91 protein-coding genes and 1 pseudogene (2 of these 92 only partly in view) are annotated in these 115,343 nt (G+C 71.6%); 48 read left to right on the top strand and 44 right to left on the bottom strand.

Annotated features, from left to right (window positions below; genetic code table 11):
• A protein-coding gene (locus ACIBM5_RS14705; RefSeq protein WP_396007188.1) for an NACHT domain-containing protein crosses the window boundary here: on the top strand, positions 1 to 2,594 show its 3' portion. 427 nt of this gene lie to the left of the window's left edge; only the last 2,594 of its 3,021 coding nucleotides appear in the window; its start codon lies off the left edge, out of view; the stop codon is at positions 2,592 to 2,594.
• An 8-nt stretch (positions 2,595 to 2,602) separates the two neighbouring features.
• Here the strand turns inward: ACIBM5_RS14705 and ACIBM5_RS14710 are convergent, their stop codons facing one another.
• Entirely contained in the window at positions 2,603 to 2,938 is a 336-nt protein-coding gene (locus ACIBM5_RS14710; protein WP_396007189.1) for a glyoxalase superfamily protein, read from the bottom strand.
• 134 nt (positions 2,939 to 3,072) lie between these two features.
• On the opposite strand from ACIBM5_RS14710, the gene ACIBM5_RS14715 reads away from it, so the two are divergent.
• Together ACIBM5_RS14715 and ACIBM5_RS14720 are read left to right on the top strand one after the other, a co-directional pair.
• Positions 3,073 to 4,452 (top strand): NADP-dependent succinic semialdehyde dehydrogenase, encoded by a 1,380-nt coding sequence (locus ACIBM5_RS14715; RefSeq protein WP_396007190.1) that lies wholly within the window; start codon positions 3,073 to 3,075, stop codon positions 4,450 to 4,452.
• Positions 4,453 to 4,470: 18 nt separating this feature from the next.
• Entirely contained in the window at positions 4,471 to 4,818 is a 348-nt protein-coding gene (locus ACIBM5_RS14720; protein WP_391587019.1) for a YkvA family protein, read from the top strand.
• A gap of 148 nt (positions 4,819 to 4,966) precedes the next feature.
• Here ACIBM5_RS14720 and ACIBM5_RS14725 read toward each other — a convergent pair whose 3' ends face one another.
• The 3 genes from ACIBM5_RS14725 to ACIBM5_RS14735 form a co-directional block, all read right to left on the bottom strand.
• A complete protein-coding gene (locus ACIBM5_RS14725; protein ID WP_396007191.1) occupies positions 4,967 to 5,848 on the bottom strand; it encodes an acyl-CoA thioesterase in 882 nt (293 codons plus the stop codon).
• A 16-nt stretch (positions 5,849 to 5,864) separates the two neighbouring features.
• On the bottom strand, positions 5,865 to 7,619 hold the full coding sequence (locus tag ACIBM5_RS14730) for a penicillin-binding transpeptidase domain-containing protein (RefSeq protein ID WP_396007192.1): 1,755 nt from the start codon (positions 7,617 to 7,619) through the stop codon (positions 5,865 to 5,867).
• Positions 7,620 to 7,763: 144 nt separating this feature from the next.
• Entirely contained in the window at positions 7,764 to 8,306 is a 543-nt protein-coding gene (locus ACIBM5_RS14735; protein WP_396007193.1) for a low molecular weight phosphatase family protein, read from the bottom strand.
• A 118-nt stretch (positions 8,307 to 8,424) separates the two neighbouring features.
• On the opposite strand from ACIBM5_RS14735, the gene ACIBM5_RS14740 reads away from it, so the two are divergent.
• The 7 genes from ACIBM5_RS14740 to ACIBM5_RS14770 all read left to right on the top strand — a co-directional run bounded on the left by ACIBM5_RS14740 (position 8,425) and on the right by ACIBM5_RS14770 (position 17,577).
• Positions 8,425 to 9,747, top strand: a complete 1,323-nt coding sequence (locus ACIBM5_RS14740) for a DUF5685 family protein (RefSeq protein ID WP_396007194.1) — start codon at positions 8,425 to 8,427, stop codon at positions 9,745 to 9,747.
• Positions 9,748 to 9,992: 245 nt separating this feature from the next.
• A complete protein-coding gene (locus ACIBM5_RS14745; RefSeq protein ID WP_396007195.1) occupies positions 9,993 to 10,805 on the top strand; it encodes a glycosyltransferase family 2 protein in 813 nt (270 codons plus the stop codon).
• Positions 10,802 to 12,286 (top strand): glycosyltransferase family 2 protein, encoded by a 1,485-nt coding sequence (locus tag ACIBM5_RS14750; RefSeq protein WP_396007196.1) that lies wholly within the window; start codon positions 10,802 to 10,804, stop codon positions 12,284 to 12,286. Before ACIBM5_RS14745 ends, ACIBM5_RS14750 begins: the two co-directional genes overlap by 4 nt.
• Positions 12,283 to 13,575, top strand: coding sequence for a lipopolysaccharide biosynthesis protein (locus tag ACIBM5_RS14755; RefSeq protein WP_396007197.1), 1,293 nt, complete (start codon positions 12,283 to 12,285; stop codon positions 13,573 to 13,575). The genes ACIBM5_RS14750 and ACIBM5_RS14755 overlap by 4 nt, the downstream gene beginning before the upstream one ends.
• On the top strand, positions 13,572 to 16,400 hold the full coding sequence (locus ACIBM5_RS14760) for a glycosyltransferase family 2 protein (protein ID WP_396007198.1): 2,829 nt from the start codon (positions 13,572 to 13,574) through the stop codon (positions 16,398 to 16,400). The genes ACIBM5_RS14755 and ACIBM5_RS14760 overlap by 4 nt, the downstream gene beginning before the upstream one ends.
• Positions 16,397 to 16,741, top strand: a complete 345-nt coding sequence (locus ACIBM5_RS14765; RefSeq protein ID WP_391587028.1) for a hypothetical protein — start codon at positions 16,397 to 16,399, stop codon at positions 16,739 to 16,741. The genes ACIBM5_RS14760 and ACIBM5_RS14765 overlap by 4 nt, the downstream gene beginning before the upstream one ends.
• Positions 16,738 to 17,577 carry a polysaccharide deacetylase family protein gene (locus ACIBM5_RS14770; RefSeq protein ID WP_396007199.1) on the top strand — a complete coding sequence of 280 codons (840 nt, stop codon included), beginning with the start codon at positions 16,738 to 16,740 and terminating at the stop codon, positions 17,575 to 17,577. Before ACIBM5_RS14765 ends, ACIBM5_RS14770 begins: the two co-directional genes overlap by 4 nt.
• 34 nt (positions 17,578 to 17,611) lie before the next feature.
• On the opposite strand, the gene ACIBM5_RS14775 is transcribed toward ACIBM5_RS14770, so the two are convergent.
• Entirely contained in the window at positions 17,612 to 18,478 is an 867-nt protein-coding gene (locus ACIBM5_RS14775) for a family 16 glycosylhydrolase (protein ID WP_396007200.1), read from the bottom strand.
• Between the two features lie 9 nt (positions 18,479 to 18,487).
• A complete protein-coding gene (locus ACIBM5_RS14780) occupies positions 18,488 to 19,696 on the bottom strand; it encodes an ATP-grasp domain-containing protein (protein ID WP_396007201.1) in 1,209 nt (402 codons plus the stop codon).
• Positions 19,697 to 19,792: 96 nt separating this feature from the next.
• Between ACIBM5_RS14780 and ACIBM5_RS14785 the strand changes: the two genes are divergently transcribed.
• Entirely contained in the window at positions 19,793 to 20,974 is a 1,182-nt protein-coding gene (locus ACIBM5_RS14785; RefSeq protein ID WP_396007202.1) for an FAD-dependent oxidoreductase, read from the top strand.
• 102 nt (positions 20,975 to 21,076) lie between these two features.
• Here the strand turns inward: ACIBM5_RS14785 and ACIBM5_RS14790 are convergent, their stop codons facing one another.
• From ACIBM5_RS14790 to ACIBM5_RS14810, 5 genes are all read right to left on the bottom strand, one after another.
• Positions 21,077 to 23,368 carry an FdhF/YdeP family oxidoreductase gene (locus ACIBM5_RS14790; RefSeq protein WP_396007203.1) on the bottom strand — a complete coding sequence of 764 codons (2,292 nt, stop codon included), beginning with the start codon at positions 23,366 to 23,368 and terminating at the stop codon, positions 21,077 to 21,079.
• 89 nt (positions 23,369 to 23,457) lie between these two features.
• A complete protein-coding gene (locus tag ACIBM5_RS14795; RefSeq protein WP_396007204.1) occupies positions 23,458 to 24,621 on the bottom strand; it encodes an FAD-binding oxidoreductase in 1,164 nt (387 codons plus the stop codon).
• A 331-nt stretch (positions 24,622 to 24,952) separates the two neighbouring features.
• Complete coding sequence (locus ACIBM5_RS14800) at positions 24,953 to 27,403, bottom strand: serine/threonine-protein kinase (RefSeq protein ID WP_396007205.1); 2,451 nt, start codon at positions 27,401 to 27,403, stop codon at positions 24,953 to 24,955.
• A gap of 290 nt (positions 27,404 to 27,693) precedes the next feature.
• Positions 27,694 to 28,851, bottom strand: coding sequence for an acyl-CoA dehydrogenase family protein (locus ACIBM5_RS14805; RefSeq protein ID WP_391587037.1), 1,158 nt, complete (start codon positions 28,849 to 28,851; stop codon positions 27,694 to 27,696).
• Complete coding sequence (locus tag ACIBM5_RS14810; RefSeq protein WP_396007206.1) at positions 28,851 to 29,870, bottom strand: acyl-CoA dehydrogenase family protein; 1,020 nt, start codon at positions 29,868 to 29,870, stop codon at positions 28,851 to 28,853. The genes ACIBM5_RS14805 and ACIBM5_RS14810 overlap by 1 nt, the downstream gene beginning before the upstream one ends.
• Positions 29,871 to 30,160: 290 nt before the next feature.
• Between ACIBM5_RS14810 and ACIBM5_RS14815 the strand changes: the two genes are divergently transcribed.
• From ACIBM5_RS14815 to ACIBM5_RS14825, 3 genes are all read left to right on the top strand, one after another.
• Positions 30,161 to 31,231, top strand: a complete 1,071-nt coding sequence (locus ACIBM5_RS14815) for a hypothetical protein (protein WP_396007207.1) — start codon at positions 30,161 to 30,163, stop codon at positions 31,229 to 31,231.
• A 406-nt stretch (positions 31,232 to 31,637) separates the two neighbouring features.
• Positions 31,638 to 32,072, top strand: a complete 435-nt coding sequence (locus ACIBM5_RS14820; RefSeq protein ID WP_391587040.1) for an ATP-binding protein — start codon at positions 31,638 to 31,640, stop codon at positions 32,070 to 32,072.
• Positions 32,073 to 32,540: 468 nt separating this feature from the next.
• Positions 32,541 to 32,777: a DUF397 domain-containing protein gene (locus ACIBM5_RS14825; protein ID WP_020554482.1), complete on the top strand. Its 237-nt coding sequence runs from the start codon at positions 32,541 to 32,543 to the stop codon at positions 32,775 to 32,777.
• A 49-nt stretch (positions 32,778 to 32,826) separates the two neighbouring features.
• Here ACIBM5_RS14825 and ACIBM5_RS14830 read toward each other — a convergent pair whose 3' ends face one another.
• Complete coding sequence (locus ACIBM5_RS14830) at positions 32,827 to 33,693, bottom strand: helix-turn-helix transcriptional regulator (protein WP_026219056.1); 867 nt, start codon at positions 33,691 to 33,693, stop codon at positions 32,827 to 32,829.
• Positions 33,694 to 34,182: 489 nt separating this feature from the next.
• Here ACIBM5_RS14830 and ACIBM5_RS14835 point away from each other — a divergent pair, with 489 nt between their 5' ends.
• Positions 34,183 to 35,580 (top strand): SWIM zinc finger family protein, encoded by a 1,398-nt coding sequence (locus ACIBM5_RS14835; RefSeq protein ID WP_396007208.1) that lies wholly within the window; start codon positions 34,183 to 34,185, stop codon positions 35,578 to 35,580.
• Positions 35,577 to 38,381: a DUF6493 family protein gene (locus ACIBM5_RS14840; RefSeq protein ID WP_396007209.1), complete on the top strand. Its 2,805-nt coding sequence runs from the start codon at positions 35,577 to 35,579 to the stop codon at positions 38,379 to 38,381. The genes ACIBM5_RS14835 and ACIBM5_RS14840 overlap by 4 nt, the downstream gene beginning before the upstream one ends.
• A gap of 101 nt (positions 38,382 to 38,482) precedes the next feature.
• Here ACIBM5_RS14840 and ACIBM5_RS14845 read toward each other — a convergent pair whose 3' ends face one another.
• Both ACIBM5_RS14845 and ACIBM5_RS14850 read right to left on the bottom strand, forming a co-directional pair.
• Positions 38,483 to 39,154, bottom strand: coding sequence for an O-methyltransferase (locus ACIBM5_RS14845; RefSeq protein ID WP_396007210.1), 672 nt, complete (start codon positions 39,152 to 39,154; stop codon positions 38,483 to 38,485).
• Positions 39,155 to 39,157: 3 nt separating this feature from the next.
• Positions 39,158 to 40,039 (bottom strand): arylamine N-acetyltransferase, encoded by an 882-nt coding sequence (locus ACIBM5_RS14850; RefSeq protein ID WP_396007211.1) that lies wholly within the window; start codon positions 40,037 to 40,039, stop codon positions 39,158 to 39,160.
• A gap of 168 nt (positions 40,040 to 40,207) precedes the next feature.
• Here ACIBM5_RS14850 and ACIBM5_RS14855 point away from each other — a divergent pair, with 168 nt between their 5' ends.
• Together ACIBM5_RS14855 and ACIBM5_RS14860 are read left to right on the top strand one after the other, a co-directional pair.
• On the top strand, positions 40,208 to 40,621 hold the full coding sequence (locus ACIBM5_RS14855) for an ankyrin repeat domain-containing protein (RefSeq protein WP_396007212.1): 414 nt from the start codon (positions 40,208 to 40,210) through the stop codon (positions 40,619 to 40,621).
• 77 nt (positions 40,622 to 40,698) lie between these two features.
• On the top strand, positions 40,699 to 41,364 hold the full coding sequence (locus ACIBM5_RS14860; protein WP_391587046.1) for a hypothetical protein: 666 nt from the start codon (positions 40,699 to 40,701) through the stop codon (positions 41,362 to 41,364).
• A 4-nt stretch (positions 41,365 to 41,368) separates the two neighbouring features.
• On the opposite strand, the gene ACIBM5_RS14865 is transcribed toward ACIBM5_RS14860, so the two are convergent.
• From ACIBM5_RS14865 to ACIBM5_RS14875, 3 genes are all read right to left on the bottom strand, one after another.
• Positions 41,369 to 42,736 (bottom strand): M16 family metallopeptidase, encoded by a 1,368-nt coding sequence (locus ACIBM5_RS14865; protein ID WP_396007213.1) that lies wholly within the window; start codon positions 42,734 to 42,736, stop codon positions 41,369 to 41,371.
• Complete coding sequence (locus ACIBM5_RS14870) at positions 42,733 to 44,070, bottom strand: M16 family metallopeptidase (RefSeq protein ID WP_396007214.1); 1,338 nt, start codon at positions 44,068 to 44,070, stop codon at positions 42,733 to 42,735. Before ACIBM5_RS14870 ends, ACIBM5_RS14865 begins: the two co-directional genes overlap by 4 nt.
• Before the next feature lie 182 nt (positions 44,071 to 44,252).
• On the bottom strand, positions 44,253 to 44,681 hold the full coding sequence (locus ACIBM5_RS14875; protein WP_391587049.1) for an SRPBCC family protein: 429 nt from the start codon (positions 44,679 to 44,681) through the stop codon (positions 44,253 to 44,255).
• 161 nt (positions 44,682 to 44,842) lie between these two features.
• Between ACIBM5_RS14875 and ACIBM5_RS14880 the strand changes: the two genes are divergently transcribed.
• The gene (locus ACIBM5_RS14880; RefSeq protein WP_396007215.1) at positions 44,843 to 47,098 is read left to right on the top strand and encodes an ATP-dependent RecD-like DNA helicase; all 2,256 of its coding nucleotides are present in this window, start codon (positions 44,843 to 44,845) and stop codon (positions 47,096 to 47,098) included.
• 156 nt (positions 47,099 to 47,254) lie between these two features.
• Here the strand turns inward: ACIBM5_RS14880 and pssA are convergent, their stop codons facing one another.
• The 4 genes from pssA to ACIBM5_RS14900 all read right to left on the bottom strand — a co-directional run bounded on the left by pssA (position 47,255) and on the right by ACIBM5_RS14900 (position 52,061).
• Positions 47,255 to 48,103, bottom strand: a complete 849-nt coding sequence (pssA, locus tag ACIBM5_RS14885; RefSeq protein WP_396007216.1) for a CDP-diacylglycerol--serine O-phosphatidyltransferase — start codon at positions 48,101 to 48,103, stop codon at positions 47,255 to 47,257.
• On the bottom strand, positions 48,090 to 48,755 hold the full coding sequence (locus tag ACIBM5_RS14890; RefSeq protein ID WP_391587052.1) for a phosphatidylserine decarboxylase: 666 nt from the start codon (positions 48,753 to 48,755) through the stop codon (positions 48,090 to 48,092). The genes pssA and ACIBM5_RS14890 overlap by 14 nt, the downstream gene beginning before the upstream one ends.
• 395 nt (positions 48,756 to 49,150) lie before the next feature.
• Positions 49,151 to 50,848 carry an amidohydrolase family protein gene (locus tag ACIBM5_RS14895; RefSeq protein WP_396007217.1) on the bottom strand — a complete coding sequence of 566 codons (1,698 nt, stop codon included), beginning with the start codon at positions 50,846 to 50,848 and terminating at the stop codon, positions 49,151 to 49,153.
• 325 nt (positions 50,849 to 51,173) lie between these two features.
• A complete protein-coding gene (locus ACIBM5_RS14900) occupies positions 51,174 to 52,061 on the bottom strand; it encodes an NAD(P)-dependent oxidoreductase (protein WP_396007218.1) in 888 nt (295 codons plus the stop codon).
• A 255-nt stretch (positions 52,062 to 52,316) separates the two neighbouring features.
• Here ACIBM5_RS14900 and ACIBM5_RS14905 point away from each other — a divergent pair, with 255 nt between their 5' ends.
• Together ACIBM5_RS14905 and ACIBM5_RS14910 are read left to right on the top strand one after the other, a co-directional pair.
• Complete coding sequence (locus tag ACIBM5_RS14905) at positions 52,317 to 52,805, top strand: hypothetical protein (RefSeq protein WP_396007219.1); 489 nt, start codon at positions 52,317 to 52,319, stop codon at positions 52,803 to 52,805.
• Between the two features lie 281 nt (positions 52,806 to 53,086).
• On the top strand, positions 53,087 to 54,193 hold the full coding sequence (locus ACIBM5_RS14910; protein WP_396007220.1) for a hypothetical protein: 1,107 nt from the start codon (positions 53,087 to 53,089) through the stop codon (positions 54,191 to 54,193).
• A gap of 51 nt (positions 54,194 to 54,244) precedes the next feature.
• On the opposite strand, the gene ACIBM5_RS14915 is transcribed toward ACIBM5_RS14910, so the two are convergent.
• Together ACIBM5_RS14915 and ACIBM5_RS14920 are read right to left on the bottom strand one after the other, a co-directional pair.
• A complete protein-coding gene (locus ACIBM5_RS14915; RefSeq protein WP_396007221.1) occupies positions 54,245 to 55,507 on the bottom strand; it encodes a phytanoyl-CoA dioxygenase family protein in 1,263 nt (420 codons plus the stop codon).
• A gap of 112 nt (positions 55,508 to 55,619) precedes the next feature.
• Complete coding sequence (locus ACIBM5_RS14920; RefSeq protein ID WP_396007222.1) at positions 55,620 to 59,120, bottom strand: ATP-binding protein; 3,501 nt, start codon at positions 59,118 to 59,120, stop codon at positions 55,620 to 55,622.
• 334 nt (positions 59,121 to 59,454) lie between these two features.
• Here ACIBM5_RS14920 and ACIBM5_RS14925 point away from each other — a divergent pair, with 334 nt between their 5' ends.
• From ACIBM5_RS14925 to ACIBM5_RS14935, 3 genes are all read left to right on the top strand, one after another.
• On the top strand, positions 59,455 to 60,333 hold the full coding sequence (locus ACIBM5_RS14925; protein ID WP_396007223.1) for an alpha/beta hydrolase fold domain-containing protein: 879 nt from the start codon (positions 59,455 to 59,457) through the stop codon (positions 60,331 to 60,333).
• A gap of 181 nt (positions 60,334 to 60,514) precedes the next feature.
• Positions 60,515 to 61,177, top strand: coding sequence for a peptidyl-tRNA hydrolase (locus tag ACIBM5_RS14930; RefSeq protein ID WP_396007224.1), 663 nt, complete (start codon positions 60,515 to 60,517; stop codon positions 61,175 to 61,177).
• 340 nt (positions 61,178 to 61,517) lie between these two features.
• Positions 61,518 to 61,898, top strand: a complete 381-nt coding sequence (locus tag ACIBM5_RS14935; protein ID WP_396007225.1) for an STAS domain-containing protein — start codon at positions 61,518 to 61,520, stop codon at positions 61,896 to 61,898.
• 42 nt (positions 61,899 to 61,940) lie between these two features.
• Here the strand turns inward: ACIBM5_RS14935 and ACIBM5_RS14940 are convergent, their stop codons facing one another.
• Complete coding sequence (locus tag ACIBM5_RS14940; protein ID WP_396007226.1) at positions 61,941 to 62,936, bottom strand: B12-binding domain-containing protein; 996 nt, start codon at positions 62,934 to 62,936, stop codon at positions 61,941 to 61,943.
• Complete coding sequence (locus ACIBM5_RS14945) at positions 62,933 to 64,663, bottom strand: SpoIIE family protein phosphatase (protein WP_396007227.1); 1,731 nt, start codon at positions 64,661 to 64,663, stop codon at positions 62,933 to 62,935. The genes ACIBM5_RS14940 and ACIBM5_RS14945 overlap by 4 nt, the downstream gene beginning before the upstream one ends.
• Positions 64,664 to 64,944: 281 nt before the next feature.
• Here ACIBM5_RS14945 and ACIBM5_RS14950 point away from each other — a divergent pair, with 281 nt between their 5' ends.
• Positions 64,945 to 65,340 carry an STAS domain-containing protein gene (locus tag ACIBM5_RS14950; RefSeq protein WP_396007228.1) on the top strand — a complete coding sequence of 132 codons (396 nt, stop codon included), beginning with the start codon at positions 64,945 to 64,947 and terminating at the stop codon, positions 65,338 to 65,340.
• A 53-nt stretch (positions 65,341 to 65,393) separates the two neighbouring features.
• Here ACIBM5_RS14950 and ACIBM5_RS14955 read toward each other — a convergent pair whose 3' ends face one another.
• Together ACIBM5_RS14955 and ACIBM5_RS14960 are read right to left on the bottom strand one after the other, a co-directional pair.
• Positions 65,394 to 66,581 carry a phytanoyl-CoA dioxygenase family protein gene (locus tag ACIBM5_RS14955; RefSeq protein ID WP_391587065.1) on the bottom strand — a complete coding sequence of 396 codons (1,188 nt, stop codon included), beginning with the start codon at positions 66,579 to 66,581 and terminating at the stop codon, positions 65,394 to 65,396.
• A gap of 171 nt (positions 66,582 to 66,752) precedes the next feature.
• On the bottom strand, positions 66,753 to 67,502 hold the full coding sequence (locus ACIBM5_RS14960; protein WP_396007229.1) for a FadR/GntR family transcriptional regulator: 750 nt from the start codon (positions 67,500 to 67,502) through the stop codon (positions 66,753 to 66,755).
• Between the two features lie 194 nt (positions 67,503 to 67,696).
• On the opposite strand from ACIBM5_RS14960, the gene ACIBM5_RS14965 reads away from it, so the two are divergent.
• The 5 genes and pseudogenes from ACIBM5_RS14965 (at position 67,697) to ACIBM5_RS14985 (ending at position 72,363) form a co-directional block, all read left to right on the top strand.
• Entirely contained in the window at positions 67,697 to 68,437 is a 741-nt protein-coding gene (locus ACIBM5_RS14965; protein WP_396007230.1) for a (Fe-S)-binding protein, read from the top strand.
• Positions 68,434 to 69,897, top strand: a pseudogene (locus ACIBM5_RS14970) (lactate utilization protein B); the annotation flags it as partial. The gene ACIBM5_RS14965 and the pseudogene ACIBM5_RS14970, both read left to right, overlap by 4 nt.
• Positions 69,898 to 70,124: 227 nt before the next feature.
• Positions 70,125 to 70,814, top strand: a complete 690-nt coding sequence (locus tag ACIBM5_RS14975; protein ID WP_396007231.1) for a lactate utilization protein C — start codon at positions 70,125 to 70,127, stop codon at positions 70,812 to 70,814.
• Positions 70,815 to 70,844: 30 nt separating this feature from the next.
• Positions 70,845 to 71,519 (top strand): hypothetical protein, encoded by a 675-nt coding sequence (locus tag ACIBM5_RS14980; protein WP_396007232.1) that lies wholly within the window; start codon positions 70,845 to 70,847, stop codon positions 71,517 to 71,519.
• Between the two features lie 286 nt (positions 71,520 to 71,805).
• Positions 71,806 to 72,363: a type 1 glutamine amidotransferase domain-containing protein gene (locus tag ACIBM5_RS14985; protein WP_396007371.1), complete on the top strand. Its 558-nt coding sequence runs from the start codon at positions 71,806 to 71,808 to the stop codon at positions 72,361 to 72,363.
• A 42-nt stretch (positions 72,364 to 72,405) separates the two neighbouring features.
• On the opposite strand, the gene ACIBM5_RS14990 is transcribed toward ACIBM5_RS14985, so the two are convergent.
• Positions 72,406 to 72,975, bottom strand: coding sequence for a hypothetical protein (locus tag ACIBM5_RS14990; protein ID WP_396007233.1), 570 nt, complete (start codon positions 72,973 to 72,975; stop codon positions 72,406 to 72,408).
• 86 nt (positions 72,976 to 73,061) lie between these two features.
• Here ACIBM5_RS14990 and ACIBM5_RS14995 point away from each other — a divergent pair, with 86 nt between their 5' ends.
• The gene (locus ACIBM5_RS14995) at positions 73,062 to 73,739 is read left to right on the top strand and encodes a response regulator transcription factor (RefSeq protein WP_391587072.1); all 678 of its coding nucleotides are present in this window, start codon (positions 73,062 to 73,064) and stop codon (positions 73,737 to 73,739) included.
• A gap of 146 nt (positions 73,740 to 73,885) precedes the next feature.
• Positions 73,886 to 75,247: a sensor histidine kinase gene (locus tag ACIBM5_RS15000; RefSeq protein WP_396007234.1), complete on the top strand. Its 1,362-nt coding sequence runs from the start codon at positions 73,886 to 73,888 to the stop codon at positions 75,245 to 75,247.
• A 609-nt stretch (positions 75,248 to 75,856) separates the two neighbouring features.
• On the opposite strand, the gene ACIBM5_RS15005 is transcribed toward ACIBM5_RS15000, so the two are convergent.
• The 4 genes from ACIBM5_RS15005 to ACIBM5_RS15020 form a co-directional block, all read right to left on the bottom strand.
• On the bottom strand, positions 75,857 to 76,255 hold the full coding sequence (locus ACIBM5_RS15005; protein ID WP_396007235.1) for a hypothetical protein: 399 nt from the start codon (positions 76,253 to 76,255) through the stop codon (positions 75,857 to 75,859).
• A 198-nt stretch (positions 76,256 to 76,453) separates the two neighbouring features.
• The gene (locus ACIBM5_RS15010; RefSeq protein ID WP_396007236.1) at positions 76,454 to 80,413 is read right to left on the bottom strand and encodes a discoidin domain-containing protein; all 3,960 of its coding nucleotides are present in this window, start codon (positions 80,411 to 80,413) and stop codon (positions 76,454 to 76,456) included.
• Positions 80,414 to 81,225: 812 nt separating this feature from the next.
• The gene (locus ACIBM5_RS15015) at positions 81,226 to 82,455 is read right to left on the bottom strand and encodes a styrene monooxygenase/indole monooxygenase family protein (protein ID WP_396007237.1); all 1,230 of its coding nucleotides are present in this window, start codon (positions 82,453 to 82,455) and stop codon (positions 81,226 to 81,228) included.
• A 214-nt stretch (positions 82,456 to 82,669) separates the two neighbouring features.
• The gene (locus tag ACIBM5_RS15020) at positions 82,670 to 83,827 is read right to left on the bottom strand and encodes a hypothetical protein (protein ID WP_396007238.1); all 1,158 of its coding nucleotides are present in this window, start codon (positions 83,825 to 83,827) and stop codon (positions 82,670 to 82,672) included.
• Positions 83,828 to 84,001: 174 nt separating this feature from the next.
• Here ACIBM5_RS15020 and ACIBM5_RS15025 point away from each other — a divergent pair, with 174 nt between their 5' ends.
• The gene (locus ACIBM5_RS15025) at positions 84,002 to 85,201 is read left to right on the top strand and encodes a CaiB/BaiF CoA transferase family protein (RefSeq protein WP_396007239.1); all 1,200 of its coding nucleotides are present in this window, start codon (positions 84,002 to 84,004) and stop codon (positions 85,199 to 85,201) included.
• Between the two features lie 82 nt (positions 85,202 to 85,283).
• Here ACIBM5_RS15025 and ACIBM5_RS15030 read toward each other — a convergent pair whose 3' ends face one another.
• The gene (locus ACIBM5_RS15030; RefSeq protein WP_396007240.1) at positions 85,284 to 85,697 is read right to left on the bottom strand and encodes a hypothetical protein; all 414 of its coding nucleotides are present in this window, start codon (positions 85,695 to 85,697) and stop codon (positions 85,284 to 85,286) included.
• Positions 85,698 to 85,880: 183 nt separating this feature from the next.
• Here ACIBM5_RS15030 and ACIBM5_RS15035 point away from each other — a divergent pair, with 183 nt between their 5' ends.
• Together ACIBM5_RS15035 and ACIBM5_RS15040 are read left to right on the top strand one after the other, a co-directional pair.
• Complete coding sequence (locus ACIBM5_RS15035) at positions 85,881 to 88,394, top strand: DEAD/DEAH box helicase (protein WP_396007241.1); 2,514 nt, start codon at positions 85,881 to 85,883, stop codon at positions 88,392 to 88,394.
• 40 nt (positions 88,395 to 88,434) lie between these two features.
• A complete protein-coding gene (locus ACIBM5_RS15040; RefSeq protein ID WP_396007242.1) occupies positions 88,435 to 88,818 on the top strand; it encodes a hypothetical protein in 384 nt (127 codons plus the stop codon).
• 35 nt (positions 88,819 to 88,853) lie between these two features.
• On the opposite strand, the gene ACIBM5_RS15045 is transcribed toward ACIBM5_RS15040, so the two are convergent.
• The 3 genes from ACIBM5_RS15045 to ACIBM5_RS15055 form a co-directional block, all read right to left on the bottom strand.
• Positions 88,854 to 89,216 carry a hypothetical protein gene (locus ACIBM5_RS15045; protein WP_396007243.1) on the bottom strand — a complete coding sequence of 121 codons (363 nt, stop codon included), beginning with the start codon at positions 89,214 to 89,216 and terminating at the stop codon, positions 88,854 to 88,856.
• A 70-nt stretch (positions 89,217 to 89,286) separates the two neighbouring features.
• Positions 89,287 to 90,606 (bottom strand): ammonium transporter, encoded by a 1,320-nt coding sequence (locus tag ACIBM5_RS15050; RefSeq protein WP_396007244.1) that lies wholly within the window; start codon positions 90,604 to 90,606, stop codon positions 89,287 to 89,289.
• Between the two features lie 215 nt (positions 90,607 to 90,821).
• Positions 90,822 to 91,715 carry an IclR family transcriptional regulator gene (locus tag ACIBM5_RS15055; RefSeq protein ID WP_396007245.1) on the bottom strand — a complete coding sequence of 298 codons (894 nt, stop codon included), beginning with the start codon at positions 91,713 to 91,715 and terminating at the stop codon, positions 90,822 to 90,824.
• Between the two features lie 118 nt (positions 91,716 to 91,833).
• Between ACIBM5_RS15055 and ACIBM5_RS15060 the strand changes: the two genes are divergently transcribed.
• The 3 genes from ACIBM5_RS15060 to ACIBM5_RS15070 all read left to right on the top strand — a co-directional run bounded on the left by ACIBM5_RS15060 (position 91,834) and on the right by ACIBM5_RS15070 (position 95,503).
• Complete coding sequence (locus ACIBM5_RS15060) at positions 91,834 to 92,952, top strand: LLM class flavin-dependent oxidoreductase (RefSeq protein WP_391587083.1); 1,119 nt, start codon at positions 91,834 to 91,836, stop codon at positions 92,950 to 92,952.
• A gap of 103 nt (positions 92,953 to 93,055) precedes the next feature.
• A complete protein-coding gene (locus ACIBM5_RS15065) occupies positions 93,056 to 94,966 on the top strand; it encodes a DEDDh family exonuclease (RefSeq protein WP_396007246.1) in 1,911 nt (636 codons plus the stop codon).
• A gap of 102 nt (positions 94,967 to 95,068) precedes the next feature.
• Positions 95,069 to 95,503 carry an SRPBCC family protein gene (locus ACIBM5_RS15070; protein WP_396007247.1) on the top strand — a complete coding sequence of 145 codons (435 nt, stop codon included), beginning with the start codon at positions 95,069 to 95,071 and terminating at the stop codon, positions 95,501 to 95,503.
• Positions 95,504 to 95,582: 79 nt separating this feature from the next.
• Here the strand turns inward: ACIBM5_RS15070 and ACIBM5_RS15075 are convergent, their stop codons facing one another.
• Positions 95,583 to 96,302 (bottom strand): M50 family metallopeptidase, encoded by a 720-nt coding sequence (locus tag ACIBM5_RS15075; RefSeq protein ID WP_396007248.1) that lies wholly within the window; start codon positions 96,300 to 96,302, stop codon positions 95,583 to 95,585.
• Positions 96,303 to 96,578: 276 nt separating this feature from the next.
• Between ACIBM5_RS15075 and ACIBM5_RS15080 the strand changes: the two genes are divergently transcribed.
• Positions 96,579 to 97,379 (top strand): ATP-grasp domain-containing protein, encoded by an 801-nt coding sequence (locus ACIBM5_RS15080; protein ID WP_396007249.1) that lies wholly within the window; start codon positions 96,579 to 96,581, stop codon positions 97,377 to 97,379.
• 52 nt (positions 97,380 to 97,431) lie between these two features.
• On the opposite strand, the gene ACIBM5_RS15085 is transcribed toward ACIBM5_RS15080, so the two are convergent.
• Complete coding sequence (locus tag ACIBM5_RS15085) at positions 97,432 to 97,923, bottom strand: hypothetical protein (RefSeq protein WP_396007250.1); 492 nt, start codon at positions 97,921 to 97,923, stop codon at positions 97,432 to 97,434.
• Positions 97,924 to 98,282: 359 nt separating this feature from the next.
• Here ACIBM5_RS15085 and ACIBM5_RS15090 point away from each other — a divergent pair, with 359 nt between their 5' ends.
• From ACIBM5_RS15090 to ACIBM5_RS15120, 7 genes are all read left to right on the top strand, one after another.
• Positions 98,283 to 99,182, top strand: coding sequence for a helix-turn-helix domain-containing protein (locus ACIBM5_RS15090; RefSeq protein ID WP_391587088.1), 900 nt, complete (start codon positions 98,283 to 98,285; stop codon positions 99,180 to 99,182).
• Between the two features lie 14 nt (positions 99,183 to 99,196).
• Positions 99,197 to 99,418, top strand: a complete 222-nt coding sequence (locus tag ACIBM5_RS15095; protein ID WP_396007251.1) for a DUF397 domain-containing protein — start codon at positions 99,197 to 99,199, stop codon at positions 99,416 to 99,418.
• A 226-nt stretch (positions 99,419 to 99,644) separates the two neighbouring features.
• Positions 99,645 to 102,191, top strand: a complete 2,547-nt coding sequence (gene valS / locus ACIBM5_RS15100; protein ID WP_396007252.1) for a valine--tRNA ligase — start codon at positions 99,645 to 99,647, stop codon at positions 102,189 to 102,191.
• A gap of 130 nt (positions 102,192 to 102,321) precedes the next feature.
• Positions 102,322 to 103,272: a hypothetical protein gene (locus ACIBM5_RS15105; RefSeq protein WP_396007253.1), complete on the top strand. Its 951-nt coding sequence runs from the start codon at positions 102,322 to 102,324 to the stop codon at positions 103,270 to 103,272.
• Positions 103,273 to 103,687: 415 nt separating this feature from the next.
• Positions 103,688 to 104,617: a hemin ABC transporter substrate-binding protein gene (locus ACIBM5_RS15110; protein ID WP_396007254.1), complete on the top strand. Its 930-nt coding sequence runs from the start codon at positions 103,688 to 103,690 to the stop codon at positions 104,615 to 104,617.
• A gap of 102 nt (positions 104,618 to 104,719) precedes the next feature.
• The gene (locus tag ACIBM5_RS15115) at positions 104,720 to 105,838 is read left to right on the top strand and encodes a FecCD family ABC transporter permease (RefSeq protein ID WP_396007255.1); all 1,119 of its coding nucleotides are present in this window, start codon (positions 104,720 to 104,722) and stop codon (positions 105,836 to 105,838) included.
• Positions 105,838 to 106,680 carry a heme ABC transporter ATP-binding protein gene (locus ACIBM5_RS15120; protein WP_396007256.1) on the top strand — a complete coding sequence of 281 codons (843 nt, stop codon included), beginning with the start codon at positions 105,838 to 105,840 and terminating at the stop codon, positions 106,678 to 106,680. The genes ACIBM5_RS15115 and ACIBM5_RS15120 overlap by 1 nt, the downstream gene beginning before the upstream one ends.
• Here the strand turns inward: ACIBM5_RS15120 and ACIBM5_RS15125 are convergent.
• Positions 106,677 to 107,597, bottom strand: coding sequence for an alpha/beta hydrolase (locus ACIBM5_RS15125; RefSeq protein WP_396007257.1), 921 nt, complete (start codon positions 107,595 to 107,597; stop codon positions 106,677 to 106,679). The genes ACIBM5_RS15120 and ACIBM5_RS15125 overlap by 4 nt on opposite strands.
• 193 nt (positions 107,598 to 107,790) lie before the next feature.
• Positions 107,791 to 108,969, bottom strand: a complete 1,179-nt coding sequence (locus tag ACIBM5_RS15130; RefSeq protein ID WP_396007258.1) for an FAD-dependent monooxygenase — start codon at positions 108,967 to 108,969, stop codon at positions 107,791 to 107,793.
• Between the two features lie 256 nt (positions 108,970 to 109,225).
• Between ACIBM5_RS15130 and ACIBM5_RS15135 the strand changes: the two genes are divergently transcribed.
• A complete protein-coding gene (locus tag ACIBM5_RS15135) occupies positions 109,226 to 109,918 on the top strand; it encodes a TetR/AcrR family transcriptional regulator (protein WP_396007259.1) in 693 nt (230 codons plus the stop codon).
• Between the two features lie 61 nt (positions 109,919 to 109,979).
• Positions 109,980 to 111,542, top strand: coding sequence for an APC family permease (locus ACIBM5_RS15140; protein WP_396007372.1), 1,563 nt, complete (start codon positions 109,980 to 109,982; stop codon positions 111,540 to 111,542).
• An 80-nt stretch (positions 111,543 to 111,622) separates the two neighbouring features.
• Here ACIBM5_RS15140 and ACIBM5_RS15145 read toward each other — a convergent pair whose 3' ends face one another.
• The 4 genes from ACIBM5_RS15145 to ACIBM5_RS15160 form a co-directional block, all read right to left on the bottom strand.
• Positions 111,623 to 112,222 carry a hypothetical protein gene (locus ACIBM5_RS15145; protein WP_396007260.1) on the bottom strand — a complete coding sequence of 200 codons (600 nt, stop codon included), beginning with the start codon at positions 112,220 to 112,222 and terminating at the stop codon, positions 111,623 to 111,625.
• Positions 112,223 to 112,437: 215 nt separating this feature from the next.
• On the bottom strand, positions 112,438 to 113,343 hold the full coding sequence (locus tag ACIBM5_RS15150) for an RNA polymerase sigma-70 factor (protein ID WP_396007261.1): 906 nt from the start codon (positions 113,341 to 113,343) through the stop codon (positions 112,438 to 112,440).
• Between the two features lie 9 nt (positions 113,344 to 113,352).
• Entirely contained in the window at positions 113,353 to 114,522 is a 1,170-nt protein-coding gene (locus ACIBM5_RS15155; RefSeq protein WP_396007262.1) for an NAD(P)/FAD-dependent oxidoreductase, read from the bottom strand.
• A 199-nt stretch (positions 114,523 to 114,721) separates the two neighbouring features.
• A protein-coding gene (locus ACIBM5_RS15160) for a DNA polymerase beta superfamily protein (protein ID WP_396007263.1) crosses the window boundary here: on the bottom strand, positions 114,722 to 115,343 show its 3' portion. 71 nt of this gene lie beyond the right edge of the window; only the last 622 of its 693 coding nucleotides appear in the window; its start codon lies beyond the right edge, outside the window; its stop codon occupies positions 114,722 to 114,724.

The following is a 115,343-nucleotide window of genomic DNA, read 5'->3' on the forward strand; positions in this document are numbered from 1 at the left end:
TCTTCACCAAGCAGCCCGAGTTCCTGGCCCGCACCGTGCAGGAACAGGCGGTCGCCCAGGCCGAGTTGTTGCGTCGGGTGCCCGCCGCGGCGGACCTGGACGACGCCTTCGATCGACGCTACCGCGCCGGCCTGCGGGTCAAGCTCGATCAGGCCCGGCTGTTCGGCGTCACCGAACTCGACCCGCAGGACAGCACCTACGAACTCACCACGGCCTATGTGAGCCTGGTCGTGCAGACCCGCCGCGAGCCGCGACCCCGGCGGCGCTGGGACGACGACACGGGACAGCCGGACACGACCCGAAGCCTGCTGGAGGACGCCCTCGCGCGCAGCGACCGCATGGTGCTGGAGGGCCCGGCCGGATCCGGCAAGAGCACCCTGCTGCGTCGCCTCGCCGTGCATGTGGCCTCGGGCGAGCTCCCGGCCCGTCTGTCCTCGTGGACCGGCCGGGTCCCGTTCCTGCTGAAGCTGCGCACCATGGTCGCGGACGACCGGCTGGTCCTGCCCGATCCGGCCCACTTCGTCGCCGCGTCCGGTTCCACGCTCGGTGCCGAGCAGCCGCCGGGCTGGGCGGCCCGCCGGATGCGGGACGGACGTGCGGTGGTCTTCGTCGACGGCGTGGACGAACTACCGGAGGAGTACCGGGCGGACGCGCTCGACTGGCTGGAACAGCTGTGCGTGGACTACCCCGACGCGGCCTACGTGCTGACCTCGCGGCCCAGGGTGTTGTCCGAGCAGCGGCACCGCCGGTTGCGCACGGCGGGTTTCGTCGCGGGGGAGCTCCAGGCCATGTCCGCCGCACAGGTCGCGCTGTTCGTGGACCGCTGGCATCGGGCGCAGGTCGGTGATCCGGACGAACTCGCGGCGTGTGCGGAGCAACTGAAGCTGACCTTCGACAGCCGCCGAGACCTGGCCCGACTCGGCACGAACCCCCTGCTGTGCGCCCTGATGTGCGCGCTGCATCGGTACGCGGACCAGGCTCTCCCGGAGGGCCGCACCGAGTTGTACCGGTCGGCGATGGCGATGCTGCTCGGTGGTCGCGAACGCGCCCGGCGGATCGGCACGAGCCGGGTACGGCTCCAGCCGACGCAACTGGAGAAGGTGTTGGCGGCGTTGGCCATGTGGATGACACTCAACGGCCGCCGGTCGATCACCCGCCGCGTGGCGACGGCGTGCGTGGACGACGTGCTGACCCGCTTCCGGCAGACGGTCGAACCGCCGTACACGGCCGACGAGGTCCTGGACAGCCTGGTGGCCCGGAGCGGGCTGCTCCAGGAACCCGAGCTCGGCGTCTTCGAGTTCGGCCACGCGAGCTTCCAGGACTACCTGGCGGCGCTGGAGATCGTCCGGGCCGAGCACCTGGACCACCTGATCAACCACGCGCACGACCCGCTCTACCACGACGTGTTGATCATGGCGGTCGGCCGGACCCAGGACGACCCGTCCCGGCAGCGGGAGTTGCTGGACGGGCTGATCGCGCGGGCGGAGGCGGACGAGGTGCACCGTGATCGGCTGTGGCTGCTCGGTGCCGCGTGCGTGTCGGGGGCGGCAATGGTCGACCGGGAGCGGGCGGAGCGGTTTCGGGAGGAGACGGCCGGTCTGCTGCCGCCGAAGGACCGGGAAGCGGCGGAGAACCTGGCTGCCGCGGGGGAGTTCGTGGTCGACCTGCTTGTCGACCTGACGCGGAATCAGCGCGTTTCGGATGGGGACGCGGACAGGATCGTGCACACGGCCGGGAAGATCGGTGGCGACATCGTGATCCCCCTGCTGGCTCGCTTCCGAGACCGGGAGAGGTTCGGAGTCCGGGCGGCCCTGATCAGGGCCTGGGACGCGGTGACGGATCGCGAGCAGTACTACGAAACCGTGCTGAAGCACGTCGGGTTCGACGACGTCCGGGTGCAGATTCCGGACCTGGCCGCCTTGGAACTGCTGGCCGGTCGGACCGACGTGCGAACTTTGGTGTTGCCCGCCGAGACGTCGGAGGTTCCGGTACGAGCGCTCGCCGCACTTCCGAGTCTTGTCGAACTCACCACTGCGGGAACCCGGATCACGGACCTCGGTGCGTTGGTGGAATTGCCACGTATCGTCTTCTTGCACCTCGAATGCTCGCAGGTTTCCGGGCCGACAATGCTGGCACAGTGTCCCTGGATCACGAGCCTCTTCTTCAGCGATGAACGACTACCGGATTCCGGACTCTTGCCGGACGTCCCGAACCTGCGTGAGCTCTTCCTTCACCGCACTCCGCTTGCAGATCTGTCGGTTCTGATGAAGTACCCGAGACTGGAGACACTCGGCATCGTGGGCACTCGGGTTGCCGAATTGGGCCCGTTGCGCGGGTTGCCCGTTCTCGACTGTCTGTTCCTGGATCGAACGTTGGTGGCGGACATAACCCCGCTGGCGGATCTGCCTTGCCTACGCAGGCTCAGTCTGTGCGAGACCCGCGTGACCGACCTGAGCCCTCTCGTCCACCTTCCGGACCTGGCCTGGCTACGGATCAACGAAGCCCAGCGGGAACACCTCGGCCCGCTCGCCGAACGCGTCGCCGACGGTCGGCTCGAGCTACAGATCGGCATGACCGGCATGACCGGCGACTGATCCCCCGCTCACTCCTCCCTCGGCGTTCCCACCCGCACCCGATTCCCATCCGGGTCCGTCACATGCACCTCCCGGGCCCACGGCGCCTCCTCGACCGGCAGACCGAATTCCCGGGCCACCGCGTCCACGTCCGCGACCCGCAGGTAGACCAGCGTGTCCGAAGTCGCGTCGCCCGCGTGCTCGCTCAGGAAGAGGTGCACATCGCCGCGGGCGACGTCCACGAAGGCGGGGAGGTCCGGTTCGAAACGGTGTTCCCACTCCTGGACGAAGCCCAGGCGGGCGTACCAGCGGACGGAGGCGGCGGCGTCGGCCACGCGCAGAATCGGGATGACTTGTTCCTTCATGGCGCGGATGATCCCAGCCGGGTACGACAGCCGCCCGACGTTGTGTCAGCCGGCGCGGCGTGGGTAACGGGTCGGCGGGGTGCACCGTTCGCTGCCCGCGCCCCTCGCAGTCATCAGCCGTATCTGGAGGGTCCATGGCCATCGCGTCCGTCAATCCGGCGACCGGGGAGACGATCGAGGAGTTCGCCGAGATCGGCGAACAGGAGATCGAGGCCCGCATCGCGCGGTCCGACGAGGTGTTCCGGGCGCACCGGCGGGACTCGTACGACGTCCGCGCCCGAGCGATGCGGCGGGCGGCGGATCTGCTCGACGCGGAGAAGGGCGAGGTCGCGGCGATGATGACGGCGGAGATGGGCAAGACGCTCGCCGCCGCCGAGGCGGAGGTGGCCAAGTGCGCCCGGCTGTGTCGGTTCTACGCCGATCGGGCGGCGGAGTTCCTGGCCGACGAGCCGGCCGACGCGGACGCGGTCGGCGCCCGGAAGGCGTACGTACGGTACGAGCCGCTGGGGCCGGTGCTGGCGGTGATGCCGTGGAACTTCCCGCTGTGGCAGGCGATGCGGTTCGCCGCGCCCGCGCTGATGGCGGGCAACACCGGTCTGCTCAAGCACGCCTCGAACGTGCCGCGGACCGCGCTGTATCTGGGCGAACTGTTCACCCGGGCCGGCTTCCCGGAGGGGGCCTTCCAGACCCTGCTGATCGGGTCGAAGCTGGTCGAGCGGGTGCTCTCCGACCCGCGCGTGGTGGCCGCCACGCTCACCGGCAGCGAGGGCGCCGGGCGCTCGATCGCGGCCATCGCCGGGCGCGAGCTGAAGAAGACCGTGCTCGAACTCGGCGGCTCGGACCCCTTCCTGGTGCTGCCCTCCGCCGACATCGAGGCCGCCGCCAAAACCGCCACCACGGCCCGCACGCAGAACAACGGACAAAGCTGTATCGCGGCCAAACGCTTCATCGTGCACACCGACGTCCACGACGCGTTCGCCGCGGCCTTCACCGCGAACATGGCCGCGCTCCGGGTCGGCGATCCGACCGCCGAGGGCACCGACGTGGGCCCGCTCGCCCAGGAGCAGGGCGTGCGCGACGTCACCGAGCAGGTCGAGGACGCCCGGGCCAAGGGCGCCCGGATCCTGTGCGGCGGCGAGCGGCCCACCGGCCCCGGCTGGTACTACCCGCCGACCGTGGTCGCCGACCTCACCCCGGACATGCGGATGTACCGGGAGGAGGTGTTCGGCCCGGTCGCCGGGCTGTACCGGGTCGCCGACCTGGACGAGGCGATCGCGCTGGCCAACGCGACGCCGTTCGGCCTGGGCGCCAACGCCTGGACCGACGACGAGGCCGAACAGCAGCGCTGCGCGGCGGAGTTGGAGGCGGGCGCGGTCTTCGTGAACGGCATGGTCACCTCGCACCCCGAACTACCCTTCGGCGGTATCAAGACCAGCGGCTACGGACGTGAACTCGCCCACCTGGGCATCCGCGAGTTCTGCAATGCCAAGACGGTCTGGGTGGGCGGCGGCTGACGGGGCAGACGTCCCGACGTGGACACCTGGCTCTGGATTTTGATCGGCGTCGCGGCGCTCGTGTTCGTCGTGACGCTGGTGATCGTGGTCGTCCTGGTCCGCAGGCTGCTGCGGACCTGGCGGCTGGTGCGCGGCCCGGACGCGAGCGCCCGCGACCGGGCGTTGTTCCTGGGCGCGCTGATCTATGCGATCAGCCCGGTGGACCTGCTGCCCGACCCGATCCTGATCGACGACATCGCGGTGCTGCTGTACGCGCTGCGCGAACTCGGCTCGGCGGGCGGCGTGCGCGCGGGTGTGCGGCACGGCGTGGGTGCGCTCGCCCGGTCCCGTGCGAACCCGGCCCGAAAGCCCGCCCCGCCCGCGTGATCGGCGCACCCGGCCGCGCGTCGCACGCCGACCGCGGTGACCGGTGCCGCGGTGCGGCCCCGCCCACGGCCGGGTGGATCCGCCCCGCCGCGCCCGCGACCGTCCAGGCGAGGAACGGAGCGCCGCCGAGATCGCGGCGGGCCCGCCGCTACCGCTGGCGGATCACCGCCTCCTGCACCACCGACGCCACCAACACCCCGTCGTGGTTGTAGAACTCGCCCATCGCCAACCCGCGTGCGTCCTGGGCGGACGGCGAGGCCTGGGCGAACAGCAGCCACTCGTCGGCGCGGAACGGACGCAGGAACCACACCGCGTGGTCGAGCGAGGCCATCTGCAGCTTCGACGGATCGGTGATGTACGGCTTGGCCGCGGTGCCCGCCAGCGTCAGGTCGGACATGTACGTCAGCCCGCACACGTGCAGCAGCGGGTCGTCCGGAAGCTGCTTGGCGGCCCGCATCCACACCCTCTGATGCGGGATGCCGTCGACGATGTGGGTGCCCGGCGACCGGTCCTCCGGGACGAAGCGCAGATCCATCAGCAGCCGGGTCTGCGACTCCTCGTAGTGCGCGCGCTCCTCGGCGGACAACTTCTCGTAGGGATCCGGGAGCTCCTCCGGCAGCGGGACGTCCGGCATCGCGCGGCGGTGCCCGGGGGTCTCCTCGGCCACCTTGAAGGACGCCGACAGCGTGAAGATCACCGCGCCGTGCTGGACGCCGGTCACCCGCCGGGTCGCGAAGGAGCGCCCGTCCCGGACCCGGTCGACCTGGTACACGATGGGCGCCGTGGTGCTGCCGGGGCGCAGGAAGTAGCTGTGCAGCGAGTGCACGTGCCGGTCGGGCACCACCGTGCGGCCCGCCGCCACCAGGGCCTGGGCGGCCACCTGACCGCCGAACGCACGCAGCGGCGCGCCGGCGTGGCACCAGCCCCGGAAGATGTTCTCCTCGATCTGCTCCAAGCGCAGCAGGTCGAGGAAGGTCTCGGCCCGGCCAGGGCCCTCGTCGGCAAGATCGTGTTCGCTCACGCTGCCCATGATGGACTACGGCCGCTCAGCCCGCCGCACCCAGGAACGACTTGACGATCGGCCCGGCCGACCGGCCGCCGGTGATGCCGCCCTCGACCCAGACCGCGACCGCGATGTCGCCGCGGTAGGCGACCATCCAGCCGTTGTTCGGCTTGCCGCCGCCGACCTCGGCGGTGCCGGTCTTGGCACCCACGTCACCGCCGAGCCCGCCGAGCGACTCGCGTGCGGTGCCCTCGGTGACCACGGACCGCATCAGCGTGCGCAACCGGCTGCTCACCGCGGGCGCGAGTTCGCGCGGGGCCCGCCACAGGTCCTCCTGGTCGACGAGCAGATGCGGTTGGCGGAACGTACCGGACTTCGCGGTGGCGACCACCGAGGCCATGGTGAGCGGGTTCATCTGCACCTGGCCCTGGCCGATCATGTTCGCGGCCTTCATGGTGTCGTCGGTCGCCGCGGGCACCCGGCCGTCGAACGAGACGATGCCGGTCTTCCAGTTGCCGCCGATGCCGAAGCAGTCGTGCGCGATCGTGGCCAGGTCGGCGCCGGTGAGTTTGCCGGACAGGTTCGCCATCGTGGTGTTGCACGACTGGGCGAAGGCGAGCTTGAAGGTGCCCTCGGGGAAGGCGCGGCCCTCGGAGTTGGTGAACCGCATGCCGCCCGCGTTGGCCGATTCGGGACAGCCGACCTTGTCGTCCAGGTCGACCGCGCCCTTGGTCAGCAGCGTCGCCGCCGAGACGATCTTCAGCGTCGAGCCGGGCGGGGTGGTGCCCAGGAACGCGTTGTTCGGGCCGCCCGCCGGGTTGTTCGCGACCGCGACGATCTCGCCGGTACTGATCCGCACCGCCGCGAGCGAGGTGGTCCGCGACTCGCCGCCGACCGCCTGCTCGGCCGCCGCCTGCAGCTTGGCGTCGAGCGTGGTCTGCACACCGCCGTCCGCGGGTGGTGCGGTCTGGACCTCGCCGATCGTGGCGAGTTGTCCGACCGTGGCACCCGTGGCCGCGTCGACCAGCAGCACCGTGCCGCCGGTCGCGGCCTGCTCGGCCGGCTTGGCCTTGCTCGCCAGTCCGGTCCGGATCGCGGCGAGCGAGGGGTAGTCGGTCGGCGACAGCGCCGCTCCGCCCTTGGCCCGCAACACGTCGCCGCCGGCGCCGCTCTGGTTGGGCGCCAGCTTGAGCCGGGTGGTCGCGGTCAGTTTCGGATGCGGCACGCTCGGCGCCCAGCCGACCAGGTAGCCGCGGCCCGGTGTCTTGGCGACGGTGAGCGAGCCGGTATAGGTCCATTCGCCGGCGCCCTTGAGGGTCAGTCGTGCCTCGAACGGCACCGGGACGCTGCCGTCCGGCCGTTCGGGTTGCGCCTCGCCCACGGTCAGCTGCCGACCGCCCACCCGGAGTCCGTCGTCGAGACCCACCAGCGCCGCACCCGCCGCGGACGGATCGGTGGTGAGCGCGCCCGCGGCGCTCCAGTCGCCCGCCTGCCACTCGGCGAGGAAGCGCCGTGCGGCGTTGCGCGGACTCTGCTCCACGCCGCCCGCCGCCGCGGACGCCGTGGATCCTGCGTTCGTGGTCGGCGAGGGGTCGTCCTGCTTCAGGAACGAGTAGGCCCCGTAACCCGTGCCGACCACCAGTAAGAGGGCCAACACGAGGAACACCCAGCCGTTTCGGCGCCGGTGCTCGTTCTCGTAGTCGCCGTCTCGGTCGTAGTCGCCGTCGTAGCCGTGGTCGGCGTAGCCGCCGTGCTCGCCGTCGTCCTCGTAGTTCCGGTCGTGCTCTGCGTCGCGCATGCCCACCCCGCCCGGTACCGCCGATCCCCACGGCGGGACAGCGAGTGTACGGGCAGGCCAAAAGGTCGGTGTGTCCAGGGGCCTTGCCGCACCGCAAGGAAAGATCATTTGTTCGAGTGTTCTCGGCTCGCCGCCGGGTGGGCATCACCCCACGAGCAGGCCCACCAGCCGTGCGGTGAGTTCGTCCGCGCGGGCGCCCATCACCCGGAACGATTCGAGCGGTTCGCCCATCGGGTCGTCGAGTTCGTCGGACGGCCGGGCCAACCGGTTCGCCGGCCGCAGGGCGTCGACCCCGGCCACCCAGTCGGCGAGCGGCAGTTCGCCGCGCGGGCCGAAACGCTCGCCCAGCCGCACGAGTTCGCCGAGCAGAAAGGTGCGGGGCAGGGCGTCGGCGGCGAGTGCGTCGACCGCCCAGTGGTGTTCGCGTGACATGCCGATCACCAGGTCGGCCGCGCGCAGCAGGTCGGCGGAGAGTTTGCGGCTGCGGTGCGGGCCCGGGTCGATGCCGTACTCGTGCAGTACCAGCGCGCTGTTGTCCGCCATCGGCCGGGCGTTCCAGTCGATGGTGCCCGCGGAGGAGACCTCGACCGGCAGCGCCGACGCGGCCAGCCGGTGGCGCAACATCGCCTCGACCAGGGGGGAGCGGCAGATGTTCCCGCTGCAGACGACCAGTACCGATGCGCTCACGCTGCGGATCCTACGGGTGGGGCGGTCGTCGGCCGCCGGCCGGCCCGGGTGCGGATCCCGAACGGGGGTGACGGGTGATCAGTAGGCTGAGCCGTCTGTGGAGGACCGGAACGGCGCAGTGAAATGGGGCGAGGGGTTGTTCGGGATCATCCGGCCGTGCCGGCACCGACTGTCGGAGAAGCTGCAGAGCGAGTGGATGGCGCACCTGTGCGGCATGTGTCTCGCGCTGCGGGACGACCACGGACAGGTGGCTCGGGTCGCCACCAACTACGACGGGCTGATCATCTCGGTCCTGGTCGAGGCGCAGTCCGCCCGCCCCACGGCGGACGGCCGGCGCAAGGCAGGCCCGTGCCCGCTGCGCGCGATGCGCCGGGCCGACGTCGCGATGGGCGAGGGCGCCCGGTTGGCCGGCGCGGTGTCGCTGGTGCTCGCGTCGGCGAAGATGCGCGACCACATCGACGACGGCGACGGTGTGTACAAGCGGCGTGCGGTTGCCGGTGGCGCGCGCCGGGTCGCCGAGCGCTGGGCCCGTCAGGGCGCGGACGCCGCGCTGGAGGTCGGCTTCGACACGGCCGTGATGGTCGAGGCGGTGGATCGGCAGGTCGAGGTCGAGGCGCTGGCCGGACCGGGTGTGTCCGTGCTGACCGTGACCGAACCCACCGAGACCGCGACCGGCGCCGCGTTCGCACATACCGCGGTGTTGGCCGAACGCCCGGACAACGCCGAGTCGTTGGCCGAGGCGGGCCGGTTGTTCGGGCGGCTCGCGCACCTGCTCGACGCGGTCGAGGACATCCACGCCGACCGGGCGGCCGGGGCCTGGAATCCGCTGCTCGCCACCGGGACCGGGCCGGACGAGGCGCACCGGTTGTGCCGCGACGCCGCGACCGGGATCAAACTCGCGCTGGCCGAGGTCGAGTTCGTCGACGGCGTGCTCGTGCACCGGTTGCTCGTGCACGAGATCGACGAGGCGATCGACCGGTCCTTCCGGCACGCGGGCTTTCCGGTCGAGTCGCCGTCCTGCTCGGTCGGCGGCAAACCCGGCAACGGCTGTGCCAAGCACGGCGAGCGGCCCGAACGGCGCCTGGCCGCGCGGCCGGAGGGCTCGTGGCCGAACCAGCAGCCGCCCTACCCGCAGCCGCCGAACCAGCAACCGCCCGGCAGCCCCTACGACCCGAACAGCCCGTGGGGCCCGCCGGGCGGCCCGACCCCGCCGCCTCCGCCGCCCGGTGGGCACAACGTGTTCGTCGCGTGCGCGATCTGGGCCGGGCTGTGCTGCACGTGCCAGTGGTGCTGCCGGGAGTCGTTCGAGGACCCCTGCACCGGGCAGCAGCGGCAGGGCTGTTGCCACAAGTGCGACTGCGGGGACTGCTGCGATGGTTGCGACTGCTGTGGCAACTGTTGTGAATGCGGGGAATGTTGTTCGTGCGACTGCTCCTGCTGAAAGCACTCGTATCCCCCTGAAAGGCGCAGAACTTCCCCGAACTGGCATTCGACGGTAAAAACGCCCAACCGTAACGTCTTGGCAAAGCATCTTCGGTCCGATTGACCCTGCTTTCGCCGCCCAACCACGATCAGCGATGACCGGGTGTCGTGCCATCGACACCCGGCGTCACCGATCTCGGGCCGGTTCGCCGGCCCGATGCCGTGTGCCTCCCGGGGCGCGCGGCAGACGGGAGGGGGCCGGTCATGCACGACACGACGCACACGGCACACGCGACACGTCCATTGCCCCGGATCGCCGAACTGCCCGGCGGCACACCGCTGCGCGCCGGGCAGTCGGTACCGGACCCGGTGCCGCGCGACCGGGTCACCCTGGTCGTGCCGGCCCGCAACGAGGCGCGCAACCTGCCCTGGGTGCTCCAACAGATACCCGAAGGCGTCGACGAGGTCCTGCTGATCGACGGCGACTCCACCGACGCCACCTCGCTGATCACCCGCCGCTACCTGCCGGCGGCCCGGGTCATCCGGCAATCCGCCCCCGGCAAGGGCAGCGCGCTGCGGACCGGATTCCGGCACGCCACCGGCGACATCATCGTCACCATCGACGCCGACGGCAGCATGTCGCCGCAGGAGATCCCGCACTACGTGCACTTCCTGACCAACGGCTACGACTTCGTCAAGGGCTCCCGGTTCGTCGGCGGCGGCGGATCGCTCGACCTGACCACGCTGCGCAGCATGGGCAACCACGCGCTGATGGCACTGGTGAGCCGGCTCTACCGCTACCGGCTCACCGATCTGTGCTACGGCTTCTGCGCGTTCCGCCGATGCTTCCTCGACCACCTCGACCTGCGCTCGACCGGCTTCGAGATCGAGGCCGAGATGATCGTCCGCGCGCTCCGCGCCGGGCTGCGCATCGCCGAGGTGCCCAGCCTCGAACTCCCGCGCCGCAGCGGTCGATCCAACCTCAACGCATTGCGCGACGGACACCGGGTACTGCGCACCGTGCTGCGCGAGCACGGCGGCGGCGTGCGGGCGATCCGGACAGGGGAGGACGGTTGACCCCGCGACCCGACCCGGACCCGGACCCGACGCCGCTGATCCCCAGGCAGCGCCCGGCCGAGCACACCGACCCGACGTCGAGCCCGGACCCGGCCGCCGAGCCGCCCCCGGTGTTCGTCCCGCGCCCGGCCGCGCCGAGTCGCTCGGCCGCCGACCCCGAACCCGGCGCCCGGCTCGAAGCCGAACCCGCGGGCGACCGGCTCGACCCCGAGCCCACCGCCGACCCGCCCGATTCCGACCCCGACCCGCCCGGCCTGGTGCACGTGCGCGTCCTCGACCTGACCGCCGCCGGCGCCGCCCGGCTGGCCACCCCCGACGGCCGGCCGGCGAAGTGCCCCGCCGGCGCCGTACTCGCCCTGGTCCGGCACAACGGCACCCCCGTGGGCCTGCTCGACCCGGCATCGTACGGCGCCGACCCGGACCGGCTCGTCGCCGCCGCCGGTACCCGGTTCGGCGCTCCCGCCCCGCCCGACCACAGCCCCGAACCGCCCGGACGCCGGGAAACCCCGCGGGTGAGCGTGATCGTGGCGACCCGGGAGCGCCCCGAACTGCTCGCCGCCTGCCTGCGCACCCTGTTGTGGCAGACCTATCCCGACATCGAACTGATCGTGGTGGACAACGCGCCCACCACCAACCGCACCGCGAGCGTGGTCCGCGGCGGCTGCGCCGGCCTGGTCCGCTACGTCCGCGAACCCCGCGCCGGCCTGGCGCTCGCGCACAACCGGGGCATCGCCGCCGCCACCGGCGAACTGCTCGCCTTCACCGACGACGACGTCCTGGCCGACCCCGGCTGGGTCGCCGGGCTGGTCGCCGGCTTCGCCCGGGCGGGCCGGCCCGCGTGTGTCACCGGGCTGATCCTGCCCGCCGAACTGCGCACCCCCGCGCAGCTGATGCTGTATCGGCACGGGGGCTTCGCCAAGGGATTCGAGCCCGTGCTGTACGACGCCAAGGCTCCGCCGGCGGACCCGCTGTTCCCGTTCACCGCCGGCCGCTTCGGCTCGGGCGCGAACATGGCCTTTCGCGCCGACGTACTGCGCGCGATGGGCGGCTTCGACCCGGCGACCGGGGTCGGCACGCCCGCGCGCGGCGGCGACGACCTGCTCGCGTTCTTTCGCACCATCGTGCGCGGTCACCGGATCGGCTACGAACCCGGTGCGCTGATCTGGCACCGGCATCGCGCCGATCGCGCCGCGGTGGCACACCAGGTCCGCGGCTACGGCACCGGACTGGGCGCCTACCTGACCGCCGCCGTGCTGCGCGAGCCGCGCACCCTCGGCGCGCTCGCCCGCCGCGTGCCCGGCGGCATCCGCCACGCCCTGGCCCGCACCCGCGCACCCGGCCCGACCGAAGTCCCCTGGCCCGCCCGCCTGGCCGGGCTCGAACGTCGTGCGCTGGCCGCCGGCCCACTCGCCTACCTGCACGCACGCGTGCGCATGCACGGCGTGCAAACGCCCTGGGAGCAACCGGAGCAGGCCCGGTGACGCAGGCTCAGCTCCGCCGGCCGAGCCGGCCGGGGGTGGATCCGCTGCTGCGCAACGGCCATGTGCTGACCGTCGGCTCGCTGGTCACCTCGGCATTCGGCGCCGGCTACTGGGCACTTGCCACCCGCTGGTACGGCGACGCGACGGTGGGCCGCAGCTACGCCGCCGTGTCCGCGCTGATGCTGCTCTCCGGACTGGGCCAACTCGGCCTGGGCAATGTGCTCGTGCGCTTCCTCCCGCAGGCCGGGCAGGATCGGCGCGGGCTGATCCTGGCCGCCTACTCCGCCGCGTGCGGCGCCACGCTGGTCGCGGTGCTCGGCTTCCTGGCGCTGATCCCGGTGTGCGCGCCGGGCCTGGGATTCCTGCGCGAACCGGCGGCCGGCTGCTGCTTCACGGCCACCACCGTGGCGTACGCGCTCTTCGCGCTCCAGGACGGCGCGCTCACCGGACTGCGCCGCCCGGGGCTGGTGGTGGGCAAGAACAGCGGCTTCGCGTTCGCCAAGATCGTCTTCGTCGCCGCGCTCGCCGCACTCGTGCCCACGCTCGGGATCCTGATGTCCTGGACGCTCGCCCTGGTGGCGACCCTGGTCGTGGTGGACGCATGGGTGTTCGCCCGACTGCTCCCGGGCCGCGGCCCCGTGCCCGCCCGGGGCGGCACCGGTTTCCTGCCCGGGCGTTCCGTCCTGCGCTACGCCGGCGCCGACTACCTCGGCACGCTGTGCTGGCTGGCCGCGACCACGCTGCCGCCGATCATCGTGCTGGAGCACGCCGGTGCCCGGGAGAGCGCCTACTTCTCGCTCGCCTGGGTGGTGGCCAACACGCTCTACCTGATCAGCCTCAACATGGGTGCGTCGCTGCTGGTCGAGGCGGCCGGCGGGGGCGTGGGACTCGCCGCGGCCTGCCGCCGGGTACTCCGCCACACCGGAGCACTGCTCGTACTCGCGATCACCGCTCTCGTCGCCGGCGCGCCGCTGGTCCTGCGCGTGTTCGGTCCCGGCTATGCCCGCAACGGCTCGACCCTGCTGCAACTCCTGGCCCTGTCCGCCCTGCCGCACCTGGTGGTCGCGACCGCGATCAGCGCATGCCGCGTGCTCGGCCGGATGCGCGTGGTCGTCGCCGTCCAGGCCGTGCTCGCGACGGCCGTATTGACCCTGACCGTCGTCCTGCTGCCCGTGTTCGGCGTGCTCGGCGCCGGCGTCGCGTGGCTCGGCGCGCAGACCGCGACCGCGCTCGCGCTGCTGACCGCCCGCCGGGTCTGGCTGCCCACCGCCCCCGGGAGGCCCGCATGACGGAGACCCCACCGCGCACCAGACGTCTGGCCTGGGTCGCCATCCGGGCCGAGGAGGCCGCCGTCCGGCGGGCCCGGGCGGCGGCGATCCGGCGGGCCGTGCCACCGGCGGCGCACACACCGCCCCGACCCACCCTGACCGTGATCGTCTGCGCCTACACGATGGACCGCTGGGACGACCTGAGCGCGGCCCTCGCCTCGATCCGGGCCCAGGACGAACCGCCGGCCCAGACCATCCTGGTCGCCGACCACTGCCACGAACTCGCCGCTCGCGCGGCCCGCGAGTTCACCGACATCACCGTGCTGCGCAACCGCGGCCGGCGCGGCCTCTCCGGCGCCCGCAACACCGGCGTCGAGGGTGCCCGCGGCGACATCGTGGCCTTCCTCGACGACGACGCGGTGGCCGAACCCGACTGGACCATGCGTCTGCTCGACGGCTACACCGACCCGAACGTGCTCGGCGTCGGCGGCCGGATCCGGCCGAACTGGGACACCGGGCGCCCGGCCTGGTTCCCGGCCGAGTTCGACTGGGTGGTCGGCTGCACCTACCGGGGCATGCCCGAACACGCCGCGCCGGTACGCAATCTGATCGGCGCCAACATGTCCTTCCGGCGCGGCGTGCTGCTCGACGTCGGCGGCTTCCGCACCGACCTGGGCCGGGTCGGCACCCGCCCGCTGGGCTGCGAGGAGACCGAGCTGTGCATCCGGGCGGCGGCCCGGCACCGCGGCGGCACACTCGGCTACGAACCCGCCGCCGTGGTCCGCCACCGGGTCCCGGCCGCGCGCACCACGTGGCGCTACTTCCGGGCCCGCTGCTGGGCCGAGGGCCTGTCCAAGGCCGCGGTCAGCCGGCACACCGGCACCGGCACCGCGCTCGCATCCGAGCGTTCCTACCTGGCCTCGACGATCCCGCGGGCCCTGGTCCGGCCGTTCGCGCCGGACGCCGCACCGCCCAAGGCCACCATCCCCGCCCTGGTCCTGGGCGTGCTCACCACCGCGCTCGGCTACGCGACCGGCCGGCTGCGCGGCCTGGGCAACGACCGGCCGGCGACCGCCGCGGCCCTCGCCTTCCGCGCGTTCGGGCTGCTCGCGCTGCCGGTCGCGGTGCTGCTGTGGGTGCTCGCGATGCGCATGCCGGTCGCGGTGGAACACATGGGCGGCCTGGGCCTGCTGGACGTGCTGCCGGTCCTGTACTGGTGCGCACTGGGCCTGCTCACGGCGGGCTTCGCCGCGACCCTGCTCGACCGCGCCGCCCGGGCGCCCCGATACGCCTTCCACATCGCCGCGTTGGTGACCATGCTGCATGCGACCCCCGCGGTGCTGTACGAGCATCTGCGCTACGCGTGGGCGTGGAAGCACGTCGAGGTGGTCGACCAGTTCCTGCGCACCGGGCAAACCCTGCCGCACGCGGGAGAGTTGGCGCCCTATCACCAGTGGCCGGGCTTCTTCGCCGCCGCCGCCGCGGTGGTCCGCGGCAGCGGCGGGCACGACGCGCTGGCCATGGCGACCTGGTCGCCGCTCGCCTTCGACCTGCTGCTGATCGGCCCGCTGGTCCTGCTCTATCGCACCCTCACCCGCGACCGGCGGATCGTCTGGGCGGCGGTGTGGATCCACTTCTGCACCGCCTGGGTCGGCCAGGACTACTTCGCGCCGCAGACCTTCGCGTTCGTGCTCTACGTGAGCATCCTGGCACTGGTCCTGGACCGCGACCGCCGTCCGCTCGGCACGCTCGCCCTGTGCACGCCGCTCGTGCTCGCGGTGGTGACGGCGCATCAGCTCACCCCGCTGATGCTCGTGGTCGCGTTCGGCACGCTGGCCTGCTCGCGTGTGCATCGCCGGGTCGCGCTGCCCCTGTTCGCGCTGACCGCGGTCGCCGTCCTGGTCTGGGATCTGACCGTGGCCCGGCCCTTCGTCTTCGAGCAATTCGGCGCCTCCTGGTCGCAGTTCGGCGACTTCGAGGCGAACGCGCATGCCGGGATGGTCGATCTGGGCAGCGCCGAGCCCGGGCAGGTGCTGGTCGCCCGGGTGGATCGGGCGCTGACCGCCGGTGTGGTGCTGTTGGCCGCCGTTGCGCTGATCCGCCGCCCGCGGCTGCGTCGCTCGCCCGCCGTACTGCCGGCGATCGCGCCGCTGCCGTTGCTCGCGGCCGGCGCGTACGGCGGCGAGATCATCTTCCGCGTCTACCTCTTCGCACTCCCGGCGGTCGCGTTCCTGATCGCCTCGTGGCTGGTGCCACCGTTCGGCGACCGGGGTCGCCCGCGCCCGCGCGCGGTGCTGCTGCCGGTGGTGTTCGCGCTGCTGCTCACCGGGTTCGTGTTCGGCTACTACGGCAAGGAGCGGCAGAACCACTTCGACGACGGCGAACTCGCCGCCCGGCGGTGGCTGGCCACGGTGTCCGCCCCCGGCGATCTGATCGTCGCGGCCACCAACAACTTCCCCGGCGCCTACGCCGACTACGAGCGACAACAGCACCGCTGGTTCGCGATGGAGACGCCGACCCTGCGCGAGGACGTCGTGCGCGACCCGGTCGCCGGACTCACCGCGTTGGCCGACGAATACGCCGGCAGCACCGCGTACCTGTTCCTGACCGCCGGTCAGCGGGCCGAGTGCGAACAGACCGGGCTGCTGCCCGCCGGTGCGCTGGAACGGATGGATCGCACGCTCTCCACGGCTCCGCGCTTCACCCTGCTCCTGCGCGATCGGGACGCGGTGATCTACCGGATCGACCCGCGCACCGAGTCGATCGGGTCCGCGCCGCCCAAGGCCGCCCCGATCCGGGATGCCCCGATCCGGATCACCCCGGCCCGAAGCGGGCCCCGGCGGTGACCGGCGCGATTCGCGCGGCGCTGCCCGCCGCGGCCGGCTGGCTCGCGTTCGGCGCGTCGACACTGCCCGCCGGACAGCCGCTGCGAGGGCTCGTGGTGGTCGCCTTCCTGGCGGTCGGACCCGGTTACGCGATCGCCGGGGACGCCGGCACGGCGCTCGCGACGGCGGTGACCTCGATCGCCGGCAGCGCCGCGCTGTGCGCGCTGACCGCGCAGGCGTACCTGCTCGCCGGCGCCTTCTCCGGCCCCCGCGTGCTCGGCACGCTCGCGGCCCTGACCACCACCGCGGCGCTGATCCGCACCGTCGCGCACACGTACGCCTCGCGAAGGGAAATGCGATGAGATCCGAGACCGCGGTTCCGGTACTGCTGTACCACTCGGTGCGCGACGACCCGCCACCATGGATCGCCCCGTTCACGGTCGGCCCGGCCGAGTTCGGCCGGCAACTCGACCGGGTCCTGGCCAGCGGCCGCGTTCCGGTCGACCTGGAGCGCTTCACCGAGGCCCTGCACGGCGGACGTGATCTGCCCCGACACAGCGTGCTGATCACCTTCGACGACGGCTACGCCGACTTCGCCCGGTACGCGCTGCCCCGACTGGTCGAGCGGAATCTGCCCGCGACGCTCTACGTCACCACCGACGCGCTGTGGCCCACCCCGCGGCCCGCGCTGCCGCCGGCCGCGATGCTGACCTGGGACGGCCTGCGCCGGATCGCCGACGCGCCGGGGCTGACCATCGGCGCACACGGCTGTACGCACCGCGAGTTGGACACCCTGCCGGTCGAGCTGATGCACCGCGAGATCACCGACTCGCGCGAGCGGCTGGAAGCCGAACTGGAGCGGCCGGTCACCTCGTTCGCCTATCCGTTCGGCTACAACAACGCGGCCGTGCGGGAGGCGGTGCGGCATGCCGGCTATCGCACCGCGATGGCCGTGCGCGACGCGCACAGCTCACGCGAGGACGACCCGTGGCGGATCTCCCGCCTGCTCGTGCGCGCGGACACCGACGCACGCCGCCTGGACGCCTGGCTGGCCGGCGCCGGCACCCGGGTCGCGCCGTTTCGCGACGGGCTGCCCACCCTGGCCTGGCGGGCCTGGCGGCGGACCCGGGCGCGCCGGCGCGGACACCCCGATCCCTGGCGGGGACACCGCGATCCGGTGGCGGGCCGGACCCGGTGACCCGGTGACCGACCCGTCGCCTATGGGCCCGCCCTCAGGGCGCCGCCCACACCCGCACCGACCGGATCCGCAGCTCGGCCTCGTGCACGTGCTCCGGCACCGGGTCCGGGTAACCCATCGCGAGCGTGAACAGCACCTCCATCGGCTCGTTCGGGATGCGGTCCGGATCGCTCACCGTGAACACCCGCTCGCCGTCGATCGACCAGGTCAGGTGATCCGCCGCCCAGTCGAGTGCGAAGTGGTGGAACCGGTCCGACCAGTCGCGCGAAGGCGACTCGTGCACCCACGCCTGCGCACGGCCGTTCGCATCGCGCCAGTGCACCGTGGACCGGGCCCGATCGTCCGCGCCGATCAACTCGACCACGTCCAGCTCGGGCGGCGTGTACCGGGAGGCGGGCATCAGCCAGAAGGCCGGAAACGCGTTCGGCACGCGCGGCATCAACAACTCGGCCTCGACCCGACCGTACGTGAAGGTGAACCGCGGCCGGCCCGACCAACTCGGCCGCCCGGTCGACAACATGCCCGACGCCCACGGGTACACGAGGTGGTCCGAGCCGCGCGTGGGTCGGCGCAGCGCGCTCAGGATCGCCTGGCCCCCGCGCACCCGGACCTGCTCGGGCCGGTACCACTGCTGCTCGCGGTTGCCCGCGTTGGTGCAGCCGTCCACGTTCCAGTCGTAGCAGGTCACCCAGCGCCCGGCGGCCAACGTCGAACCGGCGAAGTCGTCGGCGAACAACAGCCGCGGCCCGCCGGGCGGCCCGGTCCCGCAGGCCACGAGCAGCACGAGCGGCAGGACCGGCGCCACCGCCCGTCGCGGCACGGCCGGCAGTGCCGCGACCGCGCGGCGGAGCACGGCCCTCAGCACCGCCATCGCGCGTCGCAGTCGCCCGGGCGCCGTCATCGCCCGCCCTCAGCGCCCGTACCGACGCACGGCCGCCGCGAGCGCCCGAACCGCGGCCGCCGCGGCGGGCAGCGGGTCGTCCCAGGCCAGCCAGGCGCTCTCCAGGCCGCCGCGGACCGGCGGGTATCCGGGCGGGCGAGCCGTGCCCGTCCGGCCCCGGTAGGCGAGCAGCGCCGCGACGTCCAGGTGCTCGGCGACGTAGCGCCGGCCCTCGCGCTGGGCGCCCGTCGGGATCGCCCGACCGGTCAGGTCCAGATGCAGCGCGCGCACCACGTCCAGCCCGCGCTCGGTCTCGAACATGCGGAACTGGGCGCCCACCCGCGGGTTGAAGTCGACCAGCTTGTACCGGCCGTCGCGCAGATCCAGCCGCCAGTCCAGATCGGCCGGCCCGCGATAGCCGATCGCCCGACACAACCGGGCCGACCGGCGCGCCAGCCCCGGGTTGGCCAACGCGCGTGCGTACGTGGTCACTCCCGCGTGCGGCGGCCAGGACCGGAGCTTGAGACCGGTGAACACCGGCGCGCATCGGCCGTCGGGCGCGGCGTACAGGTGCACGATCCAGTCCTGTGCCACCGCACGCGGCACGTACGCCTGCAACAACACCGCGCGCGGGGTGCCGACCAGGGCGAGCAGGGCGCGTTCGTCGGGCACGAGCGTGGTGCCGGCCACCACCGGGGCGCGCAGTCGATCCCACGGCGCGAGGTTCTTGACCACGACCGGGTAGCCCAACTCCCGTGCCTGGTACACGAGTTTGTCCCGGTCCGCCGGGAACCGGGTGTCCGGCGCGGGCACCCCGTGGGCCAGGCAGCGCCGGTAGAGACCGCGCTTGCCGGCCAGTCCCGCGGGCAGGTCCGGATCGACCTTCGGCAGCAGGAAGTACTCGGCCAGCCGGTCCTGCGCGCCGGCGGCCAGCAGTGCCGCCTCGTCGTCGGTGGGCACCAGCACCGCGCGGGCGGGCAGGCGACGACCGATCCGCAACAACCGATCCAGCAGCGTGGCCGGGTCCTCCAGACCCGTGGTGGGCCAGACGTGTCGCCGACTCAGATGCCGGGAGAGCGCGGTCGGGGTGTACGCGTCCTCGACCACCGCATGCACCGCGACACCCGCCCGGCCGAGCGAGCGCACCGCGCCGACCGAGCCCTGATGCAGCGGATAGCGGCCGACCTTGAACAGCAGCGCCGGCACCGAACGATCCAGCTCGACTCCTCGCCCGCCCATGTCGTCGCCTCCCCGTCCGGACCTTTCTAGCAGCGCGAACCGACTTTTCACCGGATAAGCCAACAATTCGTGCCGAATACCCGAAGGACGCACACCATGACCGTCGCCATCGTCGGAGCCGGCCCCTACGGCCTCTCGCTTGCCGCCCACCTGCGCCAACTCGGGGTGACCACCCGGGTGTTCGGCGAGCCCATGGAGAGCTGGCGACGCCATATGCCGGTCGGCATGCTGCTCAAATCCCGGCCGGACGCATCCTCGATCGCCGCACCGAGGCCGGGATTCGACCTGGCCTGCTACCAACGCGCCCGGGACGAACGGCCGCTGACGGGCGATCAACCGGTACCCCGGGAGACGTTCGCGGCCTACGGCCGCTGGTACGCCGACCGACTGGTGCCGGGTGTGGAACGGGTGCGGATCATCGGCGTGGAACCGGCCGGACACGGCTTCGCGCTCGGCCGCGAGGACGGCACCGAGGTCGAGGTCGACGCGGTCGTGCTGGCCACCGGACTGGCCGCGCACCGCTACGTGCCGCCCGTGCTGGAACACCTGGGCGCCGACCTGGTCTCGCACTCCGCCGAGCACCCGGACCTGGCCGAACTCGGCGCGGACCGGGACATCGTGGTGATCGGCTCGGGCCAATCCGCGCTGGAGAGCGCGGCGTTGCTGCACGAGGGCGGCGCCGCGCGGGTGCGCGTGTTCGGCCGGGCCGAGCGGGTGCGCTTCGCCGCGCCGCCCGAGCCGGGCCGGACCCGGCGGCTCACCCCGGACTCGCCGCTGGGCGCCGGGTGGTCGGTCGCCGCCGCCGCGCGCGGACCGGCCGCCTTCCGGCTGCTGCCCGCGTGTGTGCGGGTCGACCTGGCCCGGCGCATCCTCGGCCCCTCGGCCGCGTGGTGGTTGCGGGATCGGCTGGACGGGCGGGTCCCGGTGCGGGACGCGCAGACGATCACCTGGGCCCGCCGCGAGCCGGACGGACGGGCCCGGATGTTGCTCCGGGACCGGACCGGGTACCAGCGCGAGGTGCACACGGACCACGTGCTGGCGGCGACCGGTTACCGGGTCGACCTGGCCGCGCTCGGCTTCCTCGCGCCGCACGTGCGACGGCGGATCGCCACGGTCGGCGGACTGCCCGCGCTGGACGCGGCCTTCGAGACGACCGTGCCGGGCCTGTACGTCACCGGCCCGCCGGCCGCGGCGACCTTCGGTCCGGTGGTCCGCTTCGTACACGGCACCGGCTTCGCCTCCCGCCGGCTGGCAGCCGTCCTCGCAGCCCGCTTCTAGGGCCGGCGAGCCACCGAGAACGGGCTTCGCACAGACGACCTCGAGCGCCGGACGCCCCGATCCGGCCCGTCCGGCGCTTGAGGACAACCCCCGGCCGCCGGGTCAGCGCGAGTGTGGCTCCAGCCGGATCACGATCGACTTCGAGGTCGGCGTGTTGCTTTCGTCCGCCGTGCTGTCCAGCGGCACCAGCACGTTGGTCTCCGGGAAGTAGGCCGCGCAGCAGCCCACCGCGGTGTCGTAGGACACCACCTTGAACGACGGCGCCCGGCGCTCGGTGCCGTCGCTCCACTCGCCGACCAGGTCGACCAGCGAGCCGTCCGCGATGCCGAGTGCGGCCAGGTCGGCCGGGTTCACGAAGACCACCCGGCGGCCCTGCTTGATCCCGCGGTAACGGTCGTCCAGGCCGTAGATCGTGGTGTTGTACTGGTCGTGCGAGCGAACCGTCTGCAGGATCAGCCGCCCCTCGGGCACCCGCAGCACCACGAGGTCGTTGCGGGAGAAGTTCGCCTTGCCGGTCGTGGTCGGGAACGTCCGCGCGTCGCGCGGCCCGTGCGGCAGGACGAAGCCGCCGGGCTCGCGCACCCGCCGATTGAAGTCGGTGAAGCCCGGGATCACCCGCTCGATGCGATCCCGGATCAGGTCGTAGTCGCGCGCGAAGTCGCGCCAGGGCACCGACACCCGATCGCCCCGCCCCTGATCACCCAGCACCCGCTCGGCGAGCCCGCAGACGATCGCCACCTCGGAGCGCAGGTGCGGCGAGGCCGGCGGCAGCTTGCCGCGCGACATGTGCACCGCGCTCATCGAGTCCTCGACGGTGACGAACTGGTCCCGCTCGGTGCGACCGAGCGTGGGCAGGATCAGCGCCCGCCGGCCGGTGACCGCATGCGAACGATTGAGCTTGGTGGAGACCTGCACGGTCAGCCGGGTGGCCCGCAACGCGGCCTCGGTCGCGGCGGTGTCCGGGGTCGCCGAGACGAAGTTGCCGCCCAGCGCGACGAACACCTCGACCCGGCCGTCGCGCATCGCCCGGATCGCGTCCACCACGTCGTGCCCGTGCTCGCGCGGCGGAGCGAAGCCGAACTCCTTCTCCAACGCGTCCAGGAACGCCGCCGAGGGCTTCTCGTAGATGCCCATCGTCCGGTCGCCCTGCACGTTGCTGTGCCCGCGCACCGGGCACACCCCGGCGCCCGGCCGCCCGACGTTGCCGCGCAGGAGCAGGAAGTTGACCACCTCGCGGATGGTCGGCACCGAGTTCTTGTGCTGGGTCAGGCCCATCGCCCAGCACACCACGATCCGCCGCGAGTCGAGCACCCGCCGATGGATGCGCTCGATCTGCTCGCGCGGGAGCCCGGTCGCCTCCAGTACGTCGGCCCACGGCGTGGTCCGCACGTCCTGCGCGAACTCCTCGAAGCCGTGCGCGTATTCGTCGATGAACGCACGATCGAGCACGGTGCCCGGCGCGGCGTCCTCGGCTTCGAGCAGCAGCCGGTTCAGCGCCCGGAACAGCGCCAGGTCGCCGTTCAGCCGGATCTGCGCGAACTCGTCGGTCAACGTGGTGCCCGAGCCGAGCATGCCGGAGACCTTCTGCGGATTCTTGAACCGCAGCAGTCCGGCCTCGGGCAACGGGTTGACCGCCACGATCGAGGCGCCCGCCTGCTTGGCCTTCTCCAACGCGGACAACATCCGCGGGTGGTTGGTGCCCGGGTTCTGGCCCACCACGAAGATCAGGTCGGCCTGATACAGGTCCTCCAGCGACACGCTGCCCTTGCCGACCCCGAGCGTCTGGGTCAGCGCCGAGCCACTCGACTCGTGACACATGTTGGAGCAGTCCGGCAGGTTGTTCGTGCCGAACGCGCGCACGAACAACTGGTACACGAACGCGGCCTCGTTGCCGGTGCGGCCGGACGTGTAGAACGCCGCCCGATCCGGCGAGTCCAGCGCCGTCAACTCCTCGGCGACCACCCCGAACGCGTCCTCCCACGAGATCGGCGCATAGTGCGTGGCGCCCTCGGCGAGGTACATCGGCTCGGTCAGCCGGCCCTGCTGGCCCAGCCAGTAGTCCGACTTCTCGGCCAATTCGGCGACCGGGTGCGCGGCGAAGAAGTCCGCGCCCACCCGGCGCACGGTGGCCTCCTCGGCGACCGCCTTCGCGCCGTTCTCGCAGAACTCGGCGATGCTGCGATGGTCCGGCTCCGGCCACGCGCACCCGGGGCAGTCGAAGCCCTGCTTCTGGTTGACCTGAACCAGCGTCAGCAGGCTGCGCTTGACTCCCATCTGGCGGCCGGCATGGCGCAGCGACCAGGCGACGGCCGGCAGTCCGGCCGCGTACTCCTTGGGCGGGCCGACCACGAGGCCCTCGTCGCCGACGTCGTCCACGGGCGGCTTGCTGACCATGCGGGCGCTCCTGCTGCTGTTCGAACCGGTCGCTCGGACGCGACCCTGGTGCCCCGTACGTTACGCCCCCACGGTCGGATGTCCGCAGCTCAGCAGCCCTGGAGCAGCCGGGGACCCTGGGCGATCTCGTCCGGACTCTCGGTGTGCAGCCGCTGCGGGGCGACGCCCAACTCGCCGGTCAGCCGGTGTGCGGTGGCCCGAACCATCGCCGCCGACCCGCTGACGAACACGTCGTGGTCGTGCCAGTGGCCGTACCGGGCCAGCACGTCGGGCAGTGCGCCCCGATCACCGGCGAACGAGTGGTCGTGGGTGACGGCCGGGATCACGTTGAGCCACGGGTACACCTCCGCCATCGCGGACAGCGCGTTCAGGTCGTACAGGTCCACCCCGTACTTCGCGCCGATGAACACGTGCGCCCGGTTGGCCAACTGTCGCTGCGCCATGTGCTGGACCAGCGCCTTGATCGGCGCCAGACCGGTCCCGGAGGCGACGCACAAGGTGCGGCGCAGCGTCTCGCCGCGCAGCACCAGGCCGCCGCGCGCGGGCCCGAGCCGGATGTGGTCGCCGACCCGGGCACGGTGCACCAGCGCGTTGCTCACCCAACCCGCGGGCACCGCGCGCACGTGCAGTTCGAGCCGGCCGTCCACGCGCGGGGCGTTGGCGATCGAGTAGTGCCGCCACACCCTCGGCCACCACGGGGTCTCCACCGTGACGTGCTGGCCGGGGTGATAGGGCAGCGGGTGATCCGGCTGCACGGTGATCACCGCGATGTCCCGCCCGCGCGGCTCGTGGCCGGTGATCACCGCGTCCCACCAGGGCGGGGCCTCCTCGGCGTCGTCGGCGGCGGCCTCGATCATCACCGCCGCCGCCCACGTGTACACCTCCAGCCAGGCGGCCTGGAGATCGGGCGTCCAGCGGGCGCCCAGGTAGCGGGCCAGTGCGCCGATCAGCGCGGAGCCGACCGCGTCGTAGTGCTCGTCGAGTACGCCGTACTTGCGGTGGTCCCGGCCCAACTGGCGCAGGAAGCGGCGCAGCTCGTGCGGTTCGTCGCTGCCCGAGCCCAGCCGCAGCAGCGCGGCGAGCAGTCGGTCGCGCTGGAGATCCATGGCCGGCGGGAACAGCTCGCGCAGGTCGGGCCGGCGCAGGAAGAGCAGGGCGTAGAAGTGCGAGACCAGATCGTGCGCGGCGGGAGCGACGGCGGTGAGGCTGCCGCGGAGCAGATCGGCCCGGGAGGGATCGGGGCTTCCGGACATGACGGACCGCATCCTCGTGTGCTCGGAGAGCGACTCGACGGCGGGACATGTACTGCCGAATCCGGAAACCGCCGGTCACCCGAAGGGGAAGTGACCCGACGGTAGGCGGCGGTGCGATCGCGGAGGGTGGGTAATGCGGGAAGCCCGCCGCGGTGCACCGCGGCGGGCTTACGCTTGAGGATTTCTTGCGCCGTGTGGGTGACAAGGGGTGGGCGGTCACCCATCCGGGATCAGAGCCGGGCGTCCTTGTCGACGGCTCCGCCGATCGGCGGGATGTGGATCTTGCCCGAACCCTGGGACGCGTGCCGGTCCGCCTCGGTCGGGAGATCCGTCAAGCCGGCGACACGCCGAACTCGCGGGCCACGATCGTGTTCGCCGCGGCCGCCGCGGCCAGCGGGTCGGCGCCGGCCAAAGTCTGCTTGGAAAGCTCGGTCAGCGGGCGCTCGGACCAGCCGGGGGCGACCGGAAACGCCCGCCCGCCCACCGGCAGCGCGGCGATCGAGGCCGGGATCATCGGATTGTCCGGCGGCACCGCCCGGTCCAGGCCGGTGCGCACCGGGACCAGTCGGCCGTCGGTCGCGATCCGTGAGCGCCAGCGCTCGGTGGCGATCAGCGCGAGCAGGTCCATCGCGGCCTCCTTGAACAGGCTGCCGGCGGACACCGCGAGCACCGTGCCGCGCACCCCGACGGCGGCCGGTTTGCCGCCCGTCCGGCCCGGGATCGGGAACGCGCCCAGCACCGCGCGCAGCGCCGGATTGCTCGCCACCACCGCGTCGTACAGCGTCGAGTCGGCGATCGCGGACGCGACGTTGCCCTTGGCCACCCGGGTGACGATCGACGGGTCGTCGTTGGCCACGCCGATCGCGTCCGGCGCGTAGGACTGCAGGTGACGGAAGAACCTGGCGCCCTCGACCGAGCCGGGCAGATCGAGCGTGCCGCGCCACGCGTCGCCCTCCTGGACCGCGATCGTGCCGTCGTCCTCCCACACGCACGAGGCCAGGATCGGCCACGCGCCGCCGGGTACGTACAGCGCGCGGTAGTCGGGGTTGCTCGCGTTGGCCAGGCGCAACTTCTCCAGGTCCGCGACCCAGGTCACCCGGTCGGTGGGCACGCCCACCTGGGCGGCCTGGAAAAGCCCCCGGTCGTACAGCACCACCGGCACGTTGGCGGCCAGCGGCAGCGCCATGATCCGACCGGCGGAGGTGACCGAGGCGCGCACGGCGGGGAACCAGGTGTTGGTGTCGAAGCGGCTCTGATGCGGCGTCAGGTCCATGATCAGGTCGGCCGCCTTGAACCGGGCCACGGCCGACAGGTCCAACTCGAACACGTCCGGCCCGCGCCCCGCGCGCAACGCCTGTTCCAGGGCCTGGGTATAGCCGGCCCTGGACTGGAGCCGGCTGCCCAGCCGGATCCCGGCACCGCGCTTCCCGAACTCCAGGCCCAGATCGCCGAGCAGCGCGGTGGGCACCAGGTTCTCGGTGGTCCACACGGTCAGTTCCTGCACCGAGGAGGGCGTGCTCGGTCCGGCCGAGGCGACCGGGGTCGGCGGCGGCGCGGGCGGCTTCGGCGCGGCCTTGGGCGAGTCGCCGCCTCGGCTCAGCGCCCAGGCCGCCACCGCGCCGCCGAGCACCGCGGCGCCGGCCGCGATCGCCAGGAAGCCGCGGCGGGGCTTGGCCCGGGTGCCGGATCGGTGGGCGCGGGAGGGGGCGTCCGTCCGGGCGGACGGCGTGGCGGTCTCGGGTGCGGCCGGCGGCTCCGCCGGGGTCGCGGCCTCGGCCGGGACCGGCGCCGGAGTCGGTATCGGGGCGGGTTCGGCGTCGGCCGCGGTCGCGCTGCCGGGCGGCGGGGCCGGTACGGTGCCCGGCGCGTACGGCTCGCTGCCGGGCATCGGCTCGGGCGGCTCCCACGGGTTGGCCACCCGTTCGGCCACCCACGCGGCGCCGGCCGCGGGCAGCCAGGTCGGCCCGGGGGTGCCGGCCGCGACCCGCACCACCTCCTCCGGTGCGGGCCGCAGGGCGGGGTCCTTGACCAGGCATGCGGCGATCAGGGTGCGCAACGACGCGGGTACGTCGCCGAGTTCGGGATCACCCTCGGCGACCCTATCGGCGACCGAGCCGGCCGCGCCGCCCCGGTCGAACGGGCCCGCGCCGGTCGCGGCGAAGACGAGTACGGACCCGAGCGAGAACACGTCGCTCGGCGGACCCACCGTCAGATCCCGGACCTGCTCCGGCGAACGGAAACCGGGGGAGTCGAGCACGGTGCCGATCACCACGCCGTCGGCGGTCACCGACGAGCCGGCCGACCCGTGTGCGATCCCCAGCCCGGGCAACCACGGCCCGTCCGGGCCGAGCAGCACCGAACTCGGGTCCAGGCGGCCGTGGTGCAGCCCGAGGGCGTGCAACCGACCCAGGGCGGCGGCGAGTTCACCGGCGAGTACGCGCAGCGAGTGGCCGGGCAGCGGTCCGTGCCGGCGCACCGTCTCCGCCAGAGTCGGGCCCGGGACGTGCGTGGTGGCGTACCAGAGCTGGCGCCCGGTGGTGTCGGCGTCCAGGATCACCGCCGTGCCCAGGCCGGGCAACCGCCGGGCGGCGTCCACCTCTTCGCCGAAACGGGCCCGGAAGGCGGGATCACGCCCGAGGTCGGCCCGGATCACCCGCACGACGACGGGTGTGTCGTCGGGCGCGGCCCCCAGATAGGTCCGAGCCGTGGTCCCTTCGCCGAGCCGGCCCACCAGTCGGTAGGCACCAACGCTCGAAGGGTCCTCGTCGTGCAGCGGCCGCATGGCAGAAACTCCGTTTCGCTCACCGGTGTGAACGGTGCCGAAGTCTGCCATGAAGCGGCCCGCGATCCGGCCACCCGTTCGGCCGCCCGCCATCCGAGCCCGTCATATCGGTGGACGTCGGGCATCGCACCACCGGCGCGCGCCCCCGACCTTCGAGATCGGCCGGCCCCGGGCGTGTCCTCGATCCGCGCCGCGGTGCCCGGTGGGGGATCGAGGACACGCCCCGGTGCCGGGCACCGGGAACCGGTGAACGATTCCGGCCGCGCCCCCACCAGGATCCGGGTGCGGCTCTAGCGAGCCCGCGGCAGCCCCAATCGGTGCTCGGCGATGTTGTTGCGCTGGATCTCGCTGGTGCCGCCGTAGATCGTGGTCACCGGAGCGTCCCGGGCGGCATGGTCGACGAACCACGCGTCCCCGGGCTCGCCGAGCAGCCCTTCGGGCCCGGCCATGTCCAGGCACGCCTCGGCGGCGCGGTTGTACGCCTCGCTCGCGAACAACTTCGCGATCGAGCCCTCGGTCGTCGGCAACCCGCCCGCGCTCGCGATCAGCGCCGGGCGCAGGGCCAGCAGCCCGGTGATCTCGTTGTCGATCGCGATTCGGGCCAGCCGCTTGCGCACCGAGGTGTCGTCCATCGCCCCGGTCTCGGCCGCCCATCGGGTGAAGCGCCGCAGCAGCGACACACCCTGGTTCATGTTGCCGAACACGCCGCGCTCGTACGCCAGCGCCACCTTCATCACGCCCCACCCGCCGTCGATCTCGCCCAGCCGCCAGCGGTCGGGCACCCGGACGTCGGTGAAGTAGGTGATGTTGGTACGGTCTCCGCCCATCGTCTCGACCGGCTGGAAGGAGATGCCCGGCAGGTCCATCGGCACCAGGAACATGGTCAGTCCGCGATGCTTGGCCACGTCCGGGTCGGTGCGGGTCAACAGGATCACGTAACCGGCCTCGTGCACGAGCGTGGTGAACATCTTCTGCCCGTTCACCAGCCACACCGGCTCGTCCTCGGGATGGCCCAGGACGCGCTCCGCGCGGGTGGCCGCCGCGGCCACGTCCGAGCCCGATCCCGGCTCGCTGTAGCCGAGCGCCGCGATCGCCTCGCCGCGGTGGAACCGGGGCAACACCTCGGCCAGATGGAACGCGCTGCCGATCTGTTCGACGATGCCCGCCACCAACATCGTGTTGGCCAGCCCGAAGAACGGTGCGTCGGCCAGTCCGAGTTCGTCGAACAGGACGTACAACTCCAACGGATCGCGGCCGGTGCTGCGCCCGGGGCCGGCCATGCCCTCGGCGATCACCCCGGTCGCGGCGAGCGCGCGATGGAACTCCCAGTCGTGGAACGTGCCGGTGCGCCGGGCCCGCTCGACCATGTCCTCGGTCAGGTGCTCGGCGACGAACGCCCGGATCCAGCGCCGGAACTCCTCCACCGATTCCTTCGGTCGAAAGTCCATCAGATGCTCCCCACGGGTCCGAAGAGGTCGTCGGCCAACCGCTGGTACTCCTCGTCCGGGTCGCCCAGGACCAGCGGCCAACCCCGCGCACGGCGGAAGTAGAGCTGGATGTCGTATTCCAGGGTCACCCCGTATCCGCCGTGGAAGTGCACCGCGCGATACGTCGTGGTGCGGGCCACCTCGCTCGCGGCCAGGAACGCCATCACCGCGAGCCGGCCGGCCTCTGCGGGATCGCCCTCGTCGGCATACCACGCCGCCCGGGCGGCCAGCAGTCGGATCCCGTCCACCGGCCCGACCAGGTCGGCCAGCCCCTGCTGGATCGCCTGGAACGCGCCGATCGGCTTGCCGAACTGCTCGCGCTCCAGCGTGTACGCCACCGCCAGCTCCAACGCCCGCTCGGCCAGTCCGGCCAGTGTGGCCGCCGTATACAACTGCCACTCGCGGCGCAGGATCGCGAAACGCCGTGCCGCCTCGTCCCCGCGGGCCAGTACCACCCGACCGCCGCGGTCGTCGCGCACGTACCGGTCGGCGAGCGGCGCGCACGCGTGGTTGACCGGTGCGGTCGTCGGCGGTTCGCCGCGCACGGCGACCAGTTCGTCCTCGTCCAGGGCCACCACGACGTGCGCGACCGCGCCGCCGGGCACCAGGCGGGCCAGTCCGTCCACGGTCGGCCGCAGTGCGGGCGCCGCGATCAACGTGCCCTCGGCCGCCTCCGCGCCCCACGGTGTGTCGACCAGCAGCGGGGACGCGGCCAGGTGCCCGCTCAGCGGCACGGGCGCCAGGACCCGGCCCGCCTCGTGCATCAGCAGAATCAGATCCGAGCGGCCGGCTCCACCACCGCCGGCCCGTTCGGGCAGCGCCATGCCGGGCGCGCCCATCGCGGCCAGTCGCCGCCACAGGTCCGCCGCGAATCCGAGCGGCTCGGCCGCGCGGACCACGGAAATGGGGCATCGGTCCGCGAAGAACTCCGAAAAGGCGGCTCGTACCGCCTTTTGATCTTCCGTCGGTTCAAGATCCACCGGCGACCTCCGTTCACACCTCGCCGCTCGCAACGAGCCGGCCGGCGCAAACGTAGCCCCTGGCGGTGGCGTGATCCATGGCATGGCCCGCCCGGGCGGGCGATGTGCCGGAGATCTCGATCCCATGACATTACTTGCCAGTAGCTGACTGGCGGGTTGCTCTTTGCGAGGATCGGCTGCCCGAGTGACAAACAACGAGAACAGGTGCTTTCCGCCGTGCGGGTCCGAGGCGATCGAGCCGATCACCCATACGATCCGAGGAATAACGGAAAGCGAAGGGAGAACCCGCTGTGCGTGCATACCGCCACGTGGCGCTGGTGCTGATCGCCCTGCTGGGTGCGGCCCTGATCATCTTCCCGCTGGCCGCCGGCCTGCCGAAGAAGACGCAGGCTGTCGACGATCTGACCAACGACTTCCGCCCAGCCTTCACCCCGGCCGCGATCGCGCAGAGCCGGACCGATCTCATCACGATGAACGAGATGCTCGCGCAGCTCCAGGCGGAGACACTGCCGGGCCTGGCGAAGCAGGCCGGGATCGAGACGCCGGCGCTGATCAACCTGATGGGCGTGACCGCACCCGAGGTGGGCAAGGGGCTCAAGGAACTGCCCACGATCATGCCCCGGTTCAACAAGCTCGCGGGCACCATGGAGACGCAGGCCGGCAACTTCCGCCAGGCCGACGACATCCCGACGGCGGACGCACCCAACACCGCGGTCACCTATCTCTATCTGGTGCCGGGGATCGTGTTGCTCGTGGTCGGCGCGGGCGGCCTGCTGTTCTCCCTGATCGGCAACCGGGTCGTGCTGAGCACGGTGTGCCTGTCGCTGGCGGCGGTGGTCGGTCTGGGCATGGTGGTCGGCGTCTTCGCCACCGGGGTGATCGGCAAGACCAAGGCGTCCGAGAAGATGTTCACCGCGTTCCGGCCCACGTTCACCGACGCCGGATACCAGCAGGCGCACAACGACCTGGACACGCTGGGCAAGATGGCGGCCGGGATGAAGACCAAGTCGCTCCCGTCGATGGCCGCGCTGCTGCGCAAGCCCCTCCCGCAGTTCACCGCCGAACTGTCCACGCAGTACCCCAAGGTCGGCAAGGGCCTGGTCGAGACGGACCGCATCCTGGTCAAGTTCAACGCCCTGGTGGAGAACATCGGCGCGAACATCGACACCTTCAAGGACGCGGACAGCATTCCGGACGAGGACACCGAGGTCTCGGTCATGCCGTGGCTGCTGTTCGGTCCCGGTCTGGCGGTCTTCCTGCTCGCCGGCGCGGCCCTGGTGATCCAATTCACAGGTCGTCGGAACGACTCGCCCGACCCGGCTCGGGAGGCCCCCAGGGAGCCGTCGGGCGCCTCGGCCTGAGTGCTCGATCGGGCACGGTCGGGAGCCGGGCGACCACCGTGTGCGTAGCTTGTCCGGATTATTCCCGAGGTATGGCCAAAAGAAGGAAAAGCCCGGTTCCCTGATATGTCCGAGAACCGGGCGGAAAGCAACCCTTGGCCGATCGAAATGCACGTGCATCGGCGCGGTGCAGACGCAGAAATCGTCGATGCACGTGCATCCGGTCTTGCAGTTGGGGTCGGCATCCTCATAATGAAGTGTGTGCATGTGCACGCGCATGTGCATGGACGCTCTGTGAGGCGAGTCCTCTGGCGGCGTTCCCAACAGGCCGGGGACCAGTACCCGCTCGGAGGCACGGATGACCGTCGCGAGTCCCGCAGGGTTCCGGACGTCGACGTTTCAGTGGATGGAGCCTCTGGCCGGGGATATGGGCCCAACATCCGATATCGCGATACAAGCCCTCGCCGCCCGCCGCGAGTCGGTCAAGGCCGCTCGGGACTTCACCCAGTCGGTGCTCGCCGGTTGGGGTGCGGCGTGCCTGGAGGACGACCTCGCACTGGTCGTGTCCGAGCTGGTCACCAACGCGCTGTGTCACGGCCTCGGCGCCGGCCGCGACGATGCGGGCGATGTCGCGCACAACATCCAACTCGCGCTCCTGCGCAAGGGTGAGCGCGTGATGTGTGCGGTTCAGGATCCCGGCGAGAGCCTCCCGGAGACCCAGGCCGGCGGCGAGGACGAGGAATCCGGTCGAGGCCTGTATCTGGTCGGCTGCTTCAGCGACTCGTGGGGCTGGTTCCCGCTCGACGGGATGGGCCGACGCACCGGAAAGGTCGTCTGGGCGATGTTCGAGATACCGGCCTGACAAACACGTTCCGCAATGCATGGACCGCATGGCGTTGCGGTGTTCGCGTTGCAGCTTTGCGGAGAGTTCTAATTCACATTCGGTAGCGGCAACCGAATCCGGTGCCGACCGAATCCGGCGGTATCCGGTGCAGCGGTATTCCAGTTAGGGCCACGAAGCGTTTACCCGTCGATCCGTCGACGGGTTTTCTGCATTCTTACGCCCGTTTCGTCCCCCACCGCTTAAGCAGCTTTTACGCTTCCTTTGAAACCTTGAGGAATGCATGAGCCCTCCCGTGTGAGTGAAGTCGGGCTGCGCTATCATCACCGTTGTACGCTGCATATGCATGGTCAGATGCACGTGCATGCGTAAGTCGGACCGGTTCTGGAAGAAATTGCGACGGACCGGGACGAAGGAACGACACGTGCCGCAACCGGGGGGCGGGCGACCGCCGTCGGGTCGCTCGGCGAGAGGTCCAGGAGAAGCGTCATGCAGGCAACGCACAACGGGGTATCGGCGACCGCGCTCGACGGGGTCACCTGGCAGAAGAGTCGCCGTAGCAACTCGCAAGGCAATTGCGTCGAAATGGCGGCGTTGCCGGACGGCGACGTCGCGGTCCGCAATTCGCGCCACCCCGACGGGCCGGCGTTGATCTATACGCGCGCCGAGATCGAGGCGCTCATCCTCGGGGTCAAGGACGGGGACTTCGACAACCTGCTCGCGTGAAAGCCCGCCCGGGACGCTCCGCCCGGGTGGGTCCACACGTCGACCCGGGTCAGTTCTCCTTCAGGATCCGCTGAAGCAGATCCACACTCTTGTCCGGCGGCATGCCGTCCACGCTCAACCGGTCCATGACCTCGGTGTACGCGTCGACCTCGTCGCGCTTGTCCAGATAGAGCGCGCTCGTGAGCTGCTCCAGGTAGACCACGTCCGGCAGGTCGCTCTCCGGGAACCGCAACAGCAGGAACGGGCCGCCCTCGGCCGCGTGCGCACCGAATCGGAACGGCATGATCTGGATCGTGACGTTCGGCAGGGCGGCCATCTCGATCAGGTGCCGGACCTGATCGCGCATCACGTCCCGACCGCCGATCGGCCGCCGCAGCGCCGCCTCGTCCAGCACGACCCACAACCTGGGCGGCTTGTCGCGGTACAGGATCGACTGCCGCTGCATGCGCAGGCCCACCCGGCGGTCGACCTCGGCCGCCGACGCGGAGGGCTGACCGGCGATCACCACGGCCCGCGCGTACTCCGGCGTCTGGAGCAGGCCGGGCACGAACTGCACCTCGTAGGTGCGGATCACCGAGGCGGCCTCCTCCAGGCCCACGTAGACCTGGAACCAACTCGGCAGGATGTCGTTGTAGTTGTGCCACCAGCCCTGGGCGTTCGCCTCCGCCGCGAGGCCCAGGAGCGCCGCCCGCTCGGTCTCGTCGCCGACGCCGTACATCGTGAGGAGATCAGCCACGTCGCGCTCCTTGAAGCTGACGCGCCCCAGTTCCATTCGACTGATCTTCGATTCGGAGGCGCGGATCTCGTATCCGGCCTCCTCCCGCGAAATGCCCTTCGCTTCGCGCAGACGGCGAAGCTGGGAACCGAGGAGAATACGGCGAACCGTCGAGCCGCTCCCCGGCTGCGTTGCGGGCATCTGCTACCTCCGGCTGAATGGACCAGCGCATAGTATGCCGGCGCGTTGCCACGCGTCCTCGGATCATGGTTACAACAGCACTCTCTTGACGATGTGCCACCACCCACCCGAGTCGTCCACGTGCCGCAGTTTCGCCGCTCGTGTTCGGGCCCCGGGCCCCAGCCGCCCATGCTCGCACAGGTGATACCACCTAATCGATGCCGCGGCACGCCGAATCCCCCTCTACTATCGGGTAATCCGGATGTTTCCGACGAACGAACGAGCCGACGGGCACGCTACGCGCGCACCTCGTGACTCGTGTCGCATCCACCGCCGCGCGGGTGACCCGGGGAGCGCCGGAACCCGGACCGGCCGGACGGACGGACGCCCCGCGCCCCGGAGTCGGCGGCGCGGGCCCTCCGCACGCGTCCCGGTCCGGACGGGCGATCGGCCGAACAGGCGCGGTCCCGGGCCGACTCCGCTGTCGGACGGGGTGTCTACGTTTTCCGCATGTCCTCCCCGGTGCACTCCTTTACTTACCTGCGGTCGTCCACCCTGGCCGCCACCGACGGCGAACGCTCGCTCGGCCTGCAGACCTGCGGCGGCCTGAGTTCGCACGGCCTGAGCCCCTTCCCGCGCTTCTTCGACGGCTTCCTGACCGCCCCGGAGGCAGCCGCGGGCGGGCTGCTCGCGGTCGCCGACGTCGCGGCGGCCCGCTACCACCAGCCGATGCGGCCGGGCCTGCTCGACCCGGTGGTCACCGGCAACGGCGATCGCCTGCGCTTCGAGTCCTTCTCCGCCTGTTGCGGCGTGCATGCCCGGCTGGACGTCCTGCCCGCCGGCATCGACGGCGAGATGTTCGGCACCGGCACCACCAACGTGGACGTCAACGCGCCGCTGCGCGAGGCGCTGGCGAAGGTCGGCGGCGCCGATCCGCTGCACCTGGCGGTCGGGCCCGACGACGTCACCGTCACCACGTTCGACGGACCGGTCGTGGAGAAGAAGGTCCCGCTGCCCGAGCGCTGGTTGCGCGGATTCGCCGAAGTCCAGGTGATCTCGGCCGGGTTCGACCTGCGCGCCGAGCTTGCGGCGGGCGAGGCGGTGCGCTTCCTGCGCGCGCTGCCACGCGGCGCCAGGCAGCCGCTGTGGGCGGTCCCGGCCGGGCGCTCGCTGCGGTTGACCGCCCGCCCGCAGCCCGGCGCGGTGTGCCTGCCCGGGCCGGACCGGCTCCAGGCGCTGACCCGGCTGCTGCGCCACGCCCTCGCGCTGCGCGTGTACGGACCCGCCGTGCACGCGCGCGACACCGCGGTGTCCTCCGCGTGGGAGATCGAACTACCGGGCATGCGGCTGACCTTGACCCTCTCGCCGGACCCGGCGCGGGGCTTCTCCGGCGAGGGCGCGGTGCTCACCGGCCTGGCCGCCGACTCCGGCGCCGCGGACGCCGACCTGATCTCGGCTCTGCTGGCCTGGGAACCCCGGGTCGAGGTGGGCGAGTTGGCCGCCCGCTCCGGGCTCGCCGCCGACCGGGTGCGGGCCGCACTGGTCCGGCTGGGTACCGGGGGCCGAATCGGCTACGACGTCGCCGAGGCGGCCTACTACCACCGCGAGCTCCCCTATGACACCGGCAGCGTGGAGCGGATGAACCCGCGCCTGCGGGACGCCCACGCCCTGGTGGCCGCCGGCGCCGTGACACTGACCGGGACCGGCGAGACCGCGAGCGTGCGCAGCGGCGACCACACCTACGGCCTGCGACTGGCCGGGGCGGGCAGTTGCACGTGCCAGTGGTGGGCCGAGTACCGCGGCGGGCGCGGGCCCTGCAAGCATCTGCTCGCCACGCAGATCGTGCGCGGGCGGGCCGCCGACGACCCGACCGCGACGGCCCCCGCAGCGCAGGAGGCGAACCGATGACCGGGACCGAACCGATGACGACCGGGAGCGAAGCTCCCGCCGGAACCGAAACGCCGGCCCGGGCACCGCTCACCTGGGCACAGGTGCGAGTGGCACTGCTCGAACAGGACCGGGCGGGCGAGAACCCGGCGCCGATCGTCGCCCTGTTCGCCGGACGCACCGAGGCCGAACGCCGCAAGCTGCTGCCGGACTACAAGGAGGCGGTCCGCTCGTTCCGGGAGACCTCGCGCGGCATGCGCCCGCTGCGCTACGTCGGGGTGGCCTGCCTGGGCGGACCCGCCGGGATCGCCCAGTGGCTCTCCCGCGAGGACATGAGTTGGACCACCACCGACCGCGGTGCCGAACGGGCCGTGCACACGCTGCTCGCCGAACGCAACCCGGCCTGGATTCCGGACATCGTGCAGCGGCTCGCCGCGAAGATGCCCGTGGACACGTGGGGCAACCACTGGGACGTGGTGGACGCCCTGGTACGCGGCAGCGATCTGGCCACGCCGACCACGGCCGGCTTCGTGGTCCGCTGGGTGGCGAAGGCGGGGCAGGAGGGCAACGGCCGCACCCTCACCGAACGACTGCGCGAGGACCGCTACTTCACCGACCTGCTGCCCGCGCTGTTCGAGGTTCCCGGGGTCGGCGCACACCTGGAGAACCACGAGTCCTGGAGGCAGGCCGGGCAGCCCGGCTGGGGCGTCGCGCTGGCCGAACTCGCCGACGCGAAGGTGATCGAGCGGGACACCGTCCTGGACGGCTGTCTCTCCCGCCTGCTGCGCGGCGAACGCCCGAACGCGCTGCGTGCGTTCGTCCGCATGCACGATGCGATGGCGCCCACCGACGACGAACTCGCCGCCCGCGTGGACTCCTACCTGCGGCTGCTCCCGGACGCACCGTCACCGGTGGCCGGGACCGCCCAGGAGGTGCTGCGCCGGCTGGACGCCGCGGGCCGGCTGGACCCGGAACGCCTTGCCGAGGCGAGCCGGTCGGTGCTGTTCCGGAGCGAGAAGAAGCTGGTCCGCAGCCAACTCGTCTGGCTCGGCCAGGCGATCAAGCGCCACCCGGAGCACGCGGGCACCCTGCTCGCCTGTGCCTGCACCGCGTTCGGATCGGCCGCGGTCGACCTCCAGGAGCGCGCACTCACCCTGATCGCCAAGCAGGTCGGCAGATTGGCCCCGGACCAGGCCGCCCTCGTGTTCGACGAGGTGCGCGGACAACTGCCGCTACTGGGCGAGGCGTTGCGCCAAGAGGCGGCGGCCCTGCTCGGCGAGAGCGTGGCCGCCGAGCCGGATTCGGCGCCGCCGCTCGCGCCGCCGCCGGTGCGCGAGCTGCCGCCGCCGATCGACTCGCTCGACGAACTGGTCGAGGAACTCGCGGTGTTGTTCGCCGGCACCCCCAATCCGTGGGTGAGCACGCGCGGCCGGGCCACCGACCCGCTCGCGGTGGAGCGGATCGTCTCCGCGATGCTGCGTGAACACGCCCGCGACCGCGAGGCGTTGCACTCCGCGCTGCTGCCGCTCACCGAACGGCACGCGCACATCATCGAACAGCAGTGGTTCATCCATCAGGTGCAGGGCGCGGTCGGCGCGATGGTGGCCGCCGCCACCGGCTACGGCGGCTCCCGATCGGGCTGGTTCCGCAGCCTGTTCGGCAAGGGCACCGAGGTCTCCGATCACCAACTGATCCCCGGCGCCAAGGTCGACGTCGAGCGACTCGAACCCACCCAGCGCTTCCTGCTCGCCCGCCTGTACGAGGTGGGCACCCGGCTGCGTCTGCCGCGCAGCGGCCCGCACCTGGCCGAGATCGCCGACGCGACCGGTTTCGTGGACCCCCAGGCCCTCGTGGCGGGCCTGGAACAGTGGGAGGCCTCCGGACACACCCCCTGGCGTCGGGACGTCGACCAGGCGCTGCTGCGGCTGCCCGCCGACGTCGACCCCGCCGTGGTCGCCCGGGCCGGCCGGCTCACCTCGCCCGCCGGGCTGCGGGTGGCCGCGGTGCTGGCCGCCGGCGGGCCGCCGGCCGCGGTCGTCGGGCGGCGGCGTTTCGACCGGATCCACCGCGAGTTCTCCTACGGCGACCGGGGCTGGGTGTACTTCGACGGCCCCCTGGCCTCGGTCGCCCCCGGCGATCGTGAGCTGCTGCCCGAGAGCGCGCTGGTCCTGTACGACCTGGCCGACCCGGGGGCCGCCGCGCGCGGCGGCGGACGGTCCGAGAACACCGAGCCGGATCTGCACTGCTGGCCGCTGGTGTTGCCCCGGGACCGGGACGCGCTCGCCGCGCACGTGGCGATCCGTACCCAACACGGGATCGACGGGATCTGCCGAGGCGCGGAGATCCTGCCCGCGCTGGCCGAGGCGCACGGCCCGCTCGGACCGGGCATGTCGCTCGCGCTGGCCTACGCGCTCGGCGCGCGGACGGCCGAGGATCGCGCCGCCGCGGTGGACGCGGTGGTGACCCTGGCGGCGCGGGGCGACGCGTGGGACACCGCGGCGCTGGGCCGCGACATCGGCGAGGCGGTGCGTACCCGGGGCCTGAAGACCACCCGGGTCGTCACCTCGTTGCAGGAGGCGGCCCGGGCGGGTGCGGGGCGGGCGGTGTGGGGCGTGCTGAGCGGCTTCCTGCCCGATCTGCTCGCCGGTACGAAGCAGACCGGCCTCGCGGACGCCCTGGCGGTGGCCGCGGAGACCGCCGCGAGCGGCGGCGCGCGGGCCGGGTCGATCCCGGGGCTGGACGCGCTGGCCGACCGGAAGGGGAGTTCACGAGCAGTCGGCGAGGCGAAGCGGTTGCGCCGGATCCTGGTCGATCGCGGCTGAACGGGCGGCTTACGCACGGCACCCGCGCACCGGACGGGCCGCGAACGCCGGCCGGGTCGAAGAGACCGGACGGGCCGGCGACGGCCCGTCCGGCCCTCGGATCACAGCTCGTTCAGGTCCTTCACCCGGGCCAGGGTGATCCCGTCCGCGACCGGAAGCATCACCGGCTCGACCCTCGGGTCGGCCTTGACGTGTGCGTTGAACGCGGCCACCGCCTCCGGCGTCGGGTCGCCGCTCGGCTTGAGGACCAGGCCGCCGTAGAGCACGTTGTCGACGATCAGGAGTCCGTTCGGGCGCATCCGGGGAACCAGCGCCTCCCAGTAGGAGATGTAGCCGTCCTTGTTCGCGTCCAGGAACGCCAGGTCGATGTGCGGGTGCGAGGGCAGCGCGTCCAGCGTCTCCAGGGCCGGGGCGATGCGCAGATCGATCCGGTCCTCCACGCCCGCCTCGCGCCACGCCTCGCGGGCGATCGTGGTCCACTCCTCGGACACGTCGCAACACAGCAGCCGGCCGCCCTCGGCCAGGCCCTTGGCGATGCACAGCGCCGAGTAGCCGGTGAACGTGCCGACCTCGACCGCGACCTTCGGTCGGATCACGCCCGCCAGCAGGGTCAACAGCGCGCCCTGCTCGGCCGGTACCTGCAAGCCGGCGAACCGGCCCATCTCCCGGGTGCGTTCGATCACCCCGCGCTGGACCTCGTCCGGCGCGAGCGAGTGGTCCAGGATGTAGTCGTACAGCTCGGCGGTGACCTGCACCTGCTTGTCGAAGGACATGGCTCAGCTCTCCTCGGTTCGCGCGGCGGATTCGGGGTGTCGGGGCCCTTCTCGGCGCGCGGATGGCTCGGACGGCGCCGACGGCGCGGGGAAGGCGGTGTCCCAGGGCAGCAGCAACCCGAAGTCGCGGACCAGGAGCCGCAGCACCTCGTGATCGTTCGCCAACTCGCGTTCCTCCCGGGACCCGTCGCTGTGCACCACGGTCAGCCGCCGGTCGTCGATGTACGCACGCCGATGCAGACCGCTGCACTGGACTCGCAGCGTATTGCGGAACGGCGAGCTCGGGTGCGTCGCGATGTACCAGTTGGCCACCTCGAAGTCGACCAACTCCCGGCGCTCCAGGGTGAACGCGTACACGGTGAACCAGCCGTCCTCGCCGTACACGGTCTGCAGCAGCCACAGGTCCCGCTCGCGCACCAGCCGGTAGCGCCACGCCCCCTGCGGACTGGCCACGCCCGGCAGCAGCGGCAGCGGCTCCAACAGACCGCCGCTGCCGAAGCCGACATCCGCGATATAGGGGTGCGCCTCGCCGGGCACCTCGACCGAGAGCAGCATGTGGGTCATCGGGCGGATCTCGTCCGAGCCCATCCGCACCCGGGCGGCCAGCCGGGTGACGCCGAAGCCCAACTCCTCCAGCACGCGGGCGAAGAGCAGGTTGTGTTCGAAGCAGTAACCGCCCCGGCCCTGACGGACCAGCTTGTCCTCCAGGTCGGCCGGCTCCAGCGAGGGCACCCCGCCGAGGAGGACCTCGACATTCTCGAACGGGATGCCGACCACGTGCGCCAGGTGCAGCGAACGCAGTGTCGCCCAGGTGGGTGCCCGCTCGCCCGACCAGCCGGTGCGGGCGAAGTAGGCGTCGAGGTCGAGGTGGTGCGGATGGCGCACGAGCCGTCTCCTTGGGATCCGGGGCCACGATCGCACCGATTCTCACACGCGCGCCTCGGCCGGCGGCGCCGTTGCGGCGGCGCGCCACCCGATAGGTTCGGATCCGGTCGGGTCCGGTGTCGGCTCGACCGCCACAGCCGTACGTCGTCGTGTTCTCGGAGGTCGACCATGAGCGAGCAGCAGCCGGAACACCGGTCCGAACAGGACGAACAGGCGATCCAGGAGCTGGCCGGGCGGCTGTTCGAGGCCGCGCGCACCGGCGACGCCGAGACGCTCGGCCGCTACGTGGACGCGGGCCTGCCGGTGAACCTGGCCAACGACCGGGGCGACACCCTGCTGATGCTCGCCGCCTACCACGGACACGCCGACGCGGTCCGCGCGTTGCTCACCCGCGGCGCGGACCCGGACCGGGCGAACGACCGCGGGCAGACTCCGCTGGCGGGCGCCGTGTTCAAGAGCGAGGGCGAGGTCGTGGCGGCGCTCGTGGGCGCGGGCGCCGATCCCGACGCGGGCACGCCGAGCGCCCGCGAGGCGGCCCGGATGTTCGGCAAAGAGGACATGCTTTCCCCGACCGGTGGGTAACAAGGCTTTGACCCTCCGTCAGTGCCCGCCTGCGCCAGGGACAGCCAAGCGTGAGGGTCCCGGGGGAGGCGCAAACGATGTCCGACCAACCCGCGATACCGCGTCTGGACCTGGACGGGTTTCCCACCGGTGCGGGCCTGCTGCACCTGCGGTCGGATCTGCCCGAGGCGCTCGACGGCACCTTTTCCCCCTGGTGCGACCGGCACCACGACGACCTGTTGCGGATGCCCGGTTTCCGGCGGGCCCGCCGCTTCGTGCTGTGCGGGGCGTTCGGCAACGGTGAGGCCGAGGCCGGGCCGCCGGCGGCGCGCTACCTGACGGTGTACGACCTCAAGCACGTCGGGGTGCTCGCCGCCGCCGGCGAGCTGCACGACACCGCCGGCACGCGGCTGCCGCCCGAACTGATGGGCGCGGTCACCTCCTCGCGCCTGGACTGCCGGGAGATCCGCCGCTGGCCCAACGTGTCGGCGAGTCGGCTCTTCCCGGCGGGCGACAAGCTGCTGCACCTGACCGCGCACGGCTCGGGTGCGGCGATGGGACGCTGGCTGCACGAGGAGGCGGTCGCCGAACTGCTGCGCTCACCCGGGGCGGTGGGCCTGCGCTGGTTCGACGCGGGCGAGGGGCTGCACGTGGTCCTGTGCGAGGTGAGCGGCCCGATGTGGCCGCTCCCCCCGCATGTGCCACAGGACTTGGGACCGGCGGTGTGGAGCGGATACCGGCAGGTCTACGTGGCGGGCGAGTAAGGGGTCAGAGCTCGGACGGCACCACCTCGAAGCCCGCTGCGCGCAGGTCGGGCACGATGCGGGACGCGTCGCCCTCCACGATCACGGCGAGTTCGTCCGGGCGCAGGTGCGTGTGTGCGGCGTGGTCGACCGATTCCGGGTCGGTGGCCAGGATCTCCGCGTATTCGGCGGTGACGTGGTCGTCCGGCAGGCCGTGCACGATCGCCTCGACCAGTCGGCCGCCGATGCCGCCCGGGGTTTGCAGGTTGATCGGCATGCTGCCGAGCGAGTGGGCGCGTGTGGCGGCGAGTTCGTCCGGCGTGACGCCGTCGGCGTGCATCCGGCGGATCTCGCCGATCGTGTCCACGACCGCGGCGGCCGTCACCTCGGTGTGCACGGACGCGGAGACGGTGAACGAGCCGGAGCGGCGGCCGTGGCCGAAGCTCGCGTGTGCGCCGTAGGTGTAGCCCTTGACCTCGCGCAGCAGGTGGTTGAGCCGGGAGCCGAAGGCGCCGCCGAGCACGTCGGCGAACAGTTCGATGGGGATCAGGTCCGGGGTCGAGCGCGGCGGCGCGGTGTGGCCGATCCGCAGCACCGACTGCACGGCGCCGGGGCGGTCCACCACGATCGCGCGCCCGGTCGAGGGGGTGTCGGCGGTTCCGGTGAGCTCGGCCCGCGTCGCGGTGCCGGTCGCGCCCGCGAAGACGGTCCGGCCCAGCGCGGCGAGGTCGATCGTGTCCAGGTCGCCGACCACAGCCAGGGTGCCGGGCGCGGTCATCCGCGCCGCGTGGAAGCCGCGGATCGCGTCGGCGTCCAGGGCGACCGCCGTGTCGGGGGTGCCGCCGAGGAGTCCGCCGAGCCGACTGTCCGGGCCGAACAGGGCCCGCCGGAAGGCGAGTCCGGCGCGGGTGCCGGGCTGGGCCCAGGAGGTCTTCAGCGAGCGCACGTGGTCGGCGAGGAAGCGCTCGACGTCGACGTCGGCGAAGGCCGGCCGACGGACCGCCTCGGCGACCAGGTCCAGGCCCGCGCCGAGTCGATCGGCGGGCAGGTCGAGGCCGACCTCCTGGGTCTCCCACCCGCAGGCGAGCCGCCAGTTCGCGCCGAGCGCCTCGATGGCCAGGCCGAAGGCGTCCGCGTCGCGGTCCAGGCTGCCCTCGTCGAGCAGCGAGCAGGTGATCCGGGCCAGGCCGTCCAGGCCGACCGGCTCGTGCAGCGCGCCGCTTTCCATCACCAACTTGATCCAGGCCAGGCTGCGTCCGGGCACGTGTGCGCCGATCACCTCGCCGCCGTCCACCGTGACCCGGCGGACCTCGGGGAAGCGGTACGGGCGCGGCGCCGCGCCGGCGGGTCGCTCGGCGACCAGGGTGTGGCGGGTCGCGATGTGCTCGCTCATGCGGCGGCCTCCGGCTCGGTGGTCTCGATGTCGGCGCCGGCCTCGGCGGCTTGCGGGCGGAACTCCAGCACGATCCGGTTGTCCGGGTGCAGCAGGTCGCGGGCGACCCGGTGCACGTCCTCGGCGGTGACCGCGAGCAACTCGTCGAGGTGGCCGCGGATCGACTCCGCGTCGCCGAAGCGGGTGGTGAATCGGCCGATCGCGTCGGCCCGGCCGGCGGCGGTGGCCACCTCGCGCAGCCATTCGCCGGACAACACCGCCCGCACCCGGTCGAGTTCGGCCTCGGTCACCCCCTCGCGCGCGACCTCGTCGCAGACCCCGACGTAGGCGTCGAGCAGTTCCTCCGGTTCGACGCCCTCGCTGGGAGCGCACGAGCCCATCAGGACCGATTCGAAGTGCAGGTGGTTCCAGGCGGACAGGAACGCGCCGGAGGCCTGGGCCAGATTGCGTGCGGTGACCAACTCCCGGTACAGCCGGCTGCCCCGACCGCGGCCGACGGCGGTCGCCAACACGCTCGCGGCCGCCGCGTCCGGGGTGCCGAAGCGCGGCGCGCGGTGGCACAGGAACAGGCGCGGCGCGGGCACGTCCCGGTGCACCGTCACATGCCGGCCGGCCCCGAAGCGCGGCGGCAGCGGCGCGGGGGTGGGCTGCGGGAAGGAACCGCGCGGGGCGATGCCGCCGAAGTACTTCTCGGCCAGCGCCACCACCTGCTCGGGTCGCACGTCGCCGACCACCGTGAGCACCGCGTTGTCCGGCGCGTAGTAGGTCTCGTGGAACGCGGTGAAGTCGGCGAGTTCGGCGCCGTCCAGCTCGGCCATCGAGCCGATCGTGGAGGTGGCGTAGGGGTGGCCCTCGGGGTAGGCGAGGGCCATCATCTCCTCGCTCCAGGTCCCGTAGGGCACGTTGTCGTAGCGCTGCCGGCGCTCGTTCTTGACCACCTCGCGCTGGTTGTCCAGGGTCTCTTGGGTCAGCGCGAGCGAGCCCATCCGGTCGGCCTCCAGCCACAGCGCGAGGTCCAGCTGTCCCGAGGGCACCGTCTGGTAGTAGTTGGTGCGGTCCGGGCTGGTCGAGGCGTTGATGCCGTCGCCGCCGCACCCCTCGATCGCGGCGAAGTGGCCGCCCTTCTCCACGTGCGCGGAGCCCTCGAACATCAGGTGCTCGAAGAGGTGGGCGAAGCCGTGCTTGCCCTCGACCTCGTGCCGTGATCCCACGTCGTACCAGAGGTTGACCGCGGCGAGCGGCACCGTGGCGTCCGGGCAGACCACCACACGCAGACCGTTGTCGAGCCTGGTCCGGTGCAGGGCCCACGGGAAGTGGGCGGAAGTTGACGGCACGTCAGGTCCCTCCGAGGGGTCGCGGCGCTCGACGATGGATCGCCATTGTTCCAGGCGCGCGCGACGGGTGGGCGGACCCGGTACGCACGACGACCATCCGCCCGGGCGGATACACCGGGTGGATGGTCGTCGTGGGGGTGTCGCCGGGTGGGCGGCGACGGGTGTGCGGGTGACCGGGCGGGTTACTTGACGAGCGCGGCGAACTTGGCCAGCGACTCGATCAGCGCCTCCTGGGTGGCCTTGGTGACCTTGCCGGCCATCATCTGGACCGCGCCGCCCTTGACCTCGGACTCGATCCGCAGCACCGAACCGGCGCCCGCGGCCTCGACGATGAAGACCTCGGTCATGATGACGCCCATCGGACCCTTGCCGTCGAGGGCCAGCGACTTGCCCGCCTCGACGTCCTTGATCGTCCACTTGATGTCCGCCGGGAAGCCCATCAGCTTCATCTTCTCGTCGTAGGTCACGCCGGCCTCGAGCTTCTCCGGCGCGCCGCCCGGGAACTCGACGTGCGGGACCATCCACTCGCCGAAGACGCTGTAGTCGGTCAGCTTGGCCCACACGGCCTCGGGGGCGGCAGCGATCTCGACCTGCTCGTTGATGACGGGCATGCGTGTGTCCTCACGGTTTTTGAGCTGCGGTGAACCTGCGGCTCGGAGCATGGAGTCCCCGGAACGTACCGCCGATATGTGACACAGTCAATGGTGTCGACGAGCAGAAAGAGAACGTGTTCTAGTTCTGCTGTCACTGCGGTTGGCTAGTCTCGGGCGGCATGACAGGCACGCTGCCGGGGATGCCGCCCGGCGCCGAAACGGGGGGCGGGACAGGCGCCGTTCTCGAGGCCGTCCTGGAGCGCATCACCTACCAGAACGACGAGAACGGCTGGACCGTCGCCCGCGTGGACACCGGCCGGCACGGCACCGAACTGCTCACCGTGGTCGGCGCGCTGCTGGGCGCCCAACCCGGCGAGTCGATCCGGATGCGCGGTCGCTGGGGCAGCCACCCGCAGTTCGGCAAACAGTTCCAGGTCGAGTCGTTCAGCACCGTGCTGCCGGCCACCGTGCAGGGCATCCGGCGCTACCTCGGCTCGGGACTGATCAAGGGCATCGGCCCCAAGACCGCCGACCGGATCGTCGAGCACTTCGGGGTGCGCTCGCTGGACGTGATCGACGAGGACGCCACTCAGCTCATCCAGGTCCCGGGGCTGGGCCCCAAGCGCACCAAGCTGATCGCCGCCGCGTGGGAGGAACAGAAGGCGATCAAGGAGGTGATGGTCTTCCTCCAGGGCATCGGCATCTCCACGTCGCCCGCGGTGCGCATCTTCAAGGAGTACGGCGACGCGTCGATCACCGTGGTGCGCACCGAGCCGTACCGGCTGGCCGCCGACGTGTGGGGGATCGGCTTCAAGACCGCCGACGCGATCGCCAAGGCCGTGGGGATACCGCACGACGCGCCGCAGCGGATCAAGGCGGGCCTGCAGTACACGCTGTCCGAGGGCACCGACAGCGGCCACTGCTACCTGCCCGCGGACGTCCTGGTCGCCGAGGCGGTCAAGATCCTGGACGTGCCCTCCGTGCAGGTGGTGCGCTGCCTCAACGAGTTGGTCGGCGAGGAGGGGGTGGTGTGTGAGGAACTGCCCGGCCCGGTCACCGTATCCGGCACCCAGGGCGATCCCGTCCAGGCCGTCTACCTGGTGCCCTTCCATCGCGCCGAACTCTCCCTCGCCGGCCGGGTGCGCACCCTGCTGGGCGCCCGGGAGGACCGACTGGCCGCGTTCGCCGAACTGGACTGGGCCCGGGCCCTGGACTGGCTGCGCGCCCGCACCGGCACCGCGCTGGCCCCCGAACAGGAACAGGCCGTACGACTGGCGCTGACCGCCAAGGTCGCCGTGCTCACCGGCGGCCCCGGCTGCGGCAAGAGCTTCACCGTGCGCTCCGTGGTGGAACTCGCCCGCGCCCGCGAGGCCAAGGTGATCCTGGCCGCGCCCACCGGCCGGGCGGCCAAGCGGCTGGCCGAGCTGACCGGGTGCGAGGCGGCCACCGTGCACCGGCTGCTCCAGCTCCAGCCCGGCGGCAACGCGGCCTACGACCAGGACCGGCCGCTGGACGCGGACCTGGTCGTCGTCGACGAGGCATCGATGCTCGACCTGCTGCTGGCCAACAAGCTGATCAAGGCGATACCCGCCGGCGCACACGTGCTGTTCGTCGGCGACGTGGACCAGTTGCCCAGCGTGGGCGCCGGCGAGGTGCTGCGCGACCTGCTCGCGGCCGAGCGGGTGCCCCGGGTACGGCTGACGCAGATCTTCCGTCAGGCGCAGCAGTCCGGAGTGGTCACCAACGCACACCGGATCAACGCGGGCCGTCCGCCGATCACCGACGGCCTGGCCGACTTCTTCCTCTTCCCCGCCGAGGAGACCGAGGACGCGGCCACGCTCACCGTCGACGTGGTCGCCCGCCGCATCCCGCGCAAGTTCGGCCTGGACCCGCGCCGCGACATCCAGGTGCTGGCCCCGATGCACCGCGGCCCGGCCGGCGCCGGCGCGCTCAACCTGCTGCTCCAGCAGGCGCTCACGCCCGGCCGCGAGGGCCTGCCGGAGAAGCGCTTCGGCGGGCGCACCTTCCGGGTCGGCGACAAGGTCACCCAGATCCGCAACAACTACGACAAGGGCGCGAACGGCGTCTTCAACGGCACCGGCGGTGTGGTGGTCGCGCTGTCTCCCGAGGACCAGAAGCTGGTCGTGCGCACCGAGGAGGACGAGGAGGTCGACTACGACTTCGCCGAACTCGACGAGCTCTCGCATGCGTACGCGGTCACCATCCACCGCTCGCAGGGCAGCGAGTATCCGGCGGTGGTGGTCCCGGTCACCATGGGTGCCTGGATGATGCTCCAGCGCAATCTGCTCTACACGGCGATCACGCGCGCGAAGCGCCTGGTGGTGCTGGTCGGCTCGCGGCGCGCGTTGGGCCAGGCGGTGCGCACCGCCTCGACGGGCAAGCGGTTCACCGGGCTGGCGCACCGGATGCGGTAGGGCGCCCCCGGGGCCGCTGGGGCCCCGGGAGGGCTGCTCGGGGCCCGCTGCGCCCGGGGGGAGGGCATGCTCGGCGCCCGCCCGCCTCGCGCGAACGACGCGAAACGCCGCCACCCGGTGGGTGACGGCGTTTCGGTGACGCGGGGTGTGCCTCGGCTAGCGGATCATCCGCAGGCCGATGCGCTCGACGCCCTTGCGGGCCATCGCCATCGCGGGCACGAGCAGCGCCAGGGTGACCTGGGTCGTGGCGCCCATGTTGAGCATCCACTCGCTGCCCGGTGCGTCGGCGGCCCAGGCGATCAGGCAGCTCATGCTCAGGGCGATCCCGGCCATCACCAAAATCGCCATGTTGCCCTGCGGCTTCGGGTATTCGATCCGGCTCACCATCAGTCCGGACACGGCCACGATCAGCACCGCCGCGGGCGTGAACGGCAGGTCGAGCAGCACGATCGAGACGACCGTCATCGCGGCCATCGGGATCGGCATGCCCTGGAACACCCCCGGGCGTCCCGGGGTGGTCGCGAATCTGGCCAGCCGCAACACGCCGCCGATCAGCACCGACAGCGCCACCAGGACGGCGGCGGGCGCCTGCCCGGTGTTCATCGGTACCGCCGCCCAGGTGACCACGAAGAACGCCGGTGCGACGCCGAAGGTGATCACGTCCGCGAGGTTGTCCAGCTGCGCGCCCAGCGAGGACATCCGCAGCTTGCGCGCCACCATGCCGTCACACAGGTCGCACAGCGCGCCGACCAGCATCAGCACCACGGCCGCGGCCAGGCTGCGCTCGGCCGAGACGCCCACGTCGCCACCGCGCGAGGCCATGACCGAACAGGCGAGGAAGTAGATCGCCATGAAGCCACTCGCCGCGTTGCCCAGCGTGAGCACGTCCGCGACCGAGATCCGCGCGGACAGGCACGCCTGCGGATCGTCCTCGACCGGGGTGCCCAGAATGTTCAGTTCGGAGGCGTCCAGGTCGGTCGTATCGTCGTAATCAGTCCCGGTCAAGACGTGTCTCTCCCGCCGTTGTCCGTTGTCCCACGGTCACCGCGGGCTCGATGCCCGGCGGCAGGTACACGTCCACGCGTGAACCGAACCGGATCAGCCCGATCCGGTCGCCACAGGCGACCTCGGTACCCGGCTCCAGATACGGCACGATGCGCCGCGCCACGGTGCCGGCGATCTGCACGAGTTCCACATCGCCGATCGCGGTGTCGAAGATCCACACAACGCGTTCGTTGTGCTCGCTTTCCTTGTTGAATGCCGGGACGAATCCGCCGGCCTTGTGCTCCACGGACTTCACGACGCCGTCGAGCGGCGCACGGTTCACGTGCACGTTCAACGGGCTCATGAAGGTCGCGATCCTGGTGCGGCCGTCGGGCCAGGCGTCGATGCTCTGGACCACGCCATCGGCCGAGGCGATCACGCCGTCGGCGGGGATGGTGCGCTCCGGGTCACGGAAGAACCACAACATGCCACCGGTCAGCGCCAGCGTCGGCACGGCCGCGAAGGCCCAGCGCCGGTTGCGCAGTGCGGCCAAGCCGGTCAACGCGCCGGTCACAGCCGTCGGCACGAGCCAGGGAGAAGCTCCCTTGGCCAGGCGCGGCTGTTGCCTCGGCGCGAACCCCGCCGAAGCCGGCGAGGGGGAATCGTCACTCATCGAGAACCTTTGTCGGGGGGCGTGCCCGTCGGTAACGGGCGGCACTCGGCGGATGCTACCTAGACGGAGGGCCATCGCGCTTCCGGCGGTGATCGCTCACGGCGAACCGGTCCTGCTCGAACCCGCGTAATTCGGACGCTGTTCGAGTCTATTTCGGCCGTGGACCCGGTTGCCCGTATCCACAAGGTTGCCCTCCGCGCATGCCTGCTGTGAAGAGGCCGCAGGTCCCGCTCCCCGTACGCGGTCCGTGGCATCGATCACGTTGGCCGTAGCGTCCCTTCGACTCGCGTCCCTTGACGGTGCCTATGGTGGATCGTCACAAAAATGTGACACGGCGGTAGGTCGGTCGACCCACCGCCGTACCCCAAGGGTAAACGCGCTTATGTGACGTTCCGTCAGTTCTGCAACGAAACAAGCCCCACCATCGTGCCCGGCCGCTCCCCGGTGGGCTCGGTGTCCAACACCGTGGGCACGCCGCGCACGATGGTGGCCCGGACGCCGGCCGGGCCGCGGGTGAAGCGCCACGAGCCGTCGGGGTTGTCGTACCGCTTCTCCTCGGGTCGCACCTCGATCTCGTCGAGCGCGAACACCACCAGGTCGCCCGCCCGGCCCGGGGCGATCACCCCCCGGTCGTTCAGGCCGAAGAAGCCGGCGAGCTTGCCGGTCAGGTTGTGCACGGCCTCCTCGACCGTCATCAGGCCGGTGTCGCGCACGTAGCGGGTGAGCAGGTAGACGTTCTCGCCCGAGCCGCAGAACAGCTGCAGGTGCGCGCCGGAGTCGTTGATGTTGGTCAGCGTGTGCGGCTCGTTGAACAGGCCGGCCACGACCGGCTCGTCGAACTCGTCCGGGATGCCGCGCAGGCAGGACAGGATGCCGTTGTTGCCGATCCAGGTGGCCAGTGCGTCGGAGATGTGCAGTCCCTTCCGGTCCGCGTACTCCTTGAGCGAGATGTCCAGTGGGCCGTGGCCGGTCTCGGAGATCGCGAGGATCAGCGACTCGGGGCGATCCAGTCGAGATGTCGACGACGAGACCCGGTTGTCCCAGTCCTCGCGGGCCTGCTCCCGCCACTGCGGATCGGCGAGGGTGGCGAGCTTGGTCTCGGCCGGACCGTTGATCCAGTGGTTCCAGGCGGCCACCCGCTGGAAGGTGAGCGCGCGCTCGAAGTTGAAGAACGGCTCCAGCGGCTTATGCGGGACATTGGGCCAGAAGTCCACGCCGTCGGCACGCAGCCGTCGATGCAGCGCGATCGTCTGTTCGCGCAGGTAGTCCTCCCGCACGGTGGACGGGATCGCGGTCCACTGGGCGCGGATCCCGCGCGGCTTGCAGATTCGGGCGAATCGCTCCACATCGGCGTCGATGCTCTCCGGCTCGTTGAACCTGGTGATCATCTGGAGCGTCGCGCCGGGATGCCGGGCGAGCACGTCGGCGAGCGCCTCGAACTCGGCGTCCTCGGCCAGTCGGGTCGGTACCGGCTTGAGGTAGCGATCCTTGTCGAACACATTGGTCGACAAACCGATTGCTCCATGAGTCAACGATTCGTCGAGCAGTGCGGCCATCTCCGCGATCTCCTCGGGCGTCGCCGCGCGGGACCAGGACGCCTCTGCGCCCATCACCGTGGTGCGCAGGGTCAGGTGCCCGACGAAGCCGGCCACGTTGACCGAGACGGCCTGACCCTTGACCGCGCTGCTGTACTCGGGCCAGCGCTCCCACGTCCACGGCACCTTGTCCTGGAAGGCGGACAGCGGGAGGTCCTCCAGGAAGCAGAAGAGGTCGAGCACGGGTCCGCGCGCGCTCTCCTGAAGCGGTGCCACCGACATGCCGCAGTTGCCGAAGACGACCGTGGTGGTGCCGTAGGCGGGCAGCGGGTCCAGGTCCGGGTTCCACCACATGGCACCGTCGACGTGGGTGTGCGCCTCGATGAAGCCGGGTGCGACGTAGGCGCCGGCGGCCTCGACGACCCGCTCGCCGCCGCTGGGGGCCAGGTCGGGCCCGACCTCGACGATCACGCCGTCCTTGACGCGCACGTCGGCTCGGAACGGGGCCGCCCCCGTTCCGTCCACGACGGTTCCTCCGCGTACCAGCAGATCGGCCATGGGCTGTTCTCCCTATTACTTGTGCCGGATCACGGGTGCCGACGTGGGCGGGTCCGATCCGACGGCGAGTCTCGGGGCCGGGTGCGCTCCTCGGGATTTACGTTACGTGTTGTAACTTAACCTGGTGAACTATTCAAGGGGCGTGGTGCGTCGGGCGTCGGCCCGGACGTGGTGAAGCCCGATCCCGCCGCGTGGTTCGGAGTGCGGGGGATCGGGCCGGGTGGGGTCGAGCCGGGGTGGGCGGGTCGGGTCGGGATGTGGGGGGTGCGGCTTCGGGTCAGGGACCCGGGCGGGCCCTCGGGCCGGGGCCCGTGCGGGCTGCGGGTCAGGATGCGTCGGCCGGGTGGCGGATGCTCTCGAAGATCCGGGCGAAGCTGTCCTTGCCGTGGCCGGCCGCCACCTGACGGTCGATCAGGGTCTGTACGGCGGCGATCACGTCGGTGCCGACACCCTGTTCTCGGCTCGCCTCGGCGATGGTGTCGAGGGCCGCCTTGTTGAAGTCCAGGCTCTGTACCTCGGCGGCGTAGTCGCCGCTGTCGAAGTACTCCGCGTGCCTGGGCAGGCCCGTGGTCATCGCGCTGATCCAGGGTCCGGCCATGGCCACGAACTCGGCCGTCGGCAACCCCTCGGAGGCCACCATCGCGGCGCCGTGCGCGACGCCGGCGAACATCGCGTACATCGACCCGAGCAGCGCCAGGTCGTACAGCGCGGCGCGCCCCGCGTCGCTGCCGAAGAAGCGCGCGCCGCCGAGCAGTTCGAGCAGCGGGCGATGCGTGTCGAAAGCCGCCGTCGAGCCGCTGTAGAGCAGCGAGGCGACCGGCAGACCGATCATCTGCGGAATGGCCATGATCGCGCCGGCGAGGTACTCGATGCCCTGCTCGGCGGCCCAGGCGGCGGCCTCCCGGGCCTGCTGCGGAGTCATCGTGGTCACGTTGATCACCAGGCGGCCGGCCAGCGAGTCGGCCAGGGGGGTCAGCGTGTCGCGTACCGACGCGTCGTCGAGCAGGCACACCACGATCACGGGCGACGCCTCGACCGCGGCGGTCGCGGTGGGGGCAAGGGCCAGACCCTTGGCGACCAGGGAGTCGGCGCGGCCCGCGGTGCGGTTCCAGACGGTGGTGGGGTGGCCGCCCCGGTGGATCGCGTCGGCGATCGCCCTGCCCATCGCACCGAGGCCGAGGACGCTCACGGGGGTCGGGTGCTGCTCGCTCACGGGGCTTCTCCAAGCGTCGGTGGGGCGGGGGAGGCGGGGCGTCCGCCACCGGCACCATGCTTGATCGACACACTCCCTCCCACAAGTACCTACTAATTTGTCAGGTACTGACATAGAGGTAAGCATCCAGCTCGGCGGCCATATCGACGACCCGGTGGCCGATCGGGGCGTTTAACCGGCCGCCGCGTGGACACTCGTGCCTTTCGTATGCGGGCACCCCTTTTGCCCCGTGGCCCCAGGCGAGGAGCAACGACCATGGCGAGCAAGTACGGCCGTACCGTCGGCGCGCTGTCGATCGCCGCCGTGCTGGCCCTGACCTCGGCGGCGTGCGGCGACGACAACGGCGGCGGCGCCGACGACTCGGCGCCCACCTCGATCGCATCCGCGCTGGAGTCGGCCGGATCGGAGGCGAAGGACGCGTTGTCCTCGGCGAGCGCGGCGGCGGCTTCGAAACTGGCCGAGATCAAGGGCGGCCTCGACGCGACGGCCGACGCCTCGGTCGGCCCGATCCGGACCGAGGGCGATCGCACCACCGCCGAGGTCACCGTCGAGAACAAGACCGCCGAGACCGCCGACTACACCGTCGCGGTCGAGTTCCGCGACGCCGGCGGCAAGCTGCTGGACGCGATCGTGCTGAACATCGACAACGTCGAGGCCGGCAAGCAGGCCAAGGGCACCGCGAAGAGCAACCGAAAGCTGACCGACGTGAACAAGGCCGAAATCGGCCACGCGATCCGCCACTGAGGCGGGTCGGGTCGGGCCGAGCGGGGCGGCTGCCGAGGGGCCGCGCGTCGCGGGTGGGCGGATGCCGGGTCGGCCGCGCGGCGTGGAGCGGCGGTGCGGGGTCGCGCGGCCTGCGCGGGTTCGGTGGTGCCGGCGGGGCCGTGGTTTCGGGGCGGTGGATCGCCTGTCGTGGGGTGGTGTGCGGCGATGATTCGGGGGATCTCCCCACGTCCCCGGAGTCGGGATCCGCATTTCGCCCGGGCGCCTTTCGCCGTCCATCCGCGCCCGGCACAATCGCCGCCATGGCGATCATCGAAACCCGCAAGAGTTCCGCCGGCGCGCGGTTCAAGGCCGCCGTGGGTGGATTTCTCGGCGGGGGCGTGATCGGCATCGCGCTGGCCGGCTTCGTGGTCGGGGGCATTCTCGAACGCCCGCTCGTGGTCGCGATCGGCGTCGGGCTCTTCGTACTCGACGTCGTCGTCGTGGGCGTCGCGGGACGCATCCATCGCGCGCGCAACCCGCGCGGCCCGGTCCTGCCCGCACTGGCCGTGATCGAGAGCCGGCGGGCCATCGGCGGCGAATCCGCCAACGTGCCGGTCGAGTTCGTACTGACCGTCGCGCCGGACGAGCGGGCCGCGTACCGGGTCGAGACCAGCCAGGACATCAACCTGGTGGACATCCCCGACTACCGGCCGCGCGGCGTGATCGTGGTCGAGTACCGCCGCGACGAGCCGTGGGACGTCAAGATCCTCACCTCGCCGCCCGGCGAGTGGGCCCGTCGAGCGGCGACCGAATCGGTGGATTCGGCCCCGGAGTCCGCACTCGTGGCGGGTCCGAAGGAGGGAGGGGCGTTCTGCCTGCTCGCCACCGCGGGTCTGCTGCTCGGCGCCGCGGCCGTGGTCCTGTTCTTCCGCGCGGACCTGTTCGAGCAGGACGACCGCCCCACCACGACGTCCTCCTCGTCCTCGACGACGACCACCGAGAGCCACTCGTCCTCGTTCACCACCTCGACCTCGACGGTCACCGGGACGGCGACCTCGGGATCGATGCTCGACAACGGCGAGATGCGACGCGCCGCCGGTTCCCTGATCACCGGGATGCACACCGGCATCGCCAGTGAATTCAGCATCGACGAACACGTGATGGCGGTCCGCGGCATCCGGGGCACCCCGCCGCAACCCGGTGCGGTGATCGACCTGAACGCCCTGCCCTACGAACGCCTCCCCGCCCTGGTCCGCGAGGCACAGACCAAACTGGGCATCACCGACCCCACCTCGTGGCGGATCACCGTCGACCCCGACGCCGCGACCGGCACGCTCACCATCCGGGTCACCGTCACGGACGCCGCCGGCAAGGCATCCCTCGAAGCCGACGCCCAGGGCAAGGTCACCAAACGCAACCCCCGCTGAGGCCGCCCCGCGCCGCATCCGGGCTCGCCCACCCGCCGCTTCGTGTCCTGCTCACATCCGCGACATGGTGAGCAGATCGCCGTTCCCGTAGCCCGGGATCACCTGCTCGTACGTCTCGTACGGGTTCGTCACGTCGAAGATGCGCGGATTATCGAACTGCACGTACAGCGTGCGGCGGCGGGCCGGCCCGGTCGCCGCGGGTCCCGCGTGCAGGCCGCAGCCCATGTGTACGGTCACATCGCCGGGTTCGGTGGTGATCCCGACCACCGGCAACTCCGCCCACTGGGCCGGCGTATACCGCTCGTGTGCGACCGTGCCCCACGAGCCGGCCAGCGCGTAGAGCTGGGAGCTGTCCTGGCTCACCGCGTCCAGCCGGATGCCCACGTGCACGCGCGGACACGTGATCGGACAACCACCGAGCGCACAGTCCTTGTGCCAGGGCAGGTCCGGGACGGACAGCGGTTCGGGCGTGGTGCCGAACTCCTTGAGCACGGCGATCTGTCCGGAGTCGCGGTCGGTCACCGCGACCACGTCCTGCCCGGCCAGGCCGCACAACATGCGTACGGTCGGGTCGTCGGCCAGCGCGGCGATCCGCGGCGAGCGCATGCCCAGATAGGTCAACCGGTAGGGCGCGCGCAGCCCGCCGGGCCCGTCCGCCCACAACGATCCCCGGTCGCCCTCGCGGCACAGACCCCGGATCCGGTCCACCTCGCCCGCCAACTCCTCGACCCGGTCCGCGTCGAAGACCTGACGCACCACCAGGTAGCCGGTGGCCCGCAGGAAATGCGCCATCTCGTCGGGGTCGTCGTGGGTGGTGAAGTCCCGGTGCAGGTCGATCGGCCGATCCGCGAGGTCGCGCAGATCCAGTGCCTCGGGGTGGTAGATCGGCGTGCCGGAGTACATGCAGCGGATCGCCGGCTCCCATACGTCCCAGTCGTCGAACCCGCCGCGCACGAACCGCACCGCGTGCGACTCGACCAGCCCCCGGCTGGTGCGCAGTTCGTAGAGGTAGTCCTGCCACGCACCGGATTCGAGCTCGACCACCAGTTCGGCGTCCGCGCTCACCCCGGACACGATCCGCACCTCGCCGCGGTCCTCGACATAGCTGTACGCCCGACCGTTGGGCATGCACAGCGCGATCGGGGCCTTCCCGGCCACGTCCCAGGCGACCCGTTCGCCCAGTCCGCCCTCCAGGCGGCGCGGCAACTCCACCCGATGGAACGATTCGAAGCACACCACCGGCCAACCCAACACACTGAACGTGCCACGTTCGGCGTCGTGTGCCACCGCCGATCCGGCGCCCGCAATCCCCATTGCCCCGTCCTCCCCGTTCCGCACCCGATACACCGACCGGGTCGTCACCAACGGTAGGCAAACAGCGTCAGAACAGCGTCAGAGCAGCGCGAAAGCACAAGGTGACAGCCAGTCAGCGGAGCGAGGAGACGCCGGTGTCCAGCGGTTCGCCGAGCAGACGCACAGCGTCCCCGAGCGTGCGCTCGGCGTGTCCGGGCAACCCCAGCTCGACGCACCGGGCGTACGCGGCCTCGAACTGCGCGCGTGCCGCGGCCCCGTCGCCGACGAGCGCGGCCAACCCGCCGAGCACCCGGCGCACCGGGCCGAGCGAGGAGCCGGTCCAGTCCAGGTGCTCAGCGTACGGGGTCAGCGCCTCGCTCACGAGCAGACCGCGTTCCACATCGCCCAGTTCGATCGCGACCTCGCCGAGCCGCATCAGCGAACCGGTCCACAACAGGTCCATCGGGATGCCCGCGAAGCCCGGCACGCACAACGTGTGGAACTCCTCGCGCGCCGCCTTGGGATCCGTCGACGCGGACGCCGCCCAGCACGCCTGGATCCGCCACCAGGACACGTCCCGCGACCAGTCCGCGGCCACCGCGGCCCGGCGCGCCATCATGCCCAACCGGCCCTGCTCCCAGCGCACCGCCAGGATCTGCGCGAGGTTGAACGAGCGCACCGCCTCGCGCGGCAGCCCCGATCGGCGGGCCAACCGCAGCGCGTCGGCCAGGACGTCGGCCGCCCGTGCGGTCCGCCCGCGCAGCAGTTCCAGCCCGCAGCGGTAGATCAACACCTCCCAGGTGAACCAGGGATGCCGCAGCCGCCGGGCCACCCGCTGCGCCTGCGCGTACTCGCGCTCGGCGGCCGGGATCGCGCCGCGCACCACCAGGTCGTAGGCCTGGTTCAAGTGGCTGCGGAACAACGATTCCTGATCACCGGTCAGCCCGGAGAGCACGGTCAACTCGCCGCTCATCCGCAACCGTTCGTCGACCAGATCCGGGCCGGACGCGGCCAGGTGGTGCGCCTCCAGGCCCTGTGCCAGGGCATCGTGCGAGCCCGATTCGCGGGCGGTGTCCAGCGCTTCGTAGAGCATGGTCAGCCGTGCCTCGCGGTCGTGCCCGAAGGTGAGCGCCACCGCGAGCGCGGCCAGCAGCAGCGAACGCAGGGCGACGTCGGCCGGCAGGCCGGACGCGATCGGCAGCGCCGCCAGCGCCTCGCGCAGCAGCGCGACCAACTCCAGGTCCACGCCCACCTGGTAGACCTGCCCCAGGCGCACCATGGCGAGCGCGACCCGGCCCAGCCGGCGCGGGTCGGACAACGCCCGGGCCTCCTCGGCGGCCCGGCGCAGCACCTCCCGGCAGCGCCGATCGCCGCACCGGTCCAGCGCGGCGCCGCGCGAGAGCAGCAGGTCGCAGCGGGTCTCCGGGGCCGGATCGCTCACCATCGGCAGCACTTCCAGGGCCTGCCGGTAGTGTTCGGCGGCCACCTCGAACGCGCCGCCGTCGCGCGCCTCGTCGCCCGCCCGCCAGGCGTAGTCCAGGGCGCGCCGGGCCTCGCCGAACCGGCAGGCCAGCCGGAAGTGGTGGGCCAGTTCGGGCAGGTGCGCGTCCCGGTCGCCGCGTGCCTCCAGGGCCAGGCCGACCTTGCGGTGCAGTTGCAGCCGGCGGGCGGTGGGCAACTCCTGGTAGAGCGTGGAGCGGACCAGGGCGTGGACGAAGGTGAAGCGGCCCGGGCGATCGGTCTCCTCGGCCCGCACCACGTGTGCGCGCTCGGCGTCGTCGAGGGCGTCCACGACGGTGTCGAAGCCGCCCGGATGCACCGCGGCGACCAGGTCGATGTCGAACGCCGGGCCGACCACGGCGGCCACCGTGAGCGCCTCCAGGGTGGACTGCGGCAGGCCCAGAAGCCGCTGGCGGAGCACGTTGCGTACCCGGCGCGGGACGTCCGCGGGCACGCTCTTGCCCAGCGCCGACCAGTCGCTGACGTCCGCCCACTGGCGCAGCAGTTCGGTCGCCAGCAGCGGGTTGCCGTCGCTGAGTTCGCGCAGGACGTGCGCCCGGACGCCCTCCGCGCGCGGCGGCAGCGGGCCGGCCAGCACGTGCGCGAGTTCGACCAGGGCCGCCACGTCCAGGCCGCCGAGCGGCACGTGCAGCGGATGCAGGTCGCGGTAGAGGTCGGCGATCAGCCTGGTCATCGGATGGACCGGGCCGAGCCCGGTGTCGCGGTAGGCGAGCACCAGCACCGCGCGGGTGCCGACCAGGGCCCGGGCCACATGGCGCAGCATCAGCATGGTCGAGGTCGAGGACCAGTGCACGTCGTCGAGCAGCAGGACCAGGTCGCCCCGGCCGGCCGCGTGCCGGAACACCCCGGCCACCGCCTCGAACAGCCGATAGCGCTCGGTGTTCGAGTCGGGTGGGCCCTGAGGCTGGGTCAGGCCGGCCGGCGCCAGGGGCAGTTCGGGCAGCAGCCGGTGCAACTCCCCGCCCAGGTCGCCGACCCGCTCGCGCAACTCGTCGGCCGCGACGTCGGCGAGATGCGCGCGCAGCATCGTCACGAAGGGCTGGAACGGCGCCGCCACGCCCTCGTCGCTGCGGCCGGTCAGCACCAGTGCGTCGCGGCCGGCGCGGGTGGCGAATTCGCTCAGCAGGAAGGACTTGCCGATGCCGGCGTCGCCGCTGACCAGCACCACGCGCGAACCGACGTCGGCCCCGGTGGATTCCTCCAGCAGGCGCAGTTCGGCGGAGCGACCCACGATCGGCCCCGGGGCGCCGTGCGGGAACACGTCGTGCGCCGAGCGGGTGGGCGCCGGGGCGGGCGGGGCGTCCCCACCGGGTGTGGGCGAGGCGAACCGCGCGGCGGGTGCGGGCACCGGCAGCGGTTGCGGCGTGGCGTCGCCGAGCAGGCGCAGGAAGGCCGACTCGGTCTCCGGGGACGGTCCCACACCCAACTCGGTCGCCAACAGGCGCCGACATCGCTCGTACGCGCGCAGCGCCGCCGCCCGGTCGCCGCCGGCCGCGTGTGCGGTCATCAGCAGGCGGTGGCTGCTCTCCCGGAACGGATCCAGATCGACGAGTTGGCCCGCGCGGGTCACCGCCGCGTCGGCCCGACCCAGGTGCAATTCGGTGGTCACCGACACGGCGAGCGCGCGCAGCCGGGCCGAGCGCCAGCGGGTGCGCCGCTCGTTGACCCAGTCGCCGTCCTGACCGGGCAGAAACGGCAGGGCGAGGATCTCGTGCGCGTCGTGGGCCCGGGAACGGGCCTGGGCGAAGGCGCCGTGCACCGCGAGTGCCTCGGCCTCGATCAGCGCGCTCTCGGCCGCCTCCACGTCGACCTCGGTGCCCTCGGGCAGGGACAACACGTAGCAGCCGGCCCGGTGGCGCAGCACCGACGAGGCGTCGTATCCGGCCTGGCCCAGGAAGCCGCGCACCCGGCTGAGCACGCCGCGCAGCGCGCCCTCCCAGGACTTGGGCGCCTGCTCGGGCCACAGCAGGGCGGCCAGTTCCTCGCGCGGCACCGGATGCCGGCGCCCCAGCGCCAGCGCGGCGAAGACGAGTTGGGCCTGCGGGCCGCCCAGGAGATCCTCCGCGGCGCGCCCCGCGGGGCCGTCCACGCAGACATGGCCGAGAACACGCACCCGGACCACCATGTGACGGACCCCCCTCCTGCTGTCGTCTTCGCGACAACCGATTCCCCGGCGCCGGTCCGGGAGCGGTTCGAAGGACCCCGCGCGCCACATGGTACGAACCGAACGGTGCACCCGGCGGCCAATTGCGCCGGCCCCATGTCACAACCCGGCCAATCACTTGATCCGTACTCGGGTTTCCCCGAGGCTGTCGGCCGCACGGCACCGTCGGGTACGGACCCGGACAGTCGGTCCGTTGCCGGGCGTGCGGGATCCGGTATCGGGGCAGCCGTCGGGTGGGCATCGGGTGTGTGGACACTCGGGTTTCGGTTGGGGAGGGGCACGGATGAGCCTGGATGGTTGGAATCTGCCGCCGGTACGCGAAGGGCGGCCGGCGTCGGACGAACTGGACGCGCGGCGGCGTGGCACCGCGGCGTATCGGCAGGAGCCGGAAGCCGGCGTGACGGTGCGTCAGGAGTTGGTGGGCGGCGTGCCGTGCACGTTCCTGGAGGTGCCGGACCCGGCGCTGACGCTGCTCTACTTCCATGGCGGCGGCTACCGGATGGGCGATGCCACGGGCTGGTTGGGCATCGGTTCGCGGCTCGCGCTGGCCGCGCGGGCCCGGGTGGTACTGGTCGAATACCGCCTCGCGCCGGAGGCGCCGTATCCGGCCGCGCTGCACGACGTGGCGAACGTGTACGACACGATCGTGGACACGGGCGGCGACACGCATCCGGCTCCGTTCGTGGGCGGCGACTCGGCGGGCGGCGGGCTGGCGGCGGCGCTGGCCATCGCGGCCCGGGGCGCCCGGGTGCCGGTGCCGTCCGGCATGGTGCTGCTGTCGCCGTGGCTGGACCTGACCGTGACCAAGCCCACGTACGACTCGAACGCGGACACCGACCAACTGATCTCGAAGAAGTCGCTGCGCGAGGCCGCCGAGATCTACCTGCAACTGCACGATCCGGGCGATCCGTTGGCATCCCCGCTGTTCGCCGACCTGTCCGGCCTGCCGCCGGTCCTGCTCCTGGCCTCCTGCCACGAGGCCCTGCTCGGCGACAGCACCGCGTTCGCCGCCCGGGCCGCCACGGCGGGTGTCGCGGTCCAGGCCCATCTGGTCCCCGACGTGCCGCACGCCTGGCCCGCGATCGACCCGACCATGCCCGAATCCCAGGAAGCCATCGGCACCATCGCCCGCTTCCTGACCACAAGGGCCATGGAAGCCTAGAAGCCGCCGAGGGCCTCGGGGCGCCGACAGCCAACCCCGAGGCCCTCCCCAACCTCCGCACGCAAGGCAACGGGTGGGTGGGCGGGTAAAAAATTCCTTACCGAACCGCAACGGCGACCGCGGCACGAGACCGAGGACTCCCAACGGGGCCACGCGGCCACGAGCAAGGCATGATCGACCCGTGAGCACCATCGAATACGTCCTTCCCCTCGTGGCGCACATCGAGAAGGACGACCCGCCGGCCCGAACAGACGCCCTGGAGGCCGCCGCACGCGCGGTCCTGGTCCTGTTGGCCGACCCCAGGTCCACCGACCCCGACGGCGAATGGCACGACGTGGTCGAGGCCTGGCAGGGCCACCGCATCCGCAAGGTGGTCCGGCGCGCCCGCGGCGGCGAGTGGCGGCGGGCGAACACGCTGCCGGGCATCACGGTGGCCCACCGTACGGCGGAGGTTCGGGTGTACCCGCCGATCCCGCTCGACGGATGGCCCAAGGATCTGGCCAAACTGCAGGTCTCGGGCACCGACCTGGACGAACCGGTGGCGCCGCCCGCCGCCGCGCCCGGGCAGCCGGTGTTGTGGTTGAACCCGACGCTGGAGATGACCGCCGGCAAGGCCATGGCGCAGGTGGGGCACGGCAGTCACCTCGCGTGGCTGGGCATGGGCCCGGCCGGGCGCAAGGAATGGGCGGAGCGTGACTTCGATCTCGCGGTCCGGGTCGCCGAACCGGCCGCGTGGCCGGCGTTGACGACGAGCGGTCGGCCGGTCGTGCGCGACGCGGGTTTCACCGAGATCGCGCCGGGTTCGTGCACGGTGGTCGCGGACGTGCCGTGGACGACCCGCTGAGCAGCGCTTTCCCGATCCGGTCGCACACTTTTCCGGCGCGTCGAGCGATGTGACGTTGCGTCATCGAGTGGGTCGGCAAAGTGGAAGACGCCGCTCCGGAGCGGCTTCCGGCGATCCGTGTACGCTGCAACCGAGACCCGTACGTGACCGGATCGTCACTGCCCCGGCTCCCGGGGCCCACTACGGTAGGTCACAGGCCGGGCCGACCACCCGGCTCCCGAGCCACGTGTCCAGGCCCTCCCCGGATCCGTCGGCGCATCCGATGGGGGACGGGTCGCCGATCGTTGCGGGCATCCTGTGTCGCGGCTCAGGACACCATGGGCGAGGGGAATGCCGGCGCGTGACTCTTCAGGTGATCAAGGACGATCTCCAGGGCTGGACCGTGCTGCACGTGCTCGGGGAGGTCGACTACGCGGTCGTCCCCGAACTGCGCGAGCACGTCAGACGCGCGGTCGCCGACGGCGACCACCGGATCGTCCTCGAACTCACCGGGGTGGAATTCCTCGACTCCACCGGCATCGGCACCCTGGTCGCCGCGCGTCGCCTGCTCCGCTCCACCGGCGGCACCCTGCGACTGGTCATGCCCAGCAACAACGACCACCACGTCAACCGCGTCTTCACCGCCCTCGGCCTGCGCCGCCTCTTCGACGTCCACCCGGACCTGGACGAGGCCCTGTGCGAGGACACCCCCACGGACGAGGACCTGAGCGCCGCGGGCTGACCCGCCGGGGCCGTGCCGCCGGCCGGGCCCCCGCCCTCGCTCCTACAACACCGCCCCCGCCGCCGTCAGGGTGCTGCCCGCTCGCGGCATGTGGGCCAGCTGCGCGGCGAAGGCGCGGTAGGCCGCGGCGAGAGCCTCCCGCTTGACGTCGCGGTGCTCCAGGACGTCGGCGAACCAGCGGGTGAAGTCGACGAAGAGCACGTGGTCGTCGAGGAAGAGCGAGACCGCGAGCGCGTCGACGGCGCTCACCAGGCCGTCCCGCATCGTGCTGTCCGAGCGTTGACCCTCGATCGGGACCAGGGCCGCCATGCCCGCCGCGACCAGCGGGGTGCGCAGCAGGCCGACACTGTCGTGGGCGGCGTCCGGGAGGTGGCGCAGCCGCGGGGCCGGGGTGGTGATCGTGGGCCAGTCCGGGCTCGCCAGCATGTCGGCGGCCTGCCGGGCGTCCTGTGCCCAGCCGTTCGCGCCGACCAGGCCCGCCCACCGGCCGTCCGGACCGAAGCCGGGGCCGCCGACCAGGACCGGTACGCCGACCCGCCGGGCCACCTCGACCATCGCCCGCGCGCCCGGCAGCGCGGTGGAGACCATACAGCCGATCGCCACCGAATCCGCTCCCGCATCGGGCAGTACGCGGGCCAGTTCGCCCGCGCCGGTGCCCGGCGGCAGGACCATCGCCTCGATGCCGCGCACCCGCAACAGCGCGGCCAGGATCGTGGACGCCAGCCCGTGCCAGTCGCCCTGCGCGCAACACACCACGACCCGGGCCGCGGAGCGTGGCCGCGGCGTCGCGTCCGCGATCAGGTGCACCACCCGACCGGTGATGTGCGAGGCGCCGTGTTCGCGCGCCACGCTCCAGTCGCCGTTCGCCCAGCGCTCGCCCACCGTGCGCAGCGCCGGGATCACCAGGTCGGTCAACACCCGTTCGCCGGGGACCCCGCTGCCGAGCAGGTTGCGGACCAGGGTCAGTGCCTCGACCTCGTCCGCCCGTCCGATGTGCGCGAGGAACAGGTCGAGTTCGTCGGAGATCACGTGCGTCATGCGCCGTCCGGATGTTCGTCGGGAACCGGGCAGCCGAGCTCCGCCGGATTCGGCAGCGCCTCGTCGTCGTCCCGGTAGGGGATGTGAACGGCCAGCAGGACCACGTCGTCCACGACCGGGGCGTCGCCCAGGTGCACCATCAGCCGCTGTTCCAGGCGTTCCACGAGCGCGTCCACCGGCATGCCCGCGCAGGACGCCAGGTCGTGCCGCAGCGTCTGCACGCCGTACGCCTCGCCGTCCGCGTCGCGCGCCTCGGTGACCCCGTCGCTGTACAGCAGCAGCGTCGAGCCCGGTGCCAGCGGTAACTCCCGCTCGCCGAACACGGTGCCCGGGATGCCCGCCACGAGCGGATCGGTGAACGCCATCGCCCGCACCCGACCCGCCGGATCCATCCACAGCGGCGGCGGATGCCCGGCGCAGGTCAGCCGGATCAGCGCCGAGCCGTCCGGGTGCACCGAGCAGTCGCCGGTGATCGCGGTGAGCACGAGGGAGGGGTCGCCGAGGGTCAACTCGGCGTCCAGGAGCGCCATGCGGTGCGCGGGCGCGCAGCCGGCGCTCGCCGCGGTGCGCAGGATCAGCAGCGACCGCGAGCTGAACATGCCCACCGGCGTGCCGCGTCCGCACACGTCGCCGATCGAGAACGCCCAGGTGCCGTCGACCGGGGTCGGGTGCACGGCGTAGAAGTCGCCGCCCAGGCCGTCGGTCAGCGCGACGGGTCGATAGCGGGCGGCGATCCGGGCACCGGGCACCTCCGGCAGTGGGCCGGGTACGAGCGCCTGGGCCAACAGCATGGTGCGCCGGTCCTGTTCGACGTACAACCGCGACGTGCGCAGCGCGACACCCACCCGTTCGGCGTAGTCGAGGGCGAGCGTGATCTCCTCCTCGGTGAACGGGTCCGAGGTCGCCGAGCGCACGAACGTCAGTACGGAGGGCGCGTCGTCGTCGGTGTGCACCGGGACCACCAGCGCGCAGCGGGCGTCCACCGCGACCAGATCGGCGACCGCCTCGTCCGGTACCAGTCGGGCGAGCAACGCCCGGTCCATCAGCGGGTGCAGCTCCTGCCGCCGGGTGCGGAGCACCCGGCCGACCCCCGCCGGGGCGGTCCACGCGGCACCCAGACCACTGGTCACCCGGGCGATCGGGCTGCCGGTGGCGGGTGCGTACGTGGTGCGCAGCCGGCCGTCCTCCATGCTCGGCACGGACAGCGCGACCCAGTCGGCCAGTTCGCGGGCCGGCAGCGTGGTCACCAGATCGGTGAGCCGGCGCGGATGGGTGGTCGCGGACAACATGCGGCCCGCCTCGGCGAGGAAGACCTTGCGCCGGCGCTCGGCCAACAGCGCGTCCTCGCGCCGCCGTTCGGCGGTGGTGTCCAGTACGTACCAGACGTAGTGACCGTCGGCCAGCACCGCCCGCCGACCGCGCACGCGCCGGTCGAAGATCTCGCCCTGCCACGTGGTGCCGGTCGCGGGCAACAACGGAAGGGCCGTGCCCACGGCGCAATCCGGCAACAGTCGCCCCGCCGCGGCGTTGAGGTAGCACACGGTGCCCTCGGGCGTGAAGACGATCACGCCGGTGTCGCTCTGATCGAGCACGTCGCCGAGCGACCACGAGGGCGGCGCGGGCTCGTCCGGGACGCGTGGCGGCTTGAAGCCGTTGGTCCGCCGCTCGGCGGCCGGCTCCCGCGTGTCGCCGCCGCGCTCGTCCCCGGAGGGGCGTTGTCCGGTCATGGCTGGGGAATCCCTTGCGTCCGTGCGCTTCGAGCCGGCTCGCGCCGGCGCTCGCGCAACCTTCACCGTACGACCGGAAACGTCGTGCGGGTGTGGGTTTCGCCGGAATCACACCTATAGGGGAAGACGGTCCACGAGGGGCCGATGCGGCGAGTAGGGTGCCGATGCGGTCCTGTCGTTTCCGGGAGGGATGCGGAGATTCCTCCCGAGACGTGCGAACCGTACCGAGCGGTCGCGCGGTACGCGACCGAACCGACACTTGATCAGGTGGAGTGCTCCCCATGAGCCTTGACGATCTCCCACCGGACGACGTCGATCACACATCGTTCTCGGCCAGGCCGTGCATCGTGCACACCACGATGGAAGCCGACCTCGGCGGCACGGTGTCCGTGCGGGGCGACATGGACATGACGGCCGCGCCGGTGTTCCGGCAGGCGGTGGACCGGCTCGTCGACGAGGGCGCGCGCAGTCTGCGGATCGACCTGTCGGGCGTGCCCTTCATCGACTCGTCCGGCCTGGGCAGCCTGGTCTACGGCTACCGCCGTTTGCGCGACCGCGACGGCGACGTCGTGGTGTGCGGCGTCCGCCCGCAGCCCGCGCGGGTGCTGCGGATCACCCATTTGGACCGCATCCTCAGTGTGGAATGCGCAGCCGTCCCCGCCGCACCGCACCGCTGAGCCGAACCCGGCCGCGGATCCGGCCGCGGCCGCGCCACGACCGACCGCGGGGCTCAACGCCCCAGCCCGGCCTCCAATTCGCCCGCACTGCGACTGCGGATCAGGTCGTTGACCGCCTCGCCCGGACCGACGTGCTCGAACAGGGTCGGCGGATGGAAGGTGACGTACATCGTGCGTCGTCCGCCCACCCCCATCGGTGCGGGGGAGGCGTGCAGCACGTCGGTCATGTGCACCGTCACGTCGCCCGGATCGGTGGGCACCGTCAGGTGCGGCAACTCGGCGAGTTCGGCGGCGCTCGGTTGCGGACAGGTGCGGCCCTGTGAGCCCGGGATCGCCTCCAGGTAGCCGTTCTCGGCGGAGGAGCCGGTCAGTTGGATGCCGATGGCCACCGACGGGCACATGATGTGATGGCCGCCGAGACCGCAGTCGGTGTGCCACGGGATGTTGGCCAGACCCTTGAGCCGACCGGGCGGCTTGAGCAGGACCGAGATCCCCTCCATCCGGTCCGTGGACGCCGCGAGGTCCTCGTGCACCAGCGTGGCCAGCCGGACCAGACGCGGATCCTGGGCCAGCGCGCCGATCGGCGCCGAGCGCTCGCTCGCGTAGACGATCCGGCACAACACCTGTTCGCCGCTCTCACGCTCCGCCCACCAGGACCGGTCGTCGTCCGGTCGGGCCTCGGCGGCGAGCCGATCCACCTCGGCCTCGAACACGGCGATCTCGGCGGGAGAGAACACCCCGCGCACCCGCATCACCCCGGTCGCCTCGAAGTGGTCGGCGAGTTCGCGATCCGAGTGATCGAGCGTCAGTTCGGCAGCGGGGTCCACGGGTCGACCGTGCCGATCGAAGACCTCCCTGCCGTGCGGAAGGTAGATCTCGATGCCCTGATAGAGCGCGCGCAGCACCGGCTCCCAGCGGAACAGCTCGTGCACACTCCCGCGTTCGGTGTGCACGTCGCCCGCGATGGCGAGCGCCGCCGCGGTGCGCAGCAGGGTGACCAGGTCGGTCCACGCGTCGGGGGACAACCGCACCACACATGTGGCGTCCGGGTCGATCCCCTCCACGATCCGCAGCCGTGCGCCGTGCGCGCGGTACGTCCACGCGCCCTCGCCGATCCGCATGCCGAGCGGATCGAGCCCGCGCAGTCCCGCCTCGGCCCGTTTGCCGGGCTCCCCGATGAGCAATCCCGGGACGATGTCCCGATGGTACGTCTCCGCGTCGATCCGGTCGTGCCCGAGCATCCTCGCGACCTCCTGCGCTGTACGTTGCCGCGCAGTATGCCGGGCGAACGCGGTGGGTTACCAGACCGTTCCAAGCTTTCCCCGGGACCGGACCACAGGACGGGCGTTTCCCGCCCGCCCCACCCACTCCCAAAACGGATCGCCTTACCCCACAAGGCACATGACGCCCCGTCAGTCCGAATCCCGGTGCTCCGACCGGTCCGCGCGAATCCGCGCCACCCGGGGATACGCGCGGCGCAGGTGGGCGGCCAGCGCCGCGGCGGCCGCATGCGGGTCGTGGGCCTCGATCGCGGCCAGGATCGCCCGGTGATCCGCACGCAACGCGCCGGTGTCCGGGCCCAGTTCGGCCACCGCGCGCTGCTGGTGCCGACGTACCGTGTCGCGCAGTGCGCGCATGAACGTGGCGACCAGCGCATTGCCGGACAACTCCGCGATCGCGGTGTGGAATTCGGTGTCCTGCTCGTTGAACCGTTCCGCCGACACATCCGGCGCGTCCATCGCGGCCACGATCGCGCGCAGCCGGTCGAGGTCGGCCTCGCTCGCGTGCCGTGCGGCGGCCTCGACGGCCCAGGACTCGATCAACAGCCGGGCCTCCACGACGTCGTCCACCGCGAAGTTGGCCAGGCCCAGGTGCAGGCCCAGCACGCCGGTCAGCGCCGGGCCCGCCGATCCGGCCAGGATCGCGCCCGCCTCGGGGCCGCTGCCGGTGTTGGCGACCAGGACGCCCATGGCCTCCAGGACGCGCATCGCCTCGCGGACCGACGGGCGGCCGACCCCGAGTGCGGCGGCCAGCGCCCGCTCGCCCGGGAGCTTGTCGCCCGCGCGCAGCCGGCCGGTCGAGATCTGCTCCTCGATCTGCGCGACGACTTCCTCGAACGCGCGCACGCGCTTGACCGGGCGCCAGTCCGGGCCGTCGTTCACAGGGGCTCCTCGGGAGCGATTCCGGGTGCGGGCCGGGGCCCGCGTCTTGTGGCACAGCATGACATGCCCTTACCGTGTGCACACCACACTGTGGTCCGACCACACGTTTCCCGACTTCGAGCCCAGGACCGAAGCCCCAAAGCCGGGCCCCGGGCTCCCGATCCGCACCCACCCACCACGAGGAGGCCGCCCGCATGCGCGTCGGGCTGTTCATCACCTGCGTGAACGACACCCTCTACCCCCGCACGGGGCAGGCCGTCGTCCGCCTCCTGGAGCGACTGGGCTGCGAGGTCGACTTCCCACTCGCCCAGACCTGCTGCGGACAGATGCACTGGAACACCGGCTACGGCCCGCGGATCGAGCCGATGGTCCGCCGGTTCGCGGACACCTTCGCCGGCTACGACGCGGTGGTCACCCCGTCCGGGTCGTGCGGCGCGATGATCCGGGACAACCACCCGCGTGCCGCCGCCCGAGCCCAGGACCCCACCCTCGCCGCCGACGTCGCGGCGGTGGTCCCGAAGGTGTACGACCTCACCGAGTTCATCGTCGACGTGCTCGGCGTCACCGACGTCGGCGCCTACTTCCCGCACCGGGTCGCCTATCACCCCACCTGCCACTCGCGCCGCCTGATGAAGCTCGGCGACCGGCCGAGCGCGCTGCTGCGCGAGGTGCGCGGCCTGGAACTGCTCGACCTGCCCGGCGAGGAGGAGTGCTGCGGCTTCGGCGGCACCTTCGCGGTCAAGAACCCGGACGTGTCCACCGCGATGGGCGCCGACAAGGTCCGGCACGCGGCCGGCACCGGAGCCGAGGTGCTGTGCGCGGCGGACAACTCGTGCCTGATGCACATCGGCGGCCTGATGGACCGTCAACGCACCGGGATGCGCGTCCTGCACCTCGCGGAGATCCTCGCCTCCACCGAGAAGGAGCCGGCATGAGCAAGGCCGTCCCGCCGACGGGCGCCACCTTCGTCGGCATGCCCCCGTTCCCGCAGGCGGCCCGGGCCGCGGTCGGCGACGCCCAACTGCGGCACAACCTGCGCAAGGCCACCCACACCATCCGGGACAAGCGGGCCCTGGTGGTCGACGAACTCGCCGACTGGGCCGAACTGCGCGCGGCCGGCGCGGCGATCAAGGACCGCACGCTGCGCCGCCTCGACGAACACCTGCTCGCGGTCGAGGCCGCGGTCACCGCCGCCGGCGGCACCGTGCACTGGGCCGCCGACGCGGCCGAGGCGAACCGGATCGTCGCCGACCTGGTCCGGGCCACCGGCGAGACCGAGGTGGTCAAGGTCAAGTCGATGGTCACCCAGGAGATCGGGCTCAACGAGGCGCTCGCCGCCGAGGGCATCCGGGCCTACGAGACCGATCTGGCCGAGTTGATCGTGCAGTTGGGCGAGGACCTGCCGTCGCACATCCTGGTCCCCGCGATCCATCGCAATCGGGCCGAGATCCGGGAGATCTTCGTCCGCGAGATGGGCGAATGGGGCGTGCCGGCACCGGCAGGCCTGACCGACGACCCGGCCGCGCTGGCCGAGGCCGCGCGCCGGCACCTGCGCGAGCGCTTCCTGTCCGCGAAGGTCGCGGTCTCCGGAGCCAACTTCGTGGTCGCCGAGACCGGCACGCTCGTGGTGGTCGAATCGGAGGGCAACGGGCGGATGTGTCTGACCCTCCCGGACACGCTGATCTCGGTGGTCGGGATCGAGAAGGTGGTGCCGACCTGGGCCGACCTGGAGGTGTTCCTGCAACTGCTGCCCAGGAGTTCGACCGGCGAGCGGATGAACCCCTACACCTCGATGTGGACGGGGGTCACGCCCGGCGACGGCCCACAGGACTTCCACCTGGTGCTGCTCGACAACGGCCGGACCGACGTGCTGGCGGATCGAACCGGCCGGCAGGCGCTGCGCTGCATTCGCTGCTCGGCCTGCCTGAACGTGTGTCCGGTGTACGAGCGCACCGGCGGCCACGCGTACGGGTCGGTGTATCCCGGGCCGATCGGCGCGATCCTGGTGCCGCAATTGGGCGGCATCGCGACCGGGAAGGTGGACGCGCAGACCGCGTCGCTGCCGTACGCGTCCTCGCTGTGCGGCGCGTGCTACGAGGTGTGCCCGGTCGCGATCGACATCCCCGAGGTGCTGGTGCATCTGCGCGAAAAGGTGGTCGAGGGTGGCGGTCATCGGGCCGAGAAGGCGGCGATGCGGGCGGCCGAGTGGGTGCTCGACGACCCGGGGCGACTGCGCCGGGTACAGCGGGTCGCGGCCCGCTCGCGCAAGCTGATCCCCGAGCGGGCACCCGGCCCGGGCGCGGCCTGGACGGACAGCCGGTCGATCCCGGCGGTGCCGGCGGAATCGTTCCGGGACTGGTGGGTGCGGGAGCGGAGCGGACCCGCGGACGCGTCGCAGGCGGGCGTACACCGGGCGGGTCCGGCGCCGGCGGCCTCGGTCGGCCGGTCGGAGGTCGGCCAGCCGGAGGGGATCGGGGCAGACGGGATCACGGACGGCATCGAGGCGAACGGGATCGAGGCGAACGGGATCGAGGCGAACGGGATCGAGGCGAACGGCATCGAGATCGAGGCCGCCCGGGTCCGGGACGGCGGCAGCGCCGACGAGATCGAGGGGGACGGGCGATGAGTTCGCGCGACGTGATCCTGAACCGGGTGCGGCGGGCGCTGGTGGACGTGCCGCGGGACGAGGTGTTCCCGGTCCCGCGCGACTACGCGCGGGCGCACGTGGTCGAGGGCGTGCTCGAACTGTTCGCCGAACATCTGCGCGACTACCGGGCGGTCGTCCACGAGGTCGCCGAGAGCGGGCTCGCGGACGCGGTCGCCGAGGCGGTTGAACGGCGCGGGGCGCGACGGGTGGTGACACCGGCCGGGCTGCCGGCGGCATGGACGGCGGGGCTCGCGGCGGGGGTGTGTGTACCGGACGGCTGGACGTATGGATCGATCGTTGATTTGTCTGATGATCCTATTAATAACAGGCCTGAGCGCCCTCTCCCACATCTCACGACCGCCGACCTGGATGCCGCGGACGGCGTGCTCACCGGCTCCGCCGTGGCCATCGCCGAAACCGGCACGATCGTGCTCGACGCGGGACCGGGACAGGGTCGCCGGGCATTGACCCTGGTGCCGGACTGGCACCTGTGCGTGGTCCGGGCCCGGGACGTGGTTGCGTCCGTGCCGCAAGCGCTGGAGCGGCTGGCCCCCGGCCGGCCGCTGACCTGGATCTCCGGTCCGTCCGCGACCAGCGACATCGAGCTGAACCGGGTCGAGGGGGTGCACGGGCCGCGCACCCTCGAAGTCCTGATCGTGCGGTGATGTCCCGCCGATCATTTACAGTCCATAGGCGTGGCACCTGATACGAAGGCACTCGTCCGCTCGACCAAGAACCTGATGGAGATGGTCGACCTCCTGGGCAACACCAGCCCACCCGAGGCATACGACGCGATCGCCGAACAACTGGCGAACACGCGCCGACTCCTCGGCCAGTTGGCCGCGCCCGCGCCGACCACGCTGTGCAACGAGCACCCGTACGGCCCGGTCGACGAGGACGCCCGGGACAAGTGCCTGTTCTGTGAGAACCGGCGGCGGCGCGGTCGGGCCCGGGACGCGGCGGACGCGCGTCCGCGCTCGGCGCCGTGCCCCAGACACCCCGAGCGCGGTCTGCTCGCGCTCGGCGAGGTGTGCCCGCTGTGCGGGACGCCGGAGGGCGTGCCGAGCCCGCGCCAGGGCGTGCCGAGCGTGCGCGATCCGCGGCCTGCCCCGCTGTCCGGCGCCCGGGGCGTGGACATGCGGCTGACCGTGCTCACCCAGCAGCTCGCCCACCTGGCGGGCGAGGCCGGCCGGGACGCCCGCGGCGAGGCGCTGCTCGCGGCGGCGGTCGACGTGCTCAAGGGCGCCCAGGGCCTGATCCAGGCGGCCAACGCGTTCACCGACGGACGCGGCGACGAGGCGTACAACACCGCGACCCGGGCTGCTCGGGGGCTGCGGGCGACGGCGGCCGAGGTGCTCGAGGACCTGTAGCCGGTCGGGCTGCGGGTTCGGAGCGCGCTCGAACGCGGGGTGGGCCGGGCGTCGGGTCGGATGGGCCAGGTCGGATCGGATCGGCCCGGGTGTGATCGGGCTGCGGATGTGGTCGGGCCCGCGGACCGGACCGGTTCGGTTTTCCGTCCGGTGTCGTGCCCGTGCCGGTCCGGTGTCGTGTCCGTGCCGCGTTTGTCGTGCGGCCGGTAGGGCAGGCGGTCCCGAGGCAACCGTTGCCGCCGCACCGCACGGAGGGATGTGCCGCATGGCGTCCGAGCTTCAGGGTCTGAGCGTGGCCTTCCTCGTCGCCCCCGAGGGCTTCGAGCAGGTGGAGCTGACGGAGCCGTGGCAGGCCGTGGAACGGGCCGGTGGCCTGCCGAAACTGATCTCCACCAAGGCCGGCGAGGTGCGGGGCTTCGACCACTTGGACCGGGCCGACGCGTTCCACGTGGACGCCGGGATCGACGCGGTGGGCTCGGGCGACTTCGACGCGCTCGTCCTGCCCGGCGGTTTGGCCAACCCGGACTTCCTGCGCACGCAGCCGAAGGCCGTGGAGTTCGTCCGGCGGTTCTTCGCCGAGGGCAAGCCGGTCGCGGCGATCTGCCACGCGTTGTGGATCCTGGTGGAGGCCGACCTGGTGCGCGGACGGCAAGTCACCTCGTGGCCGAGCCTGCGCACCGACCTGGAGAACGCGGGCGCGACCTGGGTCGACGAGGCGGTGGTGGTGTGTACGGCGGGCACCAACACGCTGATCACCAGCCGCAAGCCGGACGACCTGCCGGCCTTCGACAAGGCGATCGTCGCCGAGTTCGCCGAGTTCGTCAGGGTCGGGAAGAACCGGTAGCGCGGCCGATCGCCCCGGGCCGGCGGCCCGGATCCCCATGGCTCAATCCTCGTAGGTCGACGCGATCGGCTGGTGTCCGTTCCAGACCACGAACACGGACGAGGTCCGCCGGTTGCTGACGAAGTCCACTCGGATCCACTTGTCGCCGGGCCACACCTTCACCGACCACCCCGGGTTCGGGGTCGCGGCGATCAGCGTCACGCTCGTGGCCTGATACCGGAACGAGGCCCGCCCGCCCCGCACCTCGAAGCTCTGCACCGCCGGAGTCGGCGGATCCTCCCGAAGTTGTGCCGGCGGTACCACCGGCGTCGTCACGGGCTTCGGCGACGGCGGGGCGGTGGACGCGGACGGCGACGGGGGCGCGGAGGTCGGCGGCGGCGTGCGGTTGATGGCGGAGATCAGGTCGGGCGCCTCGCCGGCCTGCGGTGCGACCGATGTCGGCGGCGGAGAACTGATCGTCGGCGGCGGTTCGTCCCCGGCGACCAGGGTCGGTGCCCGCGGCGGCTGGAACACGGTGTCGCGCAACACACTGCGCACGCCCCACCAGGACAGCGCGACGGCCATCGCGGTGACCGCGAGCCACACCGAGATCGATGTGATGGTTCTGCGCACGAGCCCTGTCCTCCAGCCTCTGTTCCAGCCCCGGTGTTCGCCTCCCGGGCCGGCCGGATCGGAGACTACGGGTACGGTTCCGAACCATGGCACAGGTGCTCGTGGTCGAGGACGACCAATTCGTACGTTCGGCGCTGATTCGCTATCTCACGTCGTCCTCACACGCCGTTCGCAGCGTCGGAACGGCTCTCGAAGCGTTGCGCGAAGTGGCTCAATACCCCTTCGATGTGGTCATCCTGGACCTCGGCCTGCCGGATCTGGACGGTTCCGAGGCATTGAAGATGTTGCGTGGCATATCCGATGTCCCGGTGATCATCGCGACCGCCCGGGACGACGAGGCCGAGGTGGTCCGGCTGCTCAACGCGGGTGCCGACGACTACGTGACGAAGCCGTTCTCCGGCGAACACCTGGGCGCGCGCCTGTCGGCCGTGCTGCGCCGTGCGAGGGGGCGGACCACGCCGGACGTGTTCACGGTCGGCGGGCTGCTGATCGACACCAGGCGCCGTGAGGCACACCTGGACGGGCGGGAGCTGGAGCTGACCCGGCGCGAGTTCGACCTGTTGGCGTTCCTGGCCGCGCGGGCCGGGACGGTGGTGCCGCGACGGGAGATCCTTGCCGAGGTGTGGGGCCAGTCGTACGGTGACGACCAGACCATCGACGTGCACCTGTCCTGGCTGCGTCGCAAGCTCGGGGAGAAGGCGCGGGAGCCGAGGTATCTGCATACCGTGCGGGGTGTCGGGGTGAGACTGGAGCCGCCGGCGTGAGGCCGACGTCGGGCTCGGACGCGGGGGCCGGGTCGGGCGGGGACGGGTCGGCGGGTGCGCGTACGGCCGGGCGGGCGCAGGCTTCGGGAGGTCGAGCGCAGCCTTCGGCGGGCCGGGAGGGCAAGCCGCCCCGGGCGCCGAAGGGGGTGCGGGGAACGCTGGTGCGGGTCTCGCTGGCGGTCACCACGATGGTCGCGCTGGCGTTCTTGATCCCGTTGGTCCTGGTGATCCGGGAGATCGCCGCCGACCGTACGTTCACCGACGCCGAGCGGCAGGCCGCCGCGTTGCAGCCGGCGCTGGTGATCACCACCGACCGGGCGGCGCTGGAACCGGCGATCGCGAGCGTGCCGGCCGGTTCCGGCGGCCGGATCGCGATCCATCTGCCGGATGGTTCGGTGCTGGGTCGCCCGCGGGCCGGCGAGCGCAGTGTGGCCACCGCGCGGGAGTCGGCACGCTCGTTCCGGGTCCGGGCGGGCGGCGGATGGGCGCTGTTGCAACCGCTGCTGTTGGACCAGGGGCGGATCACCGTGATCGAGGTGTACGTCCCGGACGGCGATCTGGAGAACGGCGTCAATACCGCCTGGATGGTGCTCACCGGGGTGGCGGTGGTGCTGGTGGGCGGCTCCGTGGTGGTCGCCGACCGGCTCGGTGCGCAGGTGGTGCGCTCGGCGCGGGGACTGGCCTCGGCGGCTCGCTCGCTGGGTACGGGCGACCTGGCGGCCAGGATCGCGCCGCAGGGCCCCTCCGAACTCCAGGAAGCCGCCACCTCGTTCAACACGATGGCGGATCGGGTGGAACAACTGCTGGCCAACGAAAGGGAGATGGCCGCCGACCTGTCGCATCGGTTGCGCACTCCGCTGACCGCGCTGCGGTTGAACGCGGCGGCGCTGGGCGAGGACCCGGTGGCGGAACAGACCCGGAACGCGGTGGCGCAGTTGGAGCGTGAGGTCGACGAACTGATCCGCACGGCACGGCGATCGAGCGCGAGTATCGAGGCGGTGGGTTGCGACGCGGCCGAAGTGGTCCGCGAGCGGATGGACTTCTGGTCGGCGCTGGCCGAGGACGAGGACCGACCGTGGCAACTGGTGGGCGCGGACCAGCCGGTGCGGGTTCCGGTGCCCCGGGGCGACCTGGCGGCGGGGCTCGACGCGATGCTGGGCAACGTGTTCCGGCACACGGAGGAGGGCGTGCCGTTCTCGGTCACCCTGCACTCGGGTCGGGACGCGGTGATCCTGCTCGTGGCCGACGGCGGCCAGGGGATCGCCGACCCGGAGAGTGCGCTGCGGCGCGGGCACGGGCAGGGCGGCGACGGCTCCACGGGACTGGGGCTGGACATCGTCCGGCGCCTTGCCGAGGCCACGGGTGGGGAGGTCGGATTGGGTCGGTCGGTGCTGGGGGGCGCGGAGATCAGCGTGCGACTGGGCGGCGGGCGCACGGAGGCGGTCGTCCGGCGCAGTCGGCGGGCGGGGAAGGGCGGGCGGGGTCGACGACGGATGGGGGTCGGGTGAGTGGGCGGGGGCTGGTTCGGGAGCGGTACGGAGGCGGAGCTGGTTCGGCGACGGTTCGGGGTTGCTCTGTCGGTGGTCGGCGGCCGGTCCGGAGTCGGCCTGCCGACTGGTTGGTTGTTCGGTTCGAGTCCCGATTTGCGGGCGCCCCGACCTTGGTTCGACCGCGGGGGAGAGTACTTGAATCCGGGGATCTTCTCACTGTGAGTCACCGCGCATGTGCCGCCCGGTACCGCGAACCCGATCGACCCTTAAGTGCGCCTTAAACCCTTGCCTCGGGCCTAATCCGGTCGGGTCGACAGGTGTTCTTCGGCCACGGTTTTCACTAGCCTTCAGAACGACGGTCCATTCGGAACCAACGGGACTCCCCCCTTTCCGAGTGGCCCAGGCGCAGCCCAATCCCCCCCAGGGTCTGTAGCCGTTCGGGGATCTCGCATCCCCGGCCGCTCGTGTCCCCACCCCCACCCGGGGCACGACGGCATCCCGACCCGAGAGCGAAAACTCTCGGGTCGGGCTTTTTTATTGGGCGACTCGGCCGCCGACTCGCGAGGGTGGTGAAGCGCCGATGCCCGGGGGCGTGGATGCGGCGAAGCGGTGCGGCCCGGTCGGGCGTCAGGCGTTGTGTCGGGGGCGTTGGATGCGGACCTCGTGGGCGGTGGACAGGGCCGGGTGGTAGGGGAGTTCGAGGTGGCGGACCGTGGTCACGGTCACCGTCGCGTCGTTGCTCCACAACACGGGGATGCCGAAGTCGACCGTGCCGTCGCGGCGGGTGAGGCCGAAGTGCTTCAGGGTGTGGCCGTCGGAGCGGACCTCGGCGGTGACCCAGGCGCCGGCGACCGGGTTGCCGCTCGTGGTGGTGATCTCGGCGGTTGCGGTGGCCCACCACGGGCCCTGGCCGTCGGGGCGGCCGAGTTCGCTCGCCTTGCCGGTGACGGACGTCACGGCCAGGCCCGGCCCCTGGTGCGCCGGGGTGGGCATCGGGAGCGATCGGGCTTCGCGGTCAGGATGCATGGGACGGCTCTCCAGGGCTTCGGCGATCCGTAGAGCCTGTCCGGAGCCGGCGTGCACGACTCGACGGCAGGGTTTTCGGTGGGTGAACGGAGCCCCAACATCGGTTCGGACCGGTTACCGATCCTTGATTGTCGAGGGGATGACCGGGTGGGCCGGTGCCGCCGGGGCGGGAGGGCCTCGGCGGCACCGGGTGTGTGGTCAGGGGTTGATGGTGATGGTGAAGGTCGACGTGGTGTTGCGGACGTTCTGGACGTTGTCGCTCATCCGTAGGCCGTTGAAGGTGACCGAGCCGACCGCGGGACCCTGGCCGGGTTCGGGTAGCTCGTTGGCCCAGACGCCGAACCCGGACTTGGCGTCGTGGGCGTCGCCGCTGCGATGTGCGCCGGTGATCGAGATGTCGGTGAAGACGGTGTCCGCGACCGGGAACTGCGGTCGGCCGCCCACGTAGTTGGTCTGGAACATGATGCCGCCGTAGGTCGGGTCGACGATGTCCACGTCGCTCACCCGGATGCCCTGGAAGATCTTCGAGGCGGAGAAGAGCCAGATCGCCGGGAAGACCTGCCCGTTCCAGAAGTGGCCGCCCGCGCGGACGATGGAGATGTTCTCGAAGGCGGTCGGTTCGGTGCCGAAGCCGTTCATCGGGTAGTTGAAGTCGAGCGAGCTGATGGTGATGCCGGAGTAGACGAGGGTGTCCGCGATGCGGATGTTGCGGAACGTGTTGGCGTAGCCGCCGTAGACCGCGACGCCGGCCGCTCGCCAGGTCAGCATCGAGGTCAGGTTCTCGTACACGTTGTTCTTCTCGTCCGCGCCGCCGGCGTCGATCGCGGAGAACAGCGCGAAACTGTCGTCCCCGGTCGAGCGGGCCTCGATGTTGTCCAGGTGGTTGTCCGTGCTGCCGTTGGTCATGTTCACGCCGTCGGCGAAGGTGTCCCGGATCCGGGTGTTGCGGATCGTGATGCCGTCGGTGTTGGCGCCCCAGTACAGGCAGACGGTGTGTTCGTTCCAGACGTTGTCGATCAGGATGTTCGACACGTTGGCGAAGTCGAACACCTTGCCCGGGCCGTCGATTCGCGAGGTGTAGTTGCCGAAGTAGGCGAAGCCGGTGAACGAGGAGCCGTTCGCGGACGCCTCGGCGCGGAAGCCGACGTCGGTGTTCTCCTGTGTGGTGGGTGCCTCGAACCTGGTGAACCAGGGGCCGGCGCCGACCACCCGGACCGCCTTGCCGTACACCTGGAACTTGCTTGCGGTCGGGTACGTGCCGGGCGGCAGGTAGACGCCGACCAGCGTGCCGGTGGGGTCCATCCGGACCCGGTCGAGCGCGTTCTGCACGTCCTGGTGGGAGAAGCCGGCCGGGACGGCATAGGTCGCCGGGTTCGGGTTCGCGATCGGGGCGACCTGCTCCAGGTTGACGAAGTCGATGGCGTAGCTGGTGGTGTTGGCGGCGTTCTTCTGCAGTTTGATGCGGCTGCCGGCGCGCACGGTGGTCCCCAGCATGACGTTGGCCTCGTCGTAGATGTGCCGAGGGCCGCCGGCGCCGGGGGAGTTGCCGGGGCCGGCCTCGTTGCCGTACAGCCAGGCGTACTTCGAGGTGAGGTTGACGGCCTTGCGGAACGTGCCGTCCACGTACAGGTCGAGCGTCGCGTCGATGCCGCCCCCGCCCGGGGCGTCCGGAATGGAGAATCGGGTGACCAGGGTGTTGGTGTCCGCACGGGTGGTGAACTCGACCGAGCTGCCGGTGGAGTTCAGGGTGACCGCCCTGCGGCCGGATGCCTCGCCGGCCGGGTCGCCGACGACCCGGTTCGGGCCGACCACCGCCGCGCCGCCCGCCAACACGCCGTCCTCGGCCTCGTACATGTCGTAGGGCAGATGCGCGCCCCGGCCCACGAACAGCGGCCGGGTGCTCGTGTTGTTGCCCTGTTTGACCGGGAGTTCGGCGGCATCCGGGGCGATCACCGTGGTGACGGTGTACGTACCGTCCGCGGCGGGCCAACTCCCCAGCGGGATCCGCGGGGTGCTCGTGCCCGGGGCGAGCACGCCGGTGTACGTGCCGGTGAGGGTGCGTACGGAGGCGCCGGCGGCATCGGTCACGGTGAGCGTGACCGGGTGCGCGCCGGGTGCGGTCGCCACCGTGCCCTGATTCCTGAGCGTGACGGTGAAGGCGACCGGGTTGCCGGCCGCCGGGCTGTCGGGGGTCCATTCGACGGCCGAGGCGACCAGGTCGGAGCTGGGCACGGGGGTGACCAGGACCGGACCGGGCGCGGTGTACGCGTTGTTGGCCTCGTTCTGTTCGATCACGGTGTTCGCCTGGTCGATCCGGGCGCTCGGTGTATAGCTGCCGGCCGGACGGGTGCCGATGGTGGCGGACACGGTGGTGCGGTCGCCGGCGGCGAGGGCGCCGACCCGGGCGGTGCCGGCGAGGGTGCCGTCGAGATAGAGGTCGACCGTGGTGGCGCCGGCGGCGACCGGACCGATGTTCCGCACCGTCGCGGACAGCGTGATCGGGTCGGACTCCGCCGGTGCGGCGGGGCTCGCGGTCAGTGCGGTGACGGTGAGGTCGGGGTTGGGCGCGGGGACGCCGATCACCTGGAACTCGGCCACCTGGCCGCCCGGTGCACCGGAGTTGGTGGTGATCCGCAGGCGCAGATCGGCGACCCGGCCGGTGACCGGGATGGTCACGGCATTGCCGCCGGAGCCGGGCGCGAAGTTGCGTACGGCCGCCGGGGCCAGGGTGGCGAAGGCACCGGCGCTCTGTTCCCGGCCGAGCACCTCGATGGTCTGGGTGCGCGGGCCCCAGACCGGATCCGGGTCGAGTCGGACCACGACGGCGCTGACGTCGGCGTTCGAACCCAGTGCCACGGTCAGCGTGTCGGGGTAACCGTTGCCCTCCCAATAGGTGTTCGTCCTGTCGTCGTTCGCGTTCGCGGCGACGAAGTTCTGCGTCGTGGAGGACGCGGTGATCGGCTTGCCGACGGCCAGGTTCGTGCCGCCGCCGCCGCCGGTACCGGTCCGGGTCACCGTGTCGCTGTTCGGCGAGCTGTTGCCGGCGGCGTCCCGGGCCACCACGTGGTAGCTCACCGTCGCGGTGTCCGGCTGGGTGTCGGTGTAGCTGCGCACGTTGCCGGCGACGGTGCCGCGCAGCACGCCGTCGGCGTACACGTCGTAGCCGGTCACCCCGACGTCGTCGGTCGCGGCGGCCCAGGTGAGCCGGATCTGCCCCGGGGCCGGCTGGGTGTAGGCCAGCGCGGTGGGCGCGGTGGGGGGTCGGGTGTCGCCGGTGGTCGGACCGTAGATCTCGAATTCGGACATCTGGGCGGCGGGCCAACCGGTGTTGGCGGTGACCCGGACGCGCAGGTATCGGGTGGTCACCGGGTCGAAGGCGAGCGTGACGGTGTTGTCGGCTGCCGGGTCGAAGACCCGATCGGCCGAGGGGAGGACGTCGGTGTAGGTCGTCCCGTCGGTGCTGCCCTGGAGGGAGAGCGTCTGGGTCCGGCGCTCCCAGCCGGCGGGCAGCTTGAGCACCACCCTGTTCACCGGGATCGATGCCCCGAGGTCGGCCCGGATCCATTGCGGCAGCGCGTTGTTGGTGCTCTCCCAGTAGCTCGCCTGTGCGCCGTCGCCGGCATTGGCGGCGGTGTAGGGCGAGTTGGCGCTGCTCGCGGTCAGGGTTTTGCCGAGGGCGAGGTTGGTGGACGACTCGGCTGCGGTCTCCACGTCGAGTTCGGCCAGTTGTGCGGCGGATGCCTTGCTGTTCGCGGTGATGTCGAGCCGGACGAACCTGGCCAGGGTGGCCGGGAAGCGGATCCGGACGGTGTTCGCCGAGGCGGGTTCGAAGGTGTAGGTCGCCCGGCCGACGACGGTCTTGAAGCTCGTGCCGTCCTCGCTGCCCTGCACGGCCAGCGTCTGACTGCGCGCGGCCCAGTGGCGGGGCAGCTTGAGCACCACACCGTCGATTCGGGTGCTGCGCCCTCGGTCGACCTGGACGGCCTGGGGGAACGCCGTGCCGCTGCCCTGCCAGTAGGTCTCCTGGTCGCCGTCGGTTACCGCGGTGACGGCGGAACTCGCGCTCCGGGCCCGCCCGGCGGCTGTGGCCGACGTGCTGGCGCCGGCGGTGCCGACGGCAACGGCCAGCGCCAGCAGGGCGGTTGCGAGTGTGGTCATGGCCGATCTCGGTGCCGGTGGTTTCGTCCTCATCGCAATCCTCTGTTCTGTTCGCTCGCGGGGGAGGGGACGTGCCCGGGAGGTTCGATCCGGAGGTTGGCTTGTCGGGAGGTTCGATCCGAAGGCTCCTCCGGGAGGTCCGGGAGGTCCCGGGGGTTCGAGGACCGAGGGTTCGGGGGGTTCGGGGGGTTCGGTCGGGAGGTGTGTTCCGGAGGCTCGGAGCGCGCGGTGGTCCGTCCCGGGGCCGGGCAGGCCGGAGAGCGGGTCGGCGTGTGGACGACCGTTCGCAGGGGTGGCGAGGTGAAGCCGGACGTGCACCCGCCGGCTGGTGGGATCGCGCCGGGGGATCGGCGTGTTCGCGTCACGGATCGGAATTTGCGGACTGGAGCCGGTAGTTCCCAAGGATCTGTGAGGTTTTTGCAGTGGCCGAGATCAGAGTTGCAGACGTGTTTCGAACCCGTCAACGCCCGGGACCCCGCGGGATACCGGCGCGGGGCGGGCACCGGTGATCGCCCTGCGCGCGCTGTCGCCGCTTGCGTTGTGGTCGGCGGGCGACGGTGCTGGCCGGCGCGTCGCGGCAGGCCGAGGGCACGGCGAAGTCGCAAGTGGCGGCGCAATTTTGCGCCGAAATTACATGCCGGTACAGCACACGCGCCCTCGGCCTGCCGCCGGTCGGGCGAGCCGGCGGGACGGGCATGCGTCGAAGCGGCCGGTGACACCTCGGCCGACGCGGCGCGCGAGGGGTCACCGGCTCTACCGTCGTCCGGTCGCCGCTCGGCGTGTGGTCGACGGGTGGGCGTGGAGAGGCCGGCCTACAGCGCGCCCACCTTTGTCAGGAACGCCATCGTCTTCTCCGGGTCGTACATGAACTCCTCGAACTCCACCGGGTTGTCGAAGGCGCTCATCACCGCGTCGCATACGGCCGGGCAGGTGTTGCCCGCGCCCATCAACATCTGCACGTGCTCCGGGGGCACGCCCAGGAGCAAGGAGGAGAACTTGACGCCGTGTCGGGCGCGGGACCAGAACGCGTCGAACACCGATTGCATCCAGGCGGCGTCGAACGCACGATCGCCACGCGCGACGATCTCGTTCAGATACAGGTCGGCGGCCCGCGCGGCGTTGTTGGAACCCTGGCCGCTGATCGGGTCGTTGGTGACCAGGACATCTCCGATGCCCAACGCGATCCCACCCGAGGGGAGTTCGGCGATCGGCTTGCGCACGATGGGGGAGAAGCCGCCGCTGAGCACGCACATCGGATCGGTGAGTTCGGCGCGGCTGATCCGGTCGTGATCCCACGGCGCGAACTGCCGGACCAGGTCTCGCATCACCGCCCAGTGGGTGTCCGGGTCGCGCACGTCGCGGAACACGTCGAGCGGGCCGCCGGGCACGGCTTCGAGCAGGATGATGTCGCACGGGCCGGTCAGCGTCAGGCCCGGGAACATGATGATCTCGCCGATTCCGGGTATCGCGTTGACGTGCAGCGCGTCGTGGCCGACCTCCGGGCGCGGTGTCGCGCCGTGGAAGTATGAGACGGCCAACTGCCGCTGTGGTGTGGTGAATTGGGACCGGTCGTGATCCCGGTCGAACATCGACACCAGTTCGCCCTTGCCGGCGGCGACCACGACCAGGTCGTAGTTGCGGGTGTACCAGTCGATGTCGGAGACCGCGACCGGATGCACCACCAGGTTGCCGCCGCGGGACACGAACAGGTCCATCCACGCGGGCATCTTCATCCGCTGGTCGACCGACTGCGCGCCACCCAGGTCGCCCAGCCAGTTCACCACCGGCGTGCCGTCCGGGCCGGGGATGGTGAACCCGGCCCGGGGAATCGGCGGTACCCGACCGGACCACAGGTCCAGGCCGTGCGGCTGCTCCAGCGCGATCGTCGACGGCATCATGATCTGCGTCGAGGTCACCCGCCCGGCGCGGATCTCGTCGGGCGTCCGCTCGGTCATCACGGTCACGTCGTAGCCGTGGGCCAGCAACCCCAGGCCGAGTTGGAGCCCGGATTGGCCGGCACCGACGATGAGGATCCTGCGCATGGCTGACGTCCCTTCCCCTGATCAAGGTCGACAGCATCGTATGGCTCGCGCTGCGTGTTCAGCGGTGTACCGACCGAGAAAGAAACCGCGGCCCACCGCGGCGTGTTCGACACCGGGCACGAGCGCCACCGCGCACCCGCGCACCGCGCACCCGCACCACCACGCACCCGAGGCCGCGCCGCCCGACAACCGCGCAAGGGCAGCCGCCCACGCCCTACATGAACGAGGACTCCGCAGTGAGCCCCAGAGCGGGGTCCGCGCCCGTCACGATCGGCTGGCAGTTGCCCCAACCGACCCCGCCGCCGACCGGGTCGGTCACCCGGACCACCGTGTCTCGGATCTGGTGCAGCCGGCGGGCCTGTTCGGGGGTCGAGCAGTCCGCGATCCGCTCGCCCTCCACGTGCAGGTCGCCGCGCCACTCGCCGTGGTGTCGGCCGTCCAGACCGAAGTACAGTCCCGCGCCGAGGTGGAAGCCGGTCGCCGAGATCACCTCCACCTCCAGCGGCCGGGCCGAACCGTCCGCCATCGTCGCGTGCAACTTCCCGCCGCGCAGCCGCCGGTTGACCGGGTCGTAGCTCAAGTCCGGTACCAGGTCCGCCCATTCGTCCACCCGGCCGTCGGGGTGCTCGACCCCGCCCATCACCCGCTTCTGCGTGAAGCCGGGCCCACTGGTGATCTGGTAGTGCAGGAACAGCGCGTACCGGCTGCCGTCTTGGCGCTCCATCAGGATGGGCGCCCAGATCATCCGGAACGACATCGACGCGGGCATCCCGGCCGGCTCCAGGTCGGCCGCGGGCGCACCCACGTCGTAGCGGGTGCCCCACGAGTGGTCCCGCGTGGACACCCACGTGTCGGGGGTGATCCCGGTGCGCTCGCCGTCCACTTCGACCCAGCCCGACGCGACCCCGGTCTGGTGATAGCGCACCAGGTCGGCGGTGGTGCGATAGGCGCGCCGGTGGTGCGTGCGGTCCTCGCAGGCCGCCGGGACGACCGCCTCGAAGGTCCAGTCGAAGGCGATCGGCTGGGCCTCGTTCGCCTCCAGCACGAAGCGCACCACCCGGAGCGGCTCGACCACCTCGTAGCGGATCGGACCCACCGTCGTGGTGTGCGGTGCGGGCGACAACCGGCGCGAGGCGCGCACGGTGAGCTGCTCGACGCCGCGCGAGACGCCCGCGTAGCCGTCCATCACGTTGCGGTTCGTGTACTTGCCCAGCCCGAAGCCCAGTTGCAGGCTGCCGTCCCGGGCCGCGGCCATCGCGCAGACCTTCTCGGTCCACGACGGGTCGGTGGTGGCCACCGTCGCGAACGTCTCGGCGACCTGGTGATGAAAGCCTTCGTCGGCCGCGGTGAGCGGCCCGATCGGGTTGGTCACGAATCCTCCGTCGATCGGCGTCGAGTCCCGAGTACCGGGACGCTGCCGGATTCTCCGCCGGCCCTCGCCAACAGACCAGAGCCTTGACCTGTGACAGAGAACCTGTTTTCGTCATTCGGGCAGCCGAGCCGTCGGATGCCGTTGTGCGAGCGACATCGGAGGGGGAGCGGCAGCATGGAACGTGTTCCGATCGACGGACCTCTTGCCGGCCTGCGCATCGTGGACCTGTCCACGGCCGCGACCGGTCCGTACGCGGTGACCCTGCTCGCCGATCAGGGCGCCGACGTGATCAAGGTCGAACGACCCGGGATCGGCGACATCTCCCGCTGGATCGGCACGGCGACCGGGGGCATCAGCGCGCTCTACCAGATGTGCAACCGCGGCAAGCGCTGCGTCGGGGTGGACCTGCGCACCGAGCGGGGCCGCGACCTGGTGCGCACCCTGATCGCCCGGGCCGACGTGGTGGTGCAGAACTGGCGGCCCGGCGTGGCCGAACGGCTCGGCCTGGGCTACGCCGACGTGCGTCGCGACGATCTCGTCTACTGCTCGATCTCCGGCTTCGGGGCGCACGGGCCGTATGCCGGCAAGGGCGCCTACGACACGGTGATCCAGGCCTACGGCGGGGTCGCCGAGAACCAGAAGGACCCGGATACCGGCCGCCCGAGGTTCTCCAACCAGGCCCTCGCCGACAAGGTCACCGCGCTCACCGCCGCGCAGGCGATCACCGCGGCGCTGTACGCACGCGAGCGCGGGCGCGGCGGCCAGCACCTCGAACTGTCCATGCTGGATGCGGTGATCTCGTTCATGTGGGTCGACTCGGCCGGCAACGACGTGCTGCGCGACGGCGACGGCAGCCAACCCGGCAGCTTCGTCGCGGACGTACGCCCGTACGCCTTCCTGGACGGCTGGGGCATCGCCACGCCCACCTCGGACGCGGACTTCGCCGGCATGTGTCGTGCGTTCGGCGTCGAGGGGTACGACGACCCGCGGGTGGCCACGATCGCCGAACGCCGGCGCAACCGCGAGGTCGGCCACGCGCTGGTGACCCGCTGCCACGAGGCCGCGACCAAGCTCACCGTCGCCGAGGGCATCGCCCGCCTGGAGGCGGAGAACGTGCCGTGCGGGGTCGTGCTGGGGCCCGGTGACCTGGCCGGCGATCCACACATCGCCGCCGTGGGGGTGCTGGAGGACGACGTGCATCCGACCGCGGGGCGGCTGCGGCAGCCGCGGCACCCGACGCTGTTCGGCGGTACGCCCGGGCGGCTGGGTGCGCCGGCTCCCACGCTCGGGGCCGACACGGATGCGATCCTCGCCGACCTGGGCCTCGACCCGGATCAGGTGGCGCAGCTGAGGGCGGCCAAGGTCGTCTGTTAGGGCCTGCGGGCGGCTGCCGGGGCCTTGGACGCCGGACGGGCTGGGCTTGGTTGTTCTCGAACGCCCGGCGGTCCGGGTTGTTTCAGGGGCGCATGACCGTCCACTGCTCTCTGGCGCTCCAGCCCGAGTCGTGGCCCTGGGCGTCCTGGACTCGGACGCTCCAGTAGTAGGTCACGCCCTGCTCGACGCGGAGGCCGGACGGGCGGAGGCCGGTGTGTTCGGTGGAGTGCACCACGCCGCTGTCCCAGGTGTTGGGGTCCACGCCGCCGTCGGTCACCGTGTCGACCGCGTGCGGGTCGGTCGAGACGACCAGGCGGTATGTGCGCTGTGGGTGGATCCGGCCGCCCAGACGGACCGTCCAGCCGATTCCGTCGGGATCCGTTTCCGGGTTGTGCGGCGGCGCGACCGCGGTCAGCGTGGCGGGTCGCGAGGGGCTCGCCGTGCACCCGAGGAGGGTCCCGGTCGACGCCAGGCCCAGGAGAACCACGAGGCCCATCCGACTCGCTCGTCGTATCGGCCTCACGCGCACCCCTGTCCCCGATGGCAAATGATCCCGGTGACCCTACGGATGTGACACGCGTCACCGGAAGTGCTCCGGCCGCGGTGTACGGGACGCGCGCGCACCGGCGGAATCCGGGTTGCGTCCGGGCGCGGGCTCGCGAGCAGGCAGGATAGACGGGTGACTCTCATCGATCTGCTCCCCGCCGAGGCCGACCCCGACGCCCTGTACGAAGCCTTCGCGTCGTACGCGGAGGAGCGCGGTCTCACCCTGTATCCCGCGCAGGAAGAGGCGCTGATCGAGTTGGTCTCGGGCAACAACGTCATCCTCAACACGCCGACCGGCTCGGGAAAGAGCCTGGTCGCCGCGGGCGGGCACTTCGCCGCGATGGCGCGCAAGGAGCGCAGCTTCTACACCGCGCCGATCAAGGCGCTGGTCTCGGAGAAGTTCTTCGACCTGGTCGCCCAGTTCGGCACCGAGAACGTCGGGATGATGACCGGCGACGCGTCGGTCAACGCGACCGCGCCGATCATCTGCTGTACCGCCGAGGTGCTGGCCAACATCGCGCTGCGCGACGGCGCGGACGCGGACGTCGGTTTCGTGGTGATGGACGAGTTCCACTACTACGGCGACCCGGACCGGGGCTGGGCCTGGCAGATCCCGTTGATCGAGCTGCCGAAGGCGCAGTTCCTGCTGATGTCCGCGACGCTCGGCGACATGGACCACTTCCAGCGCGACCTGAAGCGGCGCACCGGCCGGTCCACCGCGATCGTCAAGTCGGCCACGCGTCCGGTCCCGCTGTACTTCACCTACCGGGTCACCCCGCTGCACGAGACCATCGAGGAACTGCTGACCACGCGTGAGGCGCCGATCTACATCGTGCACTTCACCCAGGCGTCGGCGGTCGAGCGGGCCCAGTCGCTGATGAGCATCAACATGTGCACGCGCGAGGAGAAGGATCAGATCTCGTCGGTGATCGGCGGGTTCCGGTTCACCACCAAGTTCGGCCGACAGCTCTCGCGCTGGGTGCGGCACGGGATCGGCGTGCACCACGCGGGCATGTTGCCCAAGTACCGCCGGCTGGTGGAGCGGCTGGCCCAGGCCGGGCTGCTCAAGGTGATCTGCGGTACCGACACGCTCGGAGTCGGGGTCAACGTGCCGATCCGCACCGTGCTGTTCACCGCGCTGTCCAAGTACGACGGTCAGCGGGTGCGCCGGCTGCGGGCGCGCGAGTTCCACCAGATCGCCGGGCGGGCCGGGCGGGCCGGCTTCGACACCGTGGGCAACGTGGTCGCGCAGGCCCCCGAGTACGAGATCGAGAACATCAAGGCGCTGGCCAAGGCCGGCGACGACCCGAAGAAGCGCCGCAAGGTGGTCCGCAAGAAGGCGCCGGAGGGCTTCGTCGGCTGGAACGACGAGACCTACACCAAGCTCCAGGAGGCCGAGCCGGAGCCGCTGGCGTCCCGCTTCCGGGTCACCCACGCGATGCTGCTCGCGGTGATCAACCGGCCCGGCAACGCGTTCGAGGCGATGCGGCACCTGCTCACCGACAACGACGAGCCGCGCGCGCAGCAACTGCGGCACATCCGGCAGGCGATCGCGATCTATCGCTCGCTGTTGGACGGCGGCGTGGTGGAGAAGCTCGCCGAGCCGGACGAGGAGGGCCGGATCGTCCGGCTCACCGTGGACCTGCAGGCCGACTTCGCGCTCAACCAGCCGCTGTCCACGTTCGCGCTGGCCGCGTTCGATCTGCTCGACCCGGAGGCGCCGACCTACGCGTTGGACGTGCTCTCGGTGGTCGAGGCCACGCTCGACGACCCGCGCCAGATCCTCGCCGCGCAGCTGAACAAGGCCAAGGGCGAGGCGGTCGGCCAAATGAAGGCGGACGGGATCGAGTACGAGGAGCGGATGGAGCGGCTCGCCGACATCCAATACCCGCGCCCGCTCGAAGAGTTGCTCGAACACGCCTACGCGATCTACATGCGCAGCCACCCGTGGGTCGGTGACCACCCGCTGTCGCCCAAGTCGATCGTGCGGGACATGTACGAGCGGGCGATGACCTTCGGCGACTACGTCGGCTGGTACGAACTCGCGCGCACCGAGGGCATCGTGCTGCGCTACCTGGCGAGCGCGTACAAGGCGCTCAACCAGACCGTGCCGGACGACGCGAAGAACGAGGACCTGCACGATCTGATCGCGTGGCTGGGCGAGTTGGTCCGCCAGGTCGACTCCAGCCTGCTCGACGAGTGGGAGAAGCTGGCCAACCCGGACGCGACGCAGGAGGAACTCGACGACATCGAGGGCCGCACCACGCCGGTCACCGCGAACGAGCGGGCGTTCCGGGTGCTGGTGCGCAACGCGCTGTTTCGTCGGGTGGAACTCGCGGCGCTGCGAAGCTACTTCCAGCTCGGCGAGCTGTCCGAGCAGGAGGGCGACGGCAACTGGGACGCGGAGCGCTGGCAGGACGCGCTGGAGGACTACTGGGACGAGCACGACTCGATCGGCACCGGCCCCGACGCGCGCGGCCCCAAGCTCATGCAGATCACCAAGGAGGACTCCGCATGGCGGGTCCGTCAGGTGTTCGACGACCCGGCCCAGGACCACGACTGGGGCATCACCGCCGAGGTCGACCTGACCGAGTCGGACGAGACCGGACGTGCGGTCCTGCGGGTGGTCGCGGTCGACCGGATGTGATCTCCCGCCCGCGGCGCGGCGGGTCGGGCAGACTGGGCCGATGACGAAGAAGCGCTCCACGGTCGACGCCCACGGTTCGATCCTGTCCTGCCGCTCGCACAACTCGGTGTTGTCGATCGCGTCGGAGGGCTCGGTGCTCTCGATCGGCTCGGTGGGGTCGGTGTTGTCGATCGGCTCGGTGGGGTCGGTGTTGTCGATCGGCTCGGTCGGCTCGGCCCTCTCGGCCGCGTCGATCGGCTCCTACCTGAGCGCGGCATCGGCGTTCTCGGCCCAGTCGGTGTGGTCCGCCCTCTCGATCCAGTCCAGCGGCGGCATCCTCGACCACCGCAACACCCGACGACTCGCCCGCCGCGCAGCCCTCCCGGCGAGCGCGGCGCTCACCTGCGTGGTCGCCGCCGCGCTCCTGGCGCGCAAGTCCCGTTGACACGCCCGGCCCCTGAGCGGATCGTCGGACCACGCTCAGACGACCTGGCCGATGCGTTGGCCCGTTACGCCCAGTAGCCGCCCCGTGTCTTTTTTGGTCACGTGGGCATCGGACAGTTTCGCGGCAGCCGTGCGCAAGGCTTTCCGGCTGCGCTCCTGGGCCGCGGCGGCTTCCCGCGCGGCGCGGCGGTAGGTGTCCACGGCGGCCTGGAGTTCGTCCGGAAGGTCGTACGCGATCGTCAGGTCCGCGTCGACGTCCAAGCCGAGGGCGTGCAGCCCGTCACGCACCATGGCCTCGACCTGGTCCAGGCCCTTGACCTGGCTGAACAGTCCTGCCTCGGGGACCAACAGAGCCCACCAGTCACCCGACCGCCGCACGGTCACGGTGTATGTGGTCACTTCCACCAATCCTTCCCGAACTTGTCCTCGAAGAACTCGAGGATGCTCCGCGCCGTCGGAGGGAGTGGGCTCAGCCCAGGTCCAGGTCGTCGGAGGGTTTGGGGGTGGGGCGGAAGGTGGGGCCGGGGGTGCGTTTGGTGCCGGCGAAGGCGGTGAGGTCGTAGGCGGTTTCCGCGTGTACCGCCAGGTCCAGGCCCAGCTGTTCGTGGTCGGCGTGGGCGCGGAAGCCGATGGTGCGGTCGATCACCTTCGCGATCGTGTACGTGACGCCGAAGGAGAACGCGGACACCACCACGATCGCCACGAGCTGCTTGCCGAGCAGTGCGAGGCCGCCGCCGTGCAGCAGACCCTCCGGCCCGCCGGTGACGTCCCCGGCCGCGAACAGGCCGATCAGCAGCGTGCCGACCACCCCGCCGACATAGTGCACGCCGACCACGTCGAGCGAGTCGTCGTAGCCGAAGCGGTGCTTCCAGCCCACCGCGAAGCTGCACAGCACGCCCGCGACCAGGCCGATCACCAGCGCGCCGGGCAGGTCCACCACGCCGCAGGCCGGGGTGATCGCGACCAGGCCCGCGACCGCGCCGGAGGCCGCGCCGAGCGTGGTGGCGTGCCCGTCCCGGCGCTTCTCCACCGCGAGCCAGCCGATCAGCGCGGTACACCCGGCCGCCTGGGTATTCACCAGCGCCTGTGCGGCCAGGCCGTTCGCCCCCAGTGCCGAGCCGCCGTTGAAGCCGAACCAGCCGAACCACAGCAGGCCCGCGCCGAGCACCACGAGCGGCAGGTTGTGCGGCCGCATCGGATCGCGCTTGAAGCCGATCCGCGGGCCGAGCACCAGGGCCACGGCCATGCCCGCCGCGCCGCAGTTGATCTCGACCACCAGGCCGCCCGCGAAGTCGAGCGCGCCGAGGCGGTGCGCGATCCAGCCGTTCGGCCCCCACACCCAGTGCGCGAGCGGCACGTACACGCAGACGACCCACACCGCGCAGAAGAGCACCCACGCCTTGAACCGGGTGCGGTCCGCGATCGCCCCGGAGATCAGCGCCACGGTCAGGATCGCGAAGGTCAACTGGAACGCCATGAACAGCAGCTCGGGCACCGTGCCGTGCAGGTCGGTGGGCTTGGTGCCGGCCATGAACACGGAGCCGAGATCGCCGAGCAGTCCGCCGCCCACGTCGCCGCCGAAGGCCAGGGTGTAGCCGAAGGCGATCCAGACCACGGTCACCACCGCGATCGCCACGAAGCTCATCATCAGCATGTTGAGCACGCTCTTGGCCCGGACCATGCCGCCGTAGAAGATCGCCAGGGCGGGGGTCATCAGCAGCACGAGCGCGGTGGCCACGAGCAGCCACGCGGTGTCTCCGGCGTTCAGGGCGTCGGTCGCGACGGTCATGCGGCTCCCTCGTGGGCCTGATGGGGTCTCAGGTCAGGGTGGGCAGCCCGGGTTTCCTGGCGTATACCTCGGTGTTACGCGCGGGTTAAGGAACCCGCTCCGTGTTACGTGCGGATTGCCCGACGATAAGCGAGTGCTCACGCGGTGAGCACCCCGACACGCTCACGAAACACACGTCCGGGGGCCACCCGTGCGGTGCCGCGGCGCCCCCCGGGCTACTCCGGTGCCCGTCCGCCCGAGCGTCGGGTCACCAGGCGGGCGACCGAGGCCAACCGCTCGCCGTGGGTCGTCACCCGGCGGCCGGTCACGCCCTCGAGCCCGTTGAGGGTGAGGGCGACGGCGACCCGACCGGCGGCGTCGAAGACCGGGGCGACCAGGGTCGAGATGTCGTAGACGGTGTCCGGCTCGACCGCGATCAGCTCGTACTCCTCCTCCCCGAGCGCGGCGGCCAACTCGGCCAACCGGTCGCGCAACAGCGTCGCCTCGCGCGGGTGTTCGGCCATGCGCTCCAGCGTGTCGCCGATCCGGGTGCGGGTCGGGCTGTCCAGGGTGATCGAGTACCCGCGTTCGCGGACCGCCGCCAGTGTCGGCGGCAGGTGGATCCGGGCCGTGCCGCGCACCCGCTCGTCCAGCCGGCCCAGCCACGCGTCCACCTCCGCCGGCGGGGACCACGCGTGGAAGACCTGGCCGAGCGGCGGCACCATGCGCAACCGCTGACCCACCCGGACGTCGGCGGAGGCCAACTGCGGCCGGCCCTCCACGGCCAGGATGACGATCTCGTCGCCCACCGCGACGCTGGCGATCAGCTCGGTCTCGAACTCGTCGGCCAACTCGCGCAGGTGGGCCCGGGCCAGGTCGACCGCCGGGTTGCCGCGCAGCGCCGCGTCGCCGAGCGCGACCAGGGCCGGACCCAGTTCGTAGGTCTTGCGGCGTGGGTGCCGCACCAGGTAGCCGGCGTCCTCCAGGGCCTGGAGCACCGACAGCGCGGACGCGAGGTTGATGCCGAGCGCGGTGTGCAGCTCGGAGAGCGTGTATGCGCCGCCCGGGTGCGCGGCGAAGAAGTTCAGGATCTCGACCGCACGACCGGCGGCGAGGGCGGGACGAACCATGTCGGCGACTCTCCGACCCTGCGGGCACCTTGTGGCCGGTACCTCGGCGGGTCACACTCGGGACCACGAAATACGGGATTCGAAAACATTTTTCAATATACCGAAATGGAGTGGCTCGATGAAGCTCGACGTGCTCTACGAAGTGGACGTGCCGCGCCCGTGGCACGGCGAACACCCGCACGGCCAGCGGCGCGAGGAACAGCGTGCGTATCGCGAGGCGGTCGAGCAGATCCGGCTGGCCGACCGGATGGGCTTCAACACCGTGTGGGCGGTGGAGCACCACTTCCGCGAGGGCCGCTCGCACATGCCGGCCTCCGAGGTCTTCCTGGGTCACCTGGCCGGGATCACCGAGCGCATCCGGATGGGCTTCGGCGTCACGCTGACCCCGTTCGGCTTCACCCCGCCGCAGCGGATCGCGGAGAAGGTCGCGACGGTGGACATCCTGTCCGGCGGCCGGGTCGAGTGGGGGACCGGCCGTTCCACCCCGATGGAGCAGACCGCGTTCGGCGTGGACATCGCGCGGTCGCGGGACGACTGGCGCGAGGCGATCGAGATCGTCACCGGCATGTGGCGCGAGGAGTACTTCGAGTACGAGTCGGAGCGCTTCTCCTTCCCGCGCCGGATGGTCACCCCCAAGCCGTTCCAGGACCCGCACCCGCCGTGCTGGATGGCCGCCACGTCGCAGGGTTCGGCGGAGATCGCCGGCCGCAACGGGCTGGGCATGTTGTCCTTCTCGATCATGCAGCCGCTGGAGACCATGGCCGCCCAGGTCGCCGCCTACCGCGCCGCGGCGGCGACCCCGACGCCGCTCACCGACGTGACCACGAACAAGGTCGCGGCCTACACCCTGGTGCACACGACCGGGCGCAAGCAGATCGACCGGCGGGTCTGGGACTCGGTCGCGTGGTGGTACAAGAACCTCGCGATGTTCACCCTCGAATGGGAGCTGCCGCATCTGTCCCCCGAGGAGCAGGACAAGACTTTCCCGCTGCTGAAGCCGATGTTCGAGGGCAACGTCCCGGTGGAGACCTTCGACGCGGCGGACATGATCGTGATCGGCGACGTGGAGACCTGCATCCGCAAGATGAAGCGCTACGCGGACCTGGGCGTGGACGAACTGATCTGCTACGTCCAGTGGGGCTTCCTGGAACACCGGGACATCCTGCGGACGATCGAGATCCTCGGCAAGGAGGTCATCCCGGAACTGGAGAAGTACCAGCCGACCCCGCAGTCGTAGGCCGGGTCCGGCGGCACCTCGGGACGAGCCGGGCAAACCGGATCCATCTCCGGATTGCGGGCCTCGGCCGCCGGCTTCCACCCGCGCGTTGTACGGTCCGTGAGTGACAGTCACACCGCTTGCCCACTGGCCCGCCGACTACCCGAGCGACTACGCCGTGGTGGACGTGGAGACCACCGGGCTCCGGAGTTCGGATCGGATCGTCTCGGTCGCCGTGGAGTTGCTCGATCGGGCCGGTACGGTGACCGACCGGTGGTCGACGCTGGTGGATCCGCGGCGCGATCCCGGGCCCGTGCACATCCACGGGCTGACCCCGGAACGGCTCGCGGGCGCACCCACGTTCGACCGGATCGCGGACGACCTGGCCGAGTACCTGGACGGGCGGGTGCTGGTCGCGCACAACGCGCCGTTCGACTGGGGAATGTTGACCTCGGAGTACCGCCGCCTGGACACGCCGTGGCCGATGCAGCGGCGGTTGTGCACGATGGCGCTGGCGCGGCACCTGGAACTGCCGATCGGCGACTACCGGCTGGCCACCCTCGCGGCGCACTATCGGGTCCGCCAACTGCGCGCGCACGACGCGGTGGACGACGCCCGGGTGCTCGGCGAGATCTTCCGCCTCAGCCTGCACGAGGCGGCCGGCGCCGGCCTGCCGCTGCCGCTGACCGTGCCCGACAGCGGGTCCGGGCTGCGTCGCGGGGCCGCGGCGCGCAAGCGCTTCCCGGAGCGGGCCGCCGCCGCGAAGGCGCCCTGCCCGTGGACGAATCCGGGCCGGCTCGACCTCGCGGTCGGCCTGGTCCAAGGCATGCGGGTGGCCGTCACCGGCGACGCGGGCCACGCGCGCGAGGAGTTGGAGCGGCAGGCGGCCGAGGCCGGTCTGTACGTGGCGACTTCGGTCAGCGGCAAGACCTCGGTCCTGGTGACCAACGACCCGAGCAGCGGCAGCGGCAAGAACCGTACGGCCGCCCGACTGGGCACGCCGGTGATCGACGAGGCCACCTACACGCGGCTGTTGGCCCGGGTTCGGCCGGGCACGCCGGTCGACGGATCGGCGGTGGTCGTGCTGCCGGCGCCGCGCACCGAGCCCGAGCCGACCGCCCGGGACGGCGAGGCCCCGCCGGCGCCGCCGGCCGCGCCGGTCGAGGCCGTCGTCCCGCCGAACACACCCGCGCCCGCCGTCGACGCCCCGCCGTCCGCCCGCCCGACGGTGCGTCAGGTCCTGGTCCTCCAGGGTCGGGACGAGCACGGCGAGGGCGGCCGGGTGCGCCAGCTCGTGCTCGAATCGGGCGCCCGGCTGCGGATCAACCTGACCTCGACGGTGGATACCGTGGTGGTGTTGCCCGGCGCGGCGGCCGACCCCCGGATCGCCCGCGCGCAGGCGTTCGGCGCGGTCTGCCTGACCGAGGCACAATGGCATGCCGCATTGGCCGAGGCGCGGGCGCCGGAGCGGGCCGGCGCGGATCCGGGCACCGACGCGGGCACGAGCGCGGGCAACCTCCCGCGCGGCGGCACGGTGCAACTGCCCGGCGGCGCCGCGCCCGGCCGGTGGACGCTCAACGCCTCCTGGGCCTGGGAGCGCCCCGACGAGGACATCGACATCGTGGCGTTCCTGCTGGACGAGCACGAACGGGTCCGCGGCGATTCCGATTTCGTGTTCTGGAACCAGCCGGTCGCTCCGCTGGACGTGGTCGCCCTGGACGCATCCGGCCCCGCCGAGCAGACCGTCACGCTCGAACTGGATGCGCTGCCACGTGATGTACGTCGCGTCGTGATCGCGGCCTCGGTCGACGGGACGAGCACGTTCGCGGCGGTCGGGCCGATCGAGATCGACGTGGCGCCGTTCCAGGCCACCTCGTTCGTCCGCTCGGTGCTGGACGCCGCGACGGTCGAACGGGTGTTGCTGCTCGGCACGTTCTACCGCCACGGTGCCGGTTGGAAGTTCCGTACCGAGGGCCAGGGCTACGAGTTCGACCTGGCCGGGCTGGCCGGTTCGTTCGGCGTGGAGATCGCCTGAGACCCGGTACGGACCGACGGGTAACCCGGGTGCGATTCGGTGCCCGGGCGGCGGAGTGGTTTGCTTGACCCGGCCGACAGCAATCGAGGGCAAGGAGTGGTCATGGCGCAGGTCAGGGCAACCGCACACACGACTGTGGCGGCGGAACCGGAGGCGGTTTTCGCGGCCGTCGCGGATTACGCGGTCGTGCGGCCCAAGCTGCTCACCGAGCACTTCTCGGAGTACGACGTGCGCGAGGGCGGCAAGGGTGCCGGCACGGTGGCGCACTGGCGGTTGCAGGCCACCAGCAAGCGTTCGCGCGACTGCCTGGTGACGGTCACCGAGCCGGCCGCCCTGACGCTGGTGGAGACCGACGCCAACTCGTCGATGGTCACCACGTGGACCGTGTCCGCGGCCGGTGCGGGCAGCCGGGTCGAGATCGTCACGGTGTGGAACGGAGCCGGGGGCATCGGGGGCTTCTTCGAGAAGACCTTCGCGCCGGCCGGGCTCAAGCGGATCTACGACGGCGTGCTCGCGAAGCTGCCCGACGCGCTCTGAGCAGACCTCGACCGCACGAAGGACGACGCCGGCCGACCCCACCACCGGGTGGAGCCGGCCGGCGTCGGCCCGATCCGGGTCAGGTGAGCAGCGACCCCGCGCCGATGCCCAGGGCCGCGGCCGAGACCAGCCCGAAGAAGCCGACCCACACCGCCCCGGGGATCCGGGTCAGGTCGGCGAGCTGATCCGCGTCCGACCACGGCGCCCGGCCGCGACTGCGCATCTGCTGGAGTTCGAACACCGGCCGCACCCCGGACACCAACAGGAACCACACCAGCAGGTAGGCGAACGCCGCCTGGATCCGCGCACTGGCCAACCAGGAGATCGCGAAGATCACCCCGCCGGTCAGCAACAACACCAGCGCGCCGAACCAGTTGCGTATCGCGATGAACATCAGCCCGAGCAGCACCAGCGCCACCCACAACACCATGGTTATGTGCGCGCCCGCCAGCAGTGCCGCGCCGCCCGCACCCAGGATGGACGGCGTGATGTAGCCGGCCATCGCGGTGAGCACCATCCCCGGGCCGGTCGGCCTGCCCACGGACACGGTCACGCCCGAGGTGTCCGAGTGCAGCCGGATGCCGGACAATCGGCGCCCGCTGAGCAGCGCGACCATCGCGTGGCCGCCCTCGTGCGCGATCGTCACCACCGACCGCAACGGCCGCCAGGTCGGGCGATACAGCACCACCACGACCGCGACCGCCCCGGTCACGAGCGCGAGCCAACTCGGCGGATCCGGTTGGGTCCCGACCACCCGGTCCCACAGATCCTGCAACGACACCGTGTCGACGCTGCTCACGCCGCCCCTCTCGTCCTACGTCCGTCCCCGACCCGAAACGCTACCGCCCACGCCACCCCGCCCACCGCGCCCGGACCTCCCCGTGACGCGACTGTCGCCGACTCGATTCCCCCACCGCACCCCGACCCCGCGCCTCGGCGAAGCTCGGCAGGACCAGCCGGCGCCCCGGCCACATCCACGATCGCGTCCCACAGACCGTCCCCCCGGCCGAGCCCTCGCCCGATTCCTGTCCGAAACCCGGTCGCCCCGCTGCGCGACACGCCCTAACGTGCCACCGTGATCCAGACCCTGGCCCTGTCCCGGCAACCCACCACAACCGCCGACCTTTTGGCCCGCGCCGCCACAGCCCGCGGGATGTCGGTCGCGGTGCTCGCCGGCCCGCGTCCCGACCTGGCCGGATCCGCGGCCTACTACGGCGGACCGCGATTCGCCGACACGGTCGCCGACTCGCTGGACGTGGCCCTGCTGGAGCCGGCCGACGACTGGTTGATCACCTTGCCCCAGCGCTGGACGCGGCGCGAGATCATCGCGACGACCATGGCCGAGGCACGCCGGCTGCGCATGCCGGCGTTCGTCAAGCCGCCGAGCGACAAGTCCTTCGAGGCGGCCGTGTACACCGACGGCACCCGGTTGCCGCGGGCTGTGCCCGGCGAAACGCCGGTCCTGGTCAGCGAGATCCGGACCTTCGTCGCCGAGTACCGGCTGTTCGTGCTGGACGGTGCCGTGCACACCGGTTCGCGCTACGCGACCTTCGGTCGGCTCGACCCGCTGCCGCTCGTCGAGGACGCCAGGTCCGGCGAACTCCTGTCCTTCGCAGCAGAGTTGCTCGACCGACCGGATGCCGACCTGCCCGGCGCGGTGGTCGTGGACATCGGCCTGGCCGGTACGGCCGACAGCGCCGAGGAGCACTGGGTCGTGGTGGAGGCCAACATGGCGTGGTTCAGCAACATCTACGCCGCCGAGCCCGCCCGCTGTCTCGACACGGTTCTGGCCGCCGCCGGCCCCGGAGCCGCCCTGGCCACTGCGGATCGACGCTTCGTTCGCCCCGGAACCCGCGCGTGGTCCGGGGCCGGGTGAGCGGATGGGGCAGCGGTGGGCCCGGGTGCGTCCGTGGTTCCCGGGAGGGGTGTCAGGTGGTGGGGGTGGGGTGGGTGGATTCGGCGTGCAGGTAGGCGGCGGCCAACGTGGTGACGCAGGTCAGGTTGGTGCCCAGGCCCGGGCGGACGATCCAGGTCATCGACGAGCCGGGATGGGGGTGCGGGCCGGGCAGGGTGAGGCAGCCGCCGTGCCCGACGTAGTGGTACCGCGTGCCGTCGGACGGGCCGACCGCGGCAAGCCACACCTCGGCGCTGCCCGGGCCGACCAGGTAGGCCCACTTGCCCGCGTGCTCCTCGGCGATCACCGCGCCGGTGGGTTCGGCCGCGGCGGTGAGCAGGTCGAGTACGGCGGCGCCCAGCTCGGCCCGCATCACGACGGCGTCGAACAACCGGCCCGTGTCCGCCGCGCGGCGTGCTCCCGGGTTGGTCAGCCAGGTGTACCGCGTGTCGCGCGGATCGCGGGTGGCGGCGCTGATCCATGCGATGCCTTCCCGGTTCACGCCGGCGTCTTGCTCCTGCAGCATGCTCCCTCGCCTCCCAACGGTCGGGAAAAGGCGCGACCGGTCGCTCGCGAGCGCCCCGGCGGGTGGTCGAGGGGTCGCTGTAAGTAGCGTCCCCGGTGGGCGTAATAAGTGCAAGTCAAACAACTCACTCGACTTGCAACGTGTCGGATATGAGTACCATGACGGCGACTCGCGGGGTGCAATCCCCGAAGACTCGGAAATACGGAAGCTCGAAAAGGTTCCACGCAGGCTCACGAAAGACTCGAACGCGGCTCCGGAGAAGCTCGGCGCAGTTCGAACGCGGCTGGAAAGAAGACTCGAACGAAAGCTCGAACGACCTGGAGAACCGCGGCACGGGCAGTGCGGGATCGGGAGGAAACATGGGCGCCGAGCAATATCCGACGGTGCGCAGGCGCGTTCTGGGCGCCAACCTGCGTCGCCTGCGCGAGGATGCGTCGCTGCTGCTCGAAGACGCCGCCGATGCCCTCTCCTGCCATCCCGCGAAGGTGAGCCGGATCGAGTCCGGCCGCAGCGGGATCCGTGCGCTCGACCTGAAGGCGTTGCTCGACCTGTACGAGGTGCACGATCCGACCGCGCGCGAGGGCTGGCTGGCGCTCGCCCGCGAGGGGCGTCGGCAGCGCTGGTGGCGCGATCTGGCCGACCGACTGCCGCAGGACTTCCTGGACTTGATCGGGCTGGAGGCCGAGGTGGCGTCCTGTCTGGGATTCCAGCCCAGCATCATCCCGGGGTTGTTCCAGACCGAGGAGTACGCCACGGCGGTGATCCGCGGCGGCACGGTGGGACCGGTCGACGAACAGTGCCGTACTCGGGTCCGGGTGCGCCTGGATCGACAGCGCGTGCTCACCCGCGAGGAACCCGCGCCGCTGGAAGTGTTGATGGTGATCGGCGAGGCCGCGCTGCGCCAGGAAATAGGCGGCCGACGGGTGCTGCGCGAGCAACTCGTGCGCTTGATCGAAATTGCACAACTATCGAACGTGACCGTGCAAGTACTACCCTTTTCGGCAGGCGCCTATCCGGGCGGCCCCACGCCGTTCTCGATCTACGGATTCCCTCCCCCATCGGGGATGGAAGTGGTCTCGCTGGAGAACATCACCAGCCACGCGTACCTGGAAAGAGCCCAGGACACCGCTCACTACGGCAAGGTCTTCGCCGACTTGCGGGGCATCGCACTCAGTCCCGTCGAGTCCGAGGCCTTCATCGCGGCCAGTGCCCAGCAACTCGCAGACCGAGTCACTCGACCGGAGCGACTCGCCGACTGAGTAGGAAGAACGCCATGTCCCAGAACACCTTGCCCGCGAACTCCTCGCCACGGAACACCTCGTCCCGTTGGGTCAAGAGCTCCTACAGCATGCAGAACGGCGACTGCACCGAGATCCGTCCGCACCCGGACGGCACCGTCGACGTCCGGGACAGCAAGGACCCGGCCGTGGGCCGGTTGACCATCGCCCGTACCCCCTGGACCACGTTCGTCGGCACCCTGCGCACGAACGCCTGACCGACCACCACCGCCGACCGACCGCGCCGGCCGACCACCCCGACCGAGGTCTGCGGGCCGCCCCACCCCCCGAAGGGCGGCCCGCCGACCCGACCGCACGCCGCACCGCACCCGCCGCACCACCGCCGCCGACCGGACCCACGTGCACGCCGCCTCGCCACGCCGCCACGCCGCCGCGCGGGAATCGGGTCGAGTCGGGCCGCGGCTCCCGGTACGCTCCGGGGGCATGGTCGCCCCCTCCGGTTCCGCCCGCATGCCCGACAAGCCCACTCTCGACGGGCTGGAAGCGAAATGGTCGCGCGTCTGGGAAGAGACGGGCGTATACCGCTTCGACCGGAGCCGGACCCGCGACGAGGTCTACTCCATCGACACCCCACCGCCCACGGTCAGTGGATCGCTGCACGTGGGACACGTGTTCTCGTACACCCACACCGACGCCATCGCGCGCTACCGCCGGATGTGCGGACGCGAGGTCTTCTATCCGATGGGCTGGGACGACAACGGTCTGCCCACCGAGCGGCGGGTGCAGAACCACTTCGGCGTGCGCTGCGACCCGGCGCTGCCGTACGACGCCGACTTCGTGCCGCCCGAGCAGCCGGGCAAACAGCAGATCCCGGTCTCCCGGCGGAACTTCATCGAATTGTGCGAACAACTGACGCACGAGGACGAGAAGGCGTTCGAGGAACTGTGGCGATTGCTGGGCCTGTCCGTCGACTGGACGATGACCTACCAGACCATCGACGCGGTCTCGCGTACCGCCTCGCAACGGGCCTTCCTGCGCAACCTGGAGCGCGGCGAGGCCTACCCGGCCGAGGCGCCCACGCTGTGGGACGTCAGCTTCCGCACCGCGGTCGCGCAGGCCGAGTTGGAGGACCGGGAGCGTCCCGGCGCCTTCCACCGACTGGTGTTTCGCGGGCCGGCCGGCGACGCGCTGGAAATCGCGACCACCCGGCCGGAGTTGTTGCCCGCGTGCGTCGCCCTGGTGGCGCATCCCGACGACACGCGCTACACGCACCTGTTCGGAAGCAGCGTGCGCACGCCGCTGTTCCGCGTGCCGGTTCCGGTGTACGCACACCCGCTGGCCGACCCGGAGAAGGGCTCCGGGATCGCCATGGTGTGCACCTTCGGCGACACCACCGACGTCACCTGGTGGCGTGAACTGCGCCTGGACACCCGGGCCGTGCTCGGCCGGGACGGCCGCTTCCTGAGCGATCCGCCGGCCGGGCTCGACACCCCCGAGGCGGTCGAGGCGTACGCCCGCCTGGCCGGTGCGACCGTGTTCACCGCGCGCGAGCGGATCGTGGCGATGTTGCGCGAGAGCGGCGAACTCGTCGGCGATCCCAAGCCGATCACGCACGCGGTCAAGTTCTACGAGAAGGGCGACAAGCCGCTCGAAATCGTCACCACCCGACAGTGGTACCTGCGCAACGGCGGGCGCGATGCCGAGCTGCGGGCCCGACTGCTGGACCGGGGAGCGGAGTTGGCCTGGCACCCCGCGCACATGAAGGTCCGCTACGACAACTGGGTCGAAGGCCTCAACGGCGACTGGTTGATCAGCAGGCAGCGCTTCTTCGGGGTCCCAGTGCCGCTGTGGTATCCGCTGGACGAGGCCGGACAGCCGCGCCACGACGCGCCGTTGCGCCCCGCCGAGGCGGATCTGCCGATCGACCCGTATACCGATGTGCCGCCCGGCTACCGGGCCGAACAGCGCGGCGAGCCGGGCGGGTTCGTCGGCGACGCGGACGTGATGGACACGTGGGCGACCTCCTCGCTCACGCCGCAGATCGCGGGCGGCTGGTGTCGCGACGACGACCTGTTCGCCCGGGTCTTCCCGATGGACCTGCGTCCGCAGGCGCACGAGATCATCCGTACCTGGTTGTTCTCCGCCGTGGTGCGTGCGGACGCGGAGAACCACAGCCTGCCGTTCGCACACGCGGCGATCTCCGGCTGGATCCTGGACCCGGACCGCAAGAAGATGTCCAAGTCCAAGGGCAACGTGGTCACTCCGGTGGACCTGCTCGCGCAGCACGGTTCGGATGCGGTGCGCTACTGGGCGGCGAGCGGCCGGCCGGGCGTGGACACCGCGTTCGACGTCGGGCAGATGAAGGTCGGCCGCCGGTTGGCGATCAAGCTGCTCAACGTCGGCCGGTTCGTGCTCTCGATCGGCGCGGCCGAGGCGCCCGACGCGGTGCGCGAACCGCTCGACCTGGCCCTGCTCGCCGAGGTCGCGGAGGTGGCCCGCGCGGCGACCGAGGCATTCGAGGACTACGACTACGCCCGGGCGCTGGAGCGGACCGAGCGGTTCTTCTGGTACTTCTGCGACGACTACGTCGAGTTGGTCAAGGCCCGCGCCTACGGCGAGGCGGGCACCGCGGCGGGTGCCGAGTCGGCCCGGGCGGCGCTCGCGAGTGCGCTGTCCGTACTGCTGCGACTGCTTGCGCCGGTGTTGCCGTTCGCGACCGAGGAGGTGTGGTCGTGGTGGCAGGACGGATCGGTGCACCGGGCGGTTTGGCCGGCCCCGCAGCCGCCGGCGGCGGACCGGGCCCTGCCGGGTGTCGCGTCCGAGCTGATCGCCGCGGTGCGCAAGGCCAAGTCCGCCGCGCGGCTCTCGATGCGTGCCGCCGTCGCGGGCGTCACCATCACCGGCGACCCGGCCGAACTGGCCCGGGTGGCCCTGGTCGAGACGGACCTGCGCGCGGCCGGACACATCGCCCGCATCGACCTGGTGCCGGCGGACGGGCCGCTCACCGTGGAGGTCGACCTCGCGCAATGATCGCCGGCCGGGGTCACCGGCCGCGATCGTCGGCCGGGATCGCCCGGCCGCATCGATGGTCGGGAGCGCTCGCCGGGGATCGACGGCAATAATCATTGACTCGGCCAAGTACCCGTAGTACCCGTTGGCCATGACCCCTGAGCATGTCGAGCACCACCCCGACGATCGTTTCCACCCGCCGACCAGCGACGACCCGTACTGGTCGGAGACCTCCTGGTTCACCTTCACGGTTCCGGAAAAGCGGCTGTCCGGGCAGCTGTATCCGTTCTTCCGGGCGAACCAGGGGGTTGCGGCGGGCGGCGCGTACTTCTGGGACGACAGCGGGCAGCACCCGCACGAGGCGGTCTACGCCAAGAACTTCTGGCATCTGCCGATCCCCGACCAGGACCTGACCGACCTGCGGCTGCCGAACGGGTTCCGGGTGCGCTGTGTGCGGCCGCAGGCGGTGTACGAGGTCGGCTACGACGACCCGGACGGCGGCGACGAGATCCACGTCGATCTGACCTTCACCGCCGTGCTGCCGCCGCATTACCTCGGCGACAAGCACGTGGACCAGCCCGGCCGGTACACCGGCACGGTGGTGCTGCGCGGCGAGGAGATCCGGGTCGACTCGTACGGCTTCCGGGACCGTTCGTGGGGGCCGCGCTCGCAGTTCGGTCCGGGCCTGATGCAGTCGCCCGCCAAGCGGGGCGGCTACAGCTACGCGACCGCCTCGGAGCGGGACGCCTTCCACAGCATCACCATGGACTTCGGTTCGGGGTGCGTGTCCATCCACGGCTATCTGCTCCGCGACGGCACCTGGGCCAAGCTGGCCAAGGGGCGCCGCGAAGTGGTCGAACGCGACGACGCCACCGGCTGGGCCACCCGGATCGTGCTGGAGGGGGTCGACGAACTCGGTCGCGAACTGCACGCCGAAGGGCGCATGCACAACCGGCTCGGCTTCTTCCTGAACCCGAACCTGTTCACCGTCAACGGCCTCACCGAGTGGACCTTCGACGGCGTCACCGCATGGGGCGAGGACCACGAGAACTTCTCCGCGGCCGAGATCCGCCGGCACAGCCGCGCCTGGCGCGAGCGCTGACCGAATCGACCGACGCGGGGCGAAGGGCCTAGGCCGTGTCCGGCGGATCTTGGTGGGGCCGCGCCGCCTGGCACCGCGTCTCGCCGCACCGGAGAAACAGCCGAATAGAACCACTATGCGGCTGCTCCTCCGGCACGCCGAGCCACGGCACCAGACGACGCGACCTCATCCACCAAGATCCACCGGACACGGCCTAGCCCCCGGCGCACGGGGTGCTCGATCCCGCCCGCCGGGGGAGCGCGCCGCCGCCCGCGTGTGACGTTGTGCACCCGGCCCGGGCTTGAAGTTAGGCAAGCCTCACCTCTAGGTTGCGGAGTGGGACAAGGCAAGGCTTGCCTAAGAACGGAACCTCCTCGTCCGCTCACTCCACAGCTCGAAAGGCCGCCTGATGCGTCTGCGTCGAACAAGCTTGAAGGTGGCCGCGGCCGTCCTCGCCGTCACCGCGTTCGCCACGGCGTGCGGCGACGACGACAAGAAGTCCGACGGCAAGTCCGACAAGGCCCCGGCGGGTTCGGTACTGCCCGCCACCGTGGACACCACGATGGGCAAGGTCACCGTCAAGGACGCGAGCCGGATCGTTCCGCTCGGCGGCGACGTCGCGCAGACCGTATACGCACTGGGCCTGGGCTCGAACGTCGTCGGCGTGGACACCTCGGGTGCGGTCCTGCCGGAGAGCAAGGGCAAGCCGACCTTCGGCAACTCGCGCGGCCTCAACCCCGAGGGCATCCTCGCCCAGCGGCCCACGGTCGCCATCGGCAGCGCCTCGGTCGGCCCGCGCACCGCGATCGACCAGCTCAAGGCGGCCGGCGTGCCGATCGTGCTGATCCCGGACAGCAGCAAGCCCGAGGACGCGGTCACCCGGATCACCACCATCGCCACCGCGCTGGGCGTGCCGGACAAGGGCAGGACACTCGCCGACCGGACCGCCGGCGAGATCGCCACGGCCAAGGCCAAGGGCGCCCAGGCCGCCACCAAGCCGCGCGTGGCGTTCCTCTACATCCGCGGGCAGGCCAACCTGTACCAGATCGGCGGCAAGGGCCTGGGCCCGGACAGCATGATCACCGCCGCCGGCGGCATCGACACCGGCACCGAGCTCGGCGTGCAGATGTCCGCCGCGCTGACCCCCGAGGCGATGGTCTCGGCCAAGCCCGACGTCATCCTCGTCTTCCAGAAGGGCCTGGAGTCGGTCGGCGGCGTCGACGGCGTGCTCAAACTGCCCGGCGTCGCCCAGACGCCTGCCGGCCGGAACCGCAAGGTCGTCGCGATGGACGACCTGGAGCTGGGCGGCGGCGGGCCGACGGCCGGTGTCGCGCTGAACAAGCTCGTCGATCTGCTGCATGGCTAGGGCCACCCGGGTCGGCCGTCCGCAAGCGCCGGACGGGCCGACTCGGCTCGTCCGAACCGCAAGGACACCCGACGGGAAGATGCGGGGGAGACCGTGGCCACGGTGACGGAGCGTCAGGAACCCACGGACGAACCGGGTACACCGGCACCGGCGGTCGAACTCGCCACGACGACAGTCGTGGTGTCGGCGGCGCCGCGTCGACACGGCCGTTGGCTGATCCCGACCCTGGTGTTGCTGCTCCTGGCCACGAGTGTCGTCTCGGCCGGCATGGGCGCCTTCGACATCCCCTCCGACCAGGTGCTCTCCTCGGTGCTGCACCATATCGGCCTGGACGTCGGTCACGTGTCGCAAGCCAACGAGGCCGTGTTGTGGAACATCCGCTTCCCGCGCATCGTGCTCGGCATCATGGTCGGCGCGTGTTTGGGCTGTGCCGGGGCCGCCATGCAGGGCGTGTTCGGCAACCCGCTCGCCGAGCCCGGCGTGATCGGGGTGTCCTCCGGCGCGGCGCTCGGCGCGGTCGGCGCGATCGTGCTGGGCGTGTCCACCTTCGGCTCCTGGACGGTGACCGCGTTCGCCTTCGCCGGCGGCCTGCTCACCACGCTCTTCGTCTACCTGCTCTCCCGCTCCGACGGCCGCACCGAAGTGGTCACCCTGGTCCTGACCGGCATCGCGATCAACGCGCTGGCCGGCGCCGCGATCGGGCTGTTCACCTTCGTCGCCGACGATGCCGAACTGCGCAGCATCACGTTCTGGAACCTGGGCAGCGTCGGCGGGGCGAGCTGGAAGATCATCGGTGCGCTCGCACCGTTCGCGATCGTCGGCCTGCTGATCCTGCCCCGGTATGCCCGGGCGCTGGACATCATGGCGCTCGGCGAACGCGGCGCCCGGCACCTGGGCGTGGACACCGAACGGGTGCGCGTCGTGGTGGTCGTGCTCAGCGCCACCCTGGTCGGCGCGGCCGTCGCCGCGGCCGGCGTGATCACCTTCGTCGGCCTGGTCGTCCCGCACATCATCCGGCTGATTGCCGGCCCGCGACACCGGCTGCTGCTGCCCGCGAGCGCCGTGCTCGGTGCGCTGGTCACCGTCGGCGCCGACCTCGCGGCGCGCACCGTCGCGATGCCCAAGGAGGTCCCGCTCGGCGTGCTCACCGCGCTGATCGGGGCCCCGTTCTTCCTGTGGCTGCTGCGCAGGACCCGTTCCCGGCAAGGAGGTTGGGCCTGATGAGGCTGCTCGCCCGGAACCGGACCGCGGCACTCGCGCCGGCGCCCGAAGTCGGCGCGATCGGCGTCCGGGCCGAGGACGTCGGCTACGCCATCGCCGGCCGCAACCTGGTCGACGGTGTCTCGTTGACCGTGCGCCACGGCGAGATCGTCGCGGTGCTCGGCCCCAACGGCGCGGGCAAGTCCACCCTGCTCGGCCTGCTCACCGGCGACCTGACGCCGCATCACGGCAGCGTGCGGATCGCCGATCGGGCGTTGTCCGACTACTCGCAGCGCGAACTGGCGCTGCGCCGCGGGGTGTTGCCGCAGAGCGTCACGCTGTCCTTCCCGTTCACCGTGGACGAGGTGGTGCGGATGGGCCGCGCGCCGCACGCGGGGCTGCCGAGCGAGGAGTCCGAGGACACGATCGTGGCCCGGGTCCTGGCCGAGACCGACGTGGCGCACCTGGCCGACCGCGCGTACCCGTCGCTGTCCGGCGGCGAGCGGGCCCGGGTCGCGCTCGCCCGAGTGCTCGCGCAGGGCGCGCCCGTACTCTTCCTCGACGAACCCACCGCCGCCCTGGACCTCAAGCACACCGAGGACGTGCTGCGGTTGGCCCGGGACCGGGCCCGGCGGGGCGACGCGGTGGTGATCGTGCTGCACGACCTCAACCTGGCCGCCGCCTACGCGGATCGCATCGCCCTGCTCGCCCAGGGCCGACTGGTCGCCTGCGGCCCGCCCGAACAGGTCTGCACCGCACCGGTGTTGTCCGAGTTGTACGGCCATCCGGTGGAGGTGCTGCGCCGACCCGGCACGGACGAGTTGCTGATCCTGCCGTCGCGCCGAGGCGGCCCCACGGCTTAGGGATGCAGCGCCTTGCGCAGTGCGGCGAAGGAGCCCGAGGCGCACTCCGCGCAGCGCGGCACCAGGTCCACGAAGCTCATGAAGCCGTGCACCATGTCGTCGAACAGTTCGCACTCGACCGCGCCGCCCGCCTCGCGCAACCGCTCGGCGAAGTCCGCACCCTCGTCGCGCAGTGGATCGTGGCCGGCCAGGACCACATGCGCCGGCGCCAGGCCGGACAGGTCCGCGATGGTGCCGATCGAGGCGTACGGGCCCAGTTCGTCGAGTCCGCGCCCGCCGAGGTAGTGCGCCATGAACCACGCGATCGACTCGGCGGTGAGCAGCGGCGCGTTCGCGTTCTCGATCCGCGACGCGGTGCCCTCGACGCCGGTCGCCGGGTACCACAACATCTGCAACACCGGTTGCCGAAGCCCGTGTTCGCGGGCCAGCAGGCATGTGGTCGCGGACAGCGTGGCGCCCGCGCTGTCGCCGGCCAGCGCGATCCGGTCGGGGTCGACACCGAGTTCGGCGGCGTTGTCGAGCACCCATCGGTACGCGGCGAGCGCGTCCTCGATCGCGGCCGGGAACGGGTGTTCCGGGGCGAGTCGATAGTCCACCGAGAGCACCACACACTCGGCGTGCCGGGCGATCCGCCGAGCCAGCGCATCGTGACTGTCCAGGCCGCCGATCACGAACCCGCCGCCGTGGAAGAACACGGTCACCGGCAGATCGGGCTCCGTCGAGGGCCGGTACACCCGAACGGGCAGCGCGTCGACGGCGCCCGGGATGGTGCGATCGTGCACCCGGGCCAGCTCGGTCATCACCGGAAGCAGGCCGATCCCGGCGTCGATGGTCGCCCGCGCGGTGGCCGCGTCGCCCACGAACAGATCCTCCGGCATGACACTCAACAACTCCACGAGCTGCGGATCGATCGACACCGTGTTCCCTCTCCGTCATCCACATACCGGCCGGTACGGAATGTACGACGCATCCCTTCCCGGGGGAACCGGCAGAGCCCACCCAGTGCCGTCGAGGGCTCGACGCCACCGACGTGCGGGCAGGCGCGGGTGGGGCGGATCGATTCCGAGGGCGAGTCGGGATGGTCCCGGCCGGGTTCGAGGCCGGGGCATGTCAGGTGAAGTCCACCGGCGGGCGCCAACTCAGGATCGAGTCCAACGGCCGCAGGGCCGCGTCCGGCGCCCATCGCCCGGCCACCCGCAGGAGCCCGTCCCGGATCGCCACGGCGCCCCGGCCCTCCCATTGCGCCATCGCCCCCAGCCGGCGCGACTTCCGCACGACCTCCGAGGTCCGGGCCAACCTGCGCTCGGTGTACTCCGGGAGCGCCCGAACCACCCCGTCGGCGGGCACTTCCGTGAGTACGTCGGCGAGTTCGATGGCGTCCTCCAAGGCCTGGTTGCCGCCCTGACCCAGGTTGGGTGTCATCGCGTGTGCCGCGTCGCCGATCAGCGCGACCCGTCCCCGGTGGTGCGCGGGCAGCGGATCGGCCATCTCGTGTACGTCCAGGTGCAGGATCCGTTCCGGCGTCGCGGCCTCGATCAACCGGCCGATCGGCGCGTGGAAGTTCCGGTACAGGCGCAGCAGTTCGGCCCGCTCGTCGCCGTGCGTGAGACCGGCCGGGCGGTTTGCGGTCGCGTACCAGTACACCCGGCCGTCGGCCAGCGGCATCGCGCCGAAGACCAGGCCGCGACCCCACGTCTCGCCCGGCACGATCTCGATTCCCGGCACGATCGCGCGCCACGTGGTGAATCCGGCGTAGCGCGGGCCGGGGTGCTCGGGGAAGAGCGCGTGTCGGATCGGCGAGCGGATTCCGTCGGCGCCGACCACGAGATCGGCGGTCAGCGTCTCGCCGGTCGTGGTGGTCACCGACGCCCGCTCGTCGGGGCCGCCCGGCCGGGCGGTCAGCACGGTCGTCCCGGTGCGCAGCGCGTCCGCCGGCAGGCCCGCGAGCAGCACTCGCATCAGCTCGGCCCGCGGCGCCAGGACCATCGGTTCGCCGAAACGCTCGACGAATGCCTCGCCGCTGGTGGGCGCGAGCACCCGCCCGTCCGGTCGTCGCAGCGTCGCGGCGCCCCGGATCGCGGCCAACCCGCGGAGCGGCTCGCCCGCGCCGACGGCGTCCAGCGCGCGCAGCCCGTTCGGCGCGAGGGCGATGGCCGCGCCGATCGGCTCCAGGGTGGCGGCGCGTTCCAGGACCACCACCGACCATCCCTTGCGATGCAGGGCGGTCGCGGCGGTGAGCCCCCCGGGGCCGGCGCCGACGACGATCGCTTCGGGCTTGGTGACGGACATGCTTCCCCCAGTGTCGGTGCCGGTGTTGGTACCGGTCTCGGCGTCGATGCCGATGCCTCGACGGCGGTGCTTCGACGTCGATGCCTCGTGGTGATGCCTCATGGTGAGGTCGACGTCGGCGCTTCGACGGCGGTGCCTCGATGTCCACTACAGGTGTAGAGGTCGTGACATTGACTCTACACCTGTAGTGACGATTGCCTCTACAGATGTAGCGCTCGGATCTCTACAGGCGTAGCGGGCATGGCAGGCTGGCGCGGTGACCACCGCGAAGCGCACCAGCCCCGACCGTCCGGACCGTCTCGTGCTGATCGGCGACACCGCGATCCGCCTGCTCGTCGAGCGCGGCATGCGCGGTCTGACCCATCGTGCCGTCGACGAGAGCGCGGGCCTGCCGCCCGGATCCACCTCGTACTACGCGCGCACGCGCGCCGCGCTCCTGGAGGTGGCGCTTGCCCGGATGACCGTCCTGGAGGCGGGCGAGTTCGCCCCGGCGCTGGCCGACGGCGCGTCGCCCCCCGCGCTGCCGGGCGACCCGGCGGGCGTCGCGGACCTGGTCGCGGAGATCGTGGACGCCGCGATCCGGGAGGGGCGGGACCAGAAGATCGCCCGCTACGAGCTGGCTCTGGAGGCGACTCGCCGGCCCGAGCTGCGCACGGTGTACGACGAGGCGGGTGCGGTGTTCCGAGGTGCGGCGGTGGGCATGCTCGCCGCCCTCGGCTCGCCCGCGCCCGAGCGGCACGGCCGTTTTCTGGTCGCGTGGTGCGAAGGGGTGATGTTCGACGCGATCGCCGGCGCGGGGTGGGCGACGCCGCCGTCCCGGGCCGACATCCGGGTCGGAGTCACCGAACTCCTGGCCGGGATGCTCGTCGGTGCGGCCCCTTCGGCCCCCGGTCCGCTCGGCGGAAAAGCCCCAACGAGTGACATGAACGACTCACCGGATCGTTCGTGACCCCCTTGGTCAAAAGTCGTTTCATCCTGACTTAGTCTGTTCGCTTGTGAGTAATGAGCACGTGCGCCAAAAGGGCGATAGGCACCACCGGGTAGGCGAGTCGCACTACCTCCCGGAGTCCGATCTCAAGGACAAGGGGCTGAACCGAAATTCCATCGGCCTGCTGGGGAGTGTGGTCGTCGCCATCTCCACGGTGGCGCCGGTGTACACCCTCACCGGCGCGCTCGGGCCCACGGTCAACAAGGTCGGCACCCACGCCCCGGCGATCTTCCTGGTCGGCTTCGTCCCGATGTTGCTCGTCGCCTTCGCCTACCGCGAACTCAGCAAGGCGGTGCCGGACGCGGGTACCTCGTTCACCTGGACGGTCAAGGCGTTCGGCCCGCGGGTGGGCTGGATGTGCGGCTGGGGCCTGGTGATGGCCACCGTCATCGTGTTGTCCAACCTGGCCGGCATCGGCACGTCGTTCTTCTATCTCGCGCTCGGCGAGGCGGTCGGCAGCGACTGGGTCAAGGAGCTGGACGACAACAAGCTGGTGCACGTGCCCACGTGTCTGGTCTTCATCGCGATCGCCACCGCGATCAGCTATCGCGGCATGACGGTGACCAAGCGGGTCCAGTACGTGCTCGTCGCACTGCAACTCGCGGTGCTCGCCCTGTTCGTCGTGATGGCGATCGGCAAGGCCACGGCCGGCGACGTACCCACGTCGATCCCGTTCTCGTGGGACTGGTTCAACCCGTTCGGGATCGACGGCGGCTTCACCGCGCTGACCGCGGGCCTGTCGTTGTCGATCTTCATGTACTGGGGCTGGGACACGGCCCTGAGCATCAACGAGGAAACCGCCGGCGGCCCCAAGGTCCCGGGTCGGGCCGCGATCATCTCGGTGCTGTTCATCGTGGTGGCCTACCTGATGACCGGCGTCGCCACGCTGATGTACGCGGGTACCGGAACCACCGGGCTGGGCCTGAACAACGACGAGGACGACAACATCTTCGCGAAACTGGCCGACCCGGTGATGGGTTCGGGTCTGGGCATCCTGATGTTCGTCGCGGTGCTCGCCAGTTCGGTCGCCAGCCTGCAGACCACCTTCATCCCGGTCGCCCGCACGCTGTTGTCGATGAGCGCGTACGAGGCGGTGCCCAAGGTGTTCTCCCGGGTGCATCCCAGCTTCAAGACGCCGGGCTTCGCGACCATCTCGGCCGGGGTCGCGACGGGCGCGTTCTACACGATCATGACGATCCTGTCGGAGAACGTGCTCACCGACACCATCTACGCGCTCGGCCTGATGATCTGCTTCTACTACTCGCTGACCGCGTTCTCCTGCGTGTGGTACTTCCGCAAGGACCTCTCGCGCAGCTTCGAGGACCTGATGGTCAAGGGCGTCATGCCGGCGCTCGGCGGGCTGATGCTGGGCGCGATCTTCATGAAGACGCTGGTGGACGTGGCCGACCCGAACTACGGCGACGGCAACCGGGTGGCCGGGGTGGGCAGCGTGTTCATCATCGGCGTCGGCCTGTTGCTGCTCGGCGCGGTACTGATGGAGGTCCGTCGAATCGTGAGCCCGGCGTTCTTCCGGGGCGAGATCCTCAAGCGGGACACGCCCGTACTGGTGCCGGACGAGGGCTGAGCCATCCTCGTCGGTCGCGCACGCCGCGGGGTGTGTGCGCGACCGTGCGACCCTCGCCCGGTCCCGGACAGGGCCTAGGCCTAGCGGTTCTGGATGGCGTCCATCGCGACCGCGACGCAGATCGCCAGGCGGCGGTCCATGGTCGGGTCGGGCAGCTTCACCAGGTACTGGTCGCGAAGCTTCATCTGCCGCTCGACGGTCAGCACCGCGTTGCCGCCCTCGTCGACGAAGTCGAAGTGGTAGGTCGGCGCCGGCAGCCACGCGCCGACCACGGGTATGAAGCCCCACACGCGGCGCAGTATCGCGCCGAACAGGCTGCGCTCCTGGCCCACCGCCTTGGCCGCGTCCGGGCGTTCCAGGTTCCAGGTGGAACGCAGGAGGGACTTCTTGAAGTCCTTCGAGAACATGCCGAGGTTGCTGCCCTCGACGCCGATCACGTCGTGCTGGGCACGGACGTCGAGCATCTGGCGCGCCTTGAACCGGGCGAGTTCGGTGGTCTTGGTGTCATCCGTGTAGAGGATGACCTCTTCCTTGAGCTTGCCGCGCTTTTGCTGCGCGAACGCGATCACCGGTCCGTGGTTGCCGTCCGGACCGACCAGGTGCACCACGTACTGGTTCACGATCGGGCGGAAGTTCTGGCGGATGATCAGCTGTGTTTCGTTCTGGAACGGCATGGTCATGACGTGCGGGATCCCCCAGGAAAAACGGAGCGTTGGCGAATCTGTCCGCCGGAAGCGCACAACCTACAGGTGTTCGAACGACATGGGCAGCCGAGATTTCGAGCGCTCGCTCCTCGTTGCGCATTCGTGTTCGGCGCGCCCGCGCGAACTCGCCGACCGGAAGTCGCGGCGAAGGCTTCGGGGTTCACCACACGGCTTCCGGGGGTGACGCAGAGTCAGAGTGTGTACCGGATGCCTCCGGCGACGGGAACGAGCTTGTCGGGGTTGGCGATCACCCGGATCCCCACGATCCGGCCCTCCGCGTCCGGCTCGACCGTGACCACCGTGATGGGCCGTCCGTTGCCCAGGGCCAGGACGGCGGGCTCGCCGTTGATCTGCACCACCTCGGCGCGCATGTCCTCCAGGGCCACCCCCTGGTAGGGGCGCTTGCCGATGCCGATCAGCCAGGCCGCCACCTTCTCGGCGCCGTGGATGGGGCGGAGCGCGGCGCGTACCTTGCCGCCGCCGTCGGTCCAGATCGTCACATCGGGGGCGAGCACCTGCATCAGCTCGTTCAGGTCGCCGCCCATCGAGGCGGCGAAGAATCTCTCGGTGACGACTCTGCGGGATTCGCGGTCGGCGGAGAACCGGGGCCGCCTGGCCTGGACGTGTGAACGGGCCCGATGTCCCAACTGCCGGACGGTCGCCTCGGACCGGTCGATCGCCTCGGCGATCTCGCCGTAGGGAAAGCCGAAGACCTCCTTGAGGATGAACACCGCCCGTTCCAACTCGGTCAGCGATTCGAGCACGACGAGCATGGCCAACGAGACGGACTCGGCCCGGGCCGCATCCTCCGCGATGTCCGGGCCGGTCAGGATCGGCTCCGGGAGCCAGGGGCCGACATAGCTCTCCCGCTGCACTCGTGCCGAGCGCAGCGTGTCGACCGCCAGATTGGTGACGATCCGTACCAGGTACGCCTTCGGCTGGGTGATCCGTGCACGGTCCGCGGAGGACCAGCGCAGCCACGCGTCCTGGACGACGTCCTCCGCATCGGCCGCGCTGCCCAGCATCCGATAGGCCACCGAGAACAGCAGGCTTCGGTGCTCCTCGAAAATGCTCGTCGCTTCCACGTGACTTCCCATGCGCCGGGATCATTCCGCGTTGCGGGTGATCTTGCCGCCGTGCGACCACACGGCCCGGACACCGTACTTCTTGTTCAGTCGAAGACCCTTCCACGGGCTGCTGCTGACGAACTCCTTGTAGGCGACCGCCGGCCTGCCGGTCAGGACGAAGCCGCGCGGGGTGTCGTCCGGCCGGGTGAACTGGATCACCGCGTCGTTGCGGCCCAGGCTCACCGGCTGGTGGATGTAGCCGAACCGGAACGGCTCGGGCTCCTTGCCGCGCACCTGCCGGGCGATCGAGTCGGCGGCGTGCTGCGCGGTCGGGATGCCGCTCTGGCAGGTGCCGTGGATGACGCCGTAGGTCTGCCGGACGGCGGCGGCGTCGCCGATCGCGTACACGTCCGGGTGCGACACCGACCGCAGGGTCGCGTCGACGACGACGCGGCCCCGGTCGTCCACCGTGAATCCGGCGTTCTCGGCCAGTGGCGACACCCGCACCCCGGCCGTCCACAGGCAGGCGTCGGCGAACACGCTCTCGCCGCCCTCCAATTCGACCGTGTCCGGCAGCACCTTGCCGATCGACACGCCGGTCCGCACCTCGACGCCGAGACGGGCCAGCGCGGCGTGCAGGTAGGCGCGTGCCTTCTCGCCCATCGTCGAACCGGGGACATCCCGGCTCAGCAGGACCACCCGCGACTCCGGGTGGCGCTCGGCGATCTCGGCGGCCGCTTCGACACCGGTCAGACCGCCGCCGACGACGACCACGGTTCCGCCGATCGCATCGAGTTCGGCGAGCCTTGCGGCCAGGCGCCGGGCCTCGGCCGCGGTATCGAGGGTGTACGCGTGCTCGGCCACACCCGGCACCGTCCCGGTGTCGGTGATGCCGCCCAGCGCATAGACCAGCCTGTCGTAGCCGAGCACCCGGGTCCCGTCCACGCGGACCTCGCGGGCGTCGGGGTCGATGCCGCTCACCCGACCGAGCACGAACCGCACGCCGCTGCCGTCCAACATCTCGGGGATCCGCAGGTCCGCCGGCTCCTGCCCCGAAGCCGTCTGGTGCAGCCGCAGCCGCTCGGTGAACCGCGCGACGGGGTTGACCAGAGTCACCTCGACATCCCGCCCGCGGGTCGCCCGCGCCGTACCGATGGCCGCCTGCATCCCGGTGTAACCGGCCCCGATCACCAAAATCCGCTCGCTCATCACAGTCCCCTCGATCGTCGTGAACCTTCGCCCCCGTCGACGGGAGGGGACACGAGAACGTGACATGCGAGCGAGAGTGATCCGGGTCACGCGGCGGGTGGTTGCCGTCGGGAGGGCCGACGGGTGCGTACCGGTGGGAAGGCTGCCGAACACCGCGACGTCGCGATCGCGGGGTGCGGCGCGAGCAGGCTCTCCGGGTTCAGCCCGCGAGCGCGGCCAGGCGGAGGTCGACGACCAGGGTTTCGATCGCCTCGCGGTCCGGGCGGTCGGGGAGGACCGAGTCGATGGCTTCGAGGGCGGCCTTCTCCTGTTCGAAGCGCCGCGCGAAGGCCGCGGGATCCTCGGCGGCCAAGCGGCCCACGGCGAACAGGTCTTCGCGGTGGGCGCTCACGTCGAGAAGCAATTCGCCTGTGCGCAGCAGCTGTTGCCCCTGGAGCAGCAGCCGCAGGCAGTGTCGGCCGTGTTTGGCGGTGCGCTTGGCCGTGTCGGCGGAGAAGCCCTCCTTGCCCGCCTCGTGCCGGCCGAGCAGCCGCTTGGCCTGCTGGACGGCGTAACCGCCGTAGGCGGAGCGTACGTACTCCGTGGACAGGAACGCACCACGCAGCGCCCGGAGTCGGCGGCCGGCCTCGGTCTCGACCCGGTACTCGGGAAGCCAGAGCAGCTCGGTCACCGTCGGGTTGCACTTGAGGGCCAGCCCGCAGTACTTGCCCAGCTCGTGCATCGTCACGTCGGGTTTCGTGGTCACCCGCGAGCCGCTGGTCACGTTGGCGCCGCCCAGCCCGAGGACCTTGCGCGTGTCGGCGATGTACAGGCCGAGCAGG

Source organism: Embleya sp. NPDC050493 (assembly GCF_044458105.1).
In the GTDB taxonomy this organism is placed as follows: Bacteria; Actinomycetota; Actinomycetes; order Streptomycetales; family Streptomycetaceae; genus Embleya.

Bases quoted from the DNA above. Each gene is read 5' to 3' on its own strand.
- ACIBM5_RS14710 (WP_396007189.1), bottom strand. From the start codon at position 2,938: ATGAAGGAACAAGTCATCCCGATTCTGCGCGTGGCCGACGCCGCCGCC.
- ACIBM5_RS14715 (WP_396007190.1), top strand. From the start codon at position 3,073: ATGGCCATCGCGTCCGTCAATCCGGCGACCGGGGAGACGATCGAGGAG.
- ACIBM5_RS14725 (WP_396007191.1), bottom strand. From the start codon at position 5,848: ATGGGCAGCGTGAGCGAACACGATCTTGCCGACGAGGGCCCTGGCCGG.
- ACIBM5_RS14730 (WP_396007192.1), bottom strand. From the start codon at position 7,619: ATGCGCGACGCAGAGCACGACCGGAACTACGAGGACGACGGCGAGCAC.
- ACIBM5_RS14745 (WP_396007195.1), top strand. From the start codon at position 9,993: ATGCACGACACGACGCACACGGCACACGCGACACGTCCATTGCCCCGG.
- ACIBM5_RS14760 (WP_396007198.1), top strand. From the start codon at position 13,572: ATGACGGAGACCCCACCGCGCACCAGACGTCTGGCCTGGGTCGCCATC.
- ACIBM5_RS14770 (WP_396007199.1), top strand. From the start codon at position 16,738: ATGAGATCCGAGACCGCGGTTCCGGTACTGCTGTACCACTCGGTGCGC.
- ACIBM5_RS14775 (WP_396007200.1), bottom strand. From the start codon at position 18,478: ATGACGGCGCCCGGGCGACTGCGACGCGCGATGGCGGTGCTGAGGGCC.
- ACIBM5_RS14780 (WP_396007201.1), bottom strand. From the start codon at position 19,696: ATGGGCGGGCGAGGAGTCGAGCTGGATCGTTCGGTGCCGGCGCTGCTG.
- ACIBM5_RS14785 (WP_396007202.1), top strand. From the start codon at position 19,793: ATGACCGTCGCCATCGTCGGAGCCGGCCCCTACGGCCTCTCGCTTGCC.
- ACIBM5_RS14790 (WP_396007203.1), bottom strand. From the start codon at position 23,368: ATGGTCAGCAAGCCGCCCGTGGACGACGTCGGCGACGAGGGCCTCGTG.
- ACIBM5_RS14795 (WP_396007204.1), bottom strand. From the start codon at position 24,621: ATGTCCGGAAGCCCCGATCCCTCCCGGGCCGATCTGCTCCGCGGCAGC.
- ACIBM5_RS14800 (WP_396007205.1), bottom strand. From the start codon at position 27,403: ATGCGGCCGCTGCACGACGAGGACCCTTCGAGCGTTGGTGCCTACCGA.
- ACIBM5_RS14805 (WP_391587037.1), bottom strand. From the start codon at position 28,851: ATGGACTTTCGACCGAAGGAATCGGTGGAGGAGTTCCGGCGCTGGATC.
- ACIBM5_RS14820 (WP_391587040.1), top strand. From the start codon at position 31,638: ATGGGCCCAACATCCGATATCGCGATACAAGCCCTCGCCGCCCGCCGC.
- ACIBM5_RS14825 (WP_020554482.1), top strand. From the start codon at position 32,541: ATGCAGGCAACGCACAACGGGGTATCGGCGACCGCGCTCGACGGGGTC.
- ACIBM5_RS14830 (WP_026219056.1), bottom strand. From the start codon at position 33,693: ATGCCCGCAACGCAGCCGGGGAGCGGCTCGACGGTTCGCCGTATTCTC.
- ACIBM5_RS14835 (WP_396007208.1), top strand. From the start codon at position 34,183: ATGTCCTCCCCGGTGCACTCCTTTACTTACCTGCGGTCGTCCACCCTG.
- ACIBM5_RS14840 (WP_396007209.1), top strand. From the start codon at position 35,577: ATGACCGGGACCGAACCGATGACGACCGGGAGCGAAGCTCCCGCCGGA.
- ACIBM5_RS14845 (WP_396007210.1), bottom strand. From the start codon at position 39,154: ATGTCCTTCGACAAGCAGGTGCAGGTCACCGCCGAGCTGTACGACTAC.
- ACIBM5_RS14855 (WP_396007212.1), top strand. From the start codon at position 40,208: ATGAGCGAGCAGCAGCCGGAACACCGGTCCGAACAGGACGAACAGGCG.
- ACIBM5_RS14860 (WP_391587046.1), top strand. From the start codon at position 40,699: ATGTCCGACCAACCCGCGATACCGCGTCTGGACCTGGACGGGTTTCCC.
- ACIBM5_RS14865 (WP_396007213.1), bottom strand. From the start codon at position 42,736: ATGAGCGAGCACATCGCGACCCGCCACACCCTGGTCGCCGAGCGACCC.
- ACIBM5_RS14875 (WP_391587049.1), bottom strand. From the start codon at position 44,681: ATGCCCGTCATCAACGAGCAGGTCGAGATCGCTGCCGCCCCCGAGGCC.
- ACIBM5_RS14880 (WP_396007215.1), top strand. From the start codon at position 44,843: ATGACAGGCACGCTGCCGGGGATGCCGCCCGGCGCCGAAACGGGGGGC.
- ACIBM5_RS14890 (WP_391587052.1), bottom strand. From the start codon at position 48,755: ATGAGTGACGATTCCCCCTCGCCGGCTTCGGCGGGGTTCGCGCCGAGG.
- ACIBM5_RS14895 (WP_396007217.1), bottom strand. From the start codon at position 50,848: ATGGCCGATCTGCTGGTACGCGGAGGAACCGTCGTGGACGGAACGGGG.
- ACIBM5_RS14905 (WP_396007219.1), top strand. From the start codon at position 52,317: ATGGCGAGCAAGTACGGCCGTACCGTCGGCGCGCTGTCGATCGCCGCC.
- ACIBM5_RS14910 (WP_396007220.1), top strand. From the start codon at position 53,087: ATGGCGATCATCGAAACCCGCAAGAGTTCCGCCGGCGCGCGGTTCAAG.
- ACIBM5_RS14915 (WP_396007221.1), bottom strand. From the start codon at position 55,507: ATGGGGATTGCGGGCGCCGGATCGGCGGTGGCACACGACGCCGAACGT.
- ACIBM5_RS14925 (WP_396007223.1), top strand. From the start codon at position 59,455: ATGAGCCTGGATGGTTGGAATCTGCCGCCGGTACGCGAAGGGCGGCCG.
- ACIBM5_RS14940 (WP_396007226.1), bottom strand. From the start codon at position 62,936: ATGACGCACGTGATCTCCGACGAACTCGACCTGTTCCTCGCGCACATC.
- ACIBM5_RS14945 (WP_396007227.1), bottom strand. From the start codon at position 64,663: ATGACCGGACAACGCCCCTCCGGGGACGAGCGCGGCGGCGACACGCGG.
- ACIBM5_RS14950 (WP_396007228.1), top strand. From the start codon at position 64,945: ATGAGCCTTGACGATCTCCCACCGGACGACGTCGATCACACATCGTTC.
- ACIBM5_RS14955 (WP_391587065.1), bottom strand. From the start codon at position 66,581: ATGCTCGGGCACGACCGGATCGACGCGGAGACGTACCATCGGGACATC.
- ACIBM5_RS14965 (WP_396007230.1), top strand. From the start codon at position 67,697: ATGCGCGTCGGGCTGTTCATCACCTGCGTGAACGACACCCTCTACCCC.
- ACIBM5_RS14975 (WP_396007231.1), top strand. From the start codon at position 70,125: ATGAGTTCGCGCGACGTGATCCTGAACCGGGTGCGGCGGGCGCTGGTG.
- ACIBM5_RS14995 (WP_391587072.1), top strand. From the start codon at position 73,062: ATGGCACAGGTGCTCGTGGTCGAGGACGACCAATTCGTACGTTCGGCG.
- ACIBM5_RS15005 (WP_396007235.1), bottom strand. From the start codon at position 76,255: ATGCATCCTGACCGCGAAGCCCGATCGCTCCCGATGCCCACCCCGGCG.
- ACIBM5_RS15010 (WP_396007236.1), bottom strand. From the start codon at position 80,413: ATGACCACACTCGCAACCGCCCTGCTGGCGCTGGCCGTTGCCGTCGGC.
- ACIBM5_RS15015 (WP_396007237.1), bottom strand. From the start codon at position 82,455: ATGCGCAGGATCCTCATCGTCGGTGCCGGCCAATCCGGGCTCCAACTC.
- ACIBM5_RS15025 (WP_396007239.1), top strand. From the start codon at position 84,002: ATGGAACGTGTTCCGATCGACGGACCTCTTGCCGGCCTGCGCATCGTG.
- ACIBM5_RS15030 (WP_396007240.1), bottom strand. From the start codon at position 85,697: ATGGGCCTCGTGGTTCTCCTGGGCCTGGCGTCGACCGGGACCCTCCTC.
- ACIBM5_RS15040 (WP_396007242.1), top strand. From the start codon at position 88,435: ATGACGAAGAAGCGCTCCACGGTCGACGCCCACGGTTCGATCCTGTCC.
- ACIBM5_RS15050 (WP_396007244.1), bottom strand. From the start codon at position 90,606: ATGACCGTCGCGACCGACGCCCTGAACGCCGGAGACACCGCGTGGCTG.
- ACIBM5_RS15055 (WP_396007245.1), bottom strand. From the start codon at position 91,715: ATGGTTCGTCCCGCCCTCGCCGCCGGTCGTGCGGTCGAGATCCTGAAC.
- ACIBM5_RS15060 (WP_391587083.1), top strand. From the start codon at position 91,834: ATGAAGCTCGACGTGCTCTACGAAGTGGACGTGCCGCGCCCGTGGCAC.
- ACIBM5_RS15070 (WP_396007247.1), top strand. From the start codon at position 95,069: ATGGCGCAGGTCAGGGCAACCGCACACACGACTGTGGCGGCGGAACCG.
- ACIBM5_RS15085 (WP_396007250.1), bottom strand. From the start codon at position 97,923: ATGCTGCAGGAGCAAGACGCCGGCGTGAACCGGGAAGGCATCGCATGG.
- ACIBM5_RS15090 (WP_391587088.1), top strand. From the start codon at position 98,283: ATGGGCGCCGAGCAATATCCGACGGTGCGCAGGCGCGTTCTGGGCGCC.
- ACIBM5_RS15095 (WP_396007251.1), top strand. From the start codon at position 99,197: ATGTCCCAGAACACCTTGCCCGCGAACTCCTCGCCACGGAACACCTCG.
- valS (WP_396007252.1), top strand. From the start codon at position 99,645: ATGGTCGCCCCCTCCGGTTCCGCCCGCATGCCCGACAAGCCCACTCTC.
- ACIBM5_RS15105 (WP_396007253.1), top strand. From the start codon at position 102,322: ATGACCCCTGAGCATGTCGAGCACCACCCCGACGATCGTTTCCACCCG.
- ACIBM5_RS15120 (WP_396007256.1), top strand. From the start codon at position 105,838: ATGAGGCTGCTCGCCCGGAACCGGACCGCGGCACTCGCGCCGGCGCCC.
- ACIBM5_RS15130 (WP_396007258.1), bottom strand. From the start codon at position 108,969: ATGTCCGTCACCAAGCCCGAAGCGATCGTCGTCGGCGCCGGCCCCGGG.
- ACIBM5_RS15145 (WP_396007260.1), bottom strand. From the start codon at position 112,222: ATGACCATGCCGTTCCAGAACGAAACACAGCTGATCATCCGCCAGAAC.
- ACIBM5_RS15150 (WP_396007261.1), bottom strand. From the start codon at position 113,343: ATGGGAAGTCACGTGGAAGCGACGAGCATTTTCGAGGAGCACCGAAGC.
- ACIBM5_RS15155 (WP_396007262.1), bottom strand. From the start codon at position 114,522: ATGAGCGAGCGGATTTTGGTGATCGGGGCCGGTTACACCGGGATGCAG.